Below are 115343 nucleotides of genomic sequence, written 5' to 3'. Positions count from 1 at the left end.
GAGAAGGACCCGCAGTCACGCTGCGGGATGTGATAGGCGACGAGCAGCGCGGTACGCCCCGCGAGGGCCGCCCCGCTGGTGGCGGCGCGCACGGTCGGGCCGGGGTTCGCGCCGGTGAGCCAGGTGGCCTGGGGGCGGCCGGCGATCCGGTCCATCAGGGCCGCGTCCTCGGTCCGGCCGAGGCGACGGTACTCGGCGGCCTGGAGCGCGGCGGGAGTGCTCGGATCGACCCACAGGGAGACCGGTTCGGGGGCCGCCGGCAGACCGGCGGCCACCAGCAGGAGGGCCAGGGCGGCGAGGAGACAGGGGAGGGAACGAACGCGGCGACTGTGCATGGGGCATCCGCTGTGCGGTCGGGGAGTCGATCGCTCCAAGGCAGGGGACCCGTGCGCTCCGGGGGAGAGGACACGTGGTCCGATCATGACCCGGCGGCGCCCCACCGGCACCCCGAGCCGGCCCGCCCGCGCACGAAAATCCCCTCCGCCCGCGTATCCGCAGGTCGGAGGGGATGAGGTGTGGAGCCTAGGGGAGTCGAACCCCTGACATCTGCCATGCAAAGACAGCGCTCTACCAACTGAGCTAAGGCCCCGGGACGAGAGACGTCCGCCGGACCTACCGCTGACCGGTGGGCGTCGAGACCAGAGTACCGGGTCATCCCCGGTGCTCCGCAAAAAGATTGGGGGTCCCCGCGAACGACCACTCTCCGTAAGATGCTCGGCGTGGTTCGCTGTCGCGAACCACGGTTTTTTGGGGAAGCGATGGGGAGACGCACATGGACGCCGCACAACAGGAAGCGACCGCAAGAGCGCGGGAGCTTCAGCGGAACTGGTACGGGGAGCCGCTGGGGGCGCTCTTTCGGAAGCTCATAGACGACCTCGGCCTCAACCAGGCCCGTCTCGCGGGGGTACTGGGACTGTCCGCTCCGATGCTGAGTCAGCTGATGAGCGGTCAGCGGGCGAAGATCGGAAATCCCGCCGTGGTCCAGCGGGTGCAGCTGCTGCAGGACCTGGCGGGCCAGGTCGCCGACGGCAGCGTGAGCGCCGCCGAGGCGACCGAGCGGATGGACGAGATCAAGAAGTCGCAGGGGGGCTCGGTGCTCAGCAACACCACGACCACGACGAGCAGTTCGGGTGCGCCGACGGTCAAGCGGGTCGTCCGCGAGATCCAGTCGCTGCTGCGCTCGGTGGCCGCCGCCGGAGACATCATCGACGCGGCCGACACCCTCGCCCCGACCCACCCGGAACTGGCAGAGTTCCTCCGGGTCTACGGTGCCGGCCGCACGTCCGACGCGGTCACGCACTACCAGTCCCACCAGAACTGAGCCCGACCGCCCGGTCGCCGAAGGGGGTTCGGCAGCCGGGCCGAGGGCCGTACGGGTGTGACGGAGGAGCGCGAGGGGGTCGCGCTCCTCACCGGCGGTGACACACGGGGGTGTGCCGGCCGCCGAGGAGACGAGGAACACGGGCCGTATCTCTCATCAGGGAGGCCACGAGGGGTCGTATCGCTCATCGAGGGGGAAGCAAGGGGGGTAACCGCAGGGGGAGGAGCGACGCACAGTCATGGGTGAGGTGTTCGCCGGCCGGTACGAACTGGCCGACCCGATCGGACGCGGCGGCGTGGGCGCCGTCTGGCGTGCCTGGGACCACCGGCGCCGCCGCTATGTGGCGGCCAAGGTCCTGTTGCAGAGCGACGCGCACTCCCTGCTGCGGTTCGTCCGCGAACAGGCCCTGCGGATCGACCACCCCCATGTCCTCGCACCGGCCAGCTGGGCCGCCGACGACGACAAGGTCCTGTTCACCATGGACCTGGTCTCCGGCGGCTCGCTGGTCCACCTGATCGGGGACTACGGCCCCCTGCCCCCCGCCTTCGTCTGCACCCTCCTCGACCAGCTCCTCGCGGGACTGGCCGCGGTGCACGCCGAAGGTGTCGTGCACCGGGACATCAAACCGGCCAACATCCTGCTGGAGGCCACCGGCACCGGACGGCCCCGGCTGCGCCTGTCCGACTTCGGCATCGCGATGCGGCTGGGCGAACCGCGCCTGACCGAGACCAACCTCGTCGTGGGCACGCCCGGCTATCTCGCCCCCGAGCAGATGATGGGCGCGGAACCGGACTTCCCCGCCGACCTGTTCGCCGTCGGCCTGGTCGCGCTGTACCTCCTGGAGGGCGCCAAGCCCGACGCCAAGGCGCTCATCCAGTACTTCGCCGCCCACGGCACCCCGAGCGCGCCCCAGAGCGTCCCCGACCCGCTCTGGCAGGTCGTCTCCTCCCTCCTCCAACCGGACCCCCACGCCCGCTTCCGCACCGCCACAGGCGCCCGCAAGGCCCTCGCCGCCGCCCGAGAACTCCTCCCGGACCCCGGCCCCGACGACGACTCGATAGAGATCTTCGACCAACTCGGTCCTCTGCCACCGGGGTTCGGGGCGGGGGGTCCTGTGAAGCAGGCTCCGGGGGTGGATCCTCGGAGGGTTCGGATGGGGGGAGACGACAGGGCGGGGTACGGGGGCGAGAGGGGCTTCGGGGGTGGTGTGGGCCCTGAGGGTGCGGTGGGCTCCGGGGGTGGTGTAGGCCCGGGGGGTGCGGTGGGCTCCGGGGGTGGGGCTGGAAATGTGGGGGCGTTTGGTGCCGCCGGAGGAGATGCGGGGGTGTCTTGGCCTGGTTCCGGGGGTGGGGCCGGTGCGCGATCTGAGGCTGGGGCCGGGTCTGGTGACGGACCTGAGTACGAGGCCGGGTCCGGGTCCGGGCCCGGGCCCGGGCAGGAGCCTGGTGCCAGGTCCGGGTCCAGGTCCAGGTCCGGGTCCGGGCAGGAGCCCGGTGCCCGGTACAGGCCCGAGGTCGGGCCAGATGCCGGGTCCGGGCAGGAACCCAGGGCCAGGTCCGGGTACGAGCCCGGGCCAGATGCCGGGTCGGGGTACGAACCCGGTGCAGGTTACGCGTCCGGGCAGGAGCCCGGTGCCGGGGCCAGGTACGAGCACGGTCCAGACGCCGGGTCCGGGGACATGTCCGGTGGCGGGTCCAGGTACGAGCCCGGGCCAGACGCCGCGTCCGCGTACGAACCCGGTGCCGGTTACGCGTCCGGGCAGGAGCCCGGTACCGGGTCCAGGTACGAGGCCGGGTCCGGCGGACCAGGTGCGGTGCCCTCTTGGTCCGGCGAGGGCACCAACGGGGTTGCTTCCCGACCCCCCGGTGAGTCGGGAGGAGCATCCTCCTGGTTCGGCGAAGGCAACGGGGCTGGATCCCAGCAGGGCGACGCTGGCCAGCCGCCTCCTCACTGGCCCACCGGAGGAAACGCGGGCAGTTCCTCCCTGCCCGAGGGGCCAGGCGGAGTGCCCTCCCAATCCGGGGAACCGGACAGAGCGCCCTCCCATCGTGGGGAGCCGGGTGGGGTGCCGCCCCAGCCCGGGGGTTCGAACGAGGCGTCCTCCTGGCCTGGCGGATGGAGCGAACGGCCCCTCCAGCCCGGTGAGGCAGGCGAAATACCTTCCCGGCCCGGTGAAGAGGGACGGTCCCCCCGCCCCGAGGGGCAAGTCGGGATGCCCTCGCCGCCCTGGCCCGATGGACGAAACAGCCGCTCCCCTCAGCCCGGCGAACCAGGTGAGATGCCGTCGTGGCCGGGTGAGGGAAACAACCCCTCCCTCCGCCCCAACGACCCCGGCAAGAAGTCCTCGCGTCCCGGCGAAGGAAGCCGACGTCCCCTCCACCCCGGCGAACCAGGCGAAATGCCCTCCCGGCCCGGTGAAGGAAGTGGGCGTTCCCGCCCCCACGGGCCAAGCGGGGTGCCCCCCTGGCCCGGTGAGGGAAGCGGGATGCCTTCTCACCCCCGTGGCGGGATAAGTGAGCCGCCTTCCCACCCCCGTGATGGAGTAAGTGAGCCGCCTTTCCAACCCGGCGAGGCAGCCAGCACCCCTCCCTGGTCCGATTCCTGGTCCAACGGAAGAAGCGCGGCGCCTCAGCCCGAGGCAGGTAACGACCCGTCCGGGGCCAGGGAGATACACAGGGCGCCCCAGCCCGGCGAGGGAAACGCACCGTCCTGGTCCGGCGAAGCCAACCCTGCGCCTTGGCCCAGGCACGCACGCCCAACGCACCGCCCCGACGAGGCCGACCCACCGTCGTGGCCCGGGCCCGGAGACGCCAACTCGACCCCGCGGCACGAGCAGTCCAACCCCCCGTCCTGGCCCGGCGAGACAGCCCACCCGCCACACGCCGCCCCCTTCCGCCCCAACCCAAACGCCGGCACAGAAGCCGTAGACCCCGACGCGCCCTACCCGACCACCACCCCCCTCACCGGCTCGGCGCCCCCATGGTCCCCACGCGCCACGCCCCCCGCTCCACCCCAGCCCCCCTCGGCATCGGGCACCAGCAGCTTCCCCCCGCCACCGGAACACCAGCCCCGCCCACAGCCACGCCCCCAGGCCCAGGCCCAACAACATCAGCACGCACCAGCTCACCCCGCCCGCATCTCCCCCCACGACCCCACACCCCCCACTCACGTCCTGCCCTCCCCCCAACCCCGCGCCCCGCGCTCCCCACACACCCCGCACCAGCTCCGCGAAGATGCCTCTACTGCTTCGTACACCGCTCAGAGCCCACAGGTTCCGCCTCCCGCCCGAGCAGTTTCACGAGCACGCCGAAGCGGCCCACCCGCCAAGGTGGCGATCCCGCTGCTACTCCTGGCTCTGGCCTGCTACGCCGTGGGTTTCTGGGCCCTGACCCAGATCTGACATCCCGACACCTCGACAAGCCCCCCGCAGCCGAGCCGCCGTAGTCCTGAGCGGCACGCCACCCGGACAAGCACACCCGGGCAAGCACACCCGAAAAGAACGACCGCTCAACCGGACGCCCCCGCCCCCGGAGACACCCCCAACCCGAAGCCCTACACCCCAGCAGCCCTCCGCCGCCCCACCACCGTCCACACCCCGAGAACCACCAACACCACAGTCCCCACCCCGATCCCCCCAACAGCCACCAGCGTCATCCCAGCACCACCACCCGCACCGCCACCCGCACCACCACCCGCACCACCGTCACCCCGAGAGGCACCCCCGGCCACCCCCGCCCCCTCACCCAGAACACCCACCTGAAAGATCCCGGAAGGCTCGGACGACCCCACATACCCGGGCCCCACCGTCGCCGCCCCCTTCACCCGCACCCGCAGCGTCAACCCCAGCGGCCCGTCCCCGAACTCCTCGCCCACCCGCTCCGCGAGATGTACGACGAGGTAGTAGGCCCCCGCGAACCGCATCCCGCTCACCCGGCCGGAAACGGCATACCGGTTGCCGTACTCGACCGGCGGCACAGCAGCCAACGCCCCTGACTTCTGGCTGCCGTTGTAGCTGATGCTCGTATCGTCGACGAGCCCGCGCACGGGGTTGTACAGCGCCAGATTCACGGCCCCCGCGACAAACCCCCCGCCACCCGACCCGCCGGTGCCGGAGCCGCCCCCGCCGCCACCCGCCGAACTGCCCACATCGGCCGTGGCATACAACTGCTGCCCCCAACCGACCGGCACCTCATAGAACAGCGTCTGCCCGGGCCGTACGTCGTCCCGCCACACCCCCTGCTCCAGCGCCGCCGCCGAGCCGAACCCCCCGCCACCCCGCACTGCCACGGGCTCCCCGCCGGGCGGCGCAGGCGTGGCCGAGTCCCAGGCCTCGGGCGCGCTGGTCGAACCGGCCTGCCGCAGCCGGGGTTCCAGCACGGGCGCAAGCTCCAGATCCCAGTCCCCCGGCGAGGAAACGGTCCGCCGCACCCGTTCGACGACGACGTAGTACGTCCCGGCGTTCTGGCACAGCGACCCGCCCGACGGCAGCTCACGCGCGCCCCACACGGTGAGGGGACGCACGCTGCGGCCGGCACCGACGCCTGCGGTGTCCGTGGAACAGGAACGCCCGTCGGCGTCCTGGAGGAAGACCCTGACGCCGTCCGTGGTGGCGACGGCGGCGCCCGCGGGGGGTACGGCCGTCGCGGCGACGTACACGGTCGACGTGCCGTCGAGTTCGAGGCGGTAGTACACCTTGCCCTCGCTCGGCAGCGAACTCCGGTACGTCGTCCCAGGCGACAACTCCTCGGCGTCCGCGGTCCCCACCGCCCCGGTGACCGACGGCGCCCCTTCGGCGAACGCGTACGAGGAGGTCGTAGCAGAGGACGAGGAAGAAGAAGGGGAGGCAGAGGAGGACGAGGGTGAGGGGGAAGCCGCGAGGACCAGTCCCCCCGGCGCACCCGCCACCGCGCTCAGCACCGCCCCCACCACGGCCACCCGCCGCCACGCCGTACGCCGCCGCCCCATCCCGCGCCACCCCTCCGTACCCGCGCCCGAGCTCCTACGGCCGCCCGTGCGGACGGCTCACCGATCGTGGCCCATCCTGCCCCGCCGGCCCGACGGCCACCCCCGCAATCCGTACGACCGTCCGAAACCCGGAGCCACAGCCCGCACCGGAATCCGAGTCCGGAGCCAGGTCCAGGTCCAGGTCCAGGCAACACAAAACCCCGACCGCAACCACGGCCGGGGTCTGCTCAGACTCGAGTCTCAGAATCGAATCTCAGAATCGAATCTCGGTACTCACGAACCCGTGGGCACGGAGTCAGTCGCCTCCGTCCACAGATCCTGCTCGGCGCGATCCGCCTGGATCTGGCGGTACACGAGGAGCCCGCCGATGGCGGCCAGTGCGACCAGGAGAAGCTTCTTCACCGCGCGACCTCGTCTTTCGTTGACGTAGGGGACCTCTGGCGCCCGACTATACACACCGACCGATACCGATCGGTGACCTGCGTCCGGGCCCTCAACTCCCGTCCGGGACAACCCAGTAGAAGCGGAAGTGGACCCTCCGATCAGAGGGTGATCACACCTCCACGGACGGTCACTTCGCCCCTTCTCCTCCCGGCTACCCACTTTTTCTCCACCCTTGCGCCCATCCGGGTGGTGTTCATCTGAAGATCGACGCGCCACGGATGCCGGTCCGTGCTTTCGCGGCGCATATACACATCATGAGGAAAGTACGCAAATCGCTCCAGCCCGAAAGTGAGGGACCATGACCCAGAACAAGGTCATGAAGCTCTGGACCGCCGTCATCACGGCCTTCCTCGCGCTGTTCACGGCGCTCGGCCTCATCACGACGACCGCCGCCGCTGCCGTACCGCAGACCGAGCAGGCCCGCAACACCACCGTGGCCCACCCGGCACCCCCGGCGGTCGCCCAGGGGCTCTGGTCCGACGCCAGAGCGCTGCCCCCCACGATGAAGCAGCGCATCCGGGCCGAGGCCCACGGCAAGACCCCCAGCTGCCGCCACCATTCCCCCGCGGACACCGACGACGCGGACGCAGCCGAACTCACCGCGGCCGACTGCACCTGACGCCACCTGACTTCACCTGGCGGCACTTCGCAGTACCTCGCAGTACCTGGCAGCACCTCGCAGTACCGGACCAAGCAGAGCGACAGCCCACCGAAACGCCGAAGACCCCCAACCGGAATCGGCTGAAGGTCTTCGTAGCTGGTGGGGCTAACAGGATTTGAACCTGTGGCCTCATCCTTATCAGGGATGCGCTCTAACCAACTGAGCTATAGCCCCGCCGCGCTTTGCGGGGTGTGTCCCGCGCGCTGACTCCTGAAGATTAGCGCACGACGTAGGCAGTCCCAAAATCGGTTCTCGACAGGACCGTCCCCACAGGTTTGAACCGGGTCACTCGTCCTCGGCCAGCGTGAGCTCGACGCCGCCGACGAAGCCCGCGGAGAGGTTGTAGATGAACGCGCCGAGAGTCGCGAGCGCCGTCGCGAGGACGACGTCGATGACCGCGATGATCGACGTGAACATCAGGACGTTCGGCAGGGAGAGGAACGCCTGGAGGTCGAAGCCGTTCGACTCGTTCGAACCGGTCGCCTCGGAGATCGTCCCGCCGACCGTCGAGAAGACACCCATCGCGTCCATGACCATCCACAGCACGGCGGCCGCGACGATCGTGCAGATGCCGAGCGCGATGGAGAGCAGGAAGCTGACTTTCATGACGGACCACGGGTCGGCCTTGGCCACCCGCAGACGCGCCTTCCGGGTCCGGGGCATGGTCCGCGCACCGGTGCGCGGACGACGTACGGCACCGGCCGGGGCGGCCTGTGTCGGGTAGGCCTGCGGCGGGTGGTACGGTCCCGCCTGCTGCTGTGGCTGCCGTTCCCCCGGCAGCGGGGACGCCGAGGGCTGTGCCGCGGGCTGCGGCTGTGCCGCCGCGTGAGGCGGTGCGGCGGGCGCCGTCGGCTGGGCCGGCGGCTGGGTGTCCGTCACAGGTCCCCCCTGGGATCCATGAGTCTCGGGCGAGCGCGACTGGGTCGCGGGCGGCTTGATGGCCTTGAGCTGAGTCGTGTGCGTGTCCGGCGTGTTCGTTTCTGTCGGACGCGCTGCCGCGTCACGCGCGTCGGTCGCACGCGCGGCAGAGCCACGGCCGCCGCCGTCCGCCTCCGTGCCGGGGGAGGACCCCGTAGAGGTTCCGGTCGATCCGGCGCCCGTGGCTCCGCTCACGATGACTCTCTCCTCGTGCTACTCGGCCGAGGGCGACTCACCCTCGTCCGTGCCGATGGTCTCGGCGGCACCCTCGGCGATCTCGTCGTCGGCCACATCGCCGTCGACCTCCTCCGCCTCGCGTCCCGCCTCGGCGTTACGTGCGATGCCGACCACGGCATCGCGCTTGCCCAGGTTGATCAGTTGGACGCCCATGGTGTCACGGCCCGTCTCCCTGACCCCGCTGACTCGCGTACGAATCACACCGCCGGACAGCGTGATGGCGAGGATCTCGTCGGTCTCCTCGACCACCAGCGCACCGACGAGCGATCCGCGGTCCTCCACGATCTTGGCGGCCTTGATGCCGAGGCCACCACGACCCTGGACGCGGTACTCGTCGACAGGGGTCCGCTTCGCGTACCCGCCGTCCGTAGCAGTGAACACGAACGTACCGGGTCGAACAACATTCATCGAGAGCAGCTCGTCGCCCTCGCGGAAGCTCATGCCCTTGACACCCGAGGTGGCGCGGCCCATGGGACGCAGGGTGTCGTCCGAGGCGGTGAACCTGATCGACTGCGCCTTCTTGCTGATCAGAAGCAGATCACTGTCGGCCGAGACCAGTTCGGCACCGATCAGTTCGTCGTCCGAACCGTCCTCGCGCTCACGCAGATTGATGGCGATGACGCCACCGGAACGCGGAGAGTCGTAATCCTTCAGTGACGTCTTCTTGACCAGACCCGCCTTGGTGGCGAGCACCAGGTACGGCGCCGCGTCGTAGTCGCGGATCGCGAGGATCTCGGCGATCGCCTCGTCCGGCTGGAAGGCCAGCAGGTTGGCGACGTGCTGACCGCGCGCGTCCCGGCCGGCGTCCGGCAGTTCGTACGCCTTGGCGCGGTAGACGCGGCCCTTGTTGGTGAAGAACAGCAGCCAGTGGTGCGTGGTCGAGACGAAGAAGTGGTCGACGATGTCGTCTTCCTTGAGCTTCGTGCCGCGTACGCCCTTGCCGCCGCGCTTCTGGGCGCGGTAGTCCACGGTCTTGGTGCGCTTGACGTAACCGCCGCGCGAGACCGTGACGACGATGTCCTCCTCGGCGATGAGGTCCTCGATGGACATGTCACCGTCGTAGGGCACCAGCATGGTCTTGCGGTCGTCGCCGTACTTCTCGACGATCGCGGCGAGTTCGGCGCTCACGATGCCGCGCTGGCGGACCGGCGAGGCCAGGATCTCGTTGTACTCGGTGATCTTCGCCTGGAGTTCGTCGTGCTCCTGGATGATCTTCTGGCGCTCCAGGGCGGCGAGGCGGCGCAGCTGCATCTCGAGGATGGCGTTGGCCTGGATCTCGTCGATCTGGAGCAGGTCCATCAAGCCCGTACGCGCGATGTCGACGGTGTCGCTGGCCCGGATCAGGGCGATGACCTCGTCGATGGCGTCCAGGGCCTTGAGCAGGCCGCGCAGGATGTGCGCCCGCTCCTCGGCCTTGCGCAGCCGGAACTTCGTACGGCGGACGATGACCTCGATCTGGTGCGCCACCCAGTGCCGGATGAACGCGTCCAGGGACAGCGTGCGCGGGACGCCGTCGACGAGCGCCAGCATGTTGGCGCCGAAGTTCGACTGGAGGTCCGTGTGCTTGTAGAGGTTGTTGAGGACGACCTTGGCGACCGCGTCCCGCTTCAGGACGATCACGAGCCGCTGGCCCGTGCGCGACGACGTCTCGTCGCGGACGTCCGCGATGCCGCCGACCTTGCCGTCCTTCACCAGGTCGGCGATCTTCTGCGCGAGGTTGTCGGGGTTGGTCTGGTACGGCAGCTCCGTCACCACCAGACACTGGCGGTTCTGGATCTCCTCGACCTCGACGACCGCGCGCATGGTGATCGAGCCACGACCGGTGCGGTACGCCTCCTCGATGCCCTTGCGGCCCACCACGAGGGCGCCGGTCGGGAAGTCCGGGCCCTTGATGCGCTCGATCAGCGCGTCCAGGAGCTCCTCGTGCGAGGCCTCCGGGTTCTCCAGGTACCACTGGGCACCGGAGGCGACCTCGCGCAGGTTGTGCGGCGGGATGTTGGTCGCCATGCCGACCGCGATACCGGCGGAGCCGTTGATCAGCAGGTTCGGGAAGCGGGCCGGCAGGACGGTCGGCTCCTGGGAGCGGCCGTCGTAGTTGTCCGTGAAGTCGACGGTCTCCTCGTCGATGTCGCGGACCATCTCCATGGACAGCGGCATCATCTTGCACTCGGTGTACCGCATGGCGGCCGCCGGGTCGTTGCCGGGAGATCCGAAGTTGCCGTTGGAGTCCACCAGCGGCATCCGCATCGACCAGGGCTGCGCGAGACGGACCAGCGCGTCGTAGATCGAGGAGTCGCCGTGCGGGTGGTAGTTGCCCATGACGTCGCCGACGACGCGGGCGCACTTGTAGAAGCCCTTCTCGGGCCGGTAACCGCCGTCGTACATCGCGTACAGGACGCGGCGGTGGACGGGCTTGAGACCGTCCCGGACGTCCGGCAGCGCACGGGACACGATGACGGACATCGCGTAGTCCAGGTACGAGCGCTGCATCTCCGTCTCGAGGCCGACGGGCTCGACACGCATGCTGATGTCGCCGCCCGCTTCAGGGGTGACGGGAGGGTTGTCGTCGGTCATTGCTGGTGAAGATCCTTCCTGGTGCGGTCAGCTGAGACCGACTCAGATGTCGAGGAAGCGGACGTCCTTGGCGTTGCGCTGGATGAACTGGCGCCGGGCCTCGACGTCCTCGCCCATCAGGACCGAGAACAGGTCGTCGGCCTGGGCGGCGTCGTCGAGGGTGACCTGGCCGAGGACGCGGTGCTCCTGGTCCATGGTGGTCACGCGCAGCTCCTCGGCGTTCATCTCGCCGAGGCCCTTGAAGCGCTGGATGGAGTCCTCGCGGATGCGCTTGCCGCGCTGGCGGCCCATCTCGATCAGCGCGTCGCGCTCGCGGTCGGAGTACGCGTACTCGATGTCGTCCCGGCCCCACTTGATCTTGTAGAGCGGGGGGCGGGAGAGGTACACGTGCCCGGCCTCGACCAGCGGCCGCATGAAGCGGAACAGGAAGGTCAGCAGCAGGGTGGAGATGTGCTGGCCGTCGACGTCGGCGTCCGCCATCAGGATGATCTTGTGATAGCGCAGCTTCTCGATGTCGAAGTCCTCGTGGACCCCGGTGCCGAAGGCCGAGATCAGCGCCTGGATCTCCTGGTTCTGGAGGATCTTGTCGATCCGCGCCTTCTCGACGTTCAGGATCTTGCCGCGGATCGGGAGGATCGCCTGGTACTCCGGGTTACGGCCGGACTTGGCCGAGCCGCCGGCGGAGTCACCCTCGACGATGAAGATCTCGCACTTGGTGGGGTCGTTCGACTGGCAGTCGGAGAGCTTGCCGGGCAGGGAGGCGGTCTCCAGGAGGCCCTTGCGGCGGGTCAGGTCGCGGGCCTTGCGGGCCGCCACGCGCGCGGTGGCCGCCTGGATGGACTTGCGGATGATGTCCGCGGCCTCGACGGGGTTGCGGTCCAGCCAGTCGGTGAGGTGTTCGTAGACGACCTTCTGGACGAAGGTCTTCACCTCGGTGTTGCCCAGCTTGGTCTTGGTCTGACCCTCGAACTGCGGCTCGCTCAGCTTCACCGAGATGATCGCGGTCAGACCCTCGCGGATGTCGTCGCCCGTGAGGTTGTCGTCCTTCTCGCGGAGCAGCTTCTTGTCGCGCGCGTACTTGTTGATCAGCGAGGTGAGCGCCGCGCGGAAGCCCTCTTCGTGGGTGCCGCCCTCGTGCGTGTGGATGATGTTGGCGAAGGAGTAGACGCCCTCGCTGTAACTGCTGTTCCACTGCATCGCGAGCTCGACGGACAGGTTCTTGTCCTTGTCCTCGGCCTCGAGGTCGACGATGGTCGGGTGCACCACCTCTCCCTTGCGGGAGTTGAGGTACTTCACGAAGTCGACGATGCCGCCCTCGTAGTGGTAGTCGACCGACTTGACCTCGGCGCTCTCGTCCGCGCCCGCCTCGTCCGCGCCTGACGTCGCCTTGGCCGACTCCCGCTCGTCGGTGAGTTTGATCCTCAAACCCTTGTTGAGGAACGCCATCTCCTGGAAGCGCCGCGAGAGCGTCTCGAAGGAGTAGTCGGTGGTCTCGAAGATGTCCGGGTCGGCCCAGAAGGTCACCGAGGTGCCGTGCTCGTCCGTGGCCTCGTGCTGGGCCAGGGGGGCCGTCGGGACGCCGAGCTTGTAGTCCTGCGTCCAGCGGTGACCGTCGGTCTTGACCTCGACGGCCACCTTGGTGGACAGGGCGTTCACCACGGACACGCCCACGCCGTGCAGACCGCCGGAGACCGCGTAGCCGCCGCCGCCGAACTTGCCGCCCGCGTGCAGCACCGTGAGCACGACCTCCAGGGCCGGCTTGCCCTCGGAGGGGACGATGCCGACCGGGATGCCACGGCCGTTGTCGATGACCCGGACGCCGCCGTCGGGGAGGATCGTCACGTCGATGGTGTCCGCGTGGCCCGCCAGCGCCTCGTCGACGGAGTTGTCGACGACCTCCTGCACCAGGTGGTGCAGGCCGCGCTCGCCGGTCGAGCCGATGTACATACCGGGTCGCTTGCGGACCGCGTCCAGACCCTCGAGGACGGTGATGGCGCTGGCGTCGTACGAGGCGGTGACCTCGCCGTTCGACGAGGTCGCCGCGGCGTCGGTGGACGGGATGTTCTCGTTGGGGTTGCCGGAATCGGCCACGAAGCGCCCTTTCTGGCACAGCACGAGCCAGGCTCGTCGGCGGGTTGCCGGAGCGGCTGCGGCATGTTGCGTTGGTAAGCCTTGATCAGCGTTGCTCAGCGTTTCCCGGGCGGTCCCCACGTTTGGGGCGGGATTGGCTTCCAGTCTACCGGTAGCGCCGACAGTGATGGGGGTTTGCCGGTACCTGAGTCCTCATGTGCCGCCCTCAACCGGCGTCTTCCGGGTCCCCATATACGGAGCGGGGCTCCAAGAGGCTCACAGCGGCACTCAGCGCTTCCGGCTGTCAACCCTTGGCTACTTGGGAGTCAGGTCGCGATTCGCAACAGCACGCGGGGCTACGACAAAGGCGTCGGCGGCGCTCCGAAAGCACCGCCGACGCCCTGGATGTGATGTCCGTCACCCGTAGGTGTCGCCGGGTCCCACGCTGCCGGGGGCGCGCAACGGGCCGTAGCGCCGGGCGGGACCGGCGGGGCCGTGCACCTTGATCAACTTCACGGCGCCGTGCCCGAGATCCTCGTTCAGCCGGGCCAGCAGTTGCGGTGCTCGGAGTCTGATCTCAGTCGCCCACGCCGTCGAGTCGCAGCGCACAACCAGGACTCGTTCATCCTCGTCGTACTTCTCCGGCACACAGTGCAGGGCGATGGCCTCTCCCACGATCTGGGGCCAGCGCCCCATCACCCCGCCGACCGCGGCCGGCGTCTCCCAGCCCCGCTCGGTGATCAGGCGGTTGATGGCAGCACCGAAGGCCATGGGGTCGCGTCCGTCGGCGCGCGCGCCGGAGCGCAGTCCGCCCCCGCGCCGGGCCTGCCGCTTCTGCTGCGCCGCGTCCCCACGCGCGCGTGCCTGTTCCTTCGCGGCCCTGAGCGCCACGCGCGCGAGGTCGACGCCGGAGGGCTCGGCGGGCTGGGCGTTCCCGGCGGAGGCGGGCTGCTCGCCGGGGAGCTGTTCGTCGCTCATACGCGCTCCACCGTCCCCTCGGACACGGAGTACCGCGTCCCCGCCAGCACATGCGGCACGTCGTCGTCGACCGCGGCCGTCACCAGCACCTGCTCCCCGGGCGCGACCAGCTCGGCCAGCCGCTCCCTGCGTCGGGTGTCCAGCTCGGCGAACACGTCGTCGAGGATCAGCACCGGTTCGTTCCCCTCGGCTCTGAGCAGGTCGTACGACGCGAGACGCAGCGCCAGCGCGTACGACCAGGACTCGCCGTGCGAGGCGTATCCCTTGGCGGGCAGCTGACCGAGTTTGAGATTCAAATCGTCCCGATGGGGTCCTACGAGCGTCACGCCCCGCTCGATCTCCTGCTTGCGCGCCTCCGCGAGCGCGGCCATCAGCTGCTCGTAGAGATCCTCACGCGTGTGTGCCTCGCCCGGCGCGGACGGCTTGTACTCCAGGGCGACCGGGCCGCCGCCGGGCGCCAACTGCTCGTACGCCTTGTCGGCCAGCGGCTGGAGCGCGGCGATCAGGTCGAGCCGCTGGGCGAGCAACTCGGCGCCCGCGCGCGCGAGATGCTGGTCCCACACATCGAGGGTGGACAGGTCCATCGAGCGGCCGCCGTGCCGTCGGGCGAGCGCGGCCGACTTCAGCAGGGTGTTGCGCTGCTTGAGGACGCGCTCGTAGTCGGAGCGCACCCCGGCCATGCGCGGGGAGCGCGCGGTGATCAGCTCGTCGAGGAAACGCCGCCGCTCCCCGGGGTCTCCCTTGACCAGCGCAAGATCCTCCGGCGCGAACAGCACGGTCCGTACGATCCCCAGCACGTCACGCGGCTTGACCTGCGAGGACCTGTTGATGCGGGCGCGGTTGGACTTGCCGGGGTTCAGCTCCAGCTCGACCAGCTGCTGCCGGTCGCCCTGCCGCACCTGCGCCCGGACGATCGCGCGGTCGGCGCCCATGCGGACCAGGGGGGCGTCGGAGGCGACCCGGTGGCTGCCGAGGGTGGCGAGATAGCCGATCGCCTCGACCAGGTTCGTCTTGCCCTGTCCGTTGGGGCCCACGAACGCGGTGACGCCCGGGTCGAGCGGAACCTCGACCCGGGCGTACGAGCGGAAGTCGGCCAGCGACAGATGCGTGACGTGCATGGTCGGGCGCGACCTCCCCCAGCTTGTGGACTGTGCGAACAGTCCTGTGGATTACTTCGTCTCGACCGCGTGGCCGCCGAACTGGTTACGCAGCGCCGCGATCATCTTCATCTGCGGCGAGTCGTCCTGGCGGGACGCGAACCGCGCGAACAGCGAGGCGGTGATCGCCGGCAGCGGCACCGCGTGGTCGATGGCGGCCTCGACGGTCCACCGGCCCTCGCCGGAGTCCTGAGCGAAGCCCTTCAGCTTGTCCAGGTGCTCGTCGTCGTCGAGGGCGTTGACCGCGAGGTCGAGGAGCCAGGAACGGATGACCGTGCCCTCCTGCCAGGAGCGGAAGACCTCCCGGACGTCGGTCACGGAGTCGACCTTCTCCAGGAGCTCCCAGCCCTCGGCGTAGGCCTGCATCATCGCGTACTCGATGCCGTTGTGGACCATCTTCGCGAAGTGGCCCGCGCCGACCTTGCCGGCGTGCACCGCGCCCGCGTCGCCCTTGGGCTTGAGGGCGTCGAAGACCGGCTGCACCTTGGCTACGTTCTCCGCGTCGCCGCCGTACATCAGCGCGTAGCCGTTCTCCAGGCCCCACACACCGCCGGAGACACCGCAGTCGACGAAGCCGATGCCCTTGGCGGCCAGTTCCTCGGCGTGCTTCTCGTCGTCCGTCCAGCGGGAGTTGCCGCCGTCCACCACGACGTCACCGGGCTCCAGGAGCTCGGCCAGCTCGTCGACCGTCGCCTGGGTCGGTCCACCGGCCGGGACCATCACCCACACGACCCGGGGGCCCTGCAACGCGTCCACAAGCTCCTTGAGGCTGTGGACATCGGCGAGGTCCGGATTGCGGTCGTATCCGATGACCGTGTGGCCCGCGCGGCGGATCCGCTCGCGCATGTTGCCGCCCATCTTGCCGAGGCCGACGAGACCGAGCTCCATCAGTGGTTCCTTAGGTTGCTGTGACGTGAGGGGCGCTTTCGCACCCATGTCCGAGCCTAAACCCGGACGCTCACGCAAACCTGTGGGCATACGCGCTCAAACGTACGCCCTCACCTGGGGCTTTCCCGGCGGCCGGGTCAGCCGCTGAGGCGCACCGGCATGATCAGGTACTTGTAGGCCTCGTCCGCCTCCGCGTCCAGGGCCGGCTTGCCGCTCAGCAGCGCGGGCTTGGTGGACGTCGTGAACGAGAGCTGGGCCACCGGGGAGTCGATGGCGCTCAGTCCGTCCAGCAGGAAGGTCGGGTTGAAGGCGATCGAGACGTCGTCGCCCTCCAGCTGCGCGTCGACCCGCTCCACAGCCTGTGCGTCGTCGCTGGAACCGGCCTCGAGGATCAGCACGCCCTGCTCGAAGCTCAGCCGCACCGGGGTGTTGCGCTCGGCGACCAGGGCCACACGCTTGACGGCCTCCACGAAGGGGGCGGTCTCGATCACGGCGATGGAGTTGAACTCCGTCGGGAACAGCGAGCGGTACTTCGGCAGGTCGCCTTCGAGCAGCCGCGTGGTCGTACGACGGCCCGCGCCCTCGAAGCCGATCAGGCCCTCGCCCGCGCCGGAGCCGGAGAGCGCCAGGATGACGCTGTCGCCGCTCGTGAGGGCCTTGGCGGTGTCCAGGAGCGTCTTGGCGGGCACCAGGGCCACCGCGGACGCCTCGGGGTTCTCCGGCTTCCACAGGAACTCGCGGACCGCGAAGCGGTAGCGGTCGGTGGAGGCCAGCGTGACGGTGTCGCCCTCGATCTCGATGCGCACACCGGTCAGCACCGGGAGCGTGTCGTCACGGCCCGCGGCGATGGCCACCTGGGCGGCGGCGGAGGCGAAGACCTCGCCGGGGACGGTGCCGGTCGCGCTCGGCATCTGCGGAAGCGCCGGGTACTCCTCCACAGGCAGGGTGTGGAGTGTGAACCGCGAGGAGCCGCACACCACGGTCGCCCGTACACCGTCTGTGGAAATCTCTACCGGCCGGTTGGGCAGGGCGCGGCAGATGTCGGCGAGCAGGCGGCCGGAGACCAGCACCGTGCCCTCCTCCTCGACCTCGGCCTCGACCGAGACCCGCGCGGAGACCTCGTAGTCGAAGCCGGACAGGCTCAGCTGGCCTTCCTCGGCCTTCAGGAGAAGGCCGGCGAGGACAGGCGCCGGCGGACGGGCCGGGAGGCTGCGTGCCGCCCAGGCCACTGCCTCCGCGAGTACGTCGCGTTCCACCCGGATCTTCACTGTTGCCGCCTCCTGCTGTTGCCGGCGCTGCTCGGCCTGCCTGGCTTCGTCGTCTGTCTCGGTGTCGTCGGTCCCCGTGCTGGGAAGGACACCGGGGAACAGTCTGACGCACCCCACTGACAGTAGGTGCCTCTCGGGGTCAAGTCGTGACGAGGGGCAGTCGGGAGCCGGACAGCGAGTTGTGCACAGGACCCACTTCGAAACGGATTCCCAGCTCTCTCTAGTTGGGAGTAGTAGTAGGGGCTGTGGATACCGTGGATAACCCCGTTTTCCCAGCTCAGAGGGGAAATTTTGTCCACTGGCCCTGTGGGTGACGGCGGTGGACAACCTGGGGTCTCTGTGGAGAACAGAAAGTTCTGCACACTCCATGCACAGCCTGAGGCGAGTTCTCCCCAGCGCCGTCCCCAGCTTTACCCACCTTTCCCACAGCCCAACCCGGCACCTTCGTGTGACGCCTTTCACTCGACCCGGTGATCAGGCGCGTCGCGTTGCCGAACAGTGGACAGGCATGTGGAGAAGCCGGTGATCGCTGGGGACAACCGGGCCCAGCCTGTGGGTTGTCGGTGGACAACTCGATGCACAGCCTGTGGATCTTCTCGCTGTCCACAGTCTGTGGAGATCGTTCGTCCACGAATCCACAACCACCTGACCTGCCCTGATGGTTCCTCGACAAGCTGCCTGTGGACGGCGATCTGGACAACTTCGCGGTCCCCAGGATGTGGACGGCAGAAAGTCACCGAATCTGTGGAGAGAGGCCGTAACGCGGCAGGGATTCGAACAGCCGGCTACGACGGCATGAAGAAGGGCGCCCCCGGGACCTCGTCCCCAGGGCGCCCTGAGCGCCGTACAGCAGGCGCTGTCAGCCGTTCTTGATGCGGTTCGTCAGCTCGGTCACCTGGTTGTAGATGGAGCGCCGCTCGGCCATCAGATTGCGGATCTTTCGGTCCGCGTGCATGACGGTCGTGTGGTCGCGGCCGCCGAAGAGCGCGCCGATCTTCGGCAGGGAGAGGTCCGTCAGCTCACGGCACAGGTACATGGCGATCTGACGGGCCGTGACGAGCGCGCGGCCGCGCGAGGTGCCGCACAGGTCGTCGACGGTCAGGCCGAAGTAGTCCGCGGTGGCGCTCATGATGGCCGTCGAGGTGATCTCCGGGGCCGAGTCCTCGCCGCCGGGGATCAGGTCCTTCAGCACGATCTCGGTCAGGCCCAGGTCCACCGGCTGCCGGTTGAGCGACGCGAACGCCGTCACCCGGATCAGCGCGCCCTCCAGCTCGCGGATGTTGCGCGAGATGCGGGAGGCGATGAACTCCAGTACCTCCGGCGGGGCGTTGAGCTGCTCCTGGACCGCCTTCTTGCGCAGGATCGCGATCCGCGTCTCCAGCTCGGGCGGCTGGACGTCGGTGATCAGGCCCCACTCGAAACGGTTCCGCAGCCGGTCCTCCAGGGTCACCAGCTGCTTGGGCGGCCGGTCGCTGGAGAGCACGATCTGCTTGTTGGCGTTGTGGAGCGTGTTGAAGGTGTGGAAGAACTCCTCCTGCGTCGACTCCTTGTCCGCGAGGAACTGGATGTCGTCGACGAGCAGGATGTCCATCTCGCGGTACCGCTTGCGGAAGCTGTCGCCCTTGCCGTCGCGGATGGAGTTGATGAACTCGTTGGTGAACTCCTCCGAGCTCACGTACCGCACGCGCGTGCCGGGATACAGGCTGCGCGCGTAGTGCCCGATCGCGTGCAGCAGGTGCGTCTTGCCGAGCCCCGACTCCCCGTAGATGAAGAGCGGGTTGTACGCCTTCGCCGGTGCCTCGGCGACGGCGACCGCCGCCGCGTGCGCGAAGCGGTTGGAGGCGCCGATGACGAACGTGTCGAAGAGGTACTTCGGGTTCAGCCGCGCGGTCGGCTCGCCGGGCCCGGTCGCCGGCGCGGGCTGCGCGGCCAGCGGACCGGGGGCACCGGTGGTGGGCAGGCTGGAGCCGACGGGGCCGCCGCGGTGCACGTGCCCGGAGCCGGACGGCGGCTCGGGCAGCTCCCGGCGGGCGTCGCGCTGGTCATAGTCGGAGCGCGGCTGGTCGTAGTCGGGCCGGGGCTTGTCGTAGTCCGGCCGCTGGTCGTAGTCGGGGCGCGGGCCGTCGTAGGGCGGGCGCTCCATCGGCTGCGGGCGGTAGTCCTGGGCGGGGGCGCCGTACGACTCCTGCGGATACGGCTCCTGCGGATACGGCTCCTGCGACGGCGACGCGTACGGGTCGCGCTCCGGGAAGCCGAGCCGCTGCTGCTGCCAGCTGTACTCGTCCTGCTGGGGCCGCGGCCAGGCGCCGGGCTCGGGGCGCTGGTACTCCGAGGGATAGGCGGGTCGCGCGGTCGGGAGCTGGTCCGCGCGGGGGCCGGCGGGGTGCTGGTCCGGGCGGGGCGCGTGGTCGCCCTGGGGGCCGGGGCGCTCGCCGCGGCCCGCGCGGGAGTCCTCGGCACGGTGGCGGCCGTAGCTCTCGTACTGGTTGTCGTACGGAGAGCTGTCGTACTGACCGGAGGGGAGCTCGGGCTCGTCGTAGCGCGACGGGGGCCGTGGGGCCGGGGGCGCGGGCGGTGCCGGGGGCTCGCCTGCGGAGTCGTCGACGGTGATCGCGATGCGGATCGGGCGGCCGCACTCGCGGCTCAGCGTCTCGCTGACGGCGGGGGCCAGCCGGCCCTCCAGTACGCCCTTCGCGAATTCGTTCGGTACGGCGAGCAGGGCGGTGTCGGCGACCAGCGCGAGGGGCTGGCAGCGCCGGATCCAGTGCTCGTCCTTGGCCTCGACACCCTGGACCCGGCCCTCACCCAGGAGCTGCTCGAGTACGCGTGGCCACACTGCGGCAAGATCGGCAGGTACGTCAGCCACAGGGCACGCTCTCTCACGGGTCCCACGAACGTGTGGTTGTGGGACGAGTCGGGATTCAACTGGGATGGAGCCGAAACAGAGGGGTCAAGGGAACGAATCGGAGTTCAGCCACGGTAGTCAGGGCGACGGGTGCGGTTCAAGTTGTTGTCCCCAGCCTGTGGATAGTGTCTCCCGGTGACCACTGGTTTGACCGGATGGCGTAGCCGCGCGTACCGTAACCAGGTCGAGTTGTCGATGGCTGCTGCCGCCTGCCTCCGATGGGCACAGATCGCTTCGGGTGATCGGGAAGCGGTGCACTCGGGCGTTACTGCGAGCTACTCGTGGGCGCACGGTGACAGCCAGGACGGCACCCGCCACCACCGATTTATTTCTGGAGCCCCCGAGTGAGCAAGCGCACCTTCCAGCCGAACAACCGTCGTCGCGCCAAGACCCACGGCTTCCGTCTGCGGATGCGTACCCGTGCCGGTCGCGCGATTCTCGCGAACCGCCGCAGCAAGGGTCGCGCCAGCCTGTCCGCCTGATTCTGATCAGGTCATGACGTCGTGCTGCCTACCGAGCATCGGCTGAGGCGGCGCGAAGACTTCGCGACCGCGGTACGACGGGGGCGCCGGGCAGGCCGCCCGTCCCTCGTCGTCCATCTTCGTAGCGGTGCCACGGACCCGCACGCGCCTGGGGAGAGCGCTCCCCCGACGCGTGCGGGTTTCGTCGTGAGCAAGGCCGTGGGCGGTGCCGTCGTACGCAACAAGGTGAAGCGCAGACTTCGCCACCTGATGCGCGACAGGGTGTCCCTCCTGCCCCCCGGTAGCCTGGTAGTCGTACGAGCGTTGCCCGAGGCCGGCGACGCCGACCATGAACAACTGGCCCGAGACCTGGATGCCGCCCTTCAGCGGCTGCTGGGAGGGGGCGCGCGATGAAGTACCCGCTGCTGGCGCTGATCAAGCTGTACCAGTGGACCATCAGCCCGTTGCTCGGGCCGGTGTGCAAGTACTACCCGTCGTGCTCCCACTACGGCTACCAGGCCATCGACCGGCACGGTGCGATCAAGGGAACGGCACTCACCGCCTGGCGCATCCTGCGGTGCAATCCGTGGTCGCTGGGGGGTGTGGACCATGTCCCGCCACGCAAGCGTCCGCGGTGGCACGAAATGCTGCGTAACGCCTGGCGTGCACGTAGGGGCGGGCCCTCCGCCGCCGACTCGGCCACCGAGGGACATACTCCTTCGAGCCCGGCCGCAGAGACTCCGTCCCATGCCCAAGGAGCATGATTAGTGGACACGATTGCCAGTCTTTTCAGCTTCATCACCACACCCGTCTCCTGGGTCATCGTCCAGTTCCACAAGGTGTACGGCGCCATCTTCGGCCCTGACACCGGGTGGGCCTGGGGCCTGTCGATCGTGTCCCTGGTGATCCTGATCCGTATCTGCCTGATCCCGCTCTTCGTGAAGCAGATCAAGTCGACGCGGGCCATGCAGACGCTCCAGCCCGAGATGAAGAAGATCCAGGAGCGCTACAAGAACGACAAACAGCGTCAGTCCGAAGAGATGATGAAGCTGTACAAGGAGACGGGCACCAACCCGCTCTCCTCGTGCCTTCCCATCCTGGCGCAGTCGCCGTTCTTCTTCGCCCTGTACCACGTGCTCAACGGCATCGCGACCGGCTCCACGATCGGTGTCATCAACGACTCGCTGCTGGCCAGCGCCCGTAAGGCGCACATCGTCGGCGCCCCTCTCGCGGCGAAGTTCACCGACGGTTCGTCGAAGGTGGAGGCCCTCGGCGCCTCCCTCACCGACGTCCGCGTCGTCACCGCGGTCATGATCGTCCTGATGTCGGCGTCGCAGTTCTACACACAGCGCCAGCTGATGACGAAGAACGTCGACACCACGGTCAAGACGCCGTTCATGCAGCAGCAGAAGATGCTGATGTACGTCTTCCCGGTCATGTTCGCCGTCTTCGGCATCAACTTCCCGGTCGGTGTCCTCGTCTACTGGCTGACCACCAACGTGTGGACCATGGGCCAGCAGATGTACGTCATCCGCAACAACCCGACCCCGGGTTCGAAGGCTCAGGCCGCCTACCTGGACCGCCTGACCAAGCACGTCACGACCCACGGCAAGGCCCGCAAGCGCAGCGAGCGCACCATCATCAAGGCGATCGTCGCCAAGGGCCGGGACCGCAACGAGTTCGAGCGCAAGTTCATCAACGGTCTGAACAAGGCGGGTCTCGCCGCCCAGACCGACGGCTCCGTGATCCAGAGCGAGTCCCAGGCCGCGGTCCAGAACGAGGACGGCACGCCGACCAGCGCCGCCGCCCCCAAGCGCCAGCAGCCCAAGCGGCAGAGCAAGTCCCAGCGCCAGTCGGGCACGGCCGGTTCGAAGCCGGAGTCCTCGGCACCGACCTCGCTGAGCAAGTCGTCCGACGAGCCCGAGGACGCGACGCCCGAGGACGCCAAGCCCGCCGCTGCCGCCAAGAAGCAGCCCGGCGCCGGCAACCGCAGCAAGGCCCAGTCCGGACAGCGCAAGGGCCCGCAGCGGCCCAAGTCCCCGTCCAAGAAGTAACGAAGGAGTCCATCCCGTGACGGAAGGCACCACCTCCGCCGCTGCCGAGGGTGCAGACACCCTGACCCGCCTGGAGCAGGAGGGCGAGATCGCGGCGGACTACCTCGAGGGTCTGCTCGACATCGCCGATCTCGACGGCGACATCGACATGGACGTCGAGGCCGACCGCGCCGCTGTCTCGATCATCAGCGACGCGAGCGGCCGCGACCTGCAGAAGCTGGTCGGCCGGGACGGCGAAGTGCTGGAAGCCCTTCAGGAGCTCACGCGCCTGGCCGTGCACCGGGAGACCGGGGACCGCAGTCGGCTGATGCTGGACATCGCCGGCTACCGGGCCAAGAAGCGGGCCGAGCTCTCCGAGCTGGGCGCCAAGGCCGCCGCCGACGTCAAGAACACCGGCGAGTCCGTGAAGCTCCAGCCGATGACGCCGTTCGAGCGCAAGGTCGTCCACGACGCGGTCAAGGCCGCCGGGCTCCGCAGCGAGTCCGAGGGCGAGGAGCCGCAGCGCTTCGTCGTCGTGCTTCCCGCCTGATCGGTCCCAACGTTCCTCCGGCCCCGTCTGTAGAGCAGACGGGGCCGAACTTTGTCAGCCTGATAGTTCTGGTGGTCGGCGCCCGGTGCGCCTGACGCGGTACGGAAGGACGGTTCCCCGTGACGGAGGCAGCGGAGCTTCCCCCCGCGCCCGAGCAGGCGCGAGAGGTGTTCGGCGATCGCTACACGGACGCGGTGCGCTACGCCGAACTGCTGGCTGAGGCGGGCGTGCAGCGCGGTCTCATCGGCCCACGCGAGGTGCCGCGCCTGTGGGAGCGGCATCTGCTGAACTGCGCGGTGCTCTCGGAAGTTGTTCCCGAGGGCGTGACGGTCTGCGACGTCGGCTCCGGCGCCGGCCTGCCCGGCATCCCCCTGGCCCTCGTCCGCGAGGACCTGAAGATCACGCTGCTGGAGCCCCTGCTGCGGCGCACGAACTTCCTGACCGAGGTTGTGGAGCTGCTGGGCCTGGACCATGTGACGGTCGTCCGAGGCCGGGCCGAGGAGGTCATGGGCAAGCTGACACCGGTGCACGTGGTGACGGCACGGGCCGTGGCTCCGCTGGACCGGCTGGCGACCTGGGGCATCCCCCTGCTGCGTCCCTACGGGGAGATGCTCGCCCTCAAGGGCGACACCGCGGAGGAGGAGCTCAAGGCCGCGTCGACCGCGCTGAGCAAGCTCGGTGCGGTGGAGACCTCCATCCTGCAAGTGGGTGAGGGAGTCGTCGATCCGTTGTCCACGGTGGTGCGGGTCGAGGTCGGGGAGAGCCCTGGCGGTGTGCGGTTCGCGGCCAAGCGCGCCAAGGCGGCCCGCACGGGTCGTACCCGTCGGCGTCGCTGATCCGTCCTGACGACGAGACGTACTCCACACAAGCTGCCAAACCTACGCATGCCGGAGTGTCGCGGCAGAACGGGCACGGCTGCCCTGCATCGTGTTTCACGTGAAACGTCGCTCACTGCTGCACGGCATCATCAGCCGGGGCCGCGCCGCGGCCGAACCCCGCGACCGAAAGCCTCTCGGGTCACTCGGAGAGGTAACGGAGTTGTCCACAGAGGTGGATTTCTCCACAGAACAACAGGCCTCACTGGTTCACGACCCCGAAGACATGGGAGGCTCTGTTCATTGCGAGCCTGAAGTCGAGGAGAGTGAATCCTTGCGGTCCGACGCCAACATCGCGGGACCGATGACCGATCCGGTCCCCGGTCCCCGAACCGAGTCGATGGGGGACGATGTTTCACGTGAAACACCGCCTCCGATGGACGACACTCCGATCGGTCGTGCTGCCCAACTGGCGGTAGAGGCTCTGGGCCGTGCCGGCGAGGGCCTGCCACGGCCCGAGCAGACCCGGATCATGGTCGTCGCCAACCAGAAGGGTGGGGTGGGCAAGACGACGACGACCGTCAATCTTGCCGCTTCGCTGGCTCTGCACGGCGGCCGTGTCCTGGTGATCGACCTCGACCCCCAGGGCAACGCCTCCACGGCGCTGGGTATCGACCACCACGCCGAAGTCCCTTCCATCTACGACGTCCTGGTGGAGAGCCGGCCGCTGGCCGAGGTCGTCCAGCCGGTCCCTGATGTCGAGGGCCTCTTCTGCGCCCCCGCCACGATCGATCTCGCCGGTGCGGAGATCGAGCTGGTGTCCCTGGTGGCACGTGAGAGCCGGCTCCAGCGCGCGATCCAGGCGTACGAGCAGCCCTTGGACTACATCCTCATCGACTGCCCGCCCTCGCTCGGCCTGCTGACGGTCAACGCGCTCGTGGCCGGTGCGGAGGTCCTCATCCCGATCCAGTGCGAGTACTACGCGCTGGAAGGACTCGGGCAACTGCTGCGCAACGTCGACCTGGTGCGGGGTCACCTCAACCCCACCCTGCATGTGTCGACCATCCTGCTCACCATGTACGACGGCCGGACACGCCTCGCGTCCCAGGTCGCCGACGAGGTGCGCACCCACTTCGGTGACGAGGTGCTGCGGACGAGCATTCCCCGCTCGGTCCGTATCTCCGAGGCGCCGAGCTACGGACAGACGGTGCTGACCTACGATCCCGGATCGAGCGGTGCCCTGTCCTACCTTGAGGCGGCGCGAGAGATCGCATTGAAGGGTGTCGGCGTCAGCTACGACCCGACACAGGCGCACATCGGCGCACAGAGCAACCCGAGCATGGTGGAGGGGATCCAGTGAGCGAGCGACGGAGGGGTTTGGGCCGTGGTCTCGGCGCACTGATCCCCGCTGCCCCGACGGAGAAGACGCCGACCCCGGCGGCGATGGGGGGCGCTGGTTCCGCGTCCCCGACATCCGTCCCGGTGCTGACGACCGACCGTGGGGTGGCCGCGGCGAAGGTGGCCACACTGCCGCCTGTTTCACATGAAACCGAGGAGCCGTCGGCCAACGGCTACGCGGAGACGCCCGCGCCTCCCATCGGCGCCCACTTCGCGGAGCTGCCGCTCGACTTCATCACGCCGAACCCGCGTCAGCCGCGTGAGGTCTTCGATGACGACGCGCTTCAGGAACTGGTCACCTCCATCCAGGAGGTCGGTCTCCTCCAGCCGATCGTCGTACGCCAGGTCGGTCCCACCCGCTACGAGCTCATCATGGGCGAGCGGCGCTGGCGGGCCAGCCGTGAGGCCGGCCTGGAGGCGATCCCCGCGATCGTCCGGGCCACGGACGACGACAAGCTTCTCCTGGACGCCCTCCTGGAGAACCTGCACCGGGCTCAGCTGAACCCGCTGGAAGAGGCCGCGGCCTACGACCAGTTGCTGAAGGACTTCAACTGCACGCACGACCAGCTGGCGGACCGCATCGGCCGGTCCCGCCCGCAGGTCTCCAACACCCTGCGCCTGCTGAAGCTCTCGCCGGCGGTACAGCGCCGGGTGGCCGCCGGGGTCCTCTCCGCCGGACACGCCCGCGCGCTGCTCTCCGTGGAGGACTCGGAGGAGCAGGACCGGCTGGCCCACCGGATCGTGGCTGAGGGACTTTCGGTGCGTGCCGTCGAGGAGATCGTGACCCTGATGGGCTCGCGGCCGCAGACGGCTCAGCGCTCGAAGGGGCCCCGGGCGGGCACTCGGGTCTCCCCGGCTCTGTCCGACCTCGCGACGCGGCTCTCGGACCGCTTCGAGACCCGGGTGAAGGTCGACCTGGGTCAGAAGAAGGGCAAGATCACGGTCGAGTTCGCCTCCATGGAGGACCTTGAGCGCATCCTCAGCTCCCTCGCCCCCGGTGAGGGACCGGTCCTCCAGAAGAGCATGCTGGACGACGAGGCCGAGGAGCCGGAAGCCTGATCCAGGCTTCGCCGGGGTGACACCGCCCAGGCGGAACACGTAGAGCGGGCCGTGTCCGGTGTGTACCGGAACACGGCCCGCTCTTTGCTTTCAGGCGGTATCGATGGAATCCCTGTGTGGATACGATGCGACTGGGTGTGGCACATCCACCCGGCAGCACCTCTGAGGGGAGGCAGGGGCCATGCGAACGGTGAGCCGAAGCGGACTGGTGAGCGCGGGCCTGGGACTGGGGGCGGTCGGCGGATTCGTCGGCAGCCTGCTCAGGGAACGGAGCGCTCTGACGGCCGCCCGCGACGCGGCGGGCGAAGGAAGCGAGGAACAGCCTTCATGGGGCGCCGGCTCGTACCGCTCACGCTGGACAACCTTCAGGACCTCCCCAACCGCTGCCGCTCGTGTGTCTTCTGGGAGTTGGACCCCGTCAGCGGAGAAGCCGCGGTAAAAGCGGGAACAGCCGCGATGGAGAAGGAAGCCTGGATCTCCGCCGTCCTGCTGGACTGGGGATCATGCGGGCGGGTCGTCTACGTCGACGACGTACCGGTCGGCTTCGTGCTCTACGCCCCTCCCGCCTACGTGCCCCGCTCTTCGGCGTTTCCCACAAGTCCCGTCTCTCCGGACGCCGTTCAGCTGATGACGTCGTTCATCATGCCGGGCTATCAGGGGCAGGGGCTGGGCCGGGTGATGGTGCAGACGGTCGCCAAGGATCTGCTGCGGCGGGGCTTCAGGGCGATCGAGGCTTTCGGTGACGCCCGCTGGAAGGAGCCCGCGTGTGTGCTCCCCGCGGATCATCTCCTGGCGGTCGGCTTCAAGACGGTCCGGCCTCATCCCGCTTACCCGAGGCTGCGGTTGGAACTGCGCACCACGCTCTCCTGGAAGGAAGACGTGGAGATGGCACTGGACCGGCTTCTGGGGGCCGTACAGAAGGAACCGGCGCTGCGCCCGTTGTGACGGACATGAAGAAGGGGCCGACCCTCACGGGCCGGCCCCTTCGTGTTTCACGTGAAACATCACTCGGCGATGAAGTCCTCAAGGTCGCGGACGATCGCGGCCTTCGGCTTGGCACCGACGATGGTCTTGGCGACCTCGCCGCCCTGGTACACATTGAGCGTCGGGATGGACATGACGCCGTACTTGGCGGCCGTACCCGGGTTCTCGTCGATGTTCAGCTTGACGATCTCGATCTTGTCGCCGTACTCGGCGGCGATCGCCTCGAGGGACGGCGCGATCTGGCGGCACGGACCGCACCAGGCGGCCCAGAAGTCCACCAGGACGGGCTTGTCGCTCTTCAGGACGTCCTGCTCGAAGGAATCGTCGGTCACGTTCTTCAGGGTGCCGGCCACGGCGGGCTCCTTAACTGGTTGGTGCGGTGGTGCAGGATGGGGGATCAGACAGCGGTCTTCTCGGGCTCGGCCTTCTCCTCGTCCGCGAGGGCGGCGAGGAAGCGCTCGGCGTCGAGAGCGGCGGAGCAGCCGGTGCCGGCCGCGGTGATGGCCTGGCGGTAGGTGTGGTCGACCACGTCACCGGCGCCGAAGACACCGGTCAGGTTGGTGCGGGTCGAGGGAGCCTCGACCTTCAGGTAGCCCTCGCCGTCCAGGTCGAGCTGGCCCTTGAAGAGCTCGGTGCGCGGGTCGTGGCCGATCGCGATGAACAGGCCGGTGACCGCGAGGTCGCTCAGCTCGCCGGTCTTGAGGTTGCGCAGCTTCAGGCCCGAGAGCTTCGGGTCGCCCTGGATCTCGGCGACCTCGCTGTCCCACACGAACTTGATCTTCGGGTCGGCGAAGGCGCGCTCCTGCATCGCCTTGGAGGCGCGCAGGGTGTCCCGGCGGTGGACGATCGTCACGGACTTGGCGAAGCGCGAGAGGAAGGTCGCCTCCTCCATCGCGGTGTCGCCGCCGCCGATCACGGCGATGTCCTGGTCCTTGAAGAAGAACCCGTCACAGGTGGCACACCAGGAGACACCGCGGCCGGAGAGGGCGTCCTCGTTCGGCAGGCCGAGCTTGCGGTGCTGAGAGCCGGTCGTGACGATGACGGCCTTGGCGCGGTGCACCGTGCCCGAGGTGTCGGTGACGGTCTTGATCTCACCGGTCAGGTCGACGCTGACGATGTCGTCCGGAACGAGCTCGGCACCGAAGCGCTCGGCCTGGCCGCGCATGTTGTCCATGAGCTCGGGGCCCATGATGCCGTCCTGGAAGCCGGGGAAGTTCTCCACCTCGGTGGTGTTCATCAGCGCACCGCCGGCGGTGACGGCGCCCTCGAACACCAGCGGCTTCAGCGACGCGCGCGCGGTGTAGAGCGCCGCCGTGTAGCCGGCGGGCCCGGAGCCGATGATGATCACGTTACGGACGTCGCTCACGGCTTGGTTCCTCGTCTCTGGACTGCGTCGTCGGACCGGTGGAGCCCTCTCGGAACTCTCACCCCACCCAACGGATCCTAAGGGGCGCGCATTCCCGGTGTGTCCGGGCACACGGAGAGGCCACACCGTACGCATTACCACGGAGAGCGGAGACGAAGCCTGAGCACTCAGGAGTGGGCGTAGGACCGCTTCAGCAGAACCTTCGCCGCGCCGGAGGGGGCGTCCTTCACGCAGGACGCGTCCATGACGTAGGCGGTGACCTTCGTGCTGTCCGAGGGGTCACGCAGCACGACCAGGAGAGCGTCTGTCCCCTTGTAGATGCCGTCCTCGGTCGCGAGGGGCGAACCGTTGCTGTGGATGCCCTTCTGGATACACAGCGGAATGTCGGGCGTCGACAGGATCCTGGGATCTCCTGAGCCGGGAATGTCAGCGGCGCCCATGCTGGTGTGCGGGGCCCGCGACCCTCCGCTCGCGCTCTGCTTCTGCGTGAGGAGGTCGGACACCTGCTTCTCCAGGCCGCTCGTCGAGAAGGTGTCAGCGGCGGTGGACGTCTCTCCCCGAGCTGTGTCGTCGGAGGACTTGCCGTCGTCCAGTGTGGACAGCAGCACCGAACCGAATCCCAGAGCGGCAACCGTGAATACGGTGCCCAGGACGGCGACCCTGCGTCGGCCGCTCCTCTTGCGTTCCTTGCGGCCGGGGCCGGCGGTCGAGGAGCGGGCGTGACCCGCGGGGCGGTCCGAGGCAGGCGATGTTTCACGTGAAACATGCGCGGTCTCTACCGGCTCGGGGTCGTTCAGTTCGTGCACGGCTTCGGGAGCCGTGGCTTGCAGCAGCGCCTCCGCGGCGAGAGCGGCATCGATCCGTCCGGCCACGTCGTCGGGCATGCGCGGCGGGCCCGGCAGGGTGCCGAGGAGTCCGCGGATCTCCTCCAGCGACGCGTGGACGTCCGCGCAGAGTTCGCACTCGTCCAGATGCCGCCGTACGTCTGCGGTCCTGGACGCGGGGAGCAGGCCTTCGGTGAGGTCGGAGATCTCCGCGACATCCGGGTGCCCGGCCGTGTCTGTCGTGGATGTCACGCTCGCCCACCTCCGCCCTTCACTGCAGCTGAATCGCTTGATCCTGAGTCCGGCGGGCCTTCTGACGGAGGTCCCGCTGCGGGTGGGACGGATGTCCCCTGCGTCCGGTTCCTTCCTGAGCCCTGTCGGCTGCCGTCACCGGTGTTTTCCGGCCGGAGGTGAGTCAGGAGGGGGAGGAGTCTCGCTCTGCCCCGGGCGCAGCGGCTCTTCACCGTCCCTGTCGGGACGTCGAGCACGCGGGCGGCCTCGGCGACGGGGTAGCCCTGCATGTCCACCAGGACGAGGGCGGCGCGCTGGTCGGGCGGGAGGGTGCCGAGCGCCTCCAGGAGCTGGCGGTGGAGGTCGTTGCGCTCGGCGGGCGCCGACGCCTCCTCGTGCGGCTCCAGAAGCTGCTCGAGCCTCTCTGTGTCGTCGACGGGAGACGTCTTTCTGGAGGCCGCCTTCCGGGCGCGGTCGAGGCAGGCGTTCACTGTGATGCGATGCAGCCACGTTGTGACCGCCGACTGGCCCCGGAAGGTGTGGGCGGCCCGATACGCGGACACCAGGGCGTCCTGAACGGCGTCAGCGGCCTCCTCACGGTCCCCGAGCGTCCGCAGGGCCACGGCCCACAGCCGGTCCCGATGCCGCCGCACGATCTCACCGAAGGCGTCGGGGTCGCCGTCTACGTGCCGGGCCAGGAGGTCCTGATCGCTGGTGTCGCCATACACGGTGTCATCTGCCATCGGACCCCCTCCCGCTCAGCCTCAACTGGTGATCTTGATGTCGGCCACTCGGCCGCGGTAGGTGCCTTGATCTGTCAGCGGCAGCTTGGTCAACCAGATCAGAAGGTATCGGGATTTCAGGGCCTCGTCCGGCTTGAGCGTCACGCTCGTACCAGATCCTTGAGCGACCTTGGCGTAGGAGTCGAAGTCCGTGGGCCTCGCACCCGTGTCGCTGGAAGCGGCGCGCAGTTCGACGGACGTGTCGCCCACGAACGAGACGGTGACCTTCCCGATGTCCTGGACCTTGCCGAGATCGAGGATGATGCCGAGGCCAGGCTTCAGGTTCCCGAAGTCGGCACCCTTGTAGAAGTCGGTCTGCCAGTACGACGAGGGATCGCTGTCGTAAGCCTTGCTGATGTCGGCCGGCTTTTCGGAGCCGTCGCCGAACGGGTCGAAGTCGTACCCCTTGGCGATGGTGATCGGCGTGCTGGCCGCCTTCGTCGGGCTCTTGTCGCCGCCGTCCGTCGTCTGCGTCTGGTTGGTGTCGTCCGACTTGCCGTCCCGGTCCATCAGTGCGTCCGCCAGCTGCCAACTGCCCAGGCCGAGCGCGGCGATGAGGAGGGCCGAGACGGCCCACTTCAGGGCTCGGCCGGTGCGGCTCTGGAGCGGTGGCGGCGGGGTCGGGACCGGCTGGGTGATGCCGGGGCGCGGGGCCGGGCGGCCGTACGTGCCCTGCTGGTACGTCGTGCGCTGGTACTCGGGAGGCGCGGTGTACGACGGCTCCGGCGGGCGGATGCGGGGCATCTCGCCGATCGCCTTGACCAGTTCCTCGGGTGTGGTGCACGGCGCCTCGTGGCGGGAGGCTGTCGCGCCGTCGTTGGCGAGTGCCCGCATCGACAGCTCGGACAGGCCGCGGTGGACGCCCGCCCGGACCTGGTCGGGGGCGATGAGACCGACGCCCTTGGGCAGCCCCGCGAGGCCGTACGCGTCGCTCTCGTACGGCCAGCGCTGGGTGAGCGCCGCGTACAGGAGGGCGCCGATCGCCTCGGTGTCCGTGCGCTGCGGGGTCTCCGAACTGACGCCCCGCAGCGCGGCGTTCACGGCGAGGCCGCGGATACGCCACTGCCCGCTCGACGTACGCAGGACCGCGTTCGGGTTCAGTCGCAGGTGCGCGAGGCCCTCACGGTGGGCCGCGGCCATCGCGGAGGCCACCTGAGTGACCATCTGGTAGGCGTCGTACACCTCCAGCGGTCCCGGCGCGAGGAGAGCGGTCAGCTCGGTCGCGTCGGGCAGCCACTCATGGACGACGTAGACGAGGTCGTTCTCCTCGACCGCGTCCAGGACCTGCACGAAGCGAGGGTCGCCCAGCAGCGCGGAGGAACGGGCCGCGGCCAGCACGGAACGCGCCCGCGCATGGTCCGCGGGCAGGATGTGGACGCCGACCGCGCGACGCAGTTTCTCGTCCACGGCCCGCCAACTGCTGAACCCGTCCAGACGGGTGACGCACTCCTCGAGACGGTAGCGTCTGGCGAGTTTGTGGCCGCTGTGCAGCTCCGGCGGTGACGCCTTGCCGGGACTCTCGGTCCCGCCACTCCCCTGTGCCTCGACGTCTTCCGTGTCCCGCTCCCGGTTCTTGGCCACGCCGTCGGCCGTGGACTGGTCCGCCTTGGCGGTCAGCGGCTCGTCGCCGCTGTTGTCTGCCACGTCGACGGCAGCCGTGCTCCGTTCCGCCACCGTCGTTCCCTGCCTCCCCATTCGTTGCGCGCCGTGCGACGCAGAATCCAATTGTGCCCACAGTCCGGCGCTATGCACGACACACAGTGGCGGACGATGGTTGTGCGCGTACCCCCGCCTCAGCGCCCCAGACGCCCCCGGACCATGCCGACCAGCGAGTTCATCTCCTCGATCCGCATCTTGCGCGCGGCGACGAAGAAGATCCCGATCAGGACCGCCCCGCCCGCGATGAGCGCGGCGAGCGAACCGACGACGCCCTGACCGAGCGAGTGGCTGATGCCGTAACAGGCCGCGCCGCTGAGCAGAGCGGCCGGAACCGAGGCGATGCAGAGCCGGGCGTAGGTCCGCAGGACGCGGTTGCCGTCCAGGTCGCCGCCCAGGCGCTTGCGCAGCCGCCGCCAGGCGACCCCGACGCCGATCGAGTACGCCAGACCGTAGGCAGCGGCCATGCCGACCACGGCCCAGCGAGGCGGCAGCGCCACGTAACAGACGGCGGACGCGAGGGCGTTGACGGCCGCCACGATGACGGTGTTGTAGAAGGGCGTCCGGGTGTCCTCGTAGGCGTAGAAGGCGCGCAGGACGACGTATTGGACCGAGTAGGGGATCAGGCCGAGGCCGAAGGCCATCAGCATGTACCCCATGTTGGTGGAGGCGCCGGTGCTGGAGGCGCCGAAGATCAGCGTGCACATCGGGATGCCGAGCGAGAGGAAGCCGAAGGCGATGGGAACGATGGCGACCGCCGTCGTGCGCAGCCCCTGCGAGATGTCGTCACGTACGGCGCCGGCGTCGTCCTCCGCGGCCGAGCGGGAGATGCGCGGCAGCAGGGCCGCCATCAGCGACACGGTGATGATGGCCTGCGGGAGGCCCCAGATGAGCTGGGCGTTGGCGTAGGCGCTGAAGCCGGTGCCGGGGATCTTCGTGTCGGCGACGGCCGCGGTGGCGAGCTGGGTGACGACGAGGGCGCCCGCCTGGTTGGCGAGGACGAACAGGATCGTCCACTTTGCGAGCATCGCAGCCTTGCCGAGGCCGTGGCCCTTCCAGTCGAAACGCAGTCGCAGCCGGAACCCGGTCTCGCGCAGGTACGGGATCATCGCGAGGGCCTGCACCACGAGCCCGAGCAGGATGCCCACGCCGAGCAGGCGCTGCCCCTCCGGCGGGATGTTCGTGACGCTCATGCCGGAGTGCGCGGCGGTGCCGTACACCCACAGGAACATCGCGAGCGTCACGATGATGACGATGTTGTTGAGGACCGGGGTCCACATCATCGCGCCGAACTTGCCGCGCGCGTTGAGGATCTGCCCCATCACCACATGGATGCCCATGAAGAAGATGGAGGGCAGGAAGTAGCGGGTGAAGGTGATGGCGACGTCGTTGGCCGCCGGGTTGGTCGCCACGGAGGTCGACAGGGCCTGCACCAGGAGCGGCGCCGCGAACATCGTGAGCGCGGTGAGCGCGGCGAGGGCCACCATGACGAGCGTCAGGAGCCGGTTGGCGAAGGCCTCACCGCCATCGTCGTCCTCCTTCATCGCGCGCACGAGCTGCGGCACGAAGACGGAGTTCAGGCCGCCGCCCACGGTGAGGATGTAGATCATGGTCGGCAGCTGGTACGCCACCTGGAAGGAGTCGCCGAGGAAGGCGGTGCCCAGCGCCGACACGATCAGCGCCGAGCGGACGAAGCCGGTGAGGCGCGAGACCATCGTGCCGGCCGCCATCACGGCGCTCGACTTCAGCAGACCCCCGGCCTTCCCGCCCTTCTTCGCGGGCGCGGTGGGCGTGGCGGGAGGGGTGGGCGCGGCCTGGGCCGTCACGGCCGGCGCGGTGCCGAGGTTCATGGTCTCGTCGGCCGACGGCGCGGGGGCCGCGGGAGCCGGGAACTGCGGGGCCTGAGAGACCGGCGACGGCCCGCCCGGGGCCGGTGCGGGACCCGGCACCGACGGCGGATCCGTCGGACGGCCGCCGCCCTGCTGCTGGTCACGGAAGAGGTGCGCGAAGGCGTCCGGCTCGTGCCGCTCCTCGCCGGCCCGGCTCACCAGGTCGTCGACGCCGACGAACTGGGTGGTGCGAGGGTTGTCGCCGTACGGCAGGTACTGCGTCGGCCCCTCCGGCTCGGGCGCCGGGGTCTGCGCCCACACCTGCGGGTCCGGGGCGTACGGCGTCTGCGCCGGCTGCCCGTACAGCGGCTGCTGCGGCTGGTAGGTGCCGGGCGGCGGCGGGGGGTGCGCGGCGCGGTCGTAGAGCGCCTCGGCGACCGGGTCCTGGGCGGAGAGGTCCTGAGCCCGGTAGGGGTCCTGGTCGTAGGCGTCCTGGAGGTACATGTCCGCGGGAGACTGCGGCGGCACCTGGCCGTTCTCGGGCGGCGGGCCCTCGGGGCGGCCAGAGCTGCCCGCGCCCTGACCGCGGTCACCGTCGTACGGCGCGTTCATGGTTACCCCACCTCATCGTCCCGGGCCCACCGGCCACGACATCCTCAACGGTCCACTCTCTCACCCGTGCCGGACGGGTCGGCGCTTTCCGCTGCGGTGTCCGCTGTCGGGTCACTCGGCTGCCCAGGGTCGTCTGCCCCGGTCCCGGTGCCCGACTCGTCCTTGGGACGGTCCTCGGGGTCCTCGGGGTTCTCCGGACCGTCCACAGCCTCGCCCGCCTCGTCGTCGGGGCCGTTCTGCTCGGCCTCACGGGCGGCCGCCCGCTTGCGCTGGGTGTACATCCGGAAGCCGGCCAGCACCAGCAGCAGGACACCGCCGCCGATGACCAGCATCACCGTGGCCGTGAACTCGGTGACCTTCACGTCGAACCTGACGGCATTGCCGTACGGCTGGCCGTCCTCCGTGTACAGCTGGGCGACCACCGAGGCCTGGCCGTTGGCGTTGGCCGTCGTGGTGAACTTCACCGTCTGGCTGTGCCCGCCCGAGACCTCGACCCGCTGCTCGGAGTAGGACGTGCCGCCGATCTCGAGCCGGTTCGGGCTCAGCGAGGTCAGTCGCAGCCTCAGGTGCTGCACGCCCTGCACCAGGTTGTTCTGGACCGTCACCGGGATGGTGGCGCTGCGGCCGGAGAGCTTGGTCTCCGACTTCTCGATCAGGCTGACCTGGGAGGTCAGTTCGTCGAGGTAGTCCTCGACGTCGCCGCGGAAGGAACTCGCCGCAGCGGTCCGGCCCCGCCACGACGTGGACATCTCGCGGTTCATGGCCCGGCCGAACGGGGTCACGACCCGGGACTCGTCGGAGAGGATCACCCTGAAGTTGTCGAGCTTGTCCTGCGTGTTCGCGATCTGCTGGAAGGCCGCCTTCGGCAGCTCCTGCCTGCGCAGCGAGGACGGGTAGGAGGACGCCGAGGGCACCTTGGTGGTGGCACCGGGGTCGGGCTTGGCCGCGGCCGCCGCCGTGAGCTTCTGGGTCTCGGACCAGTTGCCGGTCTGGAGGGCGGTGATCGCCTCGGCCATCGCACCGGCCTGACTCGCCGTCGGCATCCGCTGCGGGGCGACGACGACACTGCGCTGCTTGTCCGTCTGGAGGCCCAGAGACAGGCTCTGGGCGAGGAAGCGCTGGACGGCGAGCGTCGAGGCGGAGGCCTTCGTGAGATCGCCCTGGAACGCCGTCGACAGCCGGGCGTCCGCGACCACCGCCGTGGTGCCGCCGCCGATCGGCCGGGCCGCGGAGGGCGTGTACGACAGGCCGCCGCTCTCCTGGAGGCTGTCGCTGCGCGCGATCACCTTGTCGGCGCCCGCGGAGGTGGCGACCTTGACGATCGCCGGGTCCACCGCGCCGTTCACGGGCCAGGCGAAGTCGGTGCTCGGGGTCACGTGGAGGACGGTCTTCACGGTGGTGGCGGCGACGTCCGTGGCCTCGTTGAGGTGGTTCAGCGAACCGGTGACGCTCGTGCCGTTGTGGGCGAGGGAGGCGAGGTCGGGGTCGGCGAAGGGCAGTGCGACGACCTCCCGGTCCTCGACCGCGTTCTGGAGCTTCGCCAGCCACGCCTTGGCGACCGCCTGGTGGGTGCCCGCGGTGGTGGTGTCGCCCTCGCCCTGGACCCGGTAGCTGCGCGTCATCGCGTCGACGGACGCCAGCAGGTCGGGGTCGATCACCCAGGTGACGTCGAGATCCTCGCCCAGCGACAGCATCTGGTCCAGTCGGCCGCCCGCCGAGATCTCGTCGGCGAGGTCGTCGTTGAGGAAGACCGGGGTCTGCTGGGCGTTCGAGCCGGTCTCCGCCGTCATGTGGACGGTGGAGACGAGCGGCCACAGGAAGGTCGTCCTCGTCTTCGTGTCGGCCTCGTCGGACTGCCAGGGCAGGAACGTCCGCTGGATGCCCAGCATCTGGTCCCACGACTGCGCGGAGGGCTTGCCCGAGAGCGAGACGGCGAACTGGTAGACGCCGGCGTGGCCGAGGTCCAGTTCGTCGACCGGCACGGAGATGGAGAACGGCTGGGAGACCCCCGGGGTCAGCTTCGCGAAGTCCTGGACGTACTTGCCGCCGACCTCGGACCCGGTGGCGCCCTGGAGGGAGTCGCTGTCGTCGGTGACGGTGTCGATGGAGGAGCGGGTGGTGAGCTCGGGGCCCACCCGCAGATCCACGTGGGCGCCCGTGACGGCCTTCTTGCCGTTGTTGGTGACCGTGCCGGACACGGTCAGCGTGTCACCGTCCGTAGGGGCGCTGGTGCTGAGCGTGTCGACGGTGACGGACACGGAGCCGTCGTCGCCCGCTGCCTGGGCGGGCGTGGCGGCGGGGAGCTGGCACAGGCCGGCCAGTAGTGGCGCCCCCGCCAGCAGGGTTCCGGTGCGCCGCAGCCAGCGGCGGGCAGGTGAGGGACTGGTCCCCTGGAAGTCTGCCGCCTCGGCCACGCGCTCGCCCGTCCCTCGTCGTCGTCAGTGGTCGTCGGAATGTGCGTCCACGCATGGTAACGATGCGCGCTGAGGGGAAGTGCCGCGGACTGCTCCACAAGATCGGAAGACCTGGCCGTGCTGTCCCGTATGTGCACGTATAAAGGGGAGCACGTCCGTGAGTCTCCGGGGCAGACCTTGTGCAGGTGGGGATGAAGACTCGGTGCACGTTTAATGGAGGCGCTCCCTGCCGCCGGGGCCACGTACCCTCTTCTGTTGTGCCGAACGCCAACGAAGACAACCTCAGTGCCCCGATCCAGGTACGGAATCGCGCGGTGGACGAACCGTTCCGTGTCGCTCCCGTCGCCGACGACCTCGCTCGCCGTTTCCAGGAGGCCGGGTTCTCTCTCGCCCTGGTCGGCGGCTCGGTCCGGGACGCACTGCTCGGCCGGCTCGGCAACGACCTGGACTTCACGACCGACGCCCGGCCTCAGGACGTCCTGAAGATCGTGCGGCCGTGGGCGGACGCCGTGTGGGAGGTCGGGATCGCCTTCGGCACGGTGGGGGCGCAGAAGGACGGCTACCAGATCGAGGTGACCACCTACCGGTCCGAGGCGTACGACCGCACCTCGCGCAAGCCGGAGGTGTCGTACGGCGACTCGATCGAGGAGGACCTCGTCCGCCGTGACTTCACCGTGAACGCGATGGCGGTCGCTCTGCCGGAGAACAAGTTCATCGACCCGCACGGCGGCCTCGACGACCTCGCGGCGCGTGTGCTGCGTACACCGGGCACCCCCGAGGAGTCCTTCTCGGACGACCCGCTGCGGATGATGCGGGCCGCCCGCTTCGCGGCCCAGCTGGACTTCGAGGTGGCGCCCGAGGTGGTCACCGCCATGGCGGAGATGTCCGGGCGCCTGGAGATCGTCTCCGCGGAGCGGGTGCGGGACGAGCTGAACAAGCTGATCCTCTCCGCCCACCCGCGCAAGGGCCTGACGCTGCTGGTCGACACCGGGCTCGCCGAGCATGTGCTGCCCGAGCTTCCGGCGCTGCGCCTGGAGAGCGACGAGCACCACCGGCACAAGGACGTCTACGAACACACCCTGATCGTCCTGGAGCAGGCCATCGCCCTGGAGGCGGAGGGGCCCGACCTGACCCTCCGGCTGGCCGCGCTGCTGCACGACATCGGCAAGCCGCGCACCCGTCGCTTCGAACAGGACGGCCGGGTCTCGTTCCACCACCACGAGGTGGTCGGAGCGAAGATGACCAAGAAGCGGATGACGGCCCTGAAGTACTCCAACGAACTGGTGAAGGACGTCTCCCGGCTCGTCGAACTCCATCTGCGCTTCCACGGCTACGGCACCGGGGAGTGGACGGACTCGGCGGTCCGCCGCTATGTGCGGGACGCCGGGCCGCTGCTCGACCGGCTCCACAAGCTGACCCGCTCGGACTGCACGACCCGGAACAAGCGCAAGGCGACCGCGCTGTCGCGTGCGTACGACGGTCTGGAGGAGCGGATCTCCCAGCTCCAGGAGCAGGAGGAGCTGGACTCCATCCGGCCCGACCTCGACGGCAACCAGATCATGGAGATTCTCGGTGTGGGGCCCGGCCCTGCCGTGGGCCAGGCGTACAAGCACATGCTGGAGCTTCGTCTGGAGAACGGGCCGATGGAACGCGACGAGGCGGTGGCCGCGCTCAAGGAGTGGTGGGCCGAGCAGAGCTGAGGCTGTGAAACGGGGTCATGTTTCACGTGAAACATGACCCCGGGGGTATCGAGGGGTCGGTGTTTCACGTGAAACACCGACCCCTTCATCGTTCCGGTACCGGCCGGCGTTCCTTCGTCATCGCCAGGGCGACCGCCGCGTAGATGACGGCGACGGTGACCACCAGCGTCACCGAGCGGCCGTCCGGCGGCAGGATCAGGGCGGCGACGGCGGCGGCGCTCACGAAGGCGATGTTGAAGAGCACGTCGTAGACGGAGAAGATCCGGCCCCGGAATCCGTCGTCGACCGAGGACTGCACGATCGTGTCCGTGGCGATCTTCGCGCCCTGGGTGATCAGGCCCAGGACAAAGGCCGCGATGAGCATGGGGGCGGTGGCGAAGGGGAGGCCGAGCGCGGGCTCCAGTACCGCGGCCGCCGCGGCGCACACGACGATCCAGCGCTCCGGCCCGAGTCGTCCCGCGGCCCAGGGGGTGAGTAGGGCCGCCGCGAAGAAGCCGGCGCCGGAGATTCCCAACGCCAGCCCCAGCAGGGCGAGTCCGTCGTCCGGGTCGGAGGTCAGCGCGTACCGGCAGAGCATCAGCACCATGACGAGCAGGGCGCCGTAGCAGAACCGCATCAACGACATCGCGCCGAGCGCCCGGGCCGCCGACCGGCGTGAGGGTGCGGCCAGATGCCGTACACCCGCCACCAGGTCGCGGGCCGTTCCGGCGAGCGCGGCGCCGAGGCCGGGCCTGATCAACTCGCGGTCGGGGCCCAGCAGTTCCGGCGGCATCCGCAGCGAGGCGAGTGCGCCGCACAGGTACAGGCCCGCTCCCAGGAGCACCACGGCCGCGTCGGAGTCGGCGACCAGCAGCCGTACGACGAAGGCGAGGCCGCCGCCCGCGGTCGCGGCGAGTGTTCCCGCCGTCGGGGAAAGCGAGTTGGCGATCACCAGCCGCTCCTCGTCCACCACCCGGGGCAGCGCGGCGGACAGGCCGGACAGGACGAAGCGGTTGACGGCGGTGACGCACAGGGCGGAGACGTAGAAGAGCCAGTCCGGGACGTCGCTGAGGACCAGGACGGCCGTCGCCGATGCCAGCAGGGCGCGCACGAGGTTGCCGTAGAGGAAGACCTGGCGGCGGCGCCAGCGGTCCAGCAGGACGCCGGCGAAGGGGCCCACCAAGGAGTAAGGGAGCAGCAGGACCGCCATCGCGGAGGCGATCGCGGTGGCCGAGGTCTGCTTCTCCGGGGAGAAGACGACGTAGGCGGCGAGCGCGATCTGGAAGACGCCGTCCGCGCCCTGGGAGAGCAGACGCACGGTGAGCAGGCGTCGGAAGTCCCGGAAGCGGAGAAGGACACGCAGATCGCGGACGACGGACATGGGGCACAGCCTCACATACGGCGAGGGTCCCCGGGCGATACCACCCGGAGACCCTCTGTAGCCCTGGCAGGAGCGTTTGGAGTGAGCCTTAGCGCTCGACCTCACCCTTGATGAACTTCTCGACGTTCTCGCGAGCCTGGTCGTCGAAGTACTGGACCGGCGGGGACTTCATGAAGTAGCTGGAGGCCGACAGGATCGGGCCGCCGATGCCGCGGTCCTTGGCGATCTTCGCGGCGCGCAGGGCGTCGATGATGACACCCGCGGAGTTCGGGGAGTCCCAGACCTCGAGCTTGTACTCCAGGCTCAGCGGGACGTCACCGAAGGCACGGCCCTCGAGGCGGACGTAGGCCCACTTGCGGTCGTCGAGCCACTGCACGTAGTCCGACGGGCCGATGTGGACGTTCTTCGCGCCGAGGTCCCGGTCGGGGATCTGCGAGGTCACGGCCTGCGTCTTGGAGATCTTCTTGGACTCCAGGCGCTCGCGCTCGAGCATGTTCTTGAAGTCCATGTTGCCGCCGACGTTCAGCTGCATCGTGCGGTCCAGGACGACACCGCGGTCCTCGAACAGCTTCGCCATCACACGGTGCGTGATGGTGGCGCCGACCTGGGACTTGATGTCGTCGCCGACGATCGGGACGCCCGCCGCGGTGAACTTGTCCGCCCACTCCTTGGTGCCGGCGATGAAGACCGGGAGGGCGTTGACGAAGGCGACCTTGGCGTCGATGGCGCACTGGGCGTAGAACTTCGCCGCGTCCTCGGAGCCGACGGGCAGGTAGCAGACGAGGACGTCGACCTGCTTGTCCTTGAGGATCTGGACGACGTCGACCGGCTCGGCGTCGGACTCCTCGATGGTCTCCCGGTAGTACTTGCCGAGGCCGTCGAGGGTGTGGCCGCGCTGGACGGTCACGCCGGTGTTCGGCACGTCGCAGATCTTGATGGTGTTGTTCTCGGAGGCGCCGATGGCGTCGGCGAGGTCGAGACCGACCTTCTTCGCGTCCACGTCGAACGCCGCGACGAACTCGACGTCACGGACGTGGTAGTCGCCGAACTGGACATGCATCAGCCCGGGGACCTTCGACGCCGGGTCGGCGTCCTTGTAGTACTCGACTCCCTGAACCAGCGACGCGGCGCAGTTGCCCACGCCGACGACGGCTACGCGAACCGAACCCATTCCGGTTGCTCCCTGTGTGTACGAGTGAGGTCCTGGCAGGGACCTCACGTGGCGGTGTCGCCGGGCGTATCCGGTCCGGGGGTGTCCCCGGACCGGGGCAGGACGCCCGGCGCTCCCTCTGTGGTGTCACGAGCGGTTTCTCCACGGTCGGGGCCTTTGAGGTCCCGGCCGGCCCGCTCGCTCTCGATGAGCTCGTTCAGCCAGCGCACTTCGCGCTCCACGGACTCCATCCCGTGGCGCTGGAGCTCAAGCGTGTAGTCGTCGAGGCGCTCCCGGGTGCGTGCCAGCGAGGCACTCATCTTCTCCAGGCGCTCCTCGAGCCGGCTGCGGCGGCCTTCGAGGACTCGCATGCGGACGTCGCGCGAGGTCTGCCCGAAGAAGGCGAAACGAGCGGCGAAGTGCTCGTCCTCGTACGCGTCGGGGCCCGTCTGCGAGAGCAGCTCCTCGAAGTGCTCCTTACCTTCCGCCGTCAACCGGTAGACGATCTTGGCGCGACGCCCTGCGAGTGGTGCGGCGAGGGCGTCCTCGGTGGTGTTCCCCGGTTCCTCGATCAACCAGCCGTTCGCGACCAGCGTCTTGAGGCAGGGGTAGAGCGTGCCGTAGCTGAACGCACGGAACACGCCCAGTGACGTGTTGAGGCGTTTGCGCAGCTCATAGCCGTGCATCGGAGACTCACGGAGCAGGCCGAGTACGGCGAATTCGAGGATCCCGGAACGCCGGCTCATCGTTGCCTCCTCGTCACTGTCTCGGTCCGATGTATCGACTCGATACATCAAGACGATAGAACGGCCTTCCGGAAGCGACAAGAGGGAGGACGGTGAACGGGATCACATCACTGATTCATGCGAACCAAGTTGCCTGATTTGGGGTGAACTTCGGGGCTCGATGGGTTTTGACGGTGCGTAGTCTGTGCGGCATGCACACCACCGGGAATCAAGTGACGCCTGGGGGGCGTCGCTGTCCCCGGTGCGGTACGGATGAATGCAGGACCGACCACATCCGTACTTCGGGGGGACCGGAAACCAGCCGCCGTTTCCAGGCGCGCAAGGGTGCGCCTGCCCGAGGAGTAGTCCTTCGATGAGCGAGCACCGTCGCAAACCGCCGCAGCCGCAGGGAGGCGGACGTGCCGCGGCCCGACGCGGCCAGTCCGGCCCGTCCTCCGGCCGCCGTGCGGCTCCGCGAGGCGCCACCGGGTCTCTTTCCGACTCCTATGGGACGAGCTCCCAACAGTCGGCTGCCTACGGTCCGGAAGGCGAGGAGCGTCACGGCAGTCGCGCCGAGGCGCGTCGCGCGGCCCAGAGAAGCACGGGTGGTGGTCGCCGCAGAGCGGCCGAACCCGGCCGCGGAGGTCGACGCGGCGCCCCGGCGGGCCGGGGCCGTGCGTCCGACCCCGGCAAGAAGCGGTTCATCGACTATCCGCGCGCGGGCAAGTACGGCGCGGCGCGCTGGGTGCCGTCGTGGAAGCTGATGGCCGGCATGTTCATCGGCTTCATCGGAAGCCTGGTGGCGGTCGCCGGCGTCGGCTACGCGTTGGTGAGCGTTCCCAACGTCGCCGAGACCGCGACGTCCCAGAACAACGTCTTCTACTGGTCGGACAACAGCGAGATGGTGGCCACCGGTGGTGAGACGAACCGCCAGATCGTCAATCTCTCGCAGATCCCGAAGGCGATGCAGTACGCCGTGGTCTCGCAGGAGAACAAGACCTTCTACACCGACAGCGGCATCGACCCCAAGGGCATCGCCCGCGCCGTGTTCAACATGGCCAGGGGCGGCAACACACAGGGTGGCTCCACCATCACCCAGCAGTACGTCAAGAACGCGCGCCTGAACGACCAGTCCCAGACCGTCACGCGCAAGTTCAAGGAGATCTTCATCTCCGTCAAGGTGGGCGCCACGGTCGACAAGGACGAGATCATGGCGGGGTATCTGAACTCCGCCTACTACGGGCGCAACGCGTACGGCATCCAGGCGGCCGCGCGCGCGTACTTCAACAAGGACGCCGTCGACCTCAACCCGGGCGAGTGCGCGTTCCTCTCGGCCATGCTCAAGGGCGCCACCTACTACGACCCCGCGGGCGCGACCTCCATCGACCCGTCCGCCACCCCGGACGCCAACAGCAGGCGGGCCCTGCGGCAGATGCAGGACACCCTCGACAAGATGGTCGAGTACGGCCATCTCAGCGCCGCGGACCGGGCGAAGTACACCCAGCTCCCCGACGTGAAGAACCCCCGGTCGAACAGCGACCTGAAGGGACAGGTCGGCTATCTGGTCGACCTCGCCAAGGCGTATCTGATCAACAACGACATCATCAGCGCCGACAAGCTCCAGCAGGGCGGCTACTCGATCTACACGACCTTCGACAAGAAGAAGGTCTCCGAGCTCGAGGCGGCGGTCACCAAGGTCCGCAAGGAGAACATCGACGCCAAGAAGCGCCCCGACAAGGACACCTTCGTCCAGTTCGGCGGGGCCTCGGTGGAGCCGTCCACCGGTGCGATCCGGGCCTGCTACGGCGGTGAGGACGCGACCAAGCACTTCACCAACAACTGCGACTCGACCGGTGCCCAGGTCGGTTCGACGTTCAAGGCGTTCGTGCTCGCGGCGGCCATGAAGTGGGGCGTGCGCGATCCTGACCTGGGCGAGAGCCAGGCGCAGGACGAGCGCACGGTCGTCAACGCCAAGAGCCTGTACAGCGGCAAGAACGACCTCAAGATCCGGAACTACGACGGGTCGGTCTGGAAGGACAAGGAGGACAAGGAGTGGCTGCAGGAGAACGACGGCAAGCAGTCCTACGGGTCCGCCCCGGACTTCAAGATCGACCTTCGTGAGGCGATGCGGGAGTCGGTGAACTCCGCCTTCGTGCAGCTCGGCATGGACGTCGGCCTGGACAAGGTGAAGGAGTCGGCGATGGACGCCGGCCTCAAGGACAACAGCCTCACCGGCACCAGCTTCCCGTCCTTCTCCATCGGCATCTCCGACCCCAGCGCGATCCGGATGGCGGGCGCCTACGCCACCTTCGCGGCCAGCGGCAAGCAGAACGAGCCGTACTCCGTGGAGAAGGTCACGAGCAAGGACGGCGACATCTTCCGGCACAAGGCGCAGCCCAAGCAGGCGTTCGAGAAGAAGGTCGCCGACAACGTCACCGACGTCCTCAAGACCGTGGTCGACGACGGTACGGGCACCAACGCCCAGCTGACCGGCCGTGAGGTGGCGGGCAAGACCGGTACCACCGACGGCAACAAGTCCGCCTGGTTCGTGGGGTACACCCCCCAGCTGTCCACGTCGATCACGATGTTCCGGATGGACGACAACGAGAGCAACAAGAACCGCACGTTCCTGGAGATGTACGGAACGGGTGGCCAGGAGAAGATCCACGGTGCCTCGTTCCCGTCCGAGATCTGGCACGACTACATGGATCAGGCGCTGAAGGGCCAGAAGTCGATCGACTTCCCGACGCCGGAGCCCATCGGCGAGATCGTCAACGACGTTCCGAGCCCGACGCCCACTCCGACGCCCAGCGCCACCACGTCGCCCACTCCGACTCCGACCCCGACGCCCAGCCAGACGTTCTCGTCTCCGACGCCCACGGCCACCGAGACCTGTCAGTTCGACTGGCAGTGTGACGACTCAGGCGGCACAGACAACGGGGGTACCGACGGGGGCGTGACCTCGACACCGACGGCCACGTCGACGGAGGAGAACGGCAACAACGGAAACGGCAATGGCGGCCTCTTCGGAGGATCGAGAGGTTAGCCGCAAATGACCCGCCGAGGGTGTTTCACGTGAAACATGGGCCGTCGCACCCACCAGGTGCGGCGGCCCTCGGCGTACTCCTAGCCTCGTACGGCAGGATGTGCGCCATGCCCAGTGCTGAATCGACGCCAGCGAGCGTGCACGAGTCGGACCCGGTGCGGCCGACCAAGGACGACGAGATCGCCAGGAGCGGCAGCGAGTTCATCGGTGGCCCGCTCGGGCGACGCGCCCTGCTGGGGACGTCCTGGTGGACCCCCGTCCGGGTCGTCGCGCTCGTGGCCATCGGCATGTTCGCGCTCGGCCTGGTCCAGAAGGCGCCCTGCTACAACGGGGGCTGGTTCTTCGGTGCCAGCACCCAGTACACGCACGCGTGCTACTCGGACATCCCGCACCTCTACCAGGGGCGCGGCTTCGCCGACGGTCTCGTCCCGTACTTCGACAAGCTCCCCGGCGACATGCAGTACCTCGAATACCCGGTCCTGACCGGTGTGTTCATGGAGGTCGCCGCCTGGCTGACGCCGGGCAGCGGAAGCATCCAGCACCAAGAGCAGTGGTACTGGATGGTCAACGCCGGGATGCTGATGGTGTGCGCGGCGATCATCGTCGTCTGCGTCAGCCGGACGCACGCCCGCCGCCCCTGGGACGGCCTCCTGGTCGCCCTGGCGCCCGCCTTCGCGCTGACCGCCACCATCAACTGGGACCTGCTGGCTGTCGCGCTGACGGCCTCCGCGATGCTGATGTGGGCCCGGGGCCGGTCGCTCGCCTTCGGTGTCCTCCTGGGGCTCGCCACGGCCGCCAAGCTCTACCCGGTCTTCCTGCTGGGGCCGCTGTTCGTGCTCTGCTGGCGCGCGGGCAAGTGGCGGGACTTCGGCAAGGCCCTGGGCGGCGCGGTCGTCGCCTGGCTCGTGGTGAACCTGCCCGTGATGCTCTTCGCCTTCGACGGCTGGTCGAAGTTCTACACGTTCAGCCAGGAACGGGGCGTGGACTTCGGCTCCTTCTGGCTGATCATGGCCCAGAACTCGTCGGACCCGCTGAGCACCGAGACCGTCAACACCCTTGCCACGCTGCTGGTGCTGCTGTGCTGCGTGGGTATCGCGGTCCTCACGCTGACCGCCCCGCGCCGCCCCCGTTTCGCGCAGCTCGCGTTCCTGATCGTCGCCGCGTTCATCCTCACCAACAAGGTCTACTCGCCCCAGTACGTCCTGTGGCTGGTGCCGCTGGCGGTGCTGGCCCGGCCGAAGTGGCGGGACTTCCTCATCTGGCAGGCGTGCGAGGTGGCGTACTTCCTGGGGATCTGGCTGTACCTCGCGTACACGACCAGCGGAAACGCCCACAAGGGCCTGCCGACCGACGGCTACCACTGGGCCATCGCACTGCACCTGCTGGGCACGGCGTACCTGTGCGCGATGGTCCTGCGGGACATCCTCATGCCCGAGCGGGACGTGGTGCGGAGAGCCGGCGACGACGATCCCTCGGGCGGTGTGCTCGACGGCGCGGAGGACGTCTTCGTGCTCGGTGCGGCCGCCCATCCGCCGCGGCACGCGTCCCATTTCGAGGGACCGCAGGTGGAGTGGGGCAAGGAGCGGGAGACCACCGACGGTTCGCTCTGAGCGAACAACGTCTGGGGGGACGTAGACAGGCCTGATCACGCAGCGAAAGGCCGTACCCGGGAGATCCGGGTACGGCCTTTTCGTGGTCTCTACGCCGGCTCAGAGGCCGTTTCCGGCGCTGCTCAGCGGTCGACGATCCGGTCGAACTGCGTGGTGGTGTGCCGGAGATGGGCCACCAGCTCCTCGCCGACCTTCGGTTCCGGGGCGTCGGAGGGGACGAACAGGATGGAGACCTGCATGTGCGGCGGCTCGGCGAACCAGCGCTGCTTGCCGCCCCAGACGAACGGCGAAAGGTTCCGGTTGACCGTGGCCAGGCCGGCGCGGGCGACGCCCTTGGCGCGCGGCATGACGCCGTGCAGGGCCTTCGGGGCCTCCAGGCCCACCCCGTGCGACGTACCGCCCGCCACGACCACCAGGAAGCCGTCGGAAGCCGCCTTCTGCTGGCGGTAGCCGAAGCGGTCGCCCTTGGAGACCCGGGTGACGTCCAGGACCGCGCCGCGGTACTCGGTGGAGTCGTGGTCCCCGAGCCACAGCCGGGTGCCGATGCGGGCGCGGAAACGGGTCTGCGGGAACTGCTGCTGGAGCCTGGCGAGGTCCTCGGCCTTGAGGTGGCTGACGAACATGGTGTGCAGCGGCAGGCGAGCCGCGCGCAGCCGGTCCATCCAGCCGATGACCTCCTCGACGGCGTCCGAGCCGTCCGTGCGGTCGAGCGGCAGGTGGATCGCGAAGCCCTCCAGGCGGACGTTCTCTATGGCGGCGTGCAGCTGCGGCAGGTCCTGCTCGCTGATCCCGTGCCGCTTCATCGAGGACATCACCTCGATGACCACACGGGCGCCCACCAGCCCGTAGACGCCGTCGATCGACGACACCGAACGGATCACCCGGTCGGGCAGCGGCACGGGCTCCTCGCCCCGCCGGTACGGCGTCAGCACCAGCAGGTCGCCGCCGAAGAAGTCCTTGATGCGCGCGGCCTCGTAGGTCGTGCCGACCGCAAGGATGTCCGAGCCCAGCCGGGTCGCCTCCTCCGCCAGCCGCTCGTGCCCGAAGCCGTAGCCGTTGCCCTTGCAGACCGGGACGAGCCCCGGGAACCGCTCCTGCACGTGCTTGTGGTGCGCACGCCAGCGCGCGGTGTCGACGTAGAGCGTGAGCGCCATGGCCGGACCCGGAACCTTTCTGGTGGCTGCGGTGTATCAGAGGTATGAGAGCTATTGAAGCGAAGAGCGCGACGTCAGCGGCGCGACATGTAGATGTCGAGCGCCTTGTGGAGCAGCTTGTTGAGCGGGAAGTCCCACTCGCCGAGGTACTCGGCCGCCTGGCCGCCCGTGCCCACCTTGAACTGGATCAGGCCGAAGAGGTGGTCGGTCTCGTCGAGCGAGTCGGAGATGCCCCGCAGGTCGTAGACGGTCGCGCCGAGCGCGTAGGCGTCGCGCAGCATGCGCCACTGCATCGCGTTCGAGGGCCGGACCTCACGGCCGATGTTGTCGGAGGCGCCGTAGGAGTACCAGACGTGCCCGCCGACGATCAGCATGGTCGCCGCGGAGAGGTTCACACCCTCGTGCCGGGCGAAGTACAGCCGCATCCGGTTGGGGTCCTCGGTGTTCAGAGCCGTCCACATGCGCTGGAAGTACGACAGCGGGCGGGGCCGGAAGTGGTCGCGCACCGCGGTGATCTCGTACAGCCGCTGCCATTCCTCGAGGTCCTGGTAACCGCCCTGGACGACCTCGACGCCGGCCTTCTCGGCCTTCTTGATGTTGCGGCGCCACAGCTGGTTGAAGTTCTTGTGGACCTCTTCCAGGGACCGGTTGGCCAGCGGCACCTGGTAGACGTAGCGCGGCTGGACGTCGCCGAAGCCGGCTCCCCCGTCCTCGCCCTGCTGCCAGCCCATCCGGCGCAGCTTGTCGGCGACCTCGAAGGCGCGCGGCTCGATGAAGTCGGCCTCGATGTCCCGCAGCCGCTTGACGTCCGGGTTCTGGATGCCTGCCTTGATGGAGGTGGCCTCCCAGCGCCGGATGATCACCGGCGGGCCCATCTTCACGGAGAACGCGCCCTGGTGCTTGAGGTGGGCGAGCATCGGTTCCAGCCAGTCGGTCAGATTCGGCGCGAACCAGTTGATGACCGGGCCCTCGGGCAGATAGGCGAGGTAGCGCTTGATCTTGGGCAGCTGGCGGTAGAGGACCAGACCCGCGCCGACCAGTTCGCCGGTCTTCTCGTCGAACCACCCGAGGCTCTCGGAGCGCCACTCGGCCTTGACATCGGCCCAGGCCGGAACCTGCATGTGGCTCGCCGACGGCAGGCTCTGGATGTACGCCAGATGCTGCTCGCGGCTGATCGTCCTCAGGGTCAGGCTCATTCGGGGCGCTCCTCGGGCTGGTGTGTCCCCATGGGTACAGGGGCTCCGGCTCTCGCGCCGAAGCCTACTGCGCCTTGCGAGCGCCCCGACTGGGCGTACGGCACCTGCGCCCCGGCTCCTGTGCCGCCGAGGCGTTCCGCGGTGCTTTGGGTGGTGTTAAGGGGACGGTGCCCGTGGCGTCAGCTGATGACTCCGCCGAAGAGGCCTCCGTGCGCCATGCCGAGGAAGAAACCGATCGCCGACGCGCCGAGGCCGAGGATCAGTCCGAAGCGCTCACGCGTTGTCTCGGAGACCCACTGCCCGTACGCGCCGGTGAGGATGCCCACCAGGCCGGTCCAGGAGCTGAGCAGGTGCAGGTTGTGGAACATCGCCGTGACGAACGCCGTGATACCGAGCACCAGGGTCACCGCGAGCAGAGTGTCCTGGAGGGGATGGGGCTTTCCGTCCGTGGCGAAAAGGCCTCCGACGGTGTTGGGTCGCATTGCCTGTGCCATAGGGCACCTCCTGCGGAAGGCGGCGCATCGTAGCGCCATACACACCCGATGTGTACAGAGTGACCGTCCCGGCGGCCGGATTTCAACCGGAAGCCGGTGTGCGGGTAGTCTGTACCGTCTGCACGGTGTCTGCCCATGTCACGACCGGGACTACCGCGAGGAAGCCCCGATTGTCAGTGGCGGCCGATACCGTTGCGTACGCATCACAACCCTCCTGCCACGGAACGACCGTGGCCGCTGAGTCCAAAGGAGGTGGGTTCCACATGCGTCACTACGAGGTGATGGTCATCCTCGACCCCGATCTGGAGGAGCGCGCCGTCGCCCCCCTGATCGAGAACTTCCTCTCCGTCGTCCGTGAGGGCAACGGCAAGGTCGAGAAGGTCGACACCTGGGGCCGTCGTCGTCTCTCGTACGAGATCAAGAAGAAGCCCGAGGGCATCTACTCGGTCATCGATCTGCAGGCTGAGCCCGCGATCGTCAAGGAGCTCGACCGCCAGATGAACCTGAACGAGTCGGTCCTCCGGACCAAGGTCCTCCGCCCCGAGACCCACTGAGCCTCCCGCTCAGCTGATCCCGGGATTCGAGTAGCAGCAACCAAGCAGCCAGAGCAGCAAACCCGCCGAGAGGTTCCCCATGGCAGGCGAGACCGTCATCACGGTCGTCGGCAATCTTGTCGACGACCCCGAGCTGCGCTTCACCCCTTCCGGTGCGGCGGTCGCGAAGTTCCGTGTCGCGTCCACCCCCCGCACCTTCGACCGTCAGACGAACGAGTGGAAGGACGGCGAGAGCCTGTTCCTGACCTGCTCGGTCTGGCGGCAGGCGGCGGAGAACGTCGCCGAGTCGCTCCAGCGAGGCATGCGCGTCATCGTGCAGGGCCGGCTGAAGCAGCGGTCCTACGAGGACCGTGAGGGCGTCAAGCGCACGGTCTACGAGCTGGACGTCGAGGAAGTCGGCGCCAGCCTGCGCAGTGCCACGGCCAAGGTCACCAAGACCGCCGGCGGTGCCGGACGCGGTGGCCAGGGCGGTTACGGCGGCGGTGGCGGTGGCGGCCAGGGTGGCGGCAGCTGGGGTGGAAACTCCGGCGGCGGCCAGCAGGGCGGCGGCGCTCCGGCCGACGACCCGTGGGCGACCGGCGCTCCCGCCGGTGGCAACCAGGGCGGCGGTGGTGGCGGCGGCTGGGGTGGAAACTCCGGCGGCGGCGGTGGCGGCGGCTACTCGGACGAGCCCCCCTTCTAGGCCTCTGGCCGAAGGGTGGGTCGTACCCAAACTTCTTGATCACACAGGAGAAACACCATGGCGAAGCCGCCTGTGCGCAAGCCGAAGAAGAAGGTCTGCGCATTCTGCAAGGACAAGGTCACGTACGTGGACTACAAGGACACGAACATGCTGCGGAAGTTCATTTCCGACCGCGGCAAGATCCGTGCCCGCCGCGTGACCGGCAACTGCACGCAGCACCAGCGTGACGTCGCCACGGCCGTCAAGAACAGCCGTGAGATGGCGCTGCTGCCCTACACGTCCACCGCGCGATAAGGGAGGGGTGACCGACTCATGAAGATCATCCTCACCCACGAGGTCTCCGGCCTCGGTGCCGCGGGCGACGTCGTCGACGTCAAGGACGGTTACGCTCGCAACTACCTGATCCCGCGGAACTTCGCGATCCGCTGGACCAAGGGCGGCGAGAAGGACGTCGAGCAGATCCGTCGTGCTCGCAAGATCCACGAGATCCAGACCATCGAGCAGGCCAACCAGATCAAGGGCCAGCTCGAGGCTGTCAAGGTCCGTCTGGCTGTCCGCTCCGGCGACGCCGGTCGTCTCTTCGGTTCCGTCACCCCGGCCGACGTCGCTTCCGCGATCAAGGCTTCCGGTGGCCCCGAGGTCGATAAGCGCCGCATCGAGCTGGGCTCGCCGATCAAGACCCTGGGCGCCCACGAGACGTCCGTGCGTCTGCACCCCGAGGTTGCCGCCAAGGTCAACATCGAGGTCGTCGCGGCCTGACCGCTGCGTCTGGCATGAGCAGTTGTGAGAGGGGCCGTACCTCCTGGGGTACGGCCCCTCTTGCGTGCCGGAGCAGTAGTGGAGCTGGTCGTGTTTCACGTGAAACGTGACGGCCCGCGATGTTTCACGTGAAACGGTCAGCGGGTCGCGCCGGTGACGATCCAGCGGCCTGAGCGCGTGCGCAGCCACAGCGTCAGCATGCGGACCGCCATCATCAGCGTCATCGCCGCCCATACAGCGGTGAGGCCACCGCCCAGCGTGGGCACGAGCAGAGCCACCGGGGCGAAGACGGCCAGGGTGACGACCATGGCCCAGGCGAGGTAGGGCCCGTCGCCCGCGCCCATCAGCACGCCGTCCAGGACGAAGACGACTCCGCAGATCGGCTGGGAGAGGGCCACGATCACCAGAGCGGGCAGGGCGGCGTCTTTGACCGTGGCGTCACTGGTGAACAGGGGCAGGAACAGCGGCCGGGAGAGTACGACCAGTACGCCCAGGACGACTCCGACCGCGATGCCCCACTCCACCATCCGACGGCATGCCCGGCGGGCGCCGTCGCTGTCGCCGGCCCCCAGATAGCGGCCGATGATGGCCTGTCCGGCGATAGCGATGGCGTCGAGCGCGAAGGCGAGCAGGCTCCACAGGGACAGGATGATCTGGTGAGCGGCGATGTCCGCGTCACCGAGGCGGGCTGCCACGGCTGTGGCGATCATCAGGATCGCTCTCAGGGAGAGAGTGCGGACCAGCAGAGGGACACCGGCCTGGGCGGAAGCCCTGATGCCCGATGCGTCGGGACGCAGAGAGGCGCCGTGTCTGCGGGCTCCGCGTACGACGACCACGAGATAGGCGGCCGCCATGCCGCACTGGGCGATGACCGTGCCCCAGGCGGAGCCCGCGATGCCGAGGTCGGCGCCGTAGACGAGGCCTACGTTGAGGACGCCGTTGGCGATGAAGCCGGCTATCGCGACGTAGAGCGGGGTCCTGGTGTCCTGGAGCCCGCGCAGCACACCGGTCGCGGCGAGGACCACGAGCATGGCCGGGATACCGAGGGCCGAGATCCGCAGATAGGTGGTCGCGTAGGGAGCCGCGGTGTCGGAGGCGCCGAAGAGTTCCACGATCGACGGAGCGGTGGGCAGGACGACGGCGATGACGGCGGCGCCGAGGAGCAGGGCCAGCCAGATGCCGTCCATGCCCTGGCGGATGGCGGCCTGGAGATCGCCGGCTCCGACGCGCCGGGCGACGGCGGCGGTGGTGGCGTAGGCGAGGAAGACAAAGATGCTGACGGCCGTCATGAGGAGGGCCGAGGCGATGCCGAGACCGGCGAGCTGTGCGGTGCCGAGGTGACCGACGATCGCGCTGTCGGCCATGACGAAGAGGGGCTCGGCGACCAGCGCGCCGAAGGCCGGAACGGCGAGTGCGACGATCTCACGGTCGTGCTGTCGCCGGGTGGCCTTGGGGGTCGCGGGCGCCTGTGTCATGTGCACCAATCTAATCGTCCACAGGTAAGAGATGCAATGCAGCTTAGACCCTTACTTGTCGTTGCGTGACGTGCGCCGCTGTGTACAGTTCGAAGTGATCTTGAGCTGACGGGGAAAGTTTTTCTTCTGCACAGCCGGTGGACGGTGAAGATGCAGGTCAGAGGTGTTCTCTGAAGTAATGGCGGCGCTTGTTCACAGGCCTGTCCACCGGGTCGTGCACAGGTTTTGCGGAGTTCTCCACAGCATCCGGGCCGTCGTCCACATGGCCTGTGGATAACCAGATTGGCTGACGGTGCCCGCGGGCCTACGGTGGTCCGGCGCCCGCTCCGTCCGTCGGCCTGGAAACCATCACAAAACCGACGCGCCAGAACCGGAGTTGGGCGTCTCATTTGTCAGTGCCGTGCCGTAGAAATGAGAGGCACGGCGAGGTCCGCTCGGCGGACGGGAGGAGGTGGCTCGGTGAGTATTTCCGAGCCCTTGGACGACCCGTGGGCCGACAGCGGTCCCAGTGATCGTCTGCCCTCCTCGCGCCGCCGCGGCGACGGTGGCCGAGGACGCGACGAGCAGCACGAACGCGGCAGGGACAACGGCGAGTGGGATGGCGGGGGCACCGCCTTCGAGCGGGTCCCGCCCCAGGACCTGGACGCCGAGCAGTCCGTCCTCGGCGGCATGCTCCTGTCGAAGGACGCCATCGCGGACGTCGTCGAGGTCATCAAGGGCCACGACTTCTACAAGCCCGCCCACGAGACGATCTTCCAGGCGATCCTGGACGTCTATGCCAAGGGCGAGCCGGCCGACCCCATCACGATCGCCGCCGAGCTCACCAAGCGCGGTGAGATCAACAAGGTGGGCGGCGCATCGTATCTGCACACCCTCGTCCAGACCGTGCCGACGGCGGCCAACGCCGAGTACTACGCCGAGATCGTCCACGAGCGTGCCGTACTGCGCCGTCTGGTGGAGGCGGGCACGCGTATCACCCAGATGGGGTACGCGGCCGACGACGACGTGGACGAGATCGTCAACCGGGCCCAGGCCGAGATCTACGCGGTCACCGAGCAGCGCACCAGCGAGGACTACCTCCCGCTCGGCGACATCATGGAGGGCGCGCTCGACGAGATCGAGGCGATCGGCTCGCGCAGCGGCGAGATGACCGGTGTGCCCACCGGGTTCACGGACCTCGACTCGCTCACCAACGGTCTGCACCCGGGCCAGATGATCGTCATCGCCGCCCGTCCCGCCATGGGCAAGTCGACGCTCGCGCTGGACTTCGCGCGCGCCGCGTCCATCAAGAACAACCTGGCCAGCGTCATCTTCTCCCTCGAAATGGGGCGCAACGAGATCGCGATGCGTCTGCTGTCGGCCGAGGCGAGAGTGGCCCTGCACCACATGCGTTCGGGCACCATGACGGACGAGGACTGGACCCGGCTGGCCCGCCGCATGCCCGAGGTGTCGTCCGCGCCGCTCTACATCGACGACTCCCCGAACCTGTCGATGATGGAGATCCGGGCGAAGTGCCGGCGGCTGAAGCAGCGCAACGACATCAAGCTCGTGATCATCGACTACCTCCAGCTGATGCAGGCCGGTGGCTCCAAGCGCCAGGAGAGCCGCCAGCAGGAGGTCTCGGACATGTCCCGTAACCTCAAGCTCCTGGCCAAGGAACTCGAGGTCCCGGTGATCGCGCTCTCGCAGCTCAACCGTGGTCCCGAGCAGCGCACGGACAAGAAGCCGATGGTGTCCGACCTGCGTGAGTCCGGCTCCATCGAGCAGGACGCCGACATGGTGATCCTGCTGCACCGCGAGGACGCCTACGAGAAGGAGTCACCGCGCGCGGGCGAGGCGGACATCATCGTCGGCAAGCACCGTAACGGCCCGACGGCCACGATCACTGTCGCCTTCCAGGGCCACTACTCACGCTTCGTGGACATGGCACAGACCTGATACCGCCGTGCGCGAGTGGGCGGAATCTGACACGGGATTGAGAATCGCTGGTCAATCCCATCACACGTCAGCGGGTTGGACGCGAACACGTCCTTCCTGTAGGGCTCGCGGAGCTTGTGACCGGCCAGCGGGCAGCCTGGTCAGCGTTGCTGCCACAGATCCGTCAGAAGCACGCGCACATCTCCGGTCAGTGGAGCCGCGACTGGCTCCCCGAGCAGGGGAGGTCGCCGAGTAGGCGGGAGAGAGCGCGGTCAGTGGGTTGCTGCTTTTCTATGTTGGTGCCCACGTTCACTCGTTGGGGGACTCCGTTGCCAGCGGGATGCCGCACTGCAGGCAGCCGTTCGCGTGGTCGTCCCGGCAGACGTAGCCGATGGCACCATCCACGCACCATTCGGCGGCCTCCTCGGACAGCAGGTCGGGCCCGACATGGAGCAGCCGACGAAGTTCCGTGGTGTCCGCAATGTCGACCGGGCGGTTGGTGAACCACTCGTCGAACCAAGGCTTGTCTCGGTGCACGTGCCAGTGCGCATTTTCCCGGTCGTCGACAGCCGTAAGGAACCGATCGACGATGCGCCCCCAACTCGGTGTTCCGAACCAGCCGTTGTCGGACGCGCAGAAGGATTCGATCAGGGTTCGCAGGCCGAACGTCTTCTCGCGAAGGCAGTACGCTCGCCCCCAAGCGATCGCGTCCTGTGCCATTTCCGCGAGTTCTTCGCGCGGATCAGCCTCGTGCGCCGGGTCGTCAGGGTTGTGGCAGGCCAGCCCGAGTTCGAGAACAGACTGCCCGGTCGGTAGAACCCGGGACGGGTTGACGATCGCGAGACCGAGACCGATCCAGTCGACATGGTCGAACGACAGCATCGAGCGCACGAGTCGGGTGGTTGCCGTGTTGATCCGCATCATTGTGCCGTCGTGGAGCGGACTCTTCCCGGCATGCCAGTTCTCGACGGGTGTGTTGCGCCACACCGCGAGCGTGATGCGGGTGGCAGCGAGCCACAGCAGGGCGTCGTCGTCGAGGTGCCCGAACCGCTTGGTGCACTCCTGGGCGCCGTAGGTGATCAACTCTTCCGGTTTCGGCCACCTGTGGCTGTCGGGCCCTTCAGGCGCGTACTCGTAGTTGTCGGCGTACTCGTCGAGGATCGCGCTCAACTCGGCAGCGCTGTAAGCCTCGCTGTACTCGGAGCTGTCCGGCTCCTCGACGGTGTACATGTCGTGGTCCCAGGAGACGTACACGTCGCGCCAGAGCACCACGTCATCGCACTCGCCGGCGTTGTCCGTCACAACCGGCCTGATGGTGATCGGGGCAGTACGCCCGTCGGTTCGCTCGCCGTCCTTCTCGGCGGCCCATGCGGTGATGACCCCGAGCGGCTTCGGAAGGAGAGGACCGACCTCGGTGATGCTGAATGGCTCGTCGTCGTCATCGGTGTCGAACCGGCTGTTGACGAACGCGACCGCCTCGGAGGGCGTGCTGACGATGGACTGGCTACCACTCTCGTTGTCAACCACTCGCCACAACGGGCTGTTCTTCACGATGCTCTCCGATCGCGGTGAGCGCACCCGGGTCGGGTGCGATGTGCCGGGTCGCTCGGCACTGACTCCGATTATGGGCTGATCAACCCATCCGTAGTCCCGAAGGCGCTTGTCGGCGACAACGTTCGGTACGTTCGCGTGCAACCTGCTTTTCGCGACCGCGGCAACACAGCAGAGTCCCACAGCGGAGGAGGCGAAGTTGGCGCTGAACAAGAAGGGTTCCCGGCGCATAACCGTTGACGGGATCGAGTACCGCTGGCGGATCCGCAGGAAGCCCTCCTCCATGCAGGGCCTCTGCTGGACACCGCTGACCTATGCGGTTGCAGCGGCCAGCGGCAGCCAGCCGGGCACGACCTTGATCGTCACCAGCGGTCAGGCCCATCCCAGCAACTGGGTGGGCGTCGAGACGGAGCCCATTCGTCCGGCTCACGTTGCTGCCAGCATTCGAGAGGCACGAGATCAAGGCTGGGATCCAACCCGGGTCGGTTCTCCTTTCCAGCTCGACCGATCCGCAGGATTCATCGCCCAGTCATGAGACAGAGCGGAGTAGGGCGGCGCATCTGGCCCGGCATCATGGCCTGGTGACCACATGGATGCGCTGCTACTGGGACGAGGAAGACACCTGGTTCTACTTGGAGGTCGACGCCGAAGGCTGGGTGATCCGGCAGGTCGAACTCGAAGGGCCAGAGCTGATCCCGATCGCAGCTGCTTCCCTCGCCGAGAGGCAGCGGGCCCGCGACGCAGGCCGCCTCGGTGATTACGACAGCAGATTCGGGATCACCGCCGAGCTGCCCGTCTCGGAATGGGAAGGCCATGACCCCGAACAACTCACCTTCGAGGAGTTCGAGGACGTCTGGGGCCCTGCCCGTCAGCAGATCGCATCCCGGCCCAGCTGACATCTCGGCGCCGCACTGGCTTCTTGGCATCATCGCGACATGACCCCGACCCTTCCCCGCCCCGTCCGAGCCGTCGACACTGCTCAGCTCCTGGACCTGGCCCAGGAGGCCGCCATGCATGGCTTCAGCCGGCTCCCGGTCGACTGGCTACGAGAGCACATCGCCGCAGAAGCGACGCACTACCTGTTCCCGACACTCGTGCAGCGGCTCACGCACCGTCCCGAGGCGCCGCTGCAGTGGAGGTGCCAGCAACTGCTGACCGTCAGCACCGGCGAGCAGATCTGGGGAAACGACATCGCTCTGAGACAGCAGCTGGCCGGCATGCCGTGAGACTGCAGGGAAACGTCCTGGTCATAGCGGCGGCGCCTGATACCGAAAGGGAGAACCTACACCGCCCGGGGCAAATGAACTCGACGCCCGAGTCCCCCGCGGGATGGACTGGGTGCATGACGACACCTCACGAAGAGCTGCTTCCCGGCACGCGCCGGGCGTTGACGCACCGGATCGCGGTGGCCCAGGCCGAGGGGCGGGCGCCGTCGCTGGTGGCGGCGGTCGTACGGGGCGGGCGGACCGTGTGGCACGGCTCGCGTACCTCGGTGCAGGGGCACGGGCCGGACGAGAACGTGCAGTACCGCATCGGCTCGATCACCAAGACCTTCACCGCCGTCCTCGTCCTGCGGCTGCGTGACGAGGGGCTGCTCGATCTCGGTGACCCGCTGGAGAAGCATGTGCCCGGGACGGGGGCGGGGGAGGCCACCGTCGCCGAACTGCTCGCCCACACCGGTGGGTTGGCGGCCGAGTCACCCGCGCCCTGGTGGGAGCGCACCCCCGGGACCCTGCGTCCCGAGCTCTCCGACGTGCTCGGCGAGCAGCCCTTCCTGCACCCGGTCGGTCGCCGCTTCCACTACTCGAACCCCGGCTACACGCTGCTGGGCGCGCTCGTCGAGAAGTTGCGCGGAGCACCGTGGGAGGAGGTCCTCCGGCGGGAGGTGCTCGAACCCCTGGGCCTCGACCGCACGAGCGGCCATCCCGTAGCGCCGCACGCGGGCGGCTGGGCGGTCCATCCATGGGCCGATGTGATGCTGCCCGAACCCTCCGAGGACCTCGGCCGGATGGCTGCCGCGGGTCAACTCTGGTCCACCACAGGCGACTTGGCGCGCTTCGCCGTCTTCCTGGCGAACGGCGACGACCGGGTGCTGAGCGCCGAGACGGTACGGGAGATGCGTACGCCCGCGGCGCCGGCCGGGACCGCGGAGCTCGCCGACGGTTCCTCGTACGGGCTCGGCGTTCAGGTCCAGCACCGCGACGGCCGGTTGCTGGTGGGGCATTCGGGATCGCTGCCGGGCTTCCTCGCGAACCTCACGATCGGTGTGGCGGACGATGTCGCCGCGGTCGTCCTGGCCAACTGCACCTCGGGCCCGCTGCTCTCCGTCGTCGGTGCCGATCTCGTACGCATCGTCGCCGACGCCGAGCCCAGGATTCCCGAGCCGTGGCGCCCGATGCACGAAGTCGACGTACCCGCACTGGAGTTGGCGGGTCAGTGGTACTGGGGGACGAACGGGTTCGCCCTACGGCTGACTGCGGACGGACTCGCCTCGCTGGAGCCCTTGTCGGGTGCCGGGCGTCGTTCGCGCTTCCGGGCCAACGGAGACGGGACCTGGACCGGGCTGGAGGGCTACTTCCAGGGGGAGCTCCTGAAGGCCGTACGGCGGCCTGACGGGTCCGTGGACCACCTCGACCTCGGCTCGTTCGTGTTCACCCGGCAGCCGTACGACGAGGGGGCTTCGGTGCCGGGCGGAGTGGATCCGGAGGGATGGCGGGGCATCGGGTAACGGCTCTTGCCCGATCGGTCGGTCGGCGCTCCGCTTCACCTGGGCGTCGACTGGGGCCTTGTTTCACGTGAAACAGGGCACCTCACCGCGCCGCGAGGAAGCCGGTCGCGGCGGAGCGCCTGCGGGCGAGTGCCACTGGGGCAGGGAGCGTCAGAGGGACAGGCCGCGGCACAGGGACAAGCTGTGTCACAGGGGCAGCTTGAAACCCACGCGCGAGGCGGTGAATCCGAGCCGTTCGTAGAAGCGATGCGCGTCCGTACGGCTGCTGTCGGACGTCAGCTGCACCAACTGGCAGTTCTGGCGCCGGGATTCCTCGACCGCCCACTCGATGAGCCGGGTGCCGAGGCCGCTGCCGCGTTCGTCGGCGTGGACGCGCACCGCCTCGATGATCGACCTGGTGGCACCGCGCCGGGACAGTCCGGGAATGACGGTGAGCTGAAGCGTGCCCACCACGCGGCCCTCGTGCGTGGCGACGACCAGATGCTGGTTCGGGTCGGCGGAGAGCCGCTCCAGGGCGGCCACATAAGGGGTCAGATCGTCCGGTGACTCGCGCTGGGCGCCCAAGGGGTCGTCGGCGAGCATCGCGACGATCGCGGAGACGTCATCCACCGTGGCGGGCCGAATTTCAAGATCTCCCATGCTCGCACCCTATGCGGGGGCGTTCCGCGTGGGCACCGCAGGTGTGCGGTGGGCTTCCAGGGCGCGTACGAGGGGAGCGAGTTCGGGGTTGGTGGCGGCTTGGTCGAGGGCTTCGCGGAGGGCTTGTTCGTTGGTGGGGCGGGCTTGTCGGAGGAGGGTGCGGCCGGCGGGGGTGACGTCGGTGTAGATGCCGCGGCGGTCGGTGGGGCAGAGGTAGCGGGTGAGGAGGCCGCGGTCCTCGAGACGGGTGACGAGGCGGGTGGTGGCGCTCTGGCTGAGGACGACGGCGTCGGCGACCTGTTTCATCTGGAGGTGTCCGCCGTCTCCGTCGTGCCGGCGGCCCAGGACGCCGAGGAGGGAGTACTCGCGGACGCTGAGGTCGTGTCCGGTCTGGAGGGCTTTCTCGATGTGGGCCTCGATCCGGCCGTGGAGCAGGGAGGGGGCGCACCAGCCCTGGGCGAGGGCGGTGAGTGCGGGGTCTGTGGCGGTCATGGGGCCTGTTTTCTCCGTCCCGAGGCACCCGTCGAAGACAGGAGCGAACCGAGATAGCCGTCGCTTGCAAATATAGCGCGTCTGCAATTATTGTGGGGGTGCGCAACACGCTCCTGCAATCGTCTGGGAAGGTGTCACCCCCCCCATGCCGCTCGCGCTTCTGGCCCTCGCGATCGGGGCCTTCGGAATCGGAACGACCGAGTTCGTGATCATGGGCCTGCTGCCCGAGGTCGCGGGCGACTTCGGGGTCTCCATCCCCACCGCCGGTTTCCTGGTGACCGGCTACGCGCTCGGCGTCATGTTCGGCGCCCCGCTGATGACCGCGCTCGGCACCAGGATCTCCCGCAAGCGGATGCTGATGCTGCTGATGGGACTGTTCATCGTCGGCAACCTGCTCTCCGCGGTCGCCCCGGCCTTCTCCGTGATGCTCATCGGCCGTGTCGTCGCCTCCCTGGCCCACGGAGCCTTCTTCGGCATCGGCTCGGTCGTGGCCGCCGACCTCGTCGCCCCGGACAAGAAGGCCGGAGCCATCGCGATGATGTTCACCGGCCTGACCGTCGCCAACGTCGTCGGCGTTCCGCTGGGCACGCTGATCGGCCAGACCGCGGGCTGGCGGCTCACCTTCACGATCGTCGCGGCCCTCGGAGTCGTCGGCCTCGTCGGCATCGCCCGGCTCGTCCCCGACATGCCCCGGCCGGAGGGCGTACGGCTGCGCCACGAACTGGCCGCCTTCAAGAACGCCCAGGTGCTGCTCGCGATGGCGATGACCGTCCTCGGCTTCGGCGGGGTCTTCGCGGCCATCACCTACATCGCGCCGATGATGACCCACGTGACCGGCTTCGCCGACGGCTCGGTGACCTGGCTGCTGGTCCTCTTCGGGCTCGGCATGGTCGGCGGCAACCTCGTCGGCGGCAGGTACGCCGACCGCGCGCTGATGCCCATGCTGTTCGTCTCCCTGGGCGCCCTGGCCGTGACGCTCGCGCTCTTCACGCTCACCGCGCACAACAAGATCCTCGCGGGCGTCACCATCGCGCTCATCGGCGCCCTGGGCTTCGCCGCCGTACCGCCGCTCCAGAAGAGGGTCCTCGACCAGGCGCACGACGCCCCGACCCTCGCCTCGGCCGTGAACATCGGCGCCTTCAACCTCGGCAACGCGCTCTCCGCGTGGCTCGGCGGCCTGGTCATCTCGGCCGGCCTCGGCTACACCGCCCCCAACTGGGTGGGCGCCGCCCTGGCCACGGCCGCCCTGCTCCTCGCGATCCTCTCGGCGGCCCTGGAGTGCCGGGACAGCACGCCCAGCGCCGTGGTCGCAGGAACGGCCCCAGTCGAGCAGCGGCCCGCCGTGCACCACTGAGCGCGGCCGGTACGACGACGGCGCCGGTTCCCCTGAGCGAGGGGAGCCGGCGCCGTCGTACAGCTGTGTCTCAGACCGCCGCGACCGTCAGCGGGGCGAACCGGCGGGTCCAGTCGCCCGGCAGCTCCGGGAGGCCGTGCGTCATGACCGCGTTGAAGGCGACCGACACCAGGCCGTGTTCCTTCGCCCACGCCAGCAGCTCTTCATGGCGTACGTCGATGTCGGTGCGCAGCGGCCGGTCGGTGCCGGCGGCCAGGGAGGCGAGCAGTGCCTGTGCCGTACGCGTGTCCCGGGCGATCAGCGGGCCCACGACCTGGGTGTCCATGTTGGGCCAGGCGGCCGCGTATCCGATGATCCGGCCGTGCTCCTCGGCGACCCGCAGCTGGTCTGCGAAGGCGGGCAGGCGCGTGATGAGGTGCGTGCGATCCGTGCCGAGCACCTCCTCGTCGAGCCGGAGGATCGCGGCTAGGTCCTCGGCGGTGGCCGCACGAGTGCTCACCGTCGGCGCGAGACCGCTCGGCGCGAGATCGCTCGGCGTGAATCCGCTCGACGCGAGACCGTCAGGCGCGAGACCGCCCGACGCGGTGACGCCTGATGCAGGGCCGCCCGACGCGAGCCCACCCGGTGCGAAGTGCCCGCGGAGCATCTCCGCCCGCCCGGCGACCTTGAAGCCCAGCTCCTCGTAGAGCGGTTGGCCGTACGGCGTCGCGTGCAGCGTCAGTGGGGTGGGGCCCATCATCGAGAGGATGTGCTGCATGAGCCGGCGTCCGATGCCCTGGCGGGCGTGCCGCTCGGCGACCAGCACCATCCCGATCGCCCCGAGATCGGGCCGGCCGTAGGGCCCGTACTCCGTGATCACGCAGGCGGTGGCGAGACCTCCCTGGGGGTCGTCGATGCCGTAGCCCCTTCCGGCCGCGAGGAGGAGGCCCCACTTGTGCTCCTCGCGTGGCCACCCCCGGTCCTCGGACAAGTCGGCGCAGGCGGTGAGATCGCGGAGCGTCAGACGACGGATGGGGAGAGCGGCGAGAGAAGGAGTCGGCACGCAGGTCAGGCTGTCCGACGGGTGCCCTTCAAGTCCACCTGTTTCCGGAGCCACGTACGAGCTTTTGGCCATGTCGTGGCCGATCGCACAGGATGTGACCGGATGCCGGGTGTTTCACGTGAAACATCGGCGAACGGCGGCCGTCCGGTGATGGACGGTGAGCAGCCGGGACGATCCGCCGGAGTGGCGGACCACTAGCCTCGACGGTATGGCGAGACTTCATCTCTTCGACCTCGACGGCACCTTGCTGCACGGGACTACCGCGCCCGTGGAGATCTCACGGCAACTCGGTCTGGAGGCCGAGACGGTGGCGCTCGACCAGGCCGTCGGAGCCGGGCTGATCGGTCCGCCCGAGTACGCGCAGCAGGTGCACGCGCTGTGGGCGGAACTGACCGAGGCGCATGTCGCCGCGGCCTTCGAAGGTGCCCCCTGGCTGGCGCGCATCCGTGCCGTCTGGACGGAGATCAGGGGACAGGGCGACTACTGCGCGGTCGTGTCGCTCTCGCCGTCCTTCTTCGTGGAGCGGCTCATCGGCTGGGGAGCCCATGCCGCGCACGGCTCCCGTTTTCCGGCCATCCCGTTCACCGAGCCCGTGGACCCGGCCGGAGTCCTCAGCGCCGCCGCCAAGGTCCTTGTCGCGGACCGGTTGTGCGAGCAGTTCGGAGTGACGCGGGCGGACTGCGTCGCGTACGGCGACTCGTCCTCGGACCGGGATCTGTTCGGTGTGGTGCCGATCTCCGTCGCGGTCAATGCGGACTCTCATCTGTCCGAAATCTCGACGCACTCCTACAAGGGCAGGGATCTGTGGGAAGCCTATGAATTGGTGCGCCAAGCCCGGTAATTGAGGCAATTCGTGGTTCGCCCCCCGAACGCCGTGCGATCAATTCGTGGAGGGGAGGGGGGACTTGTGTGCGGGGCGGTGACCGGTAGGGTCGACTCCGGTTCCTGTCCGTGCCGGGGGTGCACACACCTCTGTGCGGCCGAGAGCAGGGCATTGCAGCCTAACGGGACGGAGAGATCGAAGACCCGCATTTGTGGTTATGCGGCCTGGACATCCGTGCGCGGTGGAACGCTGACGTGAGAGTGCTGCGGCCAATGTCACACTCTCGCCTACTTGTCCGTACGGGCTTCGAATACGGGTTGAATGTGGCCGCGTCGGCCGGGACACCGAACGGGGAAAGTAAGCCGTCTGCGGGGGAAAGCAGGCACCTTCCGACCGCGGAAGTGCGCAGACCGACCGAAAGATGTTCGAGGCGAGGCACATCATGGACGCTCCGACCACCATGTCGGCCGACAACGGCACTTCCGGGGGCGGTTGGTTCAGTCCTCGCAAGCAGCCGGAAGCGGTGCCAGGCTCCGAACAGGACACGACCGACGGAAACCGGCTGGCCGCACTGCGTCCGGTGGGCAAGCCCGGGACGGGCACCTCACCGCAGAGCCCGGCAGACACCTCTGAGACCACGAGCGATACTTCTCAGGCCACGGGCGGCACCCCTCAGAACCCTCCAGACAACAGCCCTTACCCGTCACCAGACAACAGCCCGTACCCGTCACAGGACCGGTCTCCGTACGCGCCACGGCCGGAACCGGAGCCCGATCGCGCGGGCCGCACGCCCGCCCAGCCGCCGCCAGAGCCCCGCGTCCCCGTCCAGCGCACCCTCTCGCCCCAGGCCCCCGCGATGGCCGCCGGCACCGTCTCCCCGCAGTTCGCCCACCTGTCCCCGCGAGACCGCCCGCCCTCCCCGGACGCCGTCCTCATCCGCCGGACCATGGGCGAGGTCGCCCCCGTGGCCGACAAGGTCACGTCGTACTTCTACGCGCTGCTCTTCGTCCGCCACCCCGATCTGCGCCCGCTGTTCCCCGCCGCCATGGACGCCCAGCGCGACCGCCTGCTCAGGGCGCTGCTGACCGCGGCCGAGCACATCGACAACACCCCGGTGTTGGTGGAGTACCTCCAGAACCTGGGCCGGGGCCACCGCAAGTACGGCACCCGGCCCGAGCACTACCCGGCGGTCGGCGAGTGCCTCATCGGGGCGCTCAGCAAGTACGCCCCCGGTGCCTGGAACGCGGAGACGGAAGCGGCCTGGGTCCGGACGTACACGACCATCTCGCAGGTGATGATCGACGCGGCCGCCGCGGACGAACTGCGAGCCCCGGCCTGGTGGCACGCCGAGGTCGTGTCCCACGATCTGCGCACCCCGGACGTCGCGGTCGTCACCGTACGCCCGGACCAGCCCTATCCCTTCCTAGCCGGCCAGTACACGAGCCTGGAGACGCCGTGGTGGCCGCGCATATGGCGGCACTACTCCTTCGCGTCCGCGCCCCGCTCCGACGGCCTGCTGTCGTTCCATGTGAAGGCCGTCCCCGCGGGCTGGGTCTCGGGCGCCCTGGTGCACCGCGCCCGGCCCGGTGACGTCATCCGCCTCGGGCCCCCGGCCGGCCACATGACCGTGGACCACACCACCGACAACGGACTGCTGTGCCTGGGCGGCGGCACCGGCATAGCTCCGATCAAGGCGCTGGTCGAGGACGTGGCCGAGCACGGCGCACGGCGGTCCGTCGAGGTGTTCTACGGCGCCCGCACCGACAACGACCTGTACGACATCGACACGATGCTCCGGCTGCAGCAGTCGCACCCGTGGCTGTCGGTCCGCGCGATCGTCGACCGGCAGGCCCATGTCCAGCTCCCGGACGCCGTACGCGAGTACGGCCCCTGGCACGACTACGACGCCTATCTCTCCGGACCGCCCGGCATGATCCGCAGCGGTGTGGACACGCTCAGGTCCATCGGGATCCCGGCGGACCGGATACGCCACGACTCGGTGGAGGAACTCGTCCTCGCCCAGTGATCCGGCGCGAGGTCAGCCCAGGTCCGGTGCGTGCATGGCCCGTACGCCCTCGATGTTGCCGTCCAGATAGTGCCGCAGGGACAGCGGGACGAGGTGGACGGAGGCGATCCCGACGCGGGTGAACGGCACCCGGACGATCTCGTACTCCCCGACGGGCTCGTCCACCTCGGGGCCGTGCCGCAGGGACGGGTCCATCGACTCCAGGTGGCAGACGAAGAAGTGCTGCACCTTCACGCCGGTCGCGCTGCCGCCGGCGCCGATGTGCTCGACGGTGTCCACGAAGCAGGGGATCACGTCGGTCACCTTGGCGCCGAGTTCCTCGTACACCTCGCGGTGCAGGGCGTCGACCACGGTCGTGTCCGTGGGCTCGACTCCGCCGCCGGGAGTCAGCCAGTAGGGATCAAGGCCGGGCTTGGTGCGCTTGATCAGGATCAGGTCGTCACCGTCGAGCAGGACGGCACGCGCGGTGCGCTTGACCACGGGTCGGACGGTCATGGGGGGAATGTGGCCCGGATGGTTCCACGTGAAACATCGCATCCCGTCATCGGCCGGGCTCGCTGCGTGACGAACGGGAATTCCCTGGTCAGCACCAGTCGGCGGCGGCCCGCAGCAGCCACTCGTGGGCCCGCGCGACATGCGGCATGGCGAGCGTCCCGGTACGCACCACCAGGAAGTACGTCCGCAGGGGTGGTACCGCGGGCTCGTGCAGTGCGACGACCTCGCCGCGCTCCAGGGCGTCCGCGCACAGATAGCGCGGCAGCACCGCGAGCCCGGCGCCCGCGACCGCGCAGGCCAGCACGGCTCGCAGGTCCGGGACGACGACGGTGCCCGGAGCGGCCGGGCGGGAGTCGAAGACGGAGGCCCAGTAGCGCGAGACGAAGGGCAGCGACTCGTGCACCTCGACCAGGGGGACGTCCTTCAGTGCGGGCGCCCGCTTGCCCGCGGGGACGGTCTCCATCGCGCCGGAGCCGATCTGCTCGGCCCACTCCGGCGCGGCGATCAGGACATGCTCCTCGTCGCAGAGCGTGCTGGCCGTGAGCAGCGCGCCGCGCGGACGGGCCGTGCAGATGGCCAGATCGTGATGCCCGGCGGCCAGGCCCTCCAGGGTCTCCTCGGCGTTCCCGAAGGAGGCTCGCAGGGCGAAGCCCTGGCCGTCCTCGCCGGTCAGCTCGGTGAGCGCGGGCAGCGCGCGCTCAGCGGTGAACTCGGGAGGCCCGGCGAGATGCAGTGTGCGCAGGGACGACTCGTCGTCGAGGCCGGTCTCGGTGATCTCCACCAGGGCGTCGAGATGGGGCGCGGCCTTGTGCGCGAGTTCGTCGCCGATGGTCGTCGGGGTCACCCCGCGGGCCTGCCGCAGGAACAGCGGGCGGCCCAACTGCCGTTCCAGCGTGCGGATCTGCGAGGTCACGGCCGGCTGCGACAGTCCGAGCAGGGCGGCGGCGCGGGTGAAGGAACCGGCCCGGTGCACCGTCACAAAGGTGCGCAGCAAGGCCAGATCCATGGCGACGCCCTCCCCATCCCTGCCCTTCTCCCGGCCCCGAGGCAGGGCCCAACTATAAATATGTCGATAGGTCTCTGTCGCTACTGTGATTGGACACTGACACAGAGTCAACTAGCCTTGTTCGCGCGGTTCTTCGCGCGCGGAACCGGGGCGGTCCGAGCCACGAGGGGGGAGGCTCGGACCGTCCGTTGTACGTAGCCGGACCTGCCCGGATGTCCGTAAAGGCGCTGCTGGAACGGTTACTCCGCCGACTCGTCCAGCGCCCGCAGCACATCCGCCACCAGGTCCTCGGCGTCCTCGGCGCCGACCGAGAAGCGGATGAACCCCTCCGGCACGTCGTCCCCTCCCCAGCGCCCGCGCCGCTCGGCCGTGGAGCGCACTCCGCCGAAGCTCGTCGCGTCGTCCACGAGCCGCAGGGCGTCGAGGAAACGGTCGGCACGCGCGCGCGTGGGCAGCGTGAAGGAGACCACGCAGCCGAAGCGCCGCATCTGCCGCGAGGCGATCTCGTGCGAGGGGTCGTCGGGCAGCCCCGGGTACCGCAGACCGGTGACCTCGGGGCGCTCCTTGAGGGCGCGGGCGAGTACCAGAGCGCTCGCGTTCTGCCGGTCGACCCGCATCTGGAGCGTGGCGATCGAACGGTGTGCGAGCCAGGCCTCCATGGGCCCCGCGATCGCCCCGACGATCTTCCGCCAGCGGCGTACGGCGTCCGTGGCCTCGCCCGCGCGGCCGGTGACATACCCCAGGAGGACGTCTCCGTGCCCCGTGAGCTGCTTGGTGCCGCTGGCGACGGAGAAGTCCGCCCCGAGCTCCAGCGGGCGCTGTCCGAGCGGTGTGGCGAGCGTGTTGTCGACGGCGACGAGCGCCCCACGCGCGTGTGCCGCCTCGACGAGCCGCCGGATGTCGCACACGTCGAGCCCCGGGTTGGACGGGCTCTCGATCCACAGCAGCTTCGCGCCGTCGAGGAGGTCGAGCTGGGCGTCGCCGCCGGTCGGTGCGGTGCGCACCTCGATGCCGTACGCCTCCAGCTGCGCGCGCACGAGAGGCAGCACCTGGTAGCCGTCGTTCGGCAGGACGACCGTGTCCCCGGCGCGCAGCTGGGAGAAGAGCACGGCGGAGATGGCGGCCATGCCCGAGGCGAAGACCAGTGTCTCCACGCCGTCCTCGCCCGGCGCCTCCAGCTCGCCGATGGCGCGCTCCAGGTGCGTCCAGGTCGGGTTGGTGTCGCGGCCGTAGGTGAACGGGCCGTCAACCTCCCCCGGCAGATGGAAGTGGGCGGCGAACACCGGACCGGGCAGGGTCGGTTCGTTCTTGGCCGTCTCGGGCAGTCCGGCACGCACCGCGCGCGTGCCCTCCCCGTCGCCCGCCACTCTGTCGCTCATGCCACCCGTCCTTCCGCCTGCTCGCGTACCTCGGCGAGTAGACCCTCGCTCGCCGCCTCTACCATCTCAAGACACTCCTCGAAGCCGTCGAGGCCCCCGTAGTACGGGTCCGGCACGTCGAGGCCGTCGCCCGCGGCGGGGTCGTACGAACGCAGCAGCCGCACCTTCCCGGCGTCCTCGGGGGTGGGTGCGAGGCGCCGCAGGGCCTTGAGATGCCCGGTGTCGAGGGCGATGACGAGGTCGAGGCGGGCGAACCAGGACGACCGGAACTGCCGGGCCGTGTGGCCGCCGTCGTAGCCGTGCTCCTCCAGGACGGACACCGTGCGCGGGTCGGCGCCGTCCCCCTCGTGCCAGCCGCCGGTGCCGGCGCTGTCGACCTCGACCAGGTCCTCAAGGCCGGCCTCGGATATCCGGGCGCGGAAGACGGACTCGGCCATCGGGGAACGGCAGATGTTGCCCGTGCAGATGAAACAGACGCGGTAGGCCATGCCTCCTCAGTCCTCGTCGGGCAGGACGACGTGCAGGGCCCAGGACACGATCGAGATGATCAGGCCGCCCACCACGGCGGTCCAGAAGCCCTCGACGTGGAAGCTGAGGTCGAGCTTGTCGGACAACCACGAGGTCAGCAGCAGCATCAGGGCGTTGACGACGAGGGTGAACAGGCCGAGCGTCAGGATGACCAGCGGCAGGGCCAGCATCTTCACGATCGGCTTGACCAGGAAGTTCACCAGGCCGAAGACCAGGGCGACCAGGATCAGCGTCCAGATCTTCTTGCCGGTGCTGTCACCGGTCAGGGTGATCTTGTCGAGCAGCCATACGGCGACCGCCAGGGCACCCGCGTTGGCGATCGTCTTGACTAGGAAATTCTTCATGTGTCTGATCGTGGCAGAAGAGATCGGTTACGGGTACGACGAGGGCGGACTAAGTCGATGAAGGCATTCCGGTTGGACGAACTGGAGGCGGAGCGCGCCGCCAACGACGGCGCCTACCTGCAGTTCCTGAGAGAGCGGAACATGTCGGTCGGCCTGTACGCGCTCGACGCGGGTGCGCAGGACCCGCAGCAGCCGCACGGGCAGGACGAGGTCTACTTCGTGGTCAGCGGGCGCGCCGCGATCACCGTGGGCATGGAGACCACCGAGGTCGCGCGCGGCAGCGTGGTCTACGTCCCGGCCGGCGTCGCCCACAAGTTCCACCACATCAGCGAGGACCTGAGGGTCATGGTGGTGTTCTCTCCCCCGGAGAGCTGAGCCGGGACCTCGGGGTTCCCTAGGGGATCAGTCAGGGGAGGACAAGGGGTGCGAGGCCCCCGCGGGGGCACCCACCGGCCCTAGCATCGAGTGCAGGACATTGGTGGATCCGGTACCAGAGGGGCCGGGACAGTGCCGGACTGCAGAGAGGTAAGGACGATGGGAGAGATCTTCGCGGGGATGCCGTGGTGGGTGAAGTGGATCGCGGTGCCGGTCATCGCGCTGGTCGTGTTCGGCGGACTGATAGCCACGGTCGTCGGCTTCGTCATCGGCCTGCTCTTCAAGCTGCTGGTCTTCGTCGCCCTGGTCGGCGGACTCGTCTACGTCGTACGGAAGTTCATGTCGAGCTCCTCGTCGCGCAGCGACTGGTGAGCACCGGGAGCGGGTGGGGCGACCGGTAACAGGAAGCGCCTGTTCCCTCGCGCGAGGGAAGTTTTCCGGGCAGGCCGTATGCGTGCGGTGACGGACCGTTAAAGTCCGGAACTCGACGCGGGGACGACCCCGTGAGCGGCGTACACCCCCTCCCGTGTTCCCCCGCACGGGCTGCCCCCTCGCGCTCCGGGAGTGCCCCTTGGCCATGGCTGACACCGCACCCGCCCAGTTCGACACCCGCGCGGCGACGACGGCCGCGCAGCCGACAGCTCCGGTTCAGCCGTCCGCTTCCGCACCGGCCTCCGCTGTTGGACCGGCCTCCGCTTCCGCATCGGCCTCTGCTTCCGAACCGACTTCCGCTTCCGCGTCGGCCTCCGTTTCCGAACCGGCCTCCGCTCCGGCACAGCCGTCCGCCTCCGGACGGACATCCGCTCCGGTACGGCCCACACCCCCCGTACAGCGCCGCGTACTGCCCCCCGCTGCACCGCCCGCCGCCGCTCCGCCCGAGCAGCCGCACTCCGCGACCCTCATCGGGTCCGTCCAGCGTGCGATGCGTCTGCTGGAGTCGGTCGCGGAGCACGCGCACGGGGCGCCCGCCAAGCAACTCGCCCGTGAGACCGGGCTCGCGCTGCCCACGGCGTACCACCTGCTGCGGACTCTGGTGCACGAGGGCTATCTGCGCCGCGACAAGGGCCTGTTCTTCCTCGGGGAGGCGGCCGAGCGGCTGAGCAGCAGCGGGGCTCAGCAGAAACGTCGCAGCACTGTCGTGGAGGCGCTCGCGCACTGGCGGGACCTGATCGGCGTACCGGTCTACTACGCCCAGTACCGCGACGGCGAGATCGAGGTCGTGTGCGTCTCCGACAGCCCGGGCAACCCGGCCGTCGTGGAGTGGGCGGACTTCCGGGAGACCGGGCACGCGCACGCCATCGGCCAGTGCCTGCTGGCCCAGCTCGACGAGCAGTCCCGGCGCGATCACCTCGACCGCTATCCCGTGCAGTCCATCACCCCGTACACCGTGCGCGACAAGCACAGCCTGCTCCGGCGGCTCGAACGGACCGGGCGGATGGAACCGGTGATCGAGCGTCAGGAGTACGCGCTGGGCACGGTGTGCGCGGCGATTCCGATCACGGTGGGTAACGCTGCGGCAACGATGGCCATCTCCCTGCCCGCGCATCAGGCGGACCGGTTGCTGGCCGCTGCCCAGCAACTGCAAGAGGAAGTCGGGCTTCTGGTGGGGTCGATCGCGATCTCTATCAGTATCTGAAAACTAACTCCTTGTGATCTGCCATGTACTTTCAGCAAGATTTCATCAGTGTCAGAGGGATGATTCCCGGCCAGGCGAAGGCAGATGACGGGGTAGGCGATGCGCGAGTCAGTACAGGCAGAGGTCATGATGAGCTTCCTCGTGTCGGAGGAGCTCTCCTTCCGTATCCCGGTGGAGCTGCGCTACGAGGCCGGTGATCCCTATGCCGTCCGGCTGACCTTCCATCTGCCGGGAGACGCCCCGGTGACCTGGGCTTTCGGCCGTGAGCTGCTGATCGACGGGATCGGTCGGCCGTGCGGCGAGGGAGATGTACGGGTCGCTCCCGCCGGTTCCGATCTGCTGGGGGACGTGCTGATCAGGCTTCAGGTCGGCGCCGACCAGGCGCTGTTCCGCTCGTCGACGGCGCCGATCATCGCTTTCCTCGACCGTACGGACAAGCTGGTGCCGCTAGGGCAGGAGGCCGCGTTGGCCGATTTCGGCACCCATCTGGACGAGGCGCTTGACCGGATTCTTGCGGAGGAGCAGAGCGCGGGGTGACGTCTTGGGGTGAGGCGGCGTGAGGGACGTTCTGTTGTGGGTCGGGTAGGTGCAGGAACGCTTCTGCCGGGAGCCGCTCGGGCCGGGTCGGTTGCGTCGGGTCGGGCTGCGTCGGGTCGAGTCGCGTCGGGGCCCGGCGTCTGGCTTGCGCGGCTCTGAGCTCGTAGCCCCGACCCTTGCGGCCCCGACCTTCGTAGTCCCGACCCTTGCAGCCCCGCCCCTCGTAGTCCCGACCCTCGTAGCCCCGACCCTTGAGCTGAGCCGCCCCTCCCGGGACGGGCCCGACCGTCTCAGCGCCTCCGGCGACGCCCCTTGCCGCCGCCCCTGCCCGGGGCCACGGCCGTGCCCGCGCTCGCGCTCGTCGCCGGTACCGGAGTGGGCGTCGCCGATGCCGTGGTTTCCGTGCCCGGTCGGTCCGCCGAGACCACCAGGGCCGCGAGGGCGGTGGTGACCGGGACCGAGGCGACCAGGCCGATCGAGCCGACCAGGGTGCGCACGATCTCCTCCGCGACCAACTCGCTGTTGGCGACGGTCCCCACGCTGGACTGGGCGATCGAGAAGAGCAGCAGCAACGGCAGCGCGGCGCCCGCGTAGGCGAGGACGAGCGTGTTGACCACGGACGCGATGTGGTCACGGCCGATCCGGATGCCGGCGCGATACAGCCCCCGCCAGCCCATCGTCGGGTTGGCTTCGTGCAGCTCCCAGACCGCCGAGGTCTGCGTGACCGTTACGTCGTCGAGGACACCGAGGGAGCCGATGATGACGCCGGCGAGCAGCAGACCGCTCATGTCGATCGACGGGTACAGCCCGTGGATGAGCCCGGTGTTGTCGTCGGTGTTGCCGGTGAGCGCGGCCCAGCCGATGAACAGCGAGCCGAGGACGCCGATCAGCACCAGGGAGATCAGCGTGCCCAGTACCGCGACGGAGGTTCTGGCCGACAGCCCGTGGCACATGTAGAGGGCGATCAGCATGATGGCGCTCGACCCGACCACCGCCACGAGCAGCGGGTTCGAGCCCTGCAGGATCGCGGGCAGTACGAAGAAGTTCAGCAGCAGGAAGCTGACCGCCAGCGCGACCAGGGCCATGACTCCGCGCATCCGCCCGACGATCACGACGGCGAGCGCGAAGATGCCGGCGAGCAGCCCCATCGGGAGCCTGCGGTTGACGTCGGTCACCGAGTACTGGAGGTCCCTGGGCGCCGAGGGCTCGTACGCGACCACGACCTTCTCGCCCTCGTGCAGCTGCCGCGACTGGTCGGGCTGGACGATCTCCGTGAAGGTACGGCCCTTGTCGTCGCCGGTGTCGACCCGGATCGTCGCCTTCTTGCAGGTGCCGTCCGCCTGCTGCTGGGCGGAGGAGCCCTCGGCGGTGGAGGTGTCCCCGGTCGGGGCCTCCCCCGAGGCGTTCACCGACTTGCAGCTGACGCTCACGACCTTGCTGACGGTGGCCTGCTGGGTCTGCCGGTCGAAGCCGACCCCGGTGCGCTCGTGCGCCGGAGCCCCGCCGGGCCACAGCACCGCGAGCCCCACGACCACGGCCACGCCGAACGGGATGAGGATCGCCCCGATGACCTTGCGGAGGTGCTTGGAGACGGGGGTCGCCGGGCCGTGGCTGTGACTGTGCGAGTGACCGTGCCCGCCGCTGCCCGTCCCGGGGCCGCCGCCGTGTCCGTGGCCGCCGTCGGGGCCGTGCCCATGGCCGTCATCGTGATGACCATGCCCGTCACCGTGTCCGTGACCGTCGCCGCCCCGGCCGCCTCCACCGGGACCGCCACCCCGGCCGCCCCCACTGGGACCGCCACCGTGGCCACCGTCGCCGACCTGACCACCGTGACCGGCACCCTGACCCTGCTGGCCGTGTCCCCGCTGCCCATGCCCTTGCTGCCCGTGTCCCTGGCCGTAGCCGTGCCCGCCGCTGTGCGCGTGCTCGTGCCAGCCGCCGTCGCGCCCGCCGTCTCCGGGACCACCGAAGGGGCCACCTGAGCCACCGGGACCACCAGGCCCACCACGACCACCGGGACCACCGGGACCCCCGGCCCCACCAACAGGCCCGCCGATACGACCAGTCGCGGGCCCGCCCGCGGAACCGTCGCCGGGGCCACGCCCAGGGCCGTATCCGGGTCCGCCTCCCGGGCCGTTTCCGGAACCCGGTCGGCGCGGTGGCTCGGGAGGCGGGTACGGGGGCTGATGTGTCGAGGTCACCGCCCGATCATCGCAAGAACGAAAGGGGCCCCCTGTTCACCGCGCCCGAATTGACGCTAGCGTGGTGCCACCTTTGTACACGCGGGAGCTCGGAGCACCGGGCTGAGAGGGCGCTGACCTCCGTCCCAGCGATGTTTCACGTGGAACGTCATCTCTGGCGAGTGACGTTCCCCACGAAACGTCGGCGGACGGGAAACGCTGCGTCGACCGCTGAACCTGTTACCGGGTAATGCCGGCGTAGGGAGTAGGTCTCATGACCATCAAGGACGCACGCACGCCTGCCTCCGAACAGAGCGACACCGTCGACTCGGAGGCCGGGAAGTCCATCGGCTGGCACAAGGGATACGTGACGGGCCCAGCGGGCTCGCGCCCCGATCTGCGTGTGCCGGTCCGTCAGGTGCACCTCACCAACGGGCAGTCGGTCACGCTGTACGACACCTCGGGCCCGTACACCGATCCGCTCACCGAGACGGACGTCCGCCGGGGCCTCGTGCCGCTGCGGGAGAACTGGATCATCGGACGCGGGGACACCGAGGAGTACGCGGGCCGTCCCGTGCGCCCCGAGGACGACGGGATCAAGCACACCTCGCCGCGGGGCGGGAACCTCCGCAACCTCGACGCGGTGTTCCCCGGCAGGCCGCGCCTTCCGCGTCGTAGCCGAGACGGCGGCGCGGTCACGCAGCTCGCGTACGCGCGCCGGGGCGAGATCACGCCCGAGATGGAGTTCGTGGCGGTCCGGGAGAACGTCTCCGCCGAGGTGGTCCGCGAGGAGATCGCGGCGGGCCGCGCGGTGCTGCCGGCCAACGTCAACCACCCGGAGATCGAGCCGATGATCATCGGCAAGCGGTTCCTGGTGAAGGTCAACGCCAACATCGGCAACTCCGCGGTCACCTCCTCCATCGAGGAGGAGGTCGAGAAGATGACCTGGGCGACCCGGTGGGGCGCCGACACGGTCATGGACCTCTCCACGGGCCGCAACATCCACACCACCCGCGAGTGGGTGCTGCGCAACTCCCCCGTCCCCATCGGCACGGTGCCGCTCTATCAGGCGCTGGAGAAGGTCGACGGCCGGGCCGAGGAGCTGACCTGGGAGATCTACAAGGACACGGTGATCGAGCAGGCCGAGCAGGGCGTGGACTACATGACGGTCCACGCGGGCGTGCGGCTGCCGTACGTCCCGCTGACCGCGAACCGCAAGACCGGCATCGTCTCGCGCGGCGGTTCGATCATGGCGGCGTGGTGCCTGGCGCACCACAAGGAGAGCTTCCTCTACGAGAACTTCGAGGAACTGTGCGAGATCCTCGCCGCCTACGACGTCACGTACTCGCTCGGTGACGGCCTTCGCCCGGGGTCGATCGCGGACGCCAACGACGAGGCGCAGTTCGCGGAGTTGAGGACGCTCGGGGAGCTCAACACCATCGCGAAGCGCTTCAACGTGCAGACCATGATCGAGGGCCCGGGACATGTCCCGATGCACAAGATCAAGGAGAACATCGACCTTCAGCAGGAGATCTGCGAGGAGGCGCCGTTCTACACGCTGGGCCCGCTGACCACCGACGTCGCGCCGGCCTACGACCACATCACCTCCGGCATCGGTGCCGCGATGATCGCCTGGTGGGGCACCGCGATGCTCTGCTACGTCACGCCCAAGGAGCACCTGGGCCTGCCCAACCGGGACGACGTCAAGACCGGCGTCATCACCTACAAGATCGCCGCCCACGCGGCCGACCTCGCCAAGGGCCACCCGGGCGCCCAGGAATGGGACGACGCCCTCTCCGACGCCCGCTTCGAGTTCCGCTGGGAGGACCAGTTCAACCTCGCCCTGGACCCGGACACGGCCCGTGAGTTCCACGACGAGACCCTCCCGGCCGAACCGGCCAAGACGGCCCACTTCTGCTCGATGTGCGGCCCGAAGTTCTGCTCGATGAAGATCTCCCAGGACATCCGCCGCCGTCACGGCGACAGCCAGGAGGAGATCGAGGAGGGCATGGCCCAGAAGTCGAAGGAGTTCGCGGCGAGCGGTAATCGCGTGTACCTGCCGCTGGCGGACTGACGTCCGTAGATTGGCGCTGTTCCGGAGGCCGGGTGCCTTCGGGGCAGCGCCGTCGTGCGCGTTCGGGGATGCGATGAAGGGGGGCGGAGTCTTGATCGTTCTGAAGGTGACGGCCGAGGTGCAGTCGCTGGCGTGGGACGGCGACGATCTGGTCGATGCGGTGGGCGGGGGCCGCCGATGGGGCCCTGACGGCGTGGAGCGTGCCTCGATCAGCCGTGGGTTTCCCTTCGACCGGAGTGTCGTCTCCCCGTCCGGCCGGTACTCCGTTGTCCATGCCGAGCGTGGTACCGAGGCGCTGCTGCTCGACGGTGATCGGCTCGTCCGTGAGCTGAACCGCAGCGACTACCACGCCGCTGACTTCGACTATCCGGTCGCACTCGGAGCGTTGCCGGACGGCCGCGAGGTCCTGGTCCACTGCCCGGAGGAGTACAACGTCCTCGAGATCGAGGACGTGGAGTCGGGAGAGCGGCTCACCCGTGGTGAACGTCAGCCGAAGGACGTCTTCCACTCGCGGCTGGCGGTGAGCCCGGACGGGACACACCTGCTGTCGGCCGGCTGGGTGTGGCATCCGTACGGAGTCGTCGAAGTCTTCGACCTGGCCGATGCGCTGACGGCCCCTGCCGTGCTCGACGGCCATGGAGTGCTGCCCATGGATCCGGGCATTGACGCGGAGGTCGTCTCGGCCTGCTGGCTCGACGGTGACCGCGTGGCCGTGGCGACCGGGGAGGAGTTTCTCGACGACGAGGAGACGCCTGCCCTGGGCCCACGGCAGTTGGGCGTCTGGTCGCTCTCCGCGATGCGGTGGATCCATCGCAACAAGGTCGATTTCACCATCGGCACTCTGATCGCCCGGGGTGACACGGTTGTCTCCCTGTACGGGAATCCGCGGCTGATCGATGTCACGACGGGTGCGGTGGTGGCGGAATGGCCCACCGTGGAGGTGCCCCGCAGAGAGGGCAGCTACGGGGTCACTCACATTCCGACGCCCGTTGCCGCCCTGCACCCGGACGGCATCCGCCTGGCAGTGGCCCAGCCGGACGGCATCGCGATCATCGCTCTTCCGGAAGAGCCACACCGGCCCCGGTGATCCGCCCCGACCGGACATCCGGCTTGCGCTCCTTTCGAGGGGAACGCAAGCCGAGGGGCTGATCCGGCACCGTCACTCCGGCTTGTGGTCCGGCCCCCCGAAGTCCGGGCTGGTGTAGTCCGGACTGCTGAAGCTCGGGCGGGAGCCCGAGGATCCGTCGTCGGGGCTGGTGAAGCCGGGGCGGCCGTAGCCCAGGTTGGGCATACGGCTGGTGCTCGGCGCCGGCGGTGCCGTGTGGTGCACCGCGGCGGCGGTACCGGGGTCGGTCAGCGCTTCCCGGAGGAAGGGCAGGACGCCTCGCTCCAGCAGGGCGTCGTGCCAGGCGTCCCTGGCGCGTGCCACCTCTTCGCTCAGCTCGCCGTAACCCGCTTCGAGGGAGGGCCGGTTGCGCAGGGCGGTGAGGAGCAGTCCGACGGCGGCGACCAGGATCGCGGCCGCCGTCACGGCGCCGAACACCCATCCCACGGTGATCATGGTGTGGGCGAACGCCGGCTCGGGGTTGAGCATCTGGAGGATGTAGCCCACGAGCAGGAAGATCGCCGCGGCTATTCCGGCGAGGACGGGCGTCAGGACCGCGGCGACGGCGACGGCGCCCGCGCCGGTGGTCTCGGCGACCTCTCCCATGGCCGTGGCGAGCCCCATCGCACCCGTACTCGACTCGGCGGGACCGGGTTCGTGCACGGACGACAGGGTGGACGGCGCCGGGCGGCGCTGTTCCTCGCGGACCTTCACATAGTGCTGGTACTCGGTCGCCGCGGCCGCCGTGATGAGCGCGGTGGCGTTGAGCGCCATGGTGCGCAGCTGTTCGGGATTCAGCCGCTGTCCGACAGCGGCCAGTTCGGGACGGTGTGGGGCGGAGCGCAGCGCCTCATCGAGGATCCGCTCGTACTCTTGGCGGTCCTCACTGAGCAGGTGCTGCGGAACGCTGTTCATGTGCATCCCCCGATGCTCCGTAGGGCTTGGGGCTCGCATGCCAACGAGCCGTCGGGCAGAAACGGAGGGGAGCCTGCTACGGATAACCAGATGGTAGAGCGGTGACGGCACAGGGTGACAGGGGGTTTCCAGAAATTGGCCCCTGGCCTGCGCTCACGCCGGTCGGTCCGGCACGGTGAGACGTCTGCCCCGGGAACGCTCAGATATCCAGGGGCAGTTGCTGGACCAGCAGTTTTCCGGCCATGGTCACCCCGCCGTCCATCCCGATGGCCAGCCCGTCGGCGTAGACGTGCGGTCCTTCGACCACCGGACCCGATTCGTCCTCGCCGTCCTCGGAGCCCACTTCGCCGAGCAGATAGGGAATCGGGCTGTGCCCGTGAACGATGCGGGCGCCGCCGTACGTATCGAGCAGGGAGCGCACATGGTCGGCGCCGCCCTCGTCGCGGAAGGAGAAGCGCTTGGTGAACTTGCGGAAGAGATCCCACACCTCGTCCGCGTCGTTGCGCGTGAGGGTCTCGCGGACGGTGTCGTTGACCGCCTCGATCGAGTCGCCGTAGTCGAGATAGGCGGTGGTGTCGGAGTGCACGAGCAGATGGCCGTCGACCTGCTCGACCGCGTCGAGACGGGACATCCACTGGAGGTGGTGGTCCTGGAGGCGGTCCATGTCGGTCTTCTGGCCGCCGTTGAGCAGCCAGGCCGCCTGGAAGGTGGCGGTGCCCGCACCGGAGTTGACGGGGGTGTCGCCGAACCGCTTGGCGCCGATCAGCAGCAGCTCGTGGTTGCCCATGAGGGCCTTGCAGTAGCCGCCGGCCGCGGCGGCCTCCGCGGACAGCCGCATCACGAGGTCGATCACGCCGATGCCGTCGGGGCCGCGGTCGGTGAAGTCGCCGAGGAACCAGAGCCGGGCGGTGCCGGCGCACCACTCGCCCGCCGCGTCGACGAGGCCCTTCTCCTGGAGCGCGGCCAGCAGTTCGTCGAGGTAGCCGTGGACGTCGCCCACGACGAAGAGCGGACCGGGGCCGTCCACCTCCCTGGACACGGGGTCGGCGGCCGCCTGGGGTCCCTCACCGGGGTTGATGACCGGCAGGTCCTGCTCGGTGGGGGTGTACCCCTCCGGGTAGGTCTCCTCGTGGGCGGGGATCACGTCCCCGGGGTGCGTGCTGTGGCCGTACGGACCGGTCTCGTTGACGTACGCGGGTACCCGGAAGTCGCGCAGCACCGCAGTGCGCTCCACCTCGGGTCCCTGACCGGCCCCCTGAGTCATCAGACCCCTCCACCATCGCGCCGCATCTGCACCGCTTCGGACTGCCTGGTCGCAGCGGCCCCGCGGTGTCGTGGGCCCATCATAGGAATGCGGATCGCGCCATGTGATGACCCAGGGGTGGTGAATCGGAGCAAGACTCCTGTTCACCGCGGCATTCGCCCCGATTGGGCCGGGCTTCGACCACTGCCCGGCCCTCTCACGGCTACTGCTCCTCGGGTGACCGCGGCGGGCTGACCGTCGTGCGCGGGGCCCGCCGCTGGGACGAGGTGCGCACGATCAGCTCCGTCGGTATCACCTGCTCGACCGGTTGGTCCGATTCGACCCCCTCGATGGCGTCGATGAGGAGCTGGACCACGGCCGTGCCGATACGGCGCGGCTTCAGCGAGAGCGTGGTGACGGGCGGTTCGGTGCTGGCGTACACGGTGGACTCGGAGCAGCACACGATCAGCAGGTCGTCCGGGACCCGTAGTCCGTAGCGGCGGGCGGCGGCCAGCAGATCGGTGCCGTTGGGGTCGAACAGGCCGTAGACGGCGTCGGGGCGGTCCGGGCGGGCGAGCAGCCGGTCGGCGGCGACGGCGCCCGCACACGGGTCGTGCGCCGGGTAGGCCTCGTAGACCGGGTCCTGGCCCACCCGCTCGCACCAGCGCAGATACGCGGTGGTCGACAGATGCGTGTACGTGTCCGTCGTCGTCCCGGTCAGCAGGCCGATGCGGCGGGCGCCGGCGTCGGCCAGATGGTCCAGGATGCCCAGTACGGCGGCCTCGTGGTCGTTGTCGACCCACGCGGTGACCGGCAGCGCGCCGGCCGGGCGGCCGTCGGAGACCACCGGCAGCCCCTGCCGGACCAGCTCGCTGACGACCGGGTCCTGGTCGGACGGGTCGATGACGACCGTGCCGTCCAGGGCGACGTTGGACCACACGTCGTGGCGCGAGGTCGCGGGCAGGATCACGAGGGCGTAGCCGCGGGCGAGCGCGGCCGAGGTGGCGGCCCGCGCCATCTCGGCGAAGTACGCGAACTCGGTGAAGGTGAAAGGTTCATCCCCGTACGTCGTCACGGTCAGACCGATGAGGCCCGACTTGCCGGTACGGAGGGTTCGGGCCGCGGCCGAGGGGCGGTAGCCCAACCGGTCGGCGACCTCACGGACATGGCGGCGGGTGGCGTCCGGGAGCCTGCCCTTGCCGTTCAGGGCGTCGGAGACGGTCGTGATGGAGACTCCGGCGGCGGCGGCCACGTCTCTGATGCCCGCCCGACCCGGCCGACTGCCTCGACGTGAGGTTTCCGCGCGGCTCACCTGGTGCTTCCCTGCTGCTGTCATGGCGAGCCGATAGTAGGGCTCATGCGGTGGGGTAGGGCGGACGCATATGCACGCGTTGACAGGCACGTTTCTGCAAGGTCATTTAGCATCAACTGCCTTTGAAACAGTGTCAGTTAAACGATCCAATGGCACTACGTAACTTGTCGGCACGCATGGGCCTGCCAAGTCCCCGATGTTTCGAAGAGGTCTCAACTCACCTTCACGGGTGACGCGCGCCACGGCGCGAGCCACCGGCGCATAGATATATGTGACCGCGCCCCCCGATTCGTCTGACTTCGTACGGTGATGCCCGTGATGCCAGTGGGGCTGATGAGGTTGGCCCTCACCTGTACGCAGTGGCGCCCGATCCTCATAAGGTGAGGAGTAATGGGAAGCCCGGCTGCCACCAGTCGGTGGTCATGAGGAGGACTGCGGTGAGCGAGACGAGCCCCAAGCTGCGCGCCGAGCTGGAGGGTATCCCCACCTACAAGCCCGGCAGGCCCGCCGCGGCCGGTGGTCCGGTGGCCTACAAGCTGTCCTCCAACGAGAACCCGTATCCGCCGCTGCCGGGCGTGATGGAGTCGGTGACGGCGGCCGTCTCCTCGTTCAACCGCTACCCGGACATGGCCTGCACGGGCCTGATGAACGAGCTCTCCGACCGCTTCGGCGTCCCGCTCGCCCACCTGGCCACCGGCACCGGCTCGGTCGGCGTCGCGCAGCAGCTGATCCAGGCGACCTCGGGCCCCGGCGACGAGGTGATCTACGCCTGGCGGTCCTTCGAGGCGTACCCGATCATCACGCAGATCAGCGGTGCCACCTCGGTGAAGGTGCCGCTGACGCCGGGTGATGTGCACGACCTGGACGCGATGGCCGACGCGATCACCGACCGGACCCGGCTGATCTTCGTCTGCAACCCCAACAACCCGACGGGCACGGTCGTGCGCCGGGCCGAGCTGGAACGGTTCCTCGACCGGGTGCCGAGCGATGTGCTGGTGGTGCTCGACGAGGCCTACCGCGAGTTCATCCGCGACCCCGAGGTGCCGGACGGCGTCGAGCTGTACCGCACCCGCCCGAACGTCTGCGTGCTGCGCACCTTCTCCAAGGCGTACGGCCTCGCGGGACTCCGGGTCGGCTTCGCCATCGCCCACGAGCCGGTCGCGGCGGCACTGCGCAAGACGGCGGTGCCCTTCGGCGTCAGCCAGCTCGCGCAGGAGGCCGCGATCGCCTCGCTGCGCGCCGAGGACGAACTGCTGGGCCGGGTCGGCTCGCTGGTCTGTGAGCGCAATCGCGTGGTCGAGGGGCTGCGCGCCCAGGGCTGGACGGTGCCCGAGACCCAGGCCAACTTCGTGTGGCTGCGGCTGGGGGAGCGCACCGCCGACTTCGCGGCGGCCTGCGAGCGGCACGGTGTGGTCGTACGGCCGTTCCCGGGCGAGGGCGTGCGGGTGACGATCGGGGAGACCGAGGCGAACGACATCTTCCTGAAGGTGACGGAGGGCTTCCGTAAGGAGCTCTAGCTCACATCCGCCACGCGTTCGCGCTGGTCAGGGCAGGTTAACAGGGGGGTTCCCGGTGGCGAGGGGGACCCCCCTTCGCCTTGTCGAAAAGAGGTGCGTCATACTAGCTTGTGAATGTGAACGCTTTCACAAGCGTGTGAGTAAGGAGCGGCACCGTGGACCTGGCTCTGGCGCCGGAGACCCTGGCGCGATGGCAGTTCGGCATCACCACCGTCTACCACTTCCTCTTCGTCCCGCTGACGATCTCGCTCGCCGCCCTCACGGCCGGACTGCAGACCGCGTGGGTGCGCACGGAGAAGGAGAAGTACCTCAAGGCCACCAAGTTCTGGGGCAAGCTCTTCCTGATCAACATCGCGATGGGTGTGGTCACCGGCATCGTGCAGGAGTTCCAGTTCGGCATGAACTGGTCCGCCTACTCGCGCTTCGTCGGTGACGTCTTCGGCGCCCCACTCGCCTTCGAGGCCCTGATCGCGTTCTTCTTCGAGTCCACCTTCATCGGCCTGTGGATCTTCGGCTGGGACAAGCTGCCCAAGAGGATCCACCTGGCCTGCATCTGGATGGTCTCGATCGGCACGATCCTGTCGGCGTACTTCATCCTCGCGGCCAACTCGTGGATGCAGCACCCGGTCGGCTACCGGATCAACGAGGCGAGGGGCCGGGCCGAGCTCACCGACTTCTGGCTGGTGCTGACCCAGAACACCGCGCTCGCCCAGGCCTTCCACACGCTCAGCGCGTCCTTCCTGACCGGCGGCGCGTTCATGGTCGGCATCGCGGCCTTCCATCTGTTCCGCAAGAAGCACATCACCGTGATGAAGAGCTCGCTGCGGCTGGGCCTGATCACCGTGGTCATCGCCGGCATGCTCACCGCGATCAGCGGCGACACCCTCGGCAAGGTCATGTTCAAGCAGCAGCCGATGAAGATGGCCGCCGCCGAGGCCCTGTGGGACGGCCAGAACTCCGCGCCCTTCTCGATCTTCGCCTACGGAGACGTCAGCAAGGGCCACAACACCGTCGAGCTGTCCGTGCCCGGTGTGCTGTCGTTCCTCGCAGACGACGACTTCAACTCCTACGTCCCCGGCATCAACGACACCAACAAGGCCGAGCAGGAGAAGTACGGTCCCGGCGACTACCGGCCCAACATCCCCGTCGCTTTCTGGGCGTTCCGCTGGATGATCGGCTTCGGCATGGCGTCCTTCGCCATCGGCATCGCCGGACTCTGGCTGACCCGCAAGAAGTTCCTGCTGCCGCAGCACCTCAGGGTCGGCGAGGACGAGGTCCCGCACCTGGTCCTCTTCCGGAACAAGGCCCTCAGCCCCAAGCTCGGCCGGCTCTACTGGCTGGTCGCGATCTGGACCATGGCCTTCCCGCTGATCGCCAACTCCTGGGGCTGGATCTTCACCGAGATGGGCCGTCAGCCCTGGGTTGTCTACGGCCTCTTCCGGACCCGGGACGCGGTCTCCCCCGGTGTCTCGCAGGCCGAGGTCCTCACCTCGATGATCGTCTTCACCAGCCTGTACGCCATCCTCGCGGTCGTCGAGGTCAAGCTGCTGGCGAAGTACATCAAGGCCGGGCCGCCCGAGCTCACCGAGGCCGACCTCAACCCGCCCACGAAGATCGGCGGCGACGCGCGTGACGCCGACAAGCCGATGGCCTTCTCGTACTAGGCCGAGGGAGAGCGAGTCATGGAACTTCACGACGTCTGGTTCGTGCTCATCGCCGTCCTGTGGACCGGCTACTTCTTCCTGGAGGGCTTCGACTTCGGGGTCGGTGTCCTCACCAAGCTGCTGGCCCGCAACCGGGTCGAGAAGCGCGTCCTGATCAACACCATCGGTCCGGTCTGGGACGGCAACGAGGTCTGGCTGCTCTCGGCGGGCGGCGCGACCTTCGCCGCGTTCCCCGACTGGTACGCCACGCTCTTCTCCGGCTTCTACCTGCCGCTGCTGGTCATCCTGGTCTGCCTGATCGTCCGCGGTGTCGCCTTCGAGTACCGGGCCAAGCGGCCCGAGGAGAACTGGCAGCGCAACTGGGAGACCGCGATCTTCTGGACCTCGCTGATCCCCGCGTTCCTGTGGGGCGTCGCCTTCGGCAACATCGTGCACGGGGTGAAGATCGACCGGAACTTCGAGTACGTCGGCGGCTTCTGGGACCTGCTCAACCCGTACGCCCTCCTCGGCGGACTGGTGACACTGACCCTGTTCACCTTCCACGGCACGGTGTTCACGGCTCTCAAGACCGTCGGTGAGATCCGGGAACGCGCGCGGAAGCTGGCCACCCGGGTCGGTGTGGTGACCGCCGCGCTGGCGCTGGTCTTCCTGCTGTGGACCCAGGCCGACAACGGAGACGGCAAGAGCCTGGTCGCGCTGGTGGTCGCCGTGGCCGCGCTGGTCGTCGCCCTGGTGGCCAACCGGGCCGGGCGGGAGGGCTGGTCGTTCGCCCTGTCCGGCGTCACCATCGTGGCCGCCGTCGCGATGCTCTTCCTGACGCTCTTCCCGAACGTCATGCCGTCCTCGCTCAACGCGGACTGGAGCCTCACGGTCACCAACGCCTCGTCGAGCCCCTACACCCTGAAGATCATGACGTGGTGCGCGGCGATCGCCACGCCGGTCGTGATGCTCTACCAGGGCTGGACGTACTGGGTCTTCCGTAAGCGCATCGGCACGCAGCACATCGCCGACGCCGCGCACTGAGCCCGAGTTGGGGCATGTTTCACGTGAAACATGCCCCTTGAGAAGAGGGTGTGTTTCACGTGAAACCGATCGACCCGCGTCTGCTCCGTTACGCCAGGGCCACCCGGCTCTTCCTGGCGGCCGTGGTCGGCCTGGGCGCCCTCGGGGCCCTGTTGGTCATCGGCCAGGCGATGCTCATCGCCGAGATCGTGGTCGGCGCGTTCCAGCACAGCCTCTCGGTCGCCGAACTCCGCACTCCCCTGCTGTTGTTGGTGGCCGTAGCCGTCGGCCGTGGCCTCGTCTCATGGCTCACGGAACTCGCCGCACACCGCGCGAGCGCCGCCGTGAAGTCGGAGCTGCGGGGGCGGCTGCTGGAGCGGGCCACGGCACTGGGGCCCGGGTGGCTGAGCGGGCAGCGGACCGGATCGCTGGTCGCTCTCGCCACCAGGGGAGTCGACGCCCTCGACGACTACTTCTCGCGCTATCTCCCGCAGTTGGGCCTCGCGGTCGTCGTGCCGGTGGCGGTGCTGGCGCGGATCGTGACCGAGGACTGGGTATCGGCGGCCATCATCGTCGGCACCCTGCCCCTCATCCCGGTGTTCATGGTGCTGATCGGCTGGGCCACCCAGTCCCGGATGGACCGTCAGTGGCGGCTGCTGTCCCGGCTGTCGGGGCACTTCCTGGACGTGGTCGCGGGGCTGCCGACGCTGAAGGTGTTCGGCAGGGCCAAGGCGCAGGCCGACTCGATCCGGCGCATCACCGGTGAGTACCGCCAGGCGACCATGCGGACCCTGCGGATCGCCTTCATCTCCTCCTTCGCCCTGGAACTGCTGTCCACGCTCTCGGTGGCGCTGGTCGCGGTGACGATCGGCATGCGGCTCGTCCACGGCGAGATGACCCTGTACGACGGCCTGGTCGTCCTCATCCTGGCCCCCGAGGCGTATCTCCCCCTGCGTCAGGTCGGTGCGCAGTACCACGCGGCGGCCGAGGGGCTGGCCGCCGCCGAGGAGATCTTCGCGGTGCTGGAGACACCGGTGCCGGCGTCCGGGACCGGTGCGGTGCCCGCCGGCGCGCTGGCCTTCGAGCAGGTCACGGTCCGCTACCCCGGGCGTTCCGGGGACGCCGTCACCGACGTGTCCTTCGAGGTGGCGCCCGGGGAGACGGTGGCGCTGGTCGGCCCCAGCGGCGCGGGCAAGTCGACGCTGCTGAGCGTCCTGCTGGGCTTCGTCCGGCCGGCCGAGGGGCGGGTCCGGATCGGGGGAGCCGCTCTTGACGAGGTCGACCTGGAGGAGTGGCACTCGCGGATCGCGTGGGTGCCGCAGCGGCCGCAGCTGTTCGCCGGGACGATCGCCGAGAACGTACGGCTGGCCCGCCCCGACGCCGACGAGAGCGCCGTACGGCGGGCGTTGGCGGACGCGGGGGCCCTGGAGTTCGTGACCGCGCTCCCCCAGGGCACCGACACCGTGCTCGGCGAGGACGGGACCGGGCTCTCCGCCGGGCAGCGGCAACGCCTCGCGCTGGCCCGGGCGTTCCTCGCGGACCGGCCGGTGCTGCTCCTCGACGAGCCGACGGCGGCGCTCGACGGGGCCACCGAGGCGGAGGTCGTGGCGGCGGTACGGCGGCTCTCGGCCGGGCGGACGGTCCTGCTGGTGGTGCACCGGCCGGCGCTGCTCGGGGTGGCCGACCGGGTGGTCCGGCTGGCGGAGCCCGCGGCACCGGCACCGGCACCGGCTCCGGCTCTGGCGGAGGCCGTCACCCGCACGTCCCCGGTCGGTATGACCGAGGACGGCGTCCCCTTCTCGGAGGCGCCCGGGACGACCGAGGTGCCGGGGAACGCGCGGGGCGTCCTCGCCCGGGTCCGTGCCATGTCCGGTCCCCGGCGCGGCCGGCTTGCCCTCGCCCTGCTGCTCGGCAGCCTCGCCCTCGGCAGTGCCGTGGGGCTGATGGCCACCTCGGGGTGGCTGATCTCCAGGGCCTCGCAGCAGCCGCCGGTGCTGTATCTGATGGTGGCCGTGACGGCGACCAGGGCCTTCGGTATCGGTCGGGCCGTCTTCCGGTACGCGGAGCGGCTGGTGTCGCACGACGCGGTGCTGCGGATGCTCGCCGACACCCGGGTCGCCGTCTACCGGCGGCTCGAACGGCTGGCGCCCGCCGGTCTGCGCACGGCCCGCCGGGGTGATCTGCTCTCACGGCTGGTCTCCGACGTGGACGCCCTCCAGGACTACTGGCTGCGCTGGCTGCTGCCCGCCGGTGCCGCTGTCGGGGTGTCGGCCGCCTCCGTGGCCTTCACGGCCTGGCTGCTGCCCGAGGCCGGTGCGGCACTCGCCGTGGGCCTCCTGGCGGCCGGGGTCGGCGTCCCGCTCGTCACCGCCGCCGTGGCCCGCCGGGCGGAGCGCAGGCTCGCCCCCGCGCGCGGTGAGCTGGCGACCCGGGTGACCGATCTGCTCACCGGGACCGCCGAGTTGACCGTCGCGGGAGCCCTGCCCGCCCGTACCGCCGAGGCGCGGCGGGCCGACGGCGTGCTCACCCGGATCGCCTCGCGCGCCGCCACCGCGACCGCGCTCGGCGACGGACTCACCGCCCTCGTCTGTGGCCTGACCGTCACCGCCACCGCCCTCGTCGGCGCCCAGGCGGTCGCCGCCGGACGGCTCGGCGGGGTCGTCATGGCCGTCGTGGTCCTCACCCCGCTGGCCGCCTTCGAGGCCGTCCTCGGACTGCCCCTGGCCGTGCAGTACCGCCAGCGGGTGCGCAGGAGCGCCGAGCGCGTGTACGAGGTGCTGGACGCGCCCGAGCCGGTACGCGAGCCGGAGCGGCCGCGGCAGGCACCGGCCTCGCCGTTCCCGGTGCTGGTCAAGGGCCTCACAGCCCGGCACGAGGGCCAGGACCGGGACGCCCTCGCAGGGCTCGACCTGACCCTCGCGGAAGGCCGCCGGGTCGCCGTGGTCGGCGCGTCCGGCTCCGGCAAGACGACGCTCACGCAGGTGCTGCTGCGCTTCCTGGACGCGGACGCCGGCACCTACACCCTGGGCGGGGTGGACGCCTACGGGCTGGACGGCGACGACGTACGGCGGCTGGTGGGGCTGTGCGCGCAGGACGCGCACCTCTTCGACAGCTCGGTGCGCGAGAACCTGCTCCTCGCCAGGAAGGACGCGACCGAGGACGAACTGCGGGACGCGCTGCGGCGGGCCCGGCTGCTCGACTGGGCCGAGGGCCTGCCCGACGGTCTCGACACTTTGGTCGGCGAGCACGGGGCATGGCTGTCCGGCGGTCAGCGCCAGCGGCTCGCGCTGGCCCGGGCGCTGCTGGCCGACTTCCCGGTCCTCGTCCTGGACGAGCCCGGCGAGCATCTCGACCTGCCCACCGCGGACGCGCTCACCGCCGATCTGCTGGCCGCCACCGAGGGCCGTACGACACTCCTCATCACGCACCGGCTGGCGGGTCTCGAGTCGGTGGACGAGGTGGTCGTACTCGACGAGGGAAGGGTCGTGCAGCGGGGCTCCTACGCGGAGTTGGCCGTTGTGGAGGGGCCGCTGCGGAGGATGGCCGAGCGGGAGGCGGAGTCGGAGCTGCTGGTGGCGGCGGGCTGAGTCCGGTCGGCGCGAGGGCTCTGAAGGCCCAACTCGGCTTTCTGGGGCAATCAGTACTCATTACGCTCAGGGCATGTCCACGCCTCAGGGAATGCCGACCGAACTGGCTGCACAGCTGCCGCAGCTCCTGGAGGCGATGCGGTCCGTCGGCAGCGGCCTGGAGCTGCACACCACACTCGACCGGATCTGTGGGACGGCGGCGGAGCTGACCGGCGCCCGGTACGCGGCCATCGGGGTCGTCGACGAGGACGGCGACGGGCTCGCCGACTTCGTCCACCACGGCGTCGACGAGGCGACGGCCCGCCGCATCGGACGGCCTCCGGACGGACGAAGGGGGCTGCTCGGGGCGCTCGTCCGCGATCCGGAACCGGTGCGGCTCACGGAGGTGACGGCGGATCCGCGCTCGTGCGGATTCCCCACGCACCATCCCCCGATGCGCACCTTCCTGGGGCTGCCCGTCCGGGTGCAGGGCGAGGTGTTCGGCAACCTGTATCTGGCGGAGAAGCACAGTGGCGGGCCGTTCGACGACCACGACCTCAACATGGTCCGGGTGCTGGCCGCGGAGGCGGGGATCGCCGTCGGCAACGCCCGGCTGTACGAGGCGGCGCAGCAGCGCGAGCGCTGGATCGACGGTTCGGTCGCCGTGACCACCGCCCTGCTGTCCGGTGGCGACGCCGACGACGCCCTCCAGGTCGTGGCCGAACAGGCCCGCAGGCTGTCCGGGTCGGCGGCCGGGATCGTGCTGCTGCCCGCCGACGAAGGAGGTCTGGAGATCGTCGCCGTGGCCGCCGACGAGCCGTCGGACGCGCTGGGCACGGTGGTGCCGCCGGACAGCGGGATCGTCGCCGAACTCCTCGACGGGCAGGCCGTGTTCGTCGAGGACGCGAGCACGGACCCGCGGGTGACCAACGGCCTCGCCCGCGGCTACGGCCCGATCATGATGGTGCCCCTGGAGAGCGACGGCCGGGTGCTGGGCAGCCTGGTCACCCCGCGCGCCCGCGGCGAGCGGCCGTTCAGCCGGGCCGAGCGCGGCCTCGCCGTCCAGTTCGCCTCCCAGGCCGCGCTCGCGCTGAAGATGGCGCAGACCCAGCGCGACCGGGAGCGGCTCGCGGTGTACGAGGACCGCGACCGGATCGCCCGTGACCTGCACGACCTGGTCATCCAGCGGCTGTTCGCGACGGGGATGATGCTGGAGAGCGCACAGCGCGGGTCGGCCGTGCCCGAGGTGCGCGGCGGCGTCGGCAAGGCGGTCGACGCCCTCGACACCACCATCCAGGAGATCCGCACGGCGATCTTCGCGCTCCAGCAGGGCCCGGCCGAGGCGCCCGCCGGACTGCGCACCCGGGTGCTGCGCGAGATCAACATGGCCGCCGTGCCGCTCGGGTTCAAGCCGTCGTACCGCTTCGTCGGCCCGGTCGACGGCGTGGTCGGCGACCTCACCGGCAAGAACCTCGTCGCGGCCCTGCGCGAGGCCCTCTCCAACGCCTTCCGGCACGCCGGGGCCTCCCGGATCGACGTCGTCGTCGACGCGACGGCGACCCTGCCGGACGGCCGGCCCGGGGTACGGCTGTCCGTCGCGGACGACGGTGTCGGCATTCCGGAGGGCGGTCGGCGCAGCGGGCTCGGCAATCTGAGACGGCGGGCGGAGTCGCTCGGCGGGGACAGCGGGCACGGTCCCGGAATCGGGCCGGACGGCGGCGGCACGACGATCGTGTGGCAGGCGCCGCACTGACCCGTCCGCAGCAACGTGTCCCCCGGCCGTACGACTTGAACAGGACCGGGCCGCGGGACCCGGGTCAGGATCGCTGACATGCGATCACCTCGCCGTCACCCGCTGCTCGTTCCGGCGCTGCTGTGCGCGCTGGCGGTGCTGGCGGCCCGCCCCACGGACGCCGCCGACGACGACGGCGCGGGCCGCCGCGAGGACGGTGACCCGGGGCTCAGCGCCCAGGTGGCCCGGCTGTACGAGGACGCGGCCCTGGCGACCCGGCAGTACGAGGCGGGCCGTCTGGAGGCGGAGGTACAGCGGGCGCAGGCCCAGCGGTTCGAGCAGCTCCTGGACCGGGAGCGGCGTGAGATCGCCGTCCTGCACGAGGACCTGGGCCGGATCGCGCGCTCCCAGTACCGCGACGGCGGCGGGCTGCCGATCACCGCGCAGATGCTCCTCGCGGACGACCCCGAGGAGCTGATGCAGGGTCAGCACGTCTTCTCCCGGACGACGCTGGCCGTCAACAACGCGGTCGACAAGAGCCGCCGGGCCGAGGCACGGCTCGCCGCGGACGAGGCGAAGGCCGCCGCGGCCTGGCGGACGCTGGAGCGGCGCGGCACCGAACTCGCCGTGCTGAAGAAGGGCATCGAGCAGAAACTGGAAGAGGCCCGCTGGCAGTTGCAGGGCCAGGCCGACGCCTCCGTCGCCGCCGGAGCCTGCCGGGGTGCCGTACGGCTGGACCAGCCGCCGCAGGCACCGGCGGGCCCGTGGGTCACGCCGGTGGCTGTGTACGAGCTGTCCGCGGGGTTCGGCAGCGGCGGGGCGCGCTGGGCGAACCGGCACACCGGGCAGGACTTCGCGGTGCCGATCGGGACACCGGTGCGGGCGGTGGGCGCGGGCCGGGTGGTGAAGGTGTCCTGCGGGGGCCCCTTCGGCATCGAGATCGTCGTCGAGCACACCGGCGGCTACTACACGCAGTACGCCCACCTCGCCGCCGTCGCCGTCGACCAGGGCGAGCAGGTCGCGCCCGGCCAGTGGATCGGGCAGTCCGGCACGTCCGGCAACTCGACCGGCCCGCATCTGCACTTCGAGGTACGGGTCACCCCGGAGCTGGGCTCGGCGGTGGACCCGGTGCCGTGGCTCGCGGCCCGCGGGGTGCCGCTCGGCTAGCGCGCCGCGAGCAGCTGCTCGATCACCACGGCCACCCCGTCGTCATTGTTGGCGACGGTCCGGCCCGAGGCCGCCGCGATCACGTCCGGGTGGGCATTGCCCATGGCGTACGACTGTCCCGCCCAGGTCAGCATCTCGACGTCGTTCGGCATGTCCCCGAAGGCGACGACCTCTTCGTGCGAGATGCCGCGCTCGGCGCAGCACAGGGCGAGGGTGCTGGCCTTGGAGACGTCGGGGCCGCTGATCTCCAGCAGCGCGCTGGGGCTGGACCGGGTGACGTTGGCGCGGTCGCCGATGGCGAGACGGGACAGGGTGAGGAAGGCGTCCGGGTCGATCGTGGGGTGGTAGGCGAGGATCTTCAGCACCGGCTCGTCGGCCCCGGGACCGTCGTCCGCCAGCAGCTCCTCGGCCGGGGCGAGGTGGTCCGGGATCTCCATGTGCAGCTTGGGATAGTCCGGCTCCTGGTGGAAGCCGTACGTCTGCTCCACCGCGTACACCGTGCCGGGCGCCGCCTCGCGCAGCAGGCGTACGGCGTCCAGGGCGTTGTCCCGGGCCAGCTCGCGTACCTTCACGAACCGGTGGGCGCCGGGGCCGCCGTGCAGGTCGACCACGGCGGCGCCGTTGCCGCAGATGGCGAGGCCGTGGCCGTGGACGTGGTCGCTGACGACGTCCATCCAGCGGGCCGGGCGGCCGGTGACGAAGAAGACCTCGATGCCCGCCTCCTCGGCGGCGGCGAGGGCCGCGACCGTGCGCGGGGACACCGACTTGTCGTCGCGCAGCAGAGTGCCGTCGAGATCGGTGGCGATCAGGCGCGGCGGTATGTCGGCGGCCGGGGTCTCGGGCTGTCGAGTCGCTGAGGTCACCCCCTCATTCTCCCGCATATGCCCGCACGGCCGTGCGGGTGTCCGCACAGGTGAGACATAGATGACGTGCGGTCGGTCCCGGCAGCCCCGGGACCGCTGTCTCAGCCCAGCTGTGCCGGGGCCTCCATGGCGATCTGCTCGAAGACCTTCTCGTCCGCGGCGAAGTCCGAGTCGGGGATCGGCCAGTGGATCACGAGCTCGGTGAAGCCGAGCTCCCGGTGCCGGCCGGCGAAGTCGACGAACGCGTCCAGGGACTCCAGCGGGCGGGCGCGGTCCGGGGTGAAACCGGTGAGCAGGATCTTGTCCAGCCCGTGCACGTCCCGGCCGAGCGTCGCGCAGGCGTCCGCGAGCTTCTCGATCTGCCCGCGGAGCGCCTGGACCGACTGCTCGGGGGTGCCGTTCTCGTACAGCTTCGGGTCGCCGGTGGTGACCCACGCCTGTGCGTGGCGTGCGGCGAGGCTCAGTCCGCGCGGCCCGGTGGCGGCCACCGCGAACGGCAGCCGGGGCCGCTGGACGCAGCCGGGGATGTTGCGGGCCTCGTGCGCCGCATAGAAGTCGCCCTCGTAGGACACCGCGTCCTCGGTGAGCAGGCGGTCCAGCAGCGGGACGAACTCGGCGAGCCGGTCGGCGCGCTCGCGCGGGGTCCACGGCTCCTGGCCGAGCGCGGTCGCGTCGAAGCCGGTGCCGCCCGCGCCGATGCCGAGGGTGACCCGGCCGCCGGAGATGTCGTCGAGGGTGATCAGTTCCTTGGCGAGGGTCACCGGGTGCCGGAAGTTCGGGGAGGTCACCAGGGTGCCCAGGCGCAGCCGGTCGGTGACGCCCGCGGCGCCGGTCAGGGTGGGGACGGCGCCGAACCAGGGGCCGTCGCGGAAGGTGCGCCAGGACAGGTGGTCGTAGGTGTATCCGGTGTGGAAGCCGAGCTGCTCCGCGCGCTGCCATGCCTCGCGGCCCCCCTCGTTCCAGCGGCGGTACGGGAGGATCACGGTGCTCAGACGCAGGCTCATGTGTCCGAGCGTATGCGCCGGGCCGTGTTTCACGTGAAACAGTGACTCAGGGTCACCGTGCACGGCCGCTGAGCCAAGGGCTGAGCCCGACCGGGATGAACTCCTTGTGCACGCGGTCGCCGGGCAACGGGACCATCAGGAAGTGACTGGGCGGGAAACGGCGGACCTTGACCCAGGCGTGGCCTTCGTAGAGGGCGCGGAGGAAGGCGGGGACGTCGTCGCGGGCGATGTCGGGGCACTCGACTCCGTCGACGGTGATCAGGGCGTCGTCGTCCGGGAACAGCCGTACGTCCACCCGGGGCCGGCCGCCGAGCTCGACGTAGGCCTCGTGGGGCAGGGTGCCGTCCGGGTCGGTGGTGACGCCGACGCCCGCCGCGCTGCGGCGCGAGGTCTGGTCGGCGCCGATGTCGTGGCTCACCTCGATCGCGAGCCCGTACTCGGCGGCGAGGGTGCGGAGCGCGGTGACGGCGGCCTCGGTGCTGGGGAGGTGGTCCATACCACTGATCATGCCTGGTGCCCGGGCGGGCTCAGTGCGACTGCGGAAAGCGCAGGTACTCCGGCGGCACGGCCCGGGTCAGCCACACACCGTTCGCGCTGACGTGGAAGACATGGCCGTCGCGGTGCATGGCCGCCGTGTCCACGGAGAGCACGACGGGGCGGCCCCGGCGGGCGCCGACCCGGGTCGCGGTCTCGCGGTCGGGGGACAGATGCACGTCGTGCCGGTTCATGGGGCGCAGGCCCTCGGCGCGGATCGCGTCCAGGAAGCGGGCCACGGTGCCGTGGTAGAGGTACGGCGGCGGGGGCGTCGGGGTGAGGCCGAGGTCGACCTCGACGCTGTGGCCCTGGCTGGCGCGGATGCGGGTGCCGTCGACGGCGAAGCGCTGTTTGTCGTTGGCGGCGACGACGTGGTCCAGCTCTTCCCGCGTGATGCGGAAGTGGTGCGCGGCGGTCGCGCTGAGCAATACGTCGATCTCGACCCAGCCGGCCTCGTCGAGAGTGAGCCCGATCCGCTCGGGCTGGTGCCGCAGGTGCTTCGAGAGGTACTTCGACACCTTCACGGTGCGTCTTTCGTCCATGGCACCAGGGTGCGGGGAGAGACGTGAATCACGCGAACGATTTTGACCCGGATGTTTGATCCACAACCAACTGTAGTTATCCACAGGCTACTTGGCAGTTCTGTGGACAACCCCCTGTCATGTCAGCCCCCTTCGTCAAGATCGACTGGGGGCACCTCATTTGACGTGAGCGCATCCAACGCCCTTGCCCGCACCTCCCGTTCAGCCGCCAGCACGAAGAACTCCGCCGCCCTCTCCGCCCCGACCAGCCCCTCCACGGCCCGCATTGTCTCCTCGGGCACGGCCACGGAGCGTGACGCGGGCGGGCTCTGCGCCGGTGCCTCCGTGCCCAGGTGCTGCCGCAGCTGCCGTACCGCCAACAGACGCATCGCGCGCGCGAGTTCCGCGTCGACCGTGTGCTGGGCGAGCGGCCGCAGCCGTCGTACGAGGGAGGCCGCCTCCGCGGCTTCCGCGTCGGTGGGACGGCGGGGTCCGTCCAGGTAGCGGGCGAAGACGTGCTCGGTGGTGAACTCCAGGAAACGGGCCGCGATGTGCTCGACCTGCCCCCTCAACTCCCTCAGGTGGCCGGAGATCGCGGAGAGCGGGACCCCGGCGGCGTGCAACTCGACGGCCACGGTGAGCTCTTGGGGGCTCGGCACGAGGAAGGAGTCCTCGTCGCCGGGGACCGGCTCCAGTACGCCGAGTTCGACCGCGTCGGCGACCGACGCGTCGTCGGGGGCGCCGCCGAACCGCTCCTCCAGCTCGGTGCGGGAGATGCGTACGGCCTCCTCGTCGGTCCACGGGCCGTCGACCTCGGCGACCAGGCCGAGGATTCCGCCGAGGCCGCGGCCGGAGTCGTGGGCCTCCAGGAGCTCCTTGATGGAGGCGAGGGTGTAGCCGCGATCGAGGAGGTCGGCGATCTGGCGGAGCCGGGCCAGGTGGGTGTCCGTGTAGATGTTGGACCGGCCGCGGCGCTCGGGCCGGGGGAGCAGGCCGCGGTCCTGGTAGGCGCGGATGGTGCGGACGGTGGCGCCGCTGAGGTGGGCCAGGTCGTCGATTCGGTACGCGGTGTCCATGGGGGCCTTCGGGGGCTGCGGGGCCGGGGTGGGGTGCCGAGGTGAGCTTGCCGTGCGCCGGTTGGGCCGTGCACGGCGATCACGGCGGAAGGGAGCGGGACGACAGCCTCGGTGGGCGGTGCCGGAAGTGCACCACGACCTCGGCGAGGGCGAGGGCGTCGTCACCGGTGTCGGGCCGACGCCCCCGCCCCCTCGGCCTCCCCGACTCAGACCGGCGGCTCCAACCGCCCCAACGCCCGCAACGCGCGCGGTGCGAAGCGGGACAGCAGATGGGCGCCCCTGGCCTCGGGCGTGACCGGGACCACGGCCTGGTTGTGGATCACCGAGCGCAGGATCGCGTCGGCGACCTTCTCCGGGGGGTAGTTGCGCAGGCCGTAGAGGCGGGCGGTGCGCTTCTGGCGGCGTTTCTCCTCGTCGGGGTCGGTGCCGGCGAAGCGGGCCGTGGCGGTGATGTTGGTGTTGACGATGCCGGGGCAGATGGCGGTGACTCCGATGCCCTGGCTCGCCAGTTCCGCGCGCAGGCTCTCGCTGAGCATGAGGACGGCCGCCTTGGAGGTGCCGTAGGCGGACAGGGCCTTGGAGGGCTGGTAGGCGGCCGCCGAGGCGGTGTTGACGATGTGGCCGCCCTGTCCGCGCTCGGCCATCTGCCGGCCGAAGAGGCGGCAGCCGTGGATGACGCCCCAGAGGTTGACGTCGAGGACCCTCTTCCAGTCCTCGGTGGTGGTGTCGAAGAAGGAGCCGCCCAGGCCGATTCCGGCGTTGTTGACGAGGACGTCCACCACGCCGTACTCGGCGGCGACCTTGTCGGCGAGTTTTTCCATGGCCTGTTCGTCGGAGACGTCGACCGTCTCCGCCCACGCCGACGGCGCGCCGAGCAGCCGGGACAGTTCGGCGGCGCGGGCGGCGGACTCGGCGTCCCGGTCGACGGCCACCACGCGCGCGCCGGACTCGGCGAAGGCGAACGCCGTGGCCCGTCCGATGCCGCTGCCCGCGCCGGTGACGAGGACGAGCTGCCCGCCGAACCGGTCGGCGTACTTCCCGGTCGCCCGTACGCTCGCCCGGCCTGCCTCCACGGACGTCACGAACTCGGTGATCCACGCCGACAGTTGGTCGGGGCGGGAGCGCGGGATCCAGTGCTTGGCGGGGAGCGTGCGCCGGGTCAGCTCGGGCACCCACTGCTCCAGGCCGTCGTAGAGCTTCTCCGAGAGGAACGCGTCCTCCAGGGGCGTGATGAGCTGCACGGGCGCGTGTGCGTACGCGTCGGCGCGCGGGCGGCGCAGTCTCGGGCGGACGTTGTCGCGGTACAGCCAGGTGCCGTGGGCCGCGTCGGTGGGCAGGGAGGTGGTCGGGTAGCCGTCGGAGGGGACCTTCTCGACGCGCTCCAGGAGGCGGGGCCAGACCTTGCCGAGCGGGCCGCGCCAGGCCAGTTCGGGCAGGGCGGGGGTGTGCAGCGCGTACACGTACCAGGACTTGACTCCCTGGCCGAGGAGCTGGCCGGCCCGGCGCGGGGTGGGCCTCCTCAGGCGCCCCGCGATCCAGTGGCCGAAGTGGTCGAGGGACGGCCCGGACATCGAGGTGAAGGAGGCGATACGGCCCTTCGCGCGCGGGACGGTGACGAACTCCCAGGACTGCACCGAGCCCCAGTCGTGCCCGACCAGGTGTACGGGCCGGTCCGGGCTGACCGCGTCCGCCACGGCCAGGAAGTCGTCCGTCAGCTTCTCCAGGGTGAACCCGCCGCGCAGGGGCTCGGGCGCGGTCGAGCGGCCGTGGCCGCGGACGTCGTAGAGGACGACGTGGAAGCGGTCGGTCAGCCGGGCCGCGACCTCGGACCAGACCTCCTTGCTGTCGGGGTAGCCGTGCACGAGGACGACCGTGGGCCGCGAGGGGTCCCCCAGTTCGGCCACGCACAGCTCGACTCCGCCGGTCCGTACCCGGCGCTCCCGCGCGCCTTCGAGCAACGTCACTTCGCCTCCGCCCAGCGCCGCACGTGCGGCAGATCGTCGTCCAGCCAGAAAGCGCTCTGTTCGGGGTCCGCGGAGTCGGTGACGACCAGGATCTCCTCGAACTTCGCGCCCGTGCCCCGGAATCCGAGGTGGGGTTCGACCGCCCACAGGCCCGGCCGCGGCGGGTGGTCGGAGAAGCGGTACGGCGACCACAGGGGCGACCAGCCCTCGCGGTGGCCGTGCAGGGCGTCGGCCGCGAGCCCCTTGAGGGACTGGGTGCCGAACCCGAAGACCCGCGGTGACCAGCGGCCCTCCCTGACCTGGTCGACCTTGTGGGCGATCACGCCGAAGGGATACGCGCGGTGCCGGTTGGCGTAGCCCTGGCGGACCATGAGGCGGTCCACGTCCTCGTAGATCTCGCGCAGCGAGCGCCGCTCGCGGACCTCGCGCAGGATCAGCTCGCGGTGTGCCTCCAGGTCGGCCGTCAGCCGGTCCTGGACGGGGTTCGCGCCGAGCGAGCCGGAGTAGCCGATGTCGGCGGTGAAACCCTCGTACACCGGGGCCATGTCCAGGATGAACGGCATCCCGGGCTCCAGGCGCCGGCCGGTGGGGAAGAACTGGAGCGGGACACGGAAGCCCGTGAACGCCGTGCGGTCGCCGAACCAGGCGAAGGGCAGGTGGAACCAGTCCCGCACACCCCGCTCGCGCAGCCACTCGCGCTGCATCCGGGCGGCCTGCCGCTCGGTCACGCCGGGCTCCAGCCGGGCCGCGACCGCCTCCGCGCACTCGTACGCGAGCCGCTGGACCTGCCGGAATCCGCGCAATCGCGTGGAGAGTCCGCTGTTCGGTGCCGTCGTCATGCCGCCTCGTCCCCGTCGACCGCGGTACGTGTCCGTAACTTGACACTGGCGAATGTGACAGTTGTTAGAGGCTGCGTCAATAGGGCCGGGTCGGGCTGTGGAAAACCCCGCAGATGTGGAAAACGGAGTCCACGTTGTTCGACCTCAGGGTGACCCCTAGGTGCCCGTACACCTGGAGGTTGATGCCGATGCAGCTCTGCGGGGTGACGACCTGAGTGGTCCGCGTCACTACCGTCTATCCCGTGACTGTGATCGCGACCGAAAGCCTGAGCAAGCGGTTCCCCCGGGTGACCGCGCTTGACCGGCTCTCCTTGGACGTCGGACCCGGTGTGACCGGACTCGTCGGAGCCAACGGAGCCGGCAAGTCCACCATGATCAAGATCCTGCTGGGTCTGTCCCCCGCGTCCGAGGGCCGTGCCGAAGTGCTCGGGCTCGACGTGGCCACCAAGGGCGCCGACATCCGCGAGCGGGTCGGCTACATGCCGGAGCACGACTGCCTGCCGCCGGACGTCTCGGCCACCGAGTTCGTCGTGCACATGGCCCGCATGTCCGGACTGCCGCCCACCGCCGCGCGCGAGCGCACCGCGGACACCCTGCGCCATGTCGGTCTGTACGAGGAGCGCTACCGCCCCATCGGCGGCTACTCCACCGGCATGAAGCAGCGCGTGAAGCTGGCGCAGGCGCTGGTGCACGACCCGCAGCTGGTCTTCCTCGACGAGCCGACCAACGGCCTCGACCCGGTCGGCCGTGACGACATGCTGGGCCTGATCCGCCGCATCTACACCGACTTCGGCATCTCGGTCCTGGTCACCTCGCACCTGCTGGGCGAGCTGGAGCGCACCTGCGACCACGTCGTCGTCATCGACGGCGGCAAGCTCCTGCGCTCCAGCTCCACCACCGACTTCACCCAGACCACCACCACCCTCGCGGTCGAGGTCACCGACACCGACGAGCACCCCGACGGCACCCGCGCGGTGCGCGACGCGCTCCACGCGCGCGGGGTGGAGTTCCTCGACTCCCCGAGCGGCCTGCCCGGCGCGGGCCACGTCCTGCTGCTGACCGCGCAGGGCGAGGAGACCTACGACCTCGTCCGGGACGTGGTCGCCGACCGCGGCCTCGGCCTGGTGCGCATGGAGCAGCGCAGGCACCACATCTCGGAGGTCTTCACGAGCGAGGACAGCAGCGAAGAGCAGCGGAAGGAGGCTGTCGGCCATGGCAGTTGAGCACCCGGTCACCGCCCCCTCGGGTGACCAGACCCGTATCCACAACATCGGCTACCGGAGCTACGACGGCCCCCGCCTCGGCCGCTCCTACGCCACCCGCTCGCTCTACTCGCAGTCCCTGCGCGGCGCCTACGGCCTCGGCCGCTCGGTGAAGTCCAAGGTGCTGCCGATGCTGCTGTTCGTGGTGATGTGCGTGCCGGCGGCCATCATGGTCGCCGTCGCGGTCGCCACCAAGGCCAACGACCTCCCGGTCGACTACACCCGCTACGCGATCATCATGCAGGCCGTCATCAGCCTGTACGTCGCCTCGCAGGCACCCCAGTCCGTCTCGCGCGACCTGCGCTTCAAGACCGTCCCGCTGTACTTCTCGCGGCCGATCGAGACCGCCGACTACGTCCGCGCCAAGTACGCGGCGCTGGCCTCCGCGATGTTCGTCCTGACCGCCGCCCCGCTGATCGTGCTCTACGTGGGCGCGCTGCTGGCGAAGCTGGACTTCGCCGACCAGACCAAGGGATTCGGGCAGGGACTCGTCTCCGTGGCCCTGCTCTCACTGCTCTTCGCCGGCATCGGCCTGGTCATCGCGTCGGTCACCCCGCGCCGCGGCTTCGGCATCGCGGCCGTGATCGCCGTCATGACCATCTCCTACGGCGCCGTCTCCACCCTCCAGGCCATCGCCGACGCCCAGGGCAGCGGCAGCGCCATCCCGTGGATCGGCCTCTTCTCGCCGATCACGCTCATCGACGGACTCCAGTCGGCCTTCCTCGGCGCGAGCTCGGCGTTCCCCGGCGCGGTGGGCCCGAACAACGGCGAAGGGGTCGTCTACGTCCTCGCCGTCCTCGGCCTGATCGCCGCCTGCTACGGCCTCCTGCTGCGCCGCTACAAGAAGGTGGGACTGTGACCACGCTCCAGATCGACCACGTCTCCCGCTGGTTCGGCAACGTGGTCGCCGTCAACGACATCACCATGACGATCGGCCCCGGCGTCACCGGCCTCCTCGGTCCCAACGGCGCCGGGAAGTCCACCCTCATCAACATGATGGGCGGCTTCCTCGCCCCCTCCACCGGCACCGTCACCCTCGACGGACAGCAGGTGTGGCGCAACGAGGCGATCTACCGGCACATCGGCATCGTCCCCGAGCGCGAGGCGATGTACGACTTCCTCACCGGGCGCGAATTCGTCGTCGCCAACGCGGAGTTGCACGGCCTTGGCGCCAAGGCGGCCCAGAAGGCCCTCGCGACGGTCGAGATGGAGTACGCGCAGGACCGCAAGATCTCGACGTACTCCAAGGGCATGCGCCAGCGCGTGAAGATGGCGAGCGCCCTGGTGCACGACCCGTCGCTGCTCCTGCTGGACGAGCCGTTCAACGGCATGGACCCGCGCCAGCGCATGCAGTTGATGGACCTGCTGCGCCGCATGGGCGACGAGGGCCGTACGGTCCTGTTCTCCTCGCACATCCTCGAAGAGGTCGAGCAACTCGCCTGGCACATCGAGGTCGTGGTGGCCGGACGGCACGCGGCCAGCGGGGACTTCCGCAGGATCCGCCGTCTGATGACGGACCGTCCGCACCGCTACCTGGTGCGCTCAAGCGACGACCGCGCCCTCGCGGCTGCGCTGATCGCCGACCCGTCGACCTCCGGCATCGAGGTCGACCTGGCGGAAGGTGCGTTGCACGTCCAGGCCGTCGACTTCGGCCGCTTCACCGCGCTGCTGCCCCGGGTCGCCCGCGACCACGGCATCCGGCTGCTCACGGTCTCGCCGTCCGACGAGTCCCTCGAGTCCGTCTTCTCGTATCTCGTCGCGGCGTAGGAGGCCGAAGATGTACGACCCCACAGTCGCCCGACTCACCTACCGGGCCCTGCTCGGCCGCCGCCGGGCCCTCATCCTGGGCGCCCTGCCCCTGCTGCTGATCGTGATCTCCGTGATCGTGCGCGGACTGGTCGGCGCCGACGACCAGACCGCCTCCGACCTGCTGGGCGGGCTAGCGCTCGCCACGATGGTGCCGATCATCGGCGTCATCGCGGGCACCGGCGCGATCGGCCCCGAGATCGACGACGGCTCGGTGGTGTACCTGCTGTCCAAGCCGATCAAGCGGCCGACGATCATCTTCACCAAGCTCATCGTGGCGATCGCCGTCACGATGGTGTTCTCGGCGCTGCCCACCTTCATCGCGGGGCTCATCCTCAACGGCAACGGCCAGCAGATCGCCGTCGCTTACACGGTGGCCGCGCTGGTCTCCTCGATCGCCTACGCGGCGCTCTTCCTGCTGCTCGGCACGGTCTCCCGGCACGCGGTGGTCTTCGGGCTCGTCTACGCGCTGGTCTGGGAGGCCCTGTTCGGCTCCCTAGTCGCCGGGGCGCGCACGCTGAGCGTCCAGCAGTGGTCGCTGGCCGTGGCCCACAAGGTCGCGGGCGGGGACCTGGTCACCTCGGACGTCGGCCTGCCGACGGCCACGGTGCTGCTGGTCGTGGTGACCGTCCTCGCGACCTGGTACGCGGGACAGAAGCTGCGGTCGCTGACGCTGGCGGGCGAGGAGTAGCGGACGGCGGCCCCTGATGCCGGGCTTATTGACAGGGACTTCATCCCTGTCGGGGCACACTGGACAAAGGGGAATGTTCGGCTGCGAGTCGAAGGGAAGAGGCATGGCAGACGACTGGGACGACCTGGTCCTCGACGATGACTTCATACGGTCCGCCGAGACGAACGAGCCGTCTGCCCGGGCCCGTATGCTCGCCGCGCGCTGGCGCCGGGAGTCGCCCGAGCCGCAGCCCTGGCGCTCCGACGAGCCGCCCGCGGGGTGGTTCTTCAGCAAGCGCCGCAAGCGGTGGGGACGCCGCTAGTTCGAACACCCGGCCGTTTAATTCGGTGGCATCCAACTCGGCGGACAGGCACGATGGTTGTGTCCAGGACGCCGGGTCGGACCGGCGCCACACACTGGGGAGGAGTACGGCGATGTCCATGCACGACAGTCCGCCGCACTCCCTTCAGGGCAGCCCTCGGAGGACTCCGGTGTAGTTACGCCACCGTCGAGTCCACCGTCAGAGGAACCTGCCCGGGGCGGCCGCTTCGAGCACGCGATGTCGCTCTCGCGTGAGGCCGCCCACCCGGAGGATTGGCCGAGTGGTAAGGCACTGGCTTGCACTGTGTTTGATCAAATGCAGCCAAGATCGGGTTGCAAAGCCCGCGCACGTTCGATCCGTGCATCCTCCGCGAGACGTTCTCACCGGGCGTCAGCCCAGCAACCGCTCCAGCACCACCGCGATGCCGTCCTCCTCGTGGGAGGCCGTCACCTCGTCGGCGACCGCCTTGAGTTCCTCGTGGGCGTCCGCCATCGCGACCCCGTAGGACGCCCAGGCGAACATCGGAATGTCGTTCGGCATGTCGCCGAAGGCGATCGTGTCCGCCGCCTTCAAGCCGAGGCGCCGGGCGGCCAGGGACAGTCCGGTCGCCTTCGACAGGCCCAGCGGCAGCAGTTCGACGATGCCCTGGCCCGCCATCGCGACCGTGACGAAGCCGCCCGCGGCTCGCACCGAGGCCTCCGCCAGCTTGTCGTCCGACAGCTCCGGATGCTGGATGTAGATCTTGCTCAGCGGGGCCGCCCACAGATCGGACGCGTCCGTGAAGGGCACCGACGGCAGCGCGCCGGTCACCGCGTACCCCGGCCCGACCAGCACATCTCCGTCGAGGCCGCTGCGGCTCGCCGCCAGGAACAGCGGGCCGATCTCCGCCTCGATCTTCGCGAGGGCCACCGCGGCCAGCTGCCGGTCCAACGTCACCGACGTCAGCAGACGGTGCTCGCCGGCGTCGTACACCTGCGAGCCCTGTCCGCAGACCGCGAGGCCCTGGTAGCCCAGGTCGTCGAGGATGTGCCGCGTCCAGCGGACACCGCGTCCGGTGACGACGATGTGGGCGGCACCCTCGGCGGTGGCCGCGGCGAGGGCGTCACGGGTACGCCGCGAGACCGACTCGTCGGAGCGCAGGAGCGTTCCGTCGAGATCGGTCGCGATCAGCCGGTACGGGAAACTCACTTGGCGACCGGCTCCAGCAGCTCCCGGCCGCCCAGGTAGGGACGCAGCACCTCGGGCACCCGCACCGAACCGTCGGCCAGCTGGTGGTTCTCCAGGATCGCCACGATGGTGCGCGGGACCGCGCACAGCGTGCCGTTGAGCGTTGCCAGCGGCTGGACCCTGTTCTTGCCGTCGCTGGTGTCACGCATCCGGACGGAGAGGCGGCGGGCCTGGAAGCCGTCGCAGTTGGAGGCCGAGGTCAGCTCGCGGTACTTGCCCTGGGTGGGGATCCACGCCTCGCAGTCGAACTTGCGGGAGGCGGAGGCACCGAGGTCGCCCGAGGCCACGTCGATGACCTGGAAGGGCAGTTCGAGGCCGGTGAGCCACTGCTTCTCCCAGTCCAGGAGGCGCTGGTGCTCGTTCTCCGCGTCCTCGGGGGCGACGTACGAGAACATCTCGACCTTGTCGAACTGGTGCACGCGGAAGATGCCCCGGGTGTCCTTGCCGTACGTGCCGGCCTCGCGGCGGAAGCACGGCGAGAAGCCGGCGTAGCGCATCGGCAGCTTGTCCGCGTCGAGGATCTCGTCCATGTGGTACGCGGCGAGCGGGACCTCGGAGGTGCCGACCAGGTAGTAGTCGTCCTTCTCCAGGTGGTAGACGTTCTCGGCGGCCTGGCCGAGGAAGCCGGTGCCCTCCATGGCGCGCGGGCGGACCAGGGCCGGGGTCAGCATCGGCGTGAAGCCGGCCTCGGTGGCCTGCGCGATGGCCGCGTTGACCAGGGCCAGCTCCAGCAGGGCGCCGACGCCGGTGAGGTAGTAGAAGCGCGAGCCGGAGACCTTGGCGCCGCGCTCGACGTCGATGGCGCCCAGCGCCTCGCCGAGCTCCAGGTGGTCCTTGGGCTCGAAGCCCTCGGCGCCGAAGTCGCGGATGGTGCCGTGCGTCTCCAGGACGACGAAGTCCTCCTCGCCGCCGACGGGGACGTCGGGGTGGACGAGGTTGCCGAGCTGGAGGAGGAGGCGCTTGGTCTCCTCGTCGGCCTCGTGCTGCTCCGCGTCGGCGGCCTTGACGTCGGCGGCGAGCTGGCCGGTCTTCTTCAGCAGCTCGGCCTTCTCGTCACCGGAGGCCTTGGGGATGAGCTTGCCGAGCGCCTTCTGCTCGGAACGCAGCTCGTCGAAGCGGACGCCGGACGACCTGCGCCGCTCGTCGGCAGACAGGAGGGCGTCGACGAGGGCGACGTCCTCTCCACGGGCGCGCTGGGACGCGCGCACTCGGTCGGGGTCCTCACGGAGCAGGCGAAGGTCAATCACGCGGCCAAGGCTACCGGTGCGGGGATACGGCCCACGACTCACTATTGCCGACCGTGATGAATCGCGGCTTACGTTCCGTTATGGGGGAATTGCGCAACGTGTCAATGAAATGCGCCACCGCTCCCCGGGACGAAGCACGGGCGAGGCGTCGGGTTGACTCGACTCCCTTGTGGAGAGCGGGACTTGGCTCGTGGTTGTCCACAGGTATCCACACCCTCCAAAGAGTTATCCACAGGGTGTGCGGAGGATCTGTGGATTTCGGAATCGATCACTCCGAAACCTGGGGATCACGCCGAGGATTCCTGTCGCAAACCTCCTTTTACCCCTACTTTTGAGTGGAAACCGGTCACCCCAAAGGATTGACTAAAGGAAAACAGTGGACGAAGGGTGACGTGCGCGCGTGTGGACACGGAAGCGGCCTGAGGGCCGATTTGTCGACAGGGTCACCTGTTGTTGTCGACTTGTCCCCAGGTCGAGAAGCGGACCTGTGGATAACTCCTGTGGATAACTAAAATCTGCAGGTAGGACCGGCTCCAGGAGCGGTCAGAAGCGGCCGTCCTGGCAGCGGGCCACCCAGTCCGAGGCCGCCATGAACTCCTCGTCCGAGGTGCCGGTCAGCGGTGCCCCCAGGTCAGCGGCTTGCCGGTCTGCACGCGGGTACGAACCGAGGAAACGCACCTCGCGGCAGATCCGCTTCAGCCCCATCAGGGCGTCCGCCACCCGCCGGTCGGTGATGTGCCCCTCGGCGTCGATGCAGAAGCAGTAGTTGCCGATACCGGCGCCGGTGGGCCGGGACTGGAGCAGCATCAGGTTGATCCCGCGGGTGGCGAACTCGCCCAGCAGATCGCGCAGCCCGCCGGGGTGGTCGTCGCGCTGCCACAGCACGACGGAGGTCTTGTCGGCACCGGTCGGTGCGGCGGGCCGGGCCGGACGGCCGACCAGCACGAACCTGGTCTGCGCGTTCTCGGCGTCGTGGATGCCGGTCTCCAGGGCCGTCAGCCCGTACCGGGCGGCCGCGAACTCGCCGGCGAAGGCCGCGTCGTACTGGCCCTCCTGGACCAGCCGGGCGGCGTCCGCGTTCGAGGCGGCCGACTCCCACAGGGCGTCCGGGAGGTGGTTCCGCAGCCAGTTGCGCACCTGCGGCTGGGCGGCCGGGTGCGCGGAGACCGTCTTGATGTCGGTCAGCTTGGTGCCCGGCCTGACCAGCAGCGCGAAGGTGATCGACAGCAGCACCTCGCGGTAGATCATCAGCGGGGCGCCCGCGACCAGCTCGTCGAGGGTGGTGGTGATGCCGCCCTCGACGGAGTTCTCGATCGGCACGAAAGCGGCCTCGGCCTCACCCGCGCGCACCGCGTCCAGCGCGGACTGCACCGACACATAGGGGATCAGCTCCCGGGTCGCCGTCTCGGGCAGCGTCCGCAGGGCGACTTCGGTGAAGGTGCCCTCAGGGCCGAGATACGCGTAGCTCGCTGGCATGACCTCACCCTAATGGCCCTTGTGGAACGCGGCCCACGCGTCTCACGACCGGGTGAACCCGCGTAACCTCACCCCTCCAGCAGCCCCTGCCCCACGTACCCGCCCTCCGCCGCCCCGCCCGGCACCGCGAACAGCCCGCTCGACTCGTGCCGGATGTACTGGGAGAGCGCGTCCCCGCGGTCGAGCTTGCGCTGGAGCGGGACGAAGCCGCGCAGCGGGTCCGCCTGCCAGCACACGAACAGCAGACCGGCGTCCGGGACTCCGTCCGCGTCGATGCCGTCGTGGTACGAGAACGGGCGCCGCAGGATCGCCGCGCCCCCGTTCTGGTCGGGCCGGGTGATCCGGGCGTGCGCGTTGATGGGGACCGCCAGATCGCCCTGCGCGTCCGTCTTCTCCAGGTCCATCGCGGTCGTCTCGGTGCCGCCGGACAGCGCGGCCCCGTTCGCCTTCCGGCGCCCGATGACGGCCTCCTGGGCCCCGAGCGTCAGCTTCTCCCAGTCGTCCAACAGCATCCGAATCCGTCGTACGACGGCGTAGGAGCCGTTGGCCATCCACGACGGGTCCTTCGTGACGGACGCCGGGACGAAGATCCGCTCGTCGAAGTCGGACTCGGCCGGCTTCGGATTGCGGGTGCCGTCCAGCTGGCCCATGAGGTTGCGGGCGGTCATGGGGTGGGCCGTGGCACCCGGGGTGCGGTTGAAGCCGTTCATCTGCCAGCGGACCTTGGCCGCGCTGCCCGCGTCCTTCTGGATCGCGCGCAGGGCGTGGAAGGCGACCAGGGCGTCGTCGGCGCCGATCTGCACCCACAGGTCGCCGTTGCTGCGGGACTTGTCGAGGTGGTCGGAGGAGAAGTCGGGCAGCGGGTCGAGGGCGACGGGGCGCTGCTTCTCCAGTCCGGTCCTGGCGAAGAAGCTGTGCCCGAAGCCGAAGGTCACCGTCAGCGCGGACGGCCCCGCGTCCCGGGCGACATCCGTGTCGTGGGCCCCCACGGCCTCCCCCGCCATCAGCAGCTCCGCGGTCCGGGACCACCGCCGCAGCAGCGCGGCGGCCTCCTTGCGGCCCGCGCCCGCGGCCAGGTCGAAGGCGACGAGATGGCCGCGGGCCTGGAGCCCCTGGGTGATGCCGGGCTGATGTTTCACGTGGAACATCGCCTCGGTACTGCCCACGGAGCTCAGCGGAGTCGCCCCGGCGGGCGCGGCGGCATACCCCACGGCCCCACCGGCCGCCCCTAGGACGAGCCCGGTGGCACCGGCGGTGCCGAGGAGGGTTCGGCGTGAGATGCCGTTGGTGGGGGAGGCGGTGGTCTCGGGGGCGGCTGTGTGGGGGGTGCCGGTTTTGGGCCCGCTCTTCGTGGGCCTGCTGGTCTGGGGGGTGCCGGTTTTGGGCCCGCTCTTCGTGGGCCTGCTGGTCTGGGGGGTGTCGGCCTTGGGCCCGCTCGTTGTGGGCCTGCTGGTCTGGGGGGTGCTGGCCTTGGACCCGCTCGTCTTGGGCCCGCTCGCTGTGGGCCCGTCCGTCTGAGACCCGCCTGCTTGGGGGCTACCGGCCTTGGGCGCGTTCGTCTTGGGCCCGCCCGTCTGGGAGCTGTCGGCCTGGAGCCCACCCGGCTGGGAACCGCTCGCCTGGGAGCTGTCGGTCTCGGGGGTGCCCGCCTCTGGACCGTCTCCCTGGGAGTTGCCCGCCTCAGGGCCATCCCCCTCAGGGCCATCCCCCTCAGGACCGTCCTTCTCAGGACCGTCCCTCTCAGGGCCGTTCGCCGAGGAGGGGCTCTCCGGGGAGGCAGCGGTCTCGGAGGACCCGGCCGTGGAGGCGCGTGCCTTGGACGCGTGTCCCTGGGGCTGGCGCCTGTTGGACACTCGCCCCTTGCCAGGGGTGGCCCTCTTCGAGGAGGCGCTCTGGGACGCGCTCTCCCCGGACGCGCCCTCCAGAGACGCACCCGTCCCGGACGCGCCCCCCTGACCTGACTCGCCCTCTTCGGTGCCGGCACCGGCACCGGGCTCTGCGGCGGGAATGGAGTGGTCGGACATGGTGCTGTTCAGCCGATCTGCGCGTTCTTGGAGACGGTCGTCTGGTCGATGTCGGAGGTTCGTACGGTCACGGCGATCTTCCAGTCGCCCGCCATGGGGATCTGGACGTTGCTCGCGGACCAGTGACCGGTGGTGATGCGGTCGGGTGTGATGGCCAGCGGGCCGATCTTCTTGGCCTCCAGGGTGAGGGCGACCTTCACCTCGGGGATGTCGAAGGCACGGCCGTTGGGCCGCTGGACGTAGACGTGCATCTCGTTGCCGCCCACGCGCGCGGGGTCGAAGTCGACGGTCACGACCCCCTTGCCGTCCGTGCCACCGGTGTCGAAGGACATGTCCAGGGTCACCGCTCCGGACCCGGCCTCCGAGGACGATGAAGAGGAGGAAGAGGCCGCGGCCTTGGCCGCCTTGGCGTCCTCCTCCGTACGGCCGGGCTCGGTCTGCGTCAGCACGGTCGTCACGGCCAGCAGAACGACCGCGACCCCGGCCTCGGCGAGTACCGAGCGGCGCAGCCCGAACCGGTCGGGATCGGCGTCCCGCGTCCGCTTCTTCTGCGCGGTGTCCACGGCCGCCTGCTGCCGAGCGAGCTGAGCGGCCCGCTTGGAACCGGCCCCCTTGGACCCACCGGAGTCCTTCGAACCGCCCTCCTTGGAACCGGAGGAGCCGGAAGAGCCGGACGCCTTGGAACCGGAGGAGCCAGAGCCCTTGGAACCGGCCCCCTTGGAATCGACGGCCCCCTTCCTGGCCCCGGAACCAGACCCGGCCCCGGAACCAGACCCGGCCCCAGAACCAGACCCCGATCCGGAACCAGACCCGGACCCCGCCCCCGCCCCACCGCCGGAGGCCCTCGCAGGGACCCGCTCCCTCTCCCGAACCCGCTTCCCCCGCTGCACCACCGCGTCCGCGAGCCGCGCCGTCCACCGCCGGGAGATGAACGCGATGCCGACCAGCAGCGCCACCAGACCGATCTTGACCAGCAGCAGCTGCCCGTACGTCGTCTCGGTGAACGCCGACCAGGAGCCGAGCTGTCGCCAGGACTGGTAGATGCCGGTGGCGACCAGCGCGACCACGCTGCCGAAGGCGACCTGCGAGAAGCGTCGTACGGCGGCGGACTCGATCGGGACGTCCGAGCGGTACAGCGCGACCAGCAGGGCGCACAGCCCGCCGAGCCAGGCGGCGACGGCGAGCAGGTGCACCACGTCGACCGGCATCGCGATACCGGCCTGGATGCCGACCGAGGCGTGCTCGGCCATCGCCCAGCTCGCCGCGAGCCCGGCCGCGACCACCGTCCCGCCGATCGCCAGCCCGAAGGTCAGGTCCCGCTTCTCCTCGTCCTCCCGCTTGTCGTACGCCCCGAAGAGCACGGAGACGAACAGCGCGGCCGCCGCGAGCAGCAGCAGCCGGGAGACCAGGGCGGCGCCGGTCTTGGTCTGGAGCACGTTCCCGAGCAGGTCCAGGTCGAAGATGTCCCCGACCTTCCCCGAACTCGTGTAGGAGCCGCGCAGCAAGAGCAGCAGCAGGGTGGCCGCGGTGAGCGTGAGCCAGCCGCCGACGACGAACCGCTGCACGGGCTTCACTCCGGCCCCGCGCTGCCAGCAGCCGAGCACGAAGGCGGCGCCGCCGACCAGCACGATGAAACCGGCGTACGACATGTACCGCCCGAAGCCGTACAGCCAGCCGACCACTCCGCCGCCCGCGGTCTCGTCGGAGACCGAGACCGAGGTGGTCGAGGGGGCGCCGACGGAGAAGGTGAAGGCGCCGGCGACGGGATGGCTGTCGGCGGAGACGACCTGGTAGGTGACGGTGTACGTGCCGTCGGGCAGGCCGCTGTGCACCTTCACGCCGTACGTCGTGCCGCTCACCTCGAACGGCTTGCCCTGCTGGACTGCCTTGCCCTTGGGGTCGAGGACCCGCAGGGAGTCGTCCGACAGGGAGACCTTCTCGGAGAAGGTCAGGGAGACCTGGTCGGGCGCCTTGTCGACCACCACCCCCTGCTGGGGGTCGCTGCCGGTGAGCGCGGCGTGCGCGGAGGCCGGTCCGGCCGTGGTCAGCAGCAGGCCGCAGGCGGCCAAGAGCAGCAGCACCAGGGTCCGGACGCGGGGGGCGATGGTCTGCGTCAAGGGGATCCCTCCCTCAGTGTCCGGTCTTCGGGACGTACGTCGCCGACTTCACCGGCATCTTCACGACGACGGGGTCGGACTGGGCGAAGTGCAGTTCGACGGTGACGGTGTCGCCCTGCGTCGGCTTGCGCTTCAGCTTGTCGAACATCAGATGGTTGGCGCCGCTTTTGAACACGAGTTGACCGTGGGCCGGAACGGCCAGCCGGGTCACCTGTTCCATGGCGCCGCCGTTCGTCTCGTGCAGGGTGACGTCGCCGTCGGCGCTGGTGACCGAGGTCAGCTCGTCCTTGGCGTCACCGGAGTTGGCGATGACGAGGTACCCGGCGGCCATGTCGGCGGAGACGGGCTGCGGGATGTAGGCGCCGGAGACCGTGAGGTCCGCGGAGGAGTCCGAGCACCCGGCGAGGACGAGGGCACCGGCGAGCACTGCGAACGACATCGCCGTACGCCTCACGGGTTCTGCCCCTTGATGATCTTGGGCAGGTCCTTGGTGTAGTCGTCGACGGTCGCGTCCTCGCCGTAGAGGACGTACCCCTCGTCGGTCTTCGGGGAGAAGGCGACGACCTGGGTGCCGTGCACCGAGACGGTCTTGCCGGTCTTCTTGTCCTTGTGGGTCGGCTCGATGGAGATGCCGAGGGTGCGGGCGCTCGCCTGGATGGTGGCGAAGTCGCCGGTCAGGCCCACGAACTGGGTGTCGATGCCCTTGAGCCACTTGCCGAGCTCGGCGGGAGTGTCACGGGCCGGGTCGGTGGTGACGAACACGACCCGCAGCTCGTCCTGTTCGGCCTTGGGCAGCTGCTTCTTGGCGACGGCGATGTTGTTCATCGTCAGCGGGCAGATGTCGGGGCAGTGCGTGTAGCCGAAGTAGATCAGGGTGGGCTTGCCCTTGGTCGCGGCCCGGAGGTCGTACTTCTCGCCCTTGGTGTCGGTGAGGACCAGGTCGGGCTTCTCGAAGGGCTGGTCGAGGACGGTGGCCGCCTTCTCGGAGCCGGCCTCCTCCGAGACCACGGAGACGGGCGAGGTGCTGTCGTCACCGCTGCCGCAGGCGGAGAGGGTCAGGGTGGCGGCGGCGACCAGGGCGGCCGCGGCGAACATCTTCTTGCGCATATCAGAATGTCCCAGATGTAAGGGTTTCAGGGTGTGCCGGGGTCCCGCGACCCCGGCACACGTCCCGCGGAGAGGGTCAGGCGGCGCCGCGCCGACGGCCGGCGAGCACGCCGTACGCCACGCCCAGGGCGCCGACGACGATGCCGACCACGCCGAGCACGCGCGCGGTGGTGTCGCTGCTGTCGGCGGGGGCGGCCGCGGTCGCCGCGGAGGCGTTCTCGGTTTTGGCGTCCGCGTCCTCGGCGGCCGTCGAGCCGTGGTGGCCGTCCTCCGAGGCGGCGGACAGCGTGAGTACCGGCGCCGGCGTCTCGGGCTCCTCGGCGCCGTCCTCCTGGACCTCGATCCAGCGCACGACCTCCTTGTTGGAGTACGTCTGGATGGCCTTGAAGGTCAGGTCGTCGGCGTCCTCGGGCAGGGCGCCGATGGAGACCGGGAACTTCTCGAAGTAGCCCGGCTCGATGCCCTTGCCGGTGGCGGTCCAGGTGACCCTGGTGATCGCCTCGGTGAGCTGCTTGCCGTGCGACTCGACGGGCTTGGCGAGCTTGGAAGTGGTGGTCTCGATCTTCCAGCCGGCCATCGGCTCCGGCATGACCGAGGCCAGCGGGTGGTCGGTCGGGAAGTTGACCTCGAGCTTGGTGGTGGAGGCGTTGTCGCGCTCGTTGGGGACCTTGAAGTCCACGACCGCGTAACCGCCCTTGGCGGCGGTGCCCTCGGCGGCCACGCTGACGTGCGCGAACGCGGGCGAGGAAAGGACGACGACGGCCGAGGCGGCGACGGCACCGGTGACGGCGAGACGGGAAGCCTTCATGACAGGGGGCACTCCACTTCGAGTGGGTCGGATGAGGATGCGCGCACGCGCGCGTGCCGCACGACGGCGGCCCTCAACCCCGAAGTACCGAAGTACCGAAGTACCGAAGTACCGAAGGAAGAGCTGGCGTCGTGTCAGGCTGCGAGAACGAGCGTCCCGGCGGGCGGACCCCGCCTGATCACCGAGTGCTGGAGTGCGGTGGTCCGAAGCCCCGGCGGCGCGGGCGACGCCGTCAGGGGCGCGCGCGGACCGGCCTCGGGCGCCCCCGGCAGCCCCGCGCGCAGGGCGCGCACCAGGGCGAGCGCTCCGCGCAGGGACCGTACGAGCGCCGCTTCGGCGACCGACTGGGCCGACCACGCGGACAGTTCGACGAGCCGCAGCAGCGCCAGGTCCCCGCGCCGCAGCAGCCAGCCGGCCGCGACCGCCGCGAGGACGTGGGCGAGGACCATCGGCAGGGACGGCAGCACGGAGGAGCCGGTCATGGCGTCCGCCGTGTGATGCGTGGCCGTCGTCCCCGCGGTCTCGGGGTAGAGCCGCGCGTCGGTGAGGATCCGCTGGGCCTGCGCCGGGCTGATCGCCGCGGCGGTGGTCCCGCACAGCAGCCGGGCCGCCTGCTGGACCAGCGTGGCGTCGGAGGCCGCGGCCGAAGACCCCGTCGAACCCATGGACATGGTGCCCGCCGACGTCCCGTGCTGCCCCAGCCCGAACAGCACGTGCAGCACGGTCTGTCCGGCGGCGAGCAGGGTCGCGATCCCCGCCAGCGACCGCTCGCGCCCGGCGAGCGGTGCCACGACCAGGACGGCCCCCAGGAAACCCGCGCCGAGCGTCCACAGCGGGACGGTGGCGCAGGAGGCGATCGCGTGACCGGCCGCGGCCAGCACGACGCAGACCGCGGCGAACACCGCGGCCCGCAGAACCCGGAGATCCCCTCCGGAACGCGCGTGGGGGGCAGTCATGGCGGGCTCATCATCGCACTGGGCTCACGACCGCCACACGGCAGGTCCACAAGATGACGTACGAGCCGTACGACCGGAACGTCACTTCTGGGGCAAGCTGCCCCACATACACCGGTGAACGCCCCCTGCGCATCCCCCGTATGGGCGGCATCACGTCAACGGTGTGCTTACACCCGGGCGCGGGCGGCAATACGTAACGGTATGTCGAGCCGCGGCCGGGAGGCTGGAGCATGAGCATCTGGTGGTCACTCCATCTGCGGCGCGAGGCTGCGAGCGTGCCGCTGGCCCGGCGCCTGCTGCTCGGCACCATGGAGACCGCGGGCGTCGACCCGGACATCTCCTACGACCTCTCGCTCGCCCTCAGCGAGGCCTGCGCCAACGCCGTGGAGCACGGCGGCCGACTGGACTCCTCGGCGGCGTACCGGGTCACCGCGTACCTGGACGGCGAGAAGTGCCGTATCGAAGTCACCGACTCCGGCCCCGGATTCACCCGGACCCAGGCCGTGCGCCCGGTCGCCGCCGAGGCGGAGAACGGCCGCGGGCTCGGTCTCATCCAGGAGCTCGCCGACCACGTCCACATCGGCAACAAACCGGGCCGCCGGGGTGCGGTCGTGAGCTTCGACAAGATCCTCAAGTGGAAGAAGGACGCGCCGCTGATGGCGGTGTGAGCCGCGGGTTTCAGGTTTCCGGGCATTCTCAGCCCGCGCACAGCGTTCACCCAAGGTCCTGACGGACAGCTTTCTTACCTTTCCGGTCATGACGGGAAACCACAGGAACTCCACCATCACCCGGCGCCGCGCGCTCGCGGTGACCGGCGGCACGGTCGCGGCCGGCGGCCTCGCGGTCGCCGGGTACCAGTCGGCCTTCGCCGACACCGGGACGGCCACCGGGACCACCGGGACCAGCGCCGCGACAGCCACCAGCACCGGCGAGTGCATGACCCTCATGTCCAGCGTCACCGAGGGCCCCTACTACCTTGACGGCGCCCTGGTCAGGAAGGACATCACCGAGGGCAAGAGCGGCGTCCCGCTCACCCTGCGCCTGACCGTGGTGGACGCCACCGACGGCTGCACCCCCGTCAAGGGCGCGGCCGTGGAGATCTGGCACTGCGACGCCTGGGGCTACTACTCCGGCTACACCACCGCCAACCCCGGCGGCTCGGCCCCCGCGGAGAGCGAGGAGGGCGACTCCGCGAACGACAACACCTACCTGCGCGGCTACCAGATCGCGAACGCCAACGGGGTCGTCAAGTTCGAGACGATCTTCCCCGGCTGGTACACCCCGCGCACCTGCCACATCCACGTGAAGGTGCACACCGGCGGCGAGAAGGAGGACGGCACCTACGAGGGCGGCACGGTCAACTACACCGGCCAGCTCTTCTTCGCCGACGACATCGCCGAGGAGATCTTCACCCTCGACCCGTACTCCAGGCACACCGGCAGCTACACCACCCTCGACAACGACATGGTGTACGACGGCGGCGGCGCCTCCAGCGGCCTGCTCACCCTGAAGGCCGTCCACAAGAAGGACCCGTCCAAGGGCTACAAGGGCTCCCTGACCCTCGGCATCGACCCGGACGCGGAGAGCACGGGCGCCGGCAGCGGCGGCGGTGGCACGCCCCCGAGCGGCGCTCCCACGGGCGAGCCGCCGAGCGACGCTCCGTCCGAGAGCGCCAGTTCCTCGGCCTCGGCGTCCTCGTAGGGTACGGCCATGAGCTGCCGCGAGGACGAGACGCTGGCGCACGCCGCCGTGGAGGCGCTGACCGGTCAGCTGGCCCTGGCTCCCAAGCCGGGCCTGCCCGACCCGCGCGACCTGGGCGCCCGCGCCACCCGCACGGACCACTGCGCCCTGCGCTGGTCGGCCAAG

Annotated in this window: 97 protein-coding genes, 3 tRNA genes, 4 pseudogenes and 1 riboswitch (1 of these 105 running past the window's edge); of the genes and pseudogenes, 48 read left to right on the top strand and 56 right to left on the bottom strand. The window is 69.6% G+C overall.

The window, feature by feature from the left end:
* A protein-coding gene (locus G3I78_RS37230) for a glycoside hydrolase family 6 protein (protein WP_164433063.1) crosses the window boundary here: on the bottom strand, window positions 1–335 show its start. It extends 628 nt beyond the left edge of the window; the window shows 335 of its 963 coding nt (coding positions 1–335); it begins with the start codon at window positions 333–335; its stop codon lies beyond the left edge, outside the window.
* A gap of 181 nt (window positions 336–516) precedes the next feature.
* A tRNA-Ala gene (locus G3I78_RS37225) sits at window positions 517–589 on the bottom strand.
* Window positions 590–772: 183 nt separating this feature from the next.
* On the opposite strand from G3I78_RS37225, the gene G3I78_RS37220 reads away from it, so the two are divergent.
* Both G3I78_RS37220 and G3I78_RS37215 read left to right on the top strand, forming a co-directional pair.
* Window positions 773–1321 (top strand): DNA-binding protein, encoded by a 549-nt coding sequence (locus G3I78_RS37220; protein ID WP_031036313.1) that lies wholly within the window; start codon window positions 773–775, stop codon window positions 1319–1321.
* A 238-nt stretch (window positions 1322–1559) separates the two neighbouring features.
* Window positions 1560–2456, top strand: a pseudogene (locus G3I78_RS37215) (serine/threonine-protein kinase); the annotation flags it as partial.
* A gap of 2417 nt (window positions 2457–4873) precedes the next feature.
* On the opposite strand, the gene G3I78_RS37210 reads toward G3I78_RS37215, so the two are convergent.
* Both G3I78_RS37210 and G3I78_RS52375 read right to left on the bottom strand, forming a co-directional pair.
* Window positions 4874–6286 (bottom strand): hypothetical protein, encoded by a 1413-nt coding sequence (locus tag G3I78_RS37210; RefSeq protein WP_164433061.1) that lies wholly within the window; start codon window positions 6284–6286, stop codon window positions 4874–4876.
* Between the two features lie 273 nt (window positions 6287–6559).
* Window positions 6560–6688, bottom strand: coding sequence for a DLW-39 family protein (locus G3I78_RS52375; RefSeq protein ID WP_003999697.1), 129 nt, complete (start codon window positions 6686–6688; stop codon window positions 6560–6562).
* Between the two features lie 340 nt (window positions 6689–7028).
* Here G3I78_RS52375 and G3I78_RS37200 point away from each other — a divergent pair, with 340 nt between their 5' ends.
* Window positions 7029–7349: a DUF6344 domain-containing protein gene (locus tag G3I78_RS37200; protein ID WP_164433057.1), complete on the top strand. Its 321-nt coding sequence runs from the start codon at window positions 7029–7031 to the stop codon at window positions 7347–7349.
* Between the two features lie 139 nt (window positions 7350–7488).
* On the opposite strand, the gene G3I78_RS37195 is transcribed toward G3I78_RS37200, so the two are convergent.
* The 9 genes from G3I78_RS37195 to dnaA all read right to left on the bottom strand — a co-directional run bounded on the left by G3I78_RS37195 (window position 7489) and on the right by dnaA (window position 20347).
* A tRNA-Ile gene (locus G3I78_RS37195) sits at window positions 7489–7565 on the bottom strand.
* Window positions 7566–7676: 111 nt separating this feature from the next.
* A complete protein-coding gene (locus G3I78_RS37190; protein ID WP_164433055.1) occupies window positions 7677–8504 on the bottom strand; it encodes a DUF3566 domain-containing protein in 828 nt (275 codons plus the stop codon).
* Window positions 8505–8522: 18 nt separating this feature from the next.
* Window positions 8523–11120 carry a DNA gyrase subunit A gene (gene gyrA, locus G3I78_RS37185; RefSeq protein ID WP_164433053.1) on the bottom strand — a complete coding sequence of 866 codons (2598 nt, stop codon included), beginning with the start codon at window positions 11118–11120 and terminating at the stop codon, window positions 8523–8525.
* 42 nt (window positions 11121–11162) lie between these two features.
* On the bottom strand, window positions 11163–13235 hold the full coding sequence (gene gyrB / locus G3I78_RS37180) for a DNA topoisomerase (ATP-hydrolyzing) subunit B (RefSeq protein ID WP_164433051.1): 2073 nt from the start codon (window positions 13233–13235) through the stop codon (window positions 11163–11165).
* Between the two features lie 372 nt (window positions 13236–13607).
* The gene (locus G3I78_RS37175; protein WP_164433049.1) at window positions 13608–14168 is read right to left on the bottom strand and encodes a DciA family protein; all 561 of its coding nucleotides are present in this window, start codon (window positions 14166–14168) and stop codon (window positions 13608–13610) included.
* Window positions 14165–15286, bottom strand: coding sequence for a DNA replication/repair protein RecF (recF, locus tag G3I78_RS37170; RefSeq protein ID WP_164433047.1), 1122 nt, complete (start codon window positions 15284–15286; stop codon window positions 14165–14167). The genes G3I78_RS37175 and recF overlap by 4 nt, the downstream gene beginning before the upstream one ends.
* 51 nt (window positions 15287–15337) lie before the next feature.
* On the bottom strand, window positions 15338–16213 hold the full coding sequence (gnd, locus tag G3I78_RS37165; RefSeq protein WP_164433046.1) for a phosphogluconate dehydrogenase (NAD(+)-dependent, decarboxylating): 876 nt from the start codon (window positions 16211–16213) through the stop codon (window positions 15338–15340).
* Between the two features lie 137 nt (window positions 16214–16350).
* On the bottom strand, window positions 16351–17481 hold the full coding sequence (gene dnaN, locus G3I78_RS37160) for a DNA polymerase III subunit beta (RefSeq protein ID WP_164433045.1): 1131 nt from the start codon (window positions 17479–17481) through the stop codon (window positions 16351–16353).
* Between the two features lie 859 nt (window positions 17482–18340).
* Entirely contained in the window at window positions 18341–20347 is a 2007-nt protein-coding gene (dnaA, locus tag G3I78_RS37155; protein ID WP_164433044.1) for a chromosomal replication initiator protein DnaA, read from the bottom strand.
* 383 nt (window positions 20348–20730) lie between these two features.
* Here dnaA and rpmH point away from each other — a divergent pair, with 383 nt between their 5' ends.
* The 9 genes from rpmH (at window position 20731) to G3I78_RS37110 (ending at window position 27647) form a co-directional block, all read left to right on the top strand.
* Window positions 20731–20868, top strand: coding sequence for a 50S ribosomal protein L34 (rpmH, locus tag G3I78_RS37150; protein WP_005482975.1), 138 nt, complete (start codon window positions 20731–20733; stop codon window positions 20866–20868).
* A 21-nt stretch (window positions 20869–20889) separates the two neighbouring features.
* Window positions 20890–21261: a ribonuclease P protein component gene (gene rnpA, locus G3I78_RS37145; protein ID WP_164433043.1), complete on the top strand. Its 372-nt coding sequence runs from the start codon at window positions 20890–20892 to the stop codon at window positions 21259–21261.
* Entirely contained in the window at window positions 21258–21611 is a 354-nt protein-coding gene (gene yidD / locus G3I78_RS37140) for a membrane protein insertion efficiency factor YidD (RefSeq protein ID WP_164433042.1), read from the top strand. The genes rnpA and yidD overlap by 4 nt, the downstream gene beginning before the upstream one ends.
* Before the next feature lie 3 nt (window positions 21612–21614).
* Entirely contained in the window at window positions 21615–22901 is a 1287-nt protein-coding gene (gene yidC / locus G3I78_RS37135; protein ID WP_164433041.1) for a membrane protein insertase YidC, read from the top strand.
* 16 nt (window positions 22902–22917) lie between these two features.
* Complete coding sequence (locus G3I78_RS37130) at window positions 22918–23430, top strand: R3H domain-containing nucleic acid-binding protein (protein ID WP_164433040.1); 513 nt, start codon at window positions 22918–22920, stop codon at window positions 23428–23430.
* Window positions 23431–23549: 119 nt separating this feature from the next.
* The gene (gene rsmG / locus G3I78_RS37125; RefSeq protein WP_164433039.1) at window positions 23550–24266 is read left to right on the top strand and encodes a 16S rRNA (guanine(527)-N(7))-methyltransferase RsmG; all 717 of its coding nucleotides are present in this window, start codon (window positions 23550–23552) and stop codon (window positions 24264–24266) included.
* Between the two features lie 265 nt (window positions 24267–24531).
* On the top strand, window positions 24532–25605 hold the full coding sequence (locus tag G3I78_RS37120; protein ID WP_164433038.1) for a ParA family protein: 1074 nt from the start codon (window positions 24532–24534) through the stop codon (window positions 25603–25605).
* Window positions 25602–26702: a ParB/RepB/Spo0J family partition protein gene (locus G3I78_RS37115; RefSeq protein WP_164433037.1), complete on the top strand. Its 1101-nt coding sequence runs from the start codon at window positions 25602–25604 to the stop codon at window positions 26700–26702. The genes G3I78_RS37120 and G3I78_RS37115 overlap by 4 nt, the downstream gene beginning before the upstream one ends.
* A gap of 327 nt (window positions 26703–27029) precedes the next feature.
* Window positions 27030–27647, top strand: a complete 618-nt coding sequence (locus G3I78_RS37110) for a GNAT family N-acetyltransferase (RefSeq protein ID WP_164433036.1) — start codon at window positions 27030–27032, stop codon at window positions 27645–27647.
* A 59-nt stretch (window positions 27648–27706) separates the two neighbouring features.
* Here G3I78_RS37110 and trxA read toward each other — a convergent pair whose 3' ends face one another.
* The 7 genes from trxA to G3I78_RS37075 form a co-directional block, all read right to left on the bottom strand.
* Window positions 27707–28039, bottom strand: a complete 333-nt coding sequence (gene trxA, locus G3I78_RS37105; protein WP_007383275.1) for a thioredoxin — start codon at window positions 28037–28039, stop codon at window positions 27707–27709.
* 44 nt (window positions 28040–28083) lie between these two features.
* Entirely contained in the window at window positions 28084–29052 is a 969-nt protein-coding gene (trxB, locus tag G3I78_RS37100; RefSeq protein WP_164433035.1) for a thioredoxin-disulfide reductase, read from the bottom strand.
* 167 nt (window positions 29053–29219) lie between these two features.
* Window positions 29220–30128 (bottom strand): hypothetical protein, encoded by a 909-nt coding sequence (locus G3I78_RS37095; RefSeq protein WP_164433034.1) that lies wholly within the window; start codon window positions 30126–30128, stop codon window positions 29220–29222.
* Window positions 30125–30850 (bottom strand): RNA polymerase sigma factor SigM, encoded by a 726-nt coding sequence (sigM, locus tag G3I78_RS37090; protein WP_164433033.1) that lies wholly within the window; start codon window positions 30848–30850, stop codon window positions 30125–30127. The genes G3I78_RS37095 and sigM overlap by 4 nt, the downstream gene beginning before the upstream one ends.
* 21 nt (window positions 30851–30871) lie before the next feature.
* The gene (locus G3I78_RS37085) at window positions 30872–32563 is read right to left on the bottom strand and encodes a protein kinase family protein (protein WP_164433032.1); all 1692 of its coding nucleotides are present in this window, start codon (window positions 32561–32563) and stop codon (window positions 30872–30874) included.
* Window positions 32564–32682: 119 nt separating this feature from the next.
* The gene (gene murJ, locus G3I78_RS37080; protein ID WP_164433031.1) at window positions 32683–34986 is read right to left on the bottom strand and encodes a murein biosynthesis integral membrane protein MurJ; all 2304 of its coding nucleotides are present in this window, start codon (window positions 34984–34986) and stop codon (window positions 32683–32685) included.
* A 44-nt stretch (window positions 34987–35030) separates the two neighbouring features.
* Window positions 35031–37400: a DUF6049 family protein gene (locus G3I78_RS37075; RefSeq protein ID WP_164433029.1), complete on the bottom strand. Its 2370-nt coding sequence runs from the start codon at window positions 37398–37400 to the stop codon at window positions 35031–35033.
* 257 nt (window positions 37401–37657) lie between these two features.
* Here G3I78_RS37075 and G3I78_RS37070 point away from each other — a divergent pair, with 257 nt between their 5' ends.
* On the top strand, window positions 37658–39100 hold the full coding sequence (locus G3I78_RS37070; RefSeq protein WP_164433026.1) for a CCA tRNA nucleotidyltransferase: 1443 nt from the start codon (window positions 37658–37660) through the stop codon (window positions 39098–39100).
* 85 nt (window positions 39101–39185) lie between these two features.
* Here G3I78_RS37070 and G3I78_RS37065 read toward each other — a convergent pair whose 3' ends face one another.
* The 3 genes from G3I78_RS37065 to G3I78_RS37055 form a co-directional block, all read right to left on the bottom strand.
* Window positions 39186–40460 carry an MFS transporter gene (locus G3I78_RS37065; protein WP_164433024.1) on the bottom strand — a complete coding sequence of 425 codons (1275 nt, stop codon included), beginning with the start codon at window positions 40458–40460 and terminating at the stop codon, window positions 39186–39188.
* A gap of 88 nt (window positions 40461–40548) precedes the next feature.
* Window positions 40549–41631 carry an inositol-3-phosphate synthase gene (locus G3I78_RS37060; RefSeq protein WP_164433022.1) on the bottom strand — a complete coding sequence of 361 codons (1083 nt, stop codon included), beginning with the start codon at window positions 41629–41631 and terminating at the stop codon, window positions 40549–40551.
* Window positions 41632–41675: 44 nt separating this feature from the next.
* On the bottom strand, window positions 41676–42356 hold the full coding sequence (locus G3I78_RS37055) for a PadR family transcriptional regulator (RefSeq protein ID WP_164433020.1): 681 nt from the start codon (window positions 42354–42356) through the stop codon (window positions 41676–41678).
* Window positions 42357–42708: 352 nt separating this feature from the next.
* On the opposite strand from G3I78_RS37055, the gene G3I78_RS37050 reads away from it, so the two are divergent.
* Together G3I78_RS37050 and G3I78_RS37045 are read left to right on the top strand one after the other, a co-directional pair.
* Entirely contained in the window at window positions 42709–45381 is a 2673-nt protein-coding gene (locus tag G3I78_RS37050; RefSeq protein ID WP_164433018.1) for a transglycosylase domain-containing protein, read from the top strand.
* 107 nt (window positions 45382–45488) lie between these two features.
* Complete coding sequence (locus G3I78_RS37045) at window positions 45489–46991, top strand: glycosyltransferase 87 family protein (RefSeq protein WP_164433016.1); 1503 nt, start codon at window positions 45489–45491, stop codon at window positions 46989–46991.
* A gap of 122 nt (window positions 46992–47113) precedes the next feature.
* Here G3I78_RS37045 and G3I78_RS37040 read toward each other — a convergent pair whose 3' ends face one another.
* From G3I78_RS37040 to G3I78_RS37030, 3 genes are all read right to left on the bottom strand, one after another.
* Window positions 47114–48145 (bottom strand): alanine racemase, encoded by a 1032-nt coding sequence (locus G3I78_RS37040; protein WP_164433007.1) that lies wholly within the window; start codon window positions 48143–48145, stop codon window positions 47114–47116.
* A gap of 74 nt (window positions 48146–48219) precedes the next feature.
* On the bottom strand, window positions 48220–49341 hold the full coding sequence (femX, locus tag G3I78_RS37035; RefSeq protein ID WP_164433005.1) for a peptidoglycan bridge formation glycyltransferase FemX: 1122 nt from the start codon (window positions 49339–49341) through the stop codon (window positions 48220–48222).
* 179 nt (window positions 49342–49520) lie between these two features.
* A complete protein-coding gene (locus G3I78_RS37030; protein ID WP_164433004.1) occupies window positions 49521–49835 on the bottom strand; it encodes a hypothetical protein in 315 nt (104 codons plus the stop codon).
* Between the two features lie 263 nt (window positions 49836–50098).
* Between G3I78_RS37030 and rpsF the strand changes: the two genes are divergently transcribed.
* From rpsF to rplI, 4 genes are all read left to right on the top strand, one after another.
* Window positions 50099–50389 carry a 30S ribosomal protein S6 gene (gene rpsF, locus G3I78_RS37025; RefSeq protein WP_010353482.1) on the top strand — a complete coding sequence of 97 codons (291 nt, stop codon included), beginning with the start codon at window positions 50099–50101 and terminating at the stop codon, window positions 50387–50389.
* A 79-nt stretch (window positions 50390–50468) separates the two neighbouring features.
* Window positions 50469–51071, top strand: a complete 603-nt coding sequence (locus tag G3I78_RS37020; protein ID WP_164433003.1) for a single-stranded DNA-binding protein — start codon at window positions 50469–50471, stop codon at window positions 51069–51071.
* 57 nt (window positions 51072–51128) lie between these two features.
* Window positions 51129–51365, top strand: coding sequence for a 30S ribosomal protein S18 (gene rpsR / locus G3I78_RS37015; RefSeq protein WP_003949403.1), 237 nt, complete (start codon window positions 51129–51131; stop codon window positions 51363–51365).
* Window positions 51366–51383: 18 nt separating this feature from the next.
* Window positions 51384–51830 carry a 50S ribosomal protein L9 gene (rplI, locus tag G3I78_RS37010; protein WP_164433002.1) on the top strand — a complete coding sequence of 149 codons (447 nt, stop codon included), beginning with the start codon at window positions 51384–51386 and terminating at the stop codon, window positions 51828–51830.
* 137 nt (window positions 51831–51967) lie between these two features.
* Here the strand turns inward: rplI and G3I78_RS37005 are convergent, their stop codons facing one another.
* Complete coding sequence (locus tag G3I78_RS37005) at window positions 51968–53305, bottom strand: MATE family efflux transporter (protein WP_164433001.1); 1338 nt, start codon at window positions 53303–53305, stop codon at window positions 51968–51970.
* A gap of 459 nt (window positions 53306–53764) precedes the next feature.
* Between G3I78_RS37005 and dnaB the strand changes: the two genes are divergently transcribed.
* Window positions 53765–55243, top strand: coding sequence for a replicative DNA helicase (dnaB, locus tag G3I78_RS37000; protein WP_164433000.1), 1479 nt, complete (start codon window positions 53765–53767; stop codon window positions 55241–55243).
* A 288-nt stretch (window positions 55244–55531) separates the two neighbouring features.
* On the opposite strand, the gene G3I78_RS36995 is transcribed toward dnaB, so the two are convergent.
* Window positions 55532–56773: a hypothetical protein gene (locus G3I78_RS36995; protein ID WP_343243956.1), complete on the bottom strand. Its 1242-nt coding sequence runs from the start codon at window positions 56771–56773 to the stop codon at window positions 55532–55534.
* A gap of 199 nt (window positions 56774–56972) precedes the next feature.
* On the opposite strand from G3I78_RS36995, the gene G3I78_RS36990 reads away from it, so the two are divergent.
* From G3I78_RS36990 to G3I78_RS36975, 4 genes and pseudogenes are all read left to right on the top strand, one after another.
* Window positions 56973–57308, top strand: a complete 336-nt coding sequence (locus tag G3I78_RS36990; protein ID WP_164432999.1) for a hypothetical protein — start codon at window positions 56973–56975, stop codon at window positions 57306–57308.
* A gap of 46 nt (window positions 57309–57354) precedes the next feature.
* On the top strand, window positions 57355–57669 hold the full coding sequence (locus G3I78_RS36985) for a hypothetical protein (protein WP_343243955.1): 315 nt from the start codon (window positions 57355–57357) through the stop codon (window positions 57667–57669).
* A 39-nt stretch (window positions 57670–57708) separates the two neighbouring features.
* A pseudogene (locus G3I78_RS36980) lies at window positions 57709–57957 on the top strand (hypothetical protein); the annotation flags it as partial.
* Window positions 57958–58115: 158 nt separating this feature from the next.
* A complete protein-coding gene (locus G3I78_RS36975) occupies window positions 58116–59501 on the top strand; it encodes a serine hydrolase domain-containing protein (protein ID WP_164432995.1) in 1386 nt (461 codons plus the stop codon).
* 186 nt (window positions 59502–59687) lie between these two features.
* Here G3I78_RS36975 and G3I78_RS36970 read toward each other — a convergent pair whose 3' ends face one another.
* Both G3I78_RS36970 and G3I78_RS36965 read right to left on the bottom strand, forming a co-directional pair.
* A complete protein-coding gene (locus tag G3I78_RS36970) occupies window positions 59688–60140 on the bottom strand; it encodes a GNAT family N-acetyltransferase (RefSeq protein ID WP_164432993.1) in 453 nt (150 codons plus the stop codon).
* A 9-nt stretch (window positions 60141–60149) separates the two neighbouring features.
* Window positions 60150–60632 carry a MarR family transcriptional regulator gene (locus G3I78_RS36965; protein ID WP_164432991.1) on the bottom strand — a complete coding sequence of 161 codons (483 nt, stop codon included), beginning with the start codon at window positions 60630–60632 and terminating at the stop codon, window positions 60150–60152.
* Between the two features lie 145 nt (window positions 60633–60777).
* On the opposite strand from G3I78_RS36965, the gene G3I78_RS36960 reads away from it, so the two are divergent.
* Entirely contained in the window at window positions 60778–61986 is a 1209-nt protein-coding gene (locus G3I78_RS36960) for an MFS transporter (protein WP_164432989.1), read from the top strand.
* Between the two features lie 70 nt (window positions 61987–62056).
* Here the strand turns inward: G3I78_RS36960 and G3I78_RS36955 are convergent, their stop codons facing one another.
* Window positions 62057–63028: a GNAT family N-acetyltransferase gene (locus G3I78_RS36955; protein ID WP_164432987.1), complete on the bottom strand. Its 972-nt coding sequence runs from the start codon at window positions 63026–63028 to the stop codon at window positions 62057–62059.
* A 208-nt stretch (window positions 63029–63236) separates the two neighbouring features.
* On the opposite strand from G3I78_RS36955, the gene G3I78_RS36950 reads away from it, so the two are divergent.
* On the top strand, window positions 63237–63869 hold the full coding sequence (locus G3I78_RS36950; RefSeq protein WP_164432985.1) for a haloacid dehalogenase-like hydrolase: 633 nt from the start codon (window positions 63237–63239) through the stop codon (window positions 63867–63869).
* 424 nt (window positions 63870–64293) lie between these two features.
* Window positions 64294–65877 (top strand): globin domain-containing protein, encoded by a 1584-nt coding sequence (locus tag G3I78_RS36945; RefSeq protein ID WP_164432983.1) that lies wholly within the window; start codon window positions 64294–64296, stop codon window positions 65875–65877.
* Window positions 65878–65889: 12 nt separating this feature from the next.
* Here G3I78_RS36945 and G3I78_RS36940 read toward each other — a convergent pair whose 3' ends face one another.
* From G3I78_RS36940 to G3I78_RS36920, 5 genes are all read right to left on the bottom strand, one after another.
* Window positions 65890–66372, bottom strand: a complete 483-nt coding sequence (locus G3I78_RS36940) for an NUDIX hydrolase (RefSeq protein ID WP_164432981.1) — start codon at window positions 66370–66372, stop codon at window positions 65890–65892.
* An 88-nt stretch (window positions 66373–66460) separates the two neighbouring features.
* Window positions 66461–67378, bottom strand: a complete 918-nt coding sequence (locus tag G3I78_RS36935; RefSeq protein ID WP_164432979.1) for a LysR family transcriptional regulator — start codon at window positions 67376–67378, stop codon at window positions 66461–66463.
* Between the two features lie 239 nt (window positions 67379–67617).
* The gene (locus G3I78_RS36930; RefSeq protein ID WP_164432977.1) at window positions 67618–68757 is read right to left on the bottom strand and encodes a cystathionine gamma-lyase; all 1140 of its coding nucleotides are present in this window, start codon (window positions 68755–68757) and stop codon (window positions 67618–67620) included.
* Entirely contained in the window at window positions 68754–69245 is a 492-nt protein-coding gene (locus G3I78_RS36925; RefSeq protein WP_164432976.1) for a low molecular weight protein-tyrosine-phosphatase, read from the bottom strand. The genes G3I78_RS36930 and G3I78_RS36925 overlap by 4 nt, the downstream gene beginning before the upstream one ends.
* 6 nt (window positions 69246–69251) lie before the next feature.
* A complete protein-coding gene (locus G3I78_RS36920; RefSeq protein ID WP_164432974.1) occupies window positions 69252–69629 on the bottom strand; it encodes a phage holin family protein in 378 nt (125 codons plus the stop codon).
* A gap of 57 nt (window positions 69630–69686) precedes the next feature.
* Here G3I78_RS36920 and G3I78_RS36915 point away from each other — a divergent pair, with 57 nt between their 5' ends.
* The 4 genes from G3I78_RS36915 to G3I78_RS36900 all read left to right on the top strand — a co-directional run bounded on the left by G3I78_RS36915 (window position 69687) and on the right by G3I78_RS36900 (window position 72177).
* Window positions 69687–70004 carry a cupin domain-containing protein gene (locus tag G3I78_RS36915; protein WP_164432972.1) on the top strand — a complete coding sequence of 106 codons (318 nt, stop codon included), beginning with the start codon at window positions 69687–69689 and terminating at the stop codon, window positions 70002–70004.
* 159 nt (window positions 70005–70163) lie between these two features.
* Window positions 70164–70376, top strand: a complete 213-nt coding sequence (locus G3I78_RS36910) for a DUF5326 family protein (RefSeq protein ID WP_020119530.1) — start codon at window positions 70164–70166, stop codon at window positions 70374–70376.
* A 469-nt stretch (window positions 70377–70845) separates the two neighbouring features.
* Entirely contained in the window at window positions 70846–71640 is a 795-nt protein-coding gene (locus tag G3I78_RS36905; protein WP_164433104.1) for a helix-turn-helix domain-containing protein, read from the top strand.
* Window positions 71641–71739: 99 nt separating this feature from the next.
* Window positions 71740–72177, top strand: a complete 438-nt coding sequence (locus G3I78_RS36900; protein ID WP_164432970.1) for an SsgA family sporulation/cell division regulator — start codon at window positions 71740–71742, stop codon at window positions 72175–72177.
* Window positions 72178–72467: 290 nt separating this feature from the next.
* On the opposite strand, the gene G3I78_RS36895 is transcribed toward G3I78_RS36900, so the two are convergent.
* Window positions 72468–74378: a YibE/F family protein gene (locus G3I78_RS36895; RefSeq protein WP_164432968.1), complete on the bottom strand. Its 1911-nt coding sequence runs from the start codon at window positions 74376–74378 to the stop codon at window positions 72468–72470.
* A 71-nt stretch (window positions 74379–74449) separates the two neighbouring features.
* Window positions 74450–74639, top strand: a riboswitch (TPP riboswitch).
* Here G3I78_RS36895 and thiC point away from each other — a divergent pair.
* Window positions 74632–76431 carry a phosphomethylpyrimidine synthase ThiC gene (gene thiC, locus G3I78_RS36890; RefSeq protein ID WP_164432966.1) on the top strand — a complete coding sequence of 600 codons (1800 nt, stop codon included), beginning with the start codon at window positions 74632–74634 and terminating at the stop codon, window positions 76429–76431. Its footprint overlaps the riboswitch before it by 8 nt.
* A gap of 10 nt (window positions 76432–76441) precedes the next feature.
* Window positions 76442–77518, top strand: a complete 1077-nt coding sequence (locus tag G3I78_RS36885) for a hypothetical protein (RefSeq protein WP_239158291.1) — start codon at window positions 76442–76444, stop codon at window positions 77516–77518.
* 72 nt (window positions 77519–77590) lie between these two features.
* Here G3I78_RS36885 and G3I78_RS36880 read toward each other — a convergent pair whose 3' ends face one another.
* The 3 genes from G3I78_RS36880 to G3I78_RS36870 form a co-directional block, all read right to left on the bottom strand.
* Window positions 77591–78457: a hypothetical protein gene (locus G3I78_RS36880; protein ID WP_164432964.1), complete on the bottom strand. Its 867-nt coding sequence runs from the start codon at window positions 78455–78457 to the stop codon at window positions 77591–77593.
* Window positions 78458–78650: 193 nt separating this feature from the next.
* Window positions 78651–79715: a metallophosphoesterase gene (locus G3I78_RS36875; protein WP_164432962.1), complete on the bottom strand. Its 1065-nt coding sequence runs from the start codon at window positions 79713–79715 to the stop codon at window positions 78651–78653.
* A 202-nt stretch (window positions 79716–79917) separates the two neighbouring features.
* Window positions 79918–81030 (bottom strand): LacI family DNA-binding transcriptional regulator, encoded by a 1113-nt coding sequence (locus tag G3I78_RS36870; protein ID WP_164432960.1) that lies wholly within the window; start codon window positions 81028–81030, stop codon window positions 79918–79920.
* 413 nt (window positions 81031–81443) lie between these two features.
* On the opposite strand from G3I78_RS36870, the gene hisC reads away from it, so the two are divergent.
* The 6 genes from hisC to G3I78_RS36840 all read left to right on the top strand — a co-directional run bounded on the left by hisC (window position 81444) and on the right by G3I78_RS36840 (window position 91654).
* Entirely contained in the window at window positions 81444–82523 is a 1080-nt protein-coding gene (hisC, locus tag G3I78_RS36865; protein ID WP_164432958.1) for a histidinol-phosphate transaminase, read from the top strand.
* Window positions 82524–82678: 155 nt separating this feature from the next.
* Window positions 82679–84187, top strand: coding sequence for a cytochrome ubiquinol oxidase subunit I (locus tag G3I78_RS36860; RefSeq protein ID WP_164432956.1), 1509 nt, complete (start codon window positions 82679–82681; stop codon window positions 84185–84187).
* 18 nt (window positions 84188–84205) lie between these two features.
* On the top strand, window positions 84206–85210 hold the full coding sequence (gene cydB / locus G3I78_RS36855; protein WP_164432954.1) for a cytochrome d ubiquinol oxidase subunit II: 1005 nt from the start codon (window positions 84206–84208) through the stop codon (window positions 85208–85210).
* A gap of 59 nt (window positions 85211–85269) precedes the next feature.
* Window positions 85270–88776, top strand: coding sequence for a thiol reductant ABC exporter subunit CydD (cydD, locus tag G3I78_RS36850; RefSeq protein WP_164432952.1), 3507 nt, complete (start codon window positions 85270–85272; stop codon window positions 88774–88776).
* Between the two features lie 73 nt (window positions 88777–88849).
* Window positions 88850–90508: a GAF domain-containing protein gene (locus G3I78_RS36845; protein WP_164432944.1), complete on the top strand. Its 1659-nt coding sequence runs from the start codon at window positions 88850–88852 to the stop codon at window positions 90506–90508.
* 78 nt (window positions 90509–90586) lie between these two features.
* A complete protein-coding gene (locus G3I78_RS36840) occupies window positions 90587–91654 on the top strand; it encodes a M23 family metallopeptidase (RefSeq protein WP_164432942.1) in 1068 nt (355 codons plus the stop codon).
* Here G3I78_RS36840 and G3I78_RS36835 read toward each other — a convergent pair.
* The 7 genes from G3I78_RS36835 to G3I78_RS36805 form a co-directional block, all read right to left on the bottom strand.
* Window positions 91651–92517, bottom strand: coding sequence for a Cof-type HAD-IIB family hydrolase (locus G3I78_RS36835; protein ID WP_164432940.1), 867 nt, complete (start codon window positions 92515–92517; stop codon window positions 91651–91653). The two genes, G3I78_RS36840 and G3I78_RS36835, sit on opposite strands and share 4 nt — an antisense overlap.
* A 101-nt stretch (window positions 92518–92618) precedes the next feature.
* The gene (locus tag G3I78_RS36830) at window positions 92619–93521 is read right to left on the bottom strand and encodes an LLM class flavin-dependent oxidoreductase (protein ID WP_164432936.1); all 903 of its coding nucleotides are present in this window, start codon (window positions 93519–93521) and stop codon (window positions 92619–92621) included.
* Window positions 93522–93573: 52 nt separating this feature from the next.
* Window positions 93574–94017, bottom strand: coding sequence for a hypothetical protein (locus tag G3I78_RS36825; RefSeq protein ID WP_239158290.1), 444 nt, complete (start codon window positions 94015–94017; stop codon window positions 93574–93576).
* Between the two features lie 31 nt (window positions 94018–94048).
* Window positions 94049–94597: an RNA 2'-phosphotransferase gene (locus G3I78_RS36820; RefSeq protein ID WP_164432934.1), complete on the bottom strand. Its 549-nt coding sequence runs from the start codon at window positions 94595–94597 to the stop codon at window positions 94049–94051.
* Window positions 94598–94719: 122 nt separating this feature from the next.
* Window positions 94720–95652 carry a MerR family transcriptional regulator gene (locus G3I78_RS36815; protein ID WP_164432933.1) on the bottom strand — a complete coding sequence of 311 codons (933 nt, stop codon included), beginning with the start codon at window positions 95650–95652 and terminating at the stop codon, window positions 94720–94722.
* 206 nt (window positions 95653–95858) lie between these two features.
* On the bottom strand, window positions 95859–97616 hold the full coding sequence (locus tag G3I78_RS36810) for an SDR family oxidoreductase (protein ID WP_164432931.1): 1758 nt from the start codon (window positions 97614–97616) through the stop codon (window positions 95859–95861).
* Window positions 97613–98455: a M24 family metallopeptidase gene (locus G3I78_RS36805; protein WP_164432929.1), complete on the bottom strand. Its 843-nt coding sequence runs from the start codon at window positions 98453–98455 to the stop codon at window positions 97613–97615. Before G3I78_RS36805 ends, G3I78_RS36810 begins: the two co-directional genes overlap by 4 nt.
* A 248-nt stretch (window positions 98456–98703) precedes the next feature.
* Between G3I78_RS36805 and G3I78_RS36800 the strand changes: the two genes are divergently transcribed.
* From G3I78_RS36800 to G3I78_RS36775, 6 genes are all read left to right on the top strand, one after another.
* Entirely contained in the window at window positions 98704–99678 is a 975-nt protein-coding gene (locus G3I78_RS36800) for an ABC transporter ATP-binding protein (RefSeq protein WP_164433101.1), read from the top strand.
* Window positions 99668–100576 carry an ABC transporter permease gene (locus G3I78_RS36795; protein ID WP_164432927.1) on the top strand — a complete coding sequence of 303 codons (909 nt, stop codon included), beginning with the start codon at window positions 99668–99670 and terminating at the stop codon, window positions 100574–100576. Before G3I78_RS36800 ends, G3I78_RS36795 begins: the two co-directional genes overlap by 11 nt.
* Window positions 100573–101484 (top strand): ABC transporter ATP-binding protein, encoded by a 912-nt coding sequence (locus tag G3I78_RS36790; protein ID WP_164432925.1) that lies wholly within the window; start codon window positions 100573–100575, stop codon window positions 101482–101484. Before G3I78_RS36795 ends, G3I78_RS36790 begins: the two co-directional genes overlap by 4 nt.
* A 10-nt stretch (window positions 101485–101494) precedes the next feature.
* Window positions 101495–102214 (top strand): ABC transporter permease, encoded by a 720-nt coding sequence (locus G3I78_RS36785; protein ID WP_141205867.1) that lies wholly within the window; start codon window positions 101495–101497, stop codon window positions 102212–102214.
* 103 nt (window positions 102215–102317) lie between these two features.
* Window positions 102318–102515, top strand: a complete 198-nt coding sequence (locus tag G3I78_RS36780; RefSeq protein ID WP_164432923.1) for a hypothetical protein — start codon at window positions 102318–102320, stop codon at window positions 102513–102515.
* A gap of 266 nt (window positions 102516–102781) precedes the next feature.
* Window positions 102782–102885 (top strand) — tRNA-OTHER (locus G3I78_RS36775).
* A 20-nt stretch (window positions 102886–102905) separates the two neighbouring features.
* Here the strand turns inward: G3I78_RS36775 and G3I78_RS36770 are convergent.
* From G3I78_RS36770 to G3I78_RS36730, 9 genes and pseudogenes are all read right to left on the bottom strand, one after another.
* Entirely contained in the window at window positions 102906–103703 is a 798-nt protein-coding gene (locus tag G3I78_RS36770) for an HAD family hydrolase (protein ID WP_164432921.1), read from the bottom strand.
* Entirely contained in the window at window positions 103700–104989 is a 1290-nt protein-coding gene (gene serS / locus G3I78_RS36765; protein ID WP_164432919.1) for a serine--tRNA ligase, read from the bottom strand. Before serS ends, G3I78_RS36770 begins: the two co-directional genes overlap by 4 nt.
* 543 nt (window positions 104990–105532) lie before the next feature.
* Window positions 105533–106465 (bottom strand): prephenate dehydratase, encoded by a 933-nt coding sequence (gene pheA, locus G3I78_RS36760; RefSeq protein ID WP_164432917.1) that lies wholly within the window; start codon window positions 106463–106465, stop codon window positions 105533–105535.
* A 68-nt stretch (window positions 106466–106533) separates the two neighbouring features.
* Window positions 106534–107766, bottom strand: a pseudogene (efeB, locus tag G3I78_RS36755) (iron uptake transporter deferrochelatase/peroxidase subunit); the annotation flags it as partial.
* A gap of 731 nt (window positions 107767–108497) precedes the next feature.
* On the bottom strand, window positions 108498–110606 hold the full coding sequence (locus G3I78_RS36750; protein ID WP_164432915.1) for a copper resistance protein CopC: 2109 nt from the start codon (window positions 110604–110606) through the stop codon (window positions 108498–108500).
* A 13-nt stretch (window positions 110607–110619) separates the two neighbouring features.
* On the bottom strand, window positions 110620–111045 hold the full coding sequence (locus G3I78_RS36745) for a copper chaperone PCu(A)C (protein ID WP_164432913.1): 426 nt from the start codon (window positions 111043–111045) through the stop codon (window positions 110620–110622).
* Between the two features lie 11 nt (window positions 111046–111056).
* Window positions 111057–111713: an SCO family protein gene (locus tag G3I78_RS36740; protein ID WP_164432911.1), complete on the bottom strand. Its 657-nt coding sequence runs from the start codon at window positions 111711–111713 to the stop codon at window positions 111057–111059.
* Window positions 111714–111789: 76 nt separating this feature from the next.
* Complete coding sequence (locus G3I78_RS36735) at window positions 111790–112521, bottom strand: YcnI family protein (protein ID WP_164432909.1); 732 nt, start codon at window positions 112519–112521, stop codon at window positions 111790–111792.
* A 134-nt stretch (window positions 112522–112655) separates the two neighbouring features.
* On the bottom strand, window positions 112656–113477 hold the full coding sequence (locus G3I78_RS36730; protein ID WP_164432907.1) for a hypothetical protein: 822 nt from the start codon (window positions 113475–113477) through the stop codon (window positions 112656–112658).
* A 230-nt stretch (window positions 113478–113707) separates the two neighbouring features.
* On the opposite strand from G3I78_RS36730, the gene G3I78_RS36725 reads away from it, so the two are divergent.
* The 3 genes and pseudogenes from G3I78_RS36725 to G3I78_RS52370 all read left to right on the top strand — a co-directional run.
* Window positions 113708–114145: an ATP-binding protein gene (locus G3I78_RS36725; RefSeq protein ID WP_164432905.1), complete on the top strand. Its 438-nt coding sequence runs from the start codon at window positions 113708–113710 to the stop codon at window positions 114143–114145.
* Window positions 114146–114233: 88 nt separating this feature from the next.
* Entirely contained in the window at window positions 114234–115178 is a 945-nt protein-coding gene (locus G3I78_RS36720; protein WP_164432902.1) for an intradiol ring-cleavage dioxygenase, read from the top strand.
* Between the two features lie 9 nt (window positions 115179–115187).
* A pseudogene (locus G3I78_RS52370) lies at window positions 115188–115343 on the top strand (2-(5'-triphosphoribosyl)-3'-dephospho CoA synthase); the annotation flags it as partial.

This window comes from Streptomyces sp. SID13726, from assembly GCF_010548375.1.
In the GTDB taxonomy this organism is placed as follows: Bacteria; Actinomycetota; Actinomycetes; order Streptomycetales; family Streptomycetaceae; genus Streptomyces.
Note: the sequence above shows the minus strand (reverse complement) of the source record. Positions and strands in the feature narration are given on the sequence as shown.

What these genes read in the sequence shown, in the direction of transcription:
- G3I78_RS37220 (WP_031036313.1), top strand. Translation starts at nt 773, where the DNA reads ATGGACGCCGCACAACAGGAAGCGACCGCAAGAGCGCGGGAGCTTCAG.
- G3I78_RS37210 (WP_164433061.1), bottom strand. Translation starts at nt 6,286, where the DNA reads ATGGGGCGGCGGCGTACGGCGTGGCGGCGGGTGGCCGTGGTGGGGGCG.
- G3I78_RS37200 (WP_164433057.1), top strand. Translation starts at nt 7,029, where the DNA reads ATGACCCAGAACAAGGTCATGAAGCTCTGGACCGCCGTCATCACGGCC.
- gyrA (WP_164433053.1), bottom strand. Translation starts at nt 11,120, where the DNA reads ATGACCGACGACAACCCTCCCGTCACCCCTGAAGCGGGCGGCGACATC.
- G3I78_RS37175 (WP_164433049.1), bottom strand. Translation starts at nt 14,168, where the DNA reads ATGAGCGACGAACAGCTCCCCGGCGAGCAGCCCGCCTCCGCCGGGAAC.
- recF (WP_164433047.1), bottom strand. Translation starts at nt 15,286, where the DNA reads ATGCACGTCACGCATCTGTCGCTGGCCGACTTCCGCTCGTACGCCCGG.
- gnd (WP_164433046.1), bottom strand. Translation starts at nt 16,213, where the DNA reads ATGGAGCTCGGTCTCGTCGGCCTCGGCAAGATGGGCGGCAACATGCGC.
- yidD (WP_164433042.1), top strand. Translation starts at nt 21,258, where the DNA reads ATGAAGTACCCGCTGCTGGCGCTGATCAAGCTGTACCAGTGGACCATC.
- G3I78_RS37120 (WP_164433038.1), top strand. Translation starts at nt 24,532, where the DNA reads ATGGGAGGCTCTGTTCATTGCGAGCCTGAAGTCGAGGAGAGTGAATCC.
- G3I78_RS37110 (WP_164433036.1), top strand. Translation starts at nt 27,030, where the DNA reads ATGGGGCGCCGGCTCGTACCGCTCACGCTGGACAACCTTCAGGACCTC.
- sigM (WP_164433033.1), bottom strand. Translation starts at nt 30,850, where the DNA reads ATGGCAGATGACACCGTGTATGGCGACACCAGCGATCAGGACCTCCTG.
- murJ (WP_164433031.1), bottom strand. Translation starts at nt 34,986, where the DNA reads ATGAACGCGCCGTACGACGGTGACCGCGGTCAGGGCGCGGGCAGCTCT.
- G3I78_RS37065 (WP_164433024.1), bottom strand. Translation starts at nt 40,460, where the DNA reads ATGTCCGTCGTCCGCGATCTGCGTGTCCTTCTCCGCTTCCGGGACTTC.
- G3I78_RS37060 (WP_164433022.1), bottom strand. Translation starts at nt 41,631, where the DNA reads ATGGGTTCGGTTCGCGTAGCCGTCGTCGGCGTGGGCAACTGCGCCGCG.
- G3I78_RS37055 (WP_164433020.1), bottom strand. Translation starts at nt 42,356, where the DNA reads ATGAGCCGGCGTTCCGGGATCCTCGAATTCGCCGTACTCGGCCTGCTC.
- G3I78_RS37050 (WP_164433018.1), top strand. Translation starts at nt 42,709, where the DNA reads ATGAGCGAGCACCGTCGCAAACCGCCGCAGCCGCAGGGAGGCGGACGT.
- G3I78_RS37045 (WP_164433016.1), top strand. Translation starts at nt 45,489, where the DNA reads ATGCCCAGTGCTGAATCGACGCCAGCGAGCGTGCACGAGTCGGACCCG.
- G3I78_RS37040 (WP_164433007.1), bottom strand. Translation starts at nt 48,145, where the DNA reads ATGGCGCTCACGCTCTACGTCGACACCGCGCGCTGGCGTGCGCACCAC.
- femX (WP_164433005.1), bottom strand. Translation starts at nt 49,341, where the DNA reads ATGAGCCTGACCCTGAGGACGATCAGCCGCGAGCAGCATCTGGCGTAC.
- G3I78_RS37030 (WP_164433004.1), bottom strand. Translation starts at nt 49,835, where the DNA reads ATGGCACAGGCAATGCGACCCAACACCGTCGGAGGCCTTTTCGCCACG.
- rpsF (WP_010353482.1), top strand. Translation starts at nt 50,099, where the DNA reads ATGCGTCACTACGAGGTGATGGTCATCCTCGACCCCGATCTGGAGGAG.
- G3I78_RS37020 (WP_164433003.1), top strand. Translation starts at nt 50,469, where the DNA reads ATGGCAGGCGAGACCGTCATCACGGTCGTCGGCAATCTTGTCGACGAC.
- rpsR (WP_003949403.1), top strand. Translation starts at nt 51,129, where the DNA reads ATGGCGAAGCCGCCTGTGCGCAAGCCGAAGAAGAAGGTCTGCGCATTC.
- rplI (WP_164433002.1), top strand. Translation starts at nt 51,384, where the DNA reads ATGAAGATCATCCTCACCCACGAGGTCTCCGGCCTCGGTGCCGCGGGC.
- G3I78_RS37005 (WP_164433001.1), bottom strand. Translation starts at nt 53,305, where the DNA reads ATGACACAGGCGCCCGCGACCCCCAAGGCCACCCGGCGACAGCACGAC.
- G3I78_RS36975 (WP_164432995.1), top strand. Translation starts at nt 58,116, where the DNA reads ATGACGACACCTCACGAAGAGCTGCTTCCCGGCACGCGCCGGGCGTTG.
- G3I78_RS36970 (WP_164432993.1), bottom strand. Translation starts at nt 60,140, where the DNA reads ATGGGAGATCTTGAAATTCGGCCCGCCACGGTGGATGACGTCTCCGCG.
- G3I78_RS36965 (WP_164432991.1), bottom strand. Translation starts at nt 60,632, where the DNA reads ATGACCGCCACAGACCCCGCACTCACCGCCCTCGCCCAGGGCTGGTGC.
- G3I78_RS36960 (WP_164432989.1), top strand. Translation starts at nt 60,778, where the DNA reads ATGCCGCTCGCGCTTCTGGCCCTCGCGATCGGGGCCTTCGGAATCGGA.
- G3I78_RS36950 (WP_164432985.1), top strand. Translation starts at nt 63,237, where the DNA reads ATGGCGAGACTTCATCTCTTCGACCTCGACGGCACCTTGCTGCACGGG.
- G3I78_RS36945 (WP_164432983.1), top strand. Translation starts at nt 64,294, where the DNA reads ATGGACGCTCCGACCACCATGTCGGCCGACAACGGCACTTCCGGGGGC.
- G3I78_RS36940 (WP_164432981.1), bottom strand. Translation starts at nt 66,372, where the DNA reads ATGACCGTCCGACCCGTGGTCAAGCGCACCGCGCGTGCCGTCCTGCTC.
- G3I78_RS36935 (WP_164432979.1), bottom strand. Translation starts at nt 67,378, where the DNA reads ATGGATCTGGCCTTGCTGCGCACCTTTGTGACGGTGCACCGGGCCGGT.
- G3I78_RS36930 (WP_164432977.1), bottom strand. Translation starts at nt 68,757, where the DNA reads ATGAGCGACAGAGTGGCGGGCGACGGGGAGGGCACGCGCGCGGTGCGT.
- G3I78_RS36925 (WP_164432976.1), bottom strand. Translation starts at nt 69,245, where the DNA reads ATGGCCTACCGCGTCTGTTTCATCTGCACGGGCAACATCTGCCGTTCC.
- G3I78_RS36920 (WP_164432974.1), bottom strand. Translation starts at nt 69,629, where the DNA reads ATGAAGAATTTCCTAGTCAAGACGATCGCCAACGCGGGTGCCCTGGCG.
- G3I78_RS36915 (WP_164432972.1), top strand. Translation starts at nt 69,687, where the DNA reads ATGAAGGCATTCCGGTTGGACGAACTGGAGGCGGAGCGCGCCGCCAAC.
- G3I78_RS36910 (WP_020119530.1), top strand. Translation starts at nt 70,164, where the DNA reads ATGGGAGAGATCTTCGCGGGGATGCCGTGGTGGGTGAAGTGGATCGCG.
- G3I78_RS36900 (WP_164432970.1), top strand. Translation starts at nt 71,740, where the DNA reads ATGCGCGAGTCAGTACAGGCAGAGGTCATGATGAGCTTCCTCGTGTCG.
- thiC (WP_164432966.1), top strand. Translation starts at nt 74,632, where the DNA reads ATGACCATCAAGGACGCACGCACGCCTGCCTCCGAACAGAGCGACACC.
- G3I78_RS36880 (WP_164432964.1), bottom strand. Translation starts at nt 78,457, where the DNA reads ATGCACATGAACAGCGTTCCGCAGCACCTGCTCAGTGAGGACCGCCAA.
- G3I78_RS36875 (WP_164432962.1), bottom strand. Translation starts at nt 79,715, where the DNA reads ATGACTCAGGGGGCCGGTCAGGGACCCGAGGTGGAGCGCACTGCGGTG.
- G3I78_RS36870 (WP_164432960.1), bottom strand. Translation starts at nt 81,030, where the DNA reads ATGACAGCAGCAGGGAAGCACCAGGTGAGCCGCGCGGAAACCTCACGT.
- cydB (WP_164432954.1), top strand. Translation starts at nt 84,206, where the DNA reads ATGGAACTTCACGACGTCTGGTTCGTGCTCATCGCCGTCCTGTGGACC.
- G3I78_RS36845 (WP_164432944.1), top strand. Translation starts at nt 88,850, where the DNA reads ATGTCCACGCCTCAGGGAATGCCGACCGAACTGGCTGCACAGCTGCCG.
- G3I78_RS36840 (WP_164432942.1), top strand. Translation starts at nt 90,587, where the DNA reads ATGCGATCACCTCGCCGTCACCCGCTGCTCGTTCCGGCGCTGCTGTGC.
- G3I78_RS36830 (WP_164432936.1), bottom strand. Translation starts at nt 93,521, where the DNA reads ATGAGCCTGCGTCTGAGCACCGTGATCCTCCCGTACCGCCGCTGGAAC.
- G3I78_RS36825 (WP_239158290.1), bottom strand. Translation starts at nt 94,017, where the DNA reads ATGGACCACCTCCCCAGCACCGAGGCCGCCGTCACCGCGCTCCGCACC.
- G3I78_RS36820 (WP_164432934.1), bottom strand. Translation starts at nt 94,597, where the DNA reads ATGGACGAAAGACGCACCGTGAAGGTGTCGAAGTACCTCTCGAAGCAC.
- G3I78_RS36815 (WP_164432933.1), bottom strand. Translation starts at nt 95,652, where the DNA reads ATGGACACCGCGTACCGAATCGACGACCTGGCCCACCTCAGCGGCGCC.
- G3I78_RS36805 (WP_164432929.1), bottom strand. Translation starts at nt 98,455, where the DNA reads ATGACGACGGCACCGAACAGCGGACTCTCCACGCGATTGCGCGGATTC.
- G3I78_RS36795 (WP_164432927.1), top strand. Translation starts at nt 99,668, where the DNA reads ATGGCAGTTGAGCACCCGGTCACCGCCCCCTCGGGTGACCAGACCCGT.
- G3I78_RS36785 (WP_141205867.1), top strand. Translation starts at nt 101,495, where the DNA reads ATGTACGACCCCACAGTCGCCCGACTCACCTACCGGGCCCTGCTCGGC.
- G3I78_RS36780 (WP_164432923.1), top strand. Translation starts at nt 102,318, where the DNA reads ATGGCAGACGACTGGGACGACCTGGTCCTCGACGATGACTTCATACGG.
- pheA (WP_164432917.1), bottom strand. Translation starts at nt 106,465, where the DNA reads ATGCCAGCGAGCTACGCGTATCTCGGCCCTGAGGGCACCTTCACCGAA.
- G3I78_RS36745 (WP_164432913.1), bottom strand. Translation starts at nt 111,045, where the DNA reads ATGTCGTTCGCAGTGCTCGCCGGTGCCCTCGTCCTCGCCGGGTGCTCG.
- G3I78_RS36740 (WP_164432911.1), bottom strand. Translation starts at nt 111,713, where the DNA reads ATGCGCAAGAAGATGTTCGCCGCGGCCGCCCTGGTCGCCGCCGCCACC.
- G3I78_RS36735 (WP_164432909.1), bottom strand. Translation starts at nt 112,521, where the DNA reads ATGAAGGCTTCCCGTCTCGCCGTCACCGGTGCCGTCGCCGCCTCGGCC.
- G3I78_RS36730 (WP_164432907.1), bottom strand. Translation starts at nt 113,477, where the DNA reads ATGACTGCCCCCCACGCGCGTTCCGGAGGGGATCTCCGGGTTCTGCGG.
- G3I78_RS36725 (WP_164432905.1), top strand. Translation starts at nt 113,708, where the DNA reads ATGAGCATCTGGTGGTCACTCCATCTGCGGCGCGAGGCTGCGAGCGTG.
- G3I78_RS36720 (WP_164432902.1), top strand. Translation starts at nt 114,234, where the DNA reads ATGACGGGAAACCACAGGAACTCCACCATCACCCGGCGCCGCGCGCTC.